The organism is Neobacillus thermocopriae (assembly GCF_010975035.1).
In the GTDB taxonomy this organism is placed as follows: Bacteria; Bacillota; Bacilli; order Bacillales; family Cytobacillaceae; genus Neobacillus; species Neobacillus thermocopriae.
Window position 1 is genome coordinate 57,672 of the sequence record NZ_JAAIUV010000006.1, and the last position, 89,131, is coordinate 146,802.

Genomic DNA, 89,131 nt, shown 5'->3' on the forward strand with positions numbered 1-89,131 from the left:
TTTACAAAATACCATCCGCAAAACGCGTTCGATAACCAACTTCTAAATGATTATCGTCAAACAAAAAGTGAAAGTGCTTTAAAAATAAATTTACGCGATCAATAAAAAAAGTGGGCTAAAATTGCCCACCAAAAATTAAGTTCCTTCCATCATATCTCGTCTACTGTATCCGAAATATCCAAATGCCATTAATACAATACTTATCACAGATATGGTAATGAAAGTTAGTGCTTCAAACTCTTCAACAGGTAATTGTGGAAGCCAACTTAAAATGGCAATATTTGAAACCCATTCAGGTATATCTAATATAGCGCCGAAGTAGTTTACTGAGAAACTATACCCAAGATAAAAATAAACGACTTTACCAAATTTCGGTATCCATCCTAGAGTTATTGTGGCTAAACCAATCATAAATAATACAGATGGTAAGTAATTAAAACCAGTAGCAAGAAAATCACTGAAATCCATTGTCGATTTGGTTTCCATTACAGAAATAGCTGTACCGCCCAGACTACCAGCAGCTAATAATATTCCTATTATACTAGCAAAAATCGCTAGACCAATACAATTCCAATAAATTTGTCTACGTGTAACCTTTGTAGAAAATAACTGACTTAATCGCAACCGTCTTTCTTCAGTAAAAAGTTTATTAACGATAAGAATTGGTAAAATAGAAACTAATACAATCATAACCATCATAATCGTACCAGTAAAAGACTCTTCAATAGAAATCCCTGAATGAGAAAACATTTGTTTCATTATTTCATTACTTTCAATAAACGCTTGCATATCACCATATATTGCCCCATAGGAAGCTCCTATGAAAATAAATGCAATCCCCCATCCAATCATTATCCCCTTATTAATCTTAAAAAATAAGCCCCGAACAGATAATAATGATTTTTTGGCATACTCTCTACCTTTTTTCTCTGGAAAGTAACCTGCCCCCATGTCTCGAGAACCTTCAAGTGAGAAAGCTATCATTGTAACAATTATTATGAAAATAAGGGCAAAAATAAGTGGAAGCCAGTCATTGTTCGTAAATGGATAAGTTAAATAAGTCCAACCGAGCGGATTAAACATTGATAAATTGGCATTAGAAATATCTGTTCCAGCACGAACGATAAAGAGAAGCCCGATCAAACCTAGGGTTGATCCTGTCGCACTTGAAGAAGTTGGCATAATTTGTGAAAAAACTAGTGCCATTCCAGCCCCAATTATTCCTGCAAATCCTACCGTTGTTCCAAATAATAAGGATCCTTCCACAGAAATTGTTTCTGCACCAAAACTAACTAATACTACACTAATAAAAAGGGCAAGGAAAATATTAATCAGAATCGTTTCCATCATTGTTGCCAATGAGTTTGCTTGTCGACCGATATGAAAAGAGCGAACAAGTTCAGTCAACCCAAGCTCCTCTTCTTTCCGAGTATGACTAATTACATGGAAAACGGACATAACCATAGCCATTAATCCACAAAATAGTAACATTTCATGTGCATACATGGCTCCTAATGTATAGTCTGTTGCAACATCGATTGGTGTTGGACCTACAATCGCAATCATTGCAGGGTTTTTTAATGTTTCATACAACCCCACTAAACCTTGACCTTCTGCTATTTCTTCAAATGCAGGAACAAATCCGGCTGAAAATAAGCCAATCCCTAAAATCCAAAAGATTATTTTCTTCCAATCACGTTTTAAATATTGGGCAAAGAGGATTTCCCATCGGGAAAATTTTTCCTTCATCTTCTCTTCCTCCTTTTACACCTAATTTTCATAGTGACGCATAAACAAGTCTTCTAAAGTAGGTGGAACGGCTTCAAATTTTTTAACACCTAATTTGGTTGCAGCTAGTAAAATATCATTTAAATATTTGGTATCTGCAGAAAAGGTTGCATAATTATCCTTATATTGGAAATTATAGACACCCAATACATTTTTCAATTGCACGATCTCTCCTTCAGTTTCCAATGTAATAGTTGTACGTGTTAAATGACGTAATTCTTCAAGTGTCCCTGATTCCACCACTTTCCCCTGACGAATGATGACGACCTTATCAGCCAGCCGTTCTACTTCACTTAAAATATGGGAAGATAGTAATATCGCTTTTCCTTCATTTTTAAGTTTTTCTACTTCTTCTTGAAATACTGCTTCCATCAAAGGATCTAATCCAGATGTAGGTTCATCAAAAATGTATAAATCAGAATCTGCAGATAAAGCGGTAACCAATGCAACCTTTTGTCGATTACCTTTAGAATATGTTTTTGCTTTTTTCTTAGGATCCAACTCAAAACGCTTAATTAATTGATCACGCTTTTGTTTATTTCCACTACCGTGTAGATTTAAAAATAAATCAATAATCTCTCCGCCTGTTAGATTTCCCCAAAGGGAGACATCCCCAGGAACATATGAAATTCGCTTATGAATTTCAAAACTTTCTTTCCAAACATCTTTTCCAAAAATTTCTGCATGACCGGCATCTCGTTTAATGATTCCCAATAAAATACGTATTGTTGTAGATTTACCCGCACCATTTGGACCAATAAAACCAACCACTTCTCCGGCATTTACTGAAAATGTTACATCACTAAGCGCCTGGAATTTACCAAACTTTTTTTGCAAACCACTTAATTGGATTACTTTTTCCATCTACCATACACTCCTTAATAATGAAATACATTTTCATATTCGTTCAAACCTACACAACACACAAACAAAAAACACTAACAATAAATAATAAGTATATTTTTAAGGAATTATGAATTATATTATGAACTATATTTATATTTTTAGTTCATAATATAGAATAAAACCAAGACTGTCAATTAAAATTTTATACTTTGCTTACTTTGATAGTATGCAATAGTTTATATATAATAATAAATAAACGATAAATTCTTGGAATTTCATTTTGAAGGTAGTGAGTACACTTGGATGGTTTTGAAAAAAGAACAGAAGAAAAGAAAAAACAAATTTTAAAATCGACTTTTCAATTGATAAATTTGAAAGGGAATAGCAAAAACGTAACAATGGAAGAAATTGCTAAACATGCAAATGTTGCAAAAACGACCATCTTTAAATATTTCCGCAGTAAAGATAATTTAATTCGCGAAGTCTATAAAAGTTTTTTTGAGGATATGATTACATCGGCAAAAGCAATTTTGGCCAAAAACAAACCTTTTGAAGAAACCATTATTGAGCTTAGTCAAAATAAAATAAAAAAATTAAACGAAATAAGTCATACGTTTTATATAGATATGATGCAGTATATTACAGAAAAAGAAGATGACGGTCTTTCATTAATGGCAAAAAAACTTTCAGAAGAAAATCAAAGTATTCTATTGGATTTATTTCATCGAGGGAAAAAAGAAGGAAAAGTAGATTTAAAATATTCCGATGAATTTTTAATGCTCTATTTCAGGACAATTATTGAAGGAATGTCCAATCCACAAATATATGAAAAAATTGCCCCCTACACGATGGAATGGACAGAAATGTTCCTTAAAGGCTTTGCACCATCGAAAAAAGACTAATATGGTTAAACATGTTGTTCACGTCTGTAAACCTAAGCTAACTATGCTCACCATGTATTTTAGAATGGTTCTCCATCTTCGATCATTAGCCAAATAGGCCTGTATAAGACTAGTGAAATGTATTCAATTATTGAGTACGTTTACCTATGTTCTTATACAGGCTTTTTTCATTGAAAATAGGAATACAGAAAGGATTGATCTGTTAATAAGTGGATGAAGATAAAACATTCTATCCAATACTATAAATATCCAATAATACTTTATTGATATAGGACTAAAAATCATGTAATCTATTATTTATTGTGACAAAAAAATAGAATTTTTTCTACTTTTCAAGAGAGATGGAGGCACAAGCCCAATAATATCTCGATTAGCGGATTACGAGTGAAAAAGTTGGGCTGTTCCATTCCCAGCAAGTAGGTCTTGATAAATTAGAGGACTGTTTTAATTGTTATAAGGTATCTTCTTATTACTTTAAGAGGAGGCCGTGTGCGGGGCAAAAAAATTTATGTAGCCCATTTTAATTTTCGGAGGTAAAACTATGAAAAAAGGAAATCCATGGGCTTTAATCCCTTTTGTTGTATTTTTGATTTTATTTATTGGTACAGGGGTTATTACAGGTGATTTTTATGCCTTTCCTGTTATTGTAGCCATTACCATTTCGAGCGCTGTGGCATTGGCAATGAATCGAAAAGAACCTTTTACGCAGAAGGTAGATATTTTTTGCCGGGGGGCCGGAAATTCGAATGTCATGCTGATGGTTGTCATTTTTCTCTTGGCCGGGGCCTTTTCAGAAGTAGCAAAAGGCATGGGGGCCGTGGAGTCTGCTGTTAACCTTGCATTATCATTCGTTCCGCAAAACCTTATAATTGTCGGCTTATTTATCATCGCTTGTTTTATCTCCCTTTCAATGGGGACATCGATGGGAACGATTGTAGCACTGGCGCCAATTGGAGTTGGGATAAGCGAACAAACCGATTTTTCCTTGGCTCTAGTAATGGGTGCTATTATCGGTGGATCCATGTTTGGCGATAATTTATCCTTTATTTCAGATACAACTATTACTGCTGTTCGAACACAAGGTACAGAAATGAAAGATAAATTTAAGGTGAATTTTTGGATCGTGTTGCCAGCAGCTATTATTACAGGGATTATTTTATGGGCTATCACATTTGGTGAAACGACACAGGTAGAGCATTTAAGCTATAATTGGGTAAGTATTGTTCCCTATGTTTTGGTCATTATTTTAGCGTTAGCTGGAATGAATGTTTTCTTAGTTCTAGCATCAGGGATTACTCTTGCTGGAGCAATTGGCTTAACGAATGGTAGTTATGATATTATGACCCTCTTGGGGAAAATTAGCGAAGGAATGGCAGGAATGTATGAAATGGCCTTCCTTGCCATACTAATAGCTGGAATGGTAGAGATTATAAAATTTAACGGCGGAATTGACTTTCTCCTTCAACTTGCAACACGTAGGATCAAGTCGAAAAAGGGTGCCGAATTTAGTATCGCAGGTCTTGTTGGGCTAACGAATTTATCAACGGCCAATAATACGATTTCCATTTTAATAGCTGGTCCACTTGCCAAAAATATTGCTGAACAATATGGAATTGAGCCACGAAAATCAGCTAGTATATTAGATATTTTCTCCTGTACAATCCAAGGCCTTCTGCCATATGGAGCCCAATTTTTGGTAGCAGCAAGCATAGCCAAAATATCACCAGTTAGTATCTTGCAATATTCTTTCTATCCAATCCTTATTGGAATCTGCGGAATCTGTGCTATCCTAATAGGATATCCGGCAAAAGAAAAAAGAACTAATAAACATGAAGTAACAAATTAATCAAGCTTAAGCTCAAATGAACTCCCTTCTATTCACGTGCTATAAGAATGGAAGGGAGTTCATTTGTTAATACTTTCACCAGGAATAGGCGATCATTCTTGGAATGATCGCTTCTTTCATTTATCGATAACTTTTTAAATTGCTTGTAGGATGATATTGTTGAAAAATATCACTTTAATAGAATGTCACTAATTTCCCTTACCCAACTATGTTGATGCTCCCAACTTTTCCACACATCCAACATCCATTTCCGAATCATTTCGTCACGACTTTCCCCTGGTTGTGTGTTTAAAACATTCATCACAGTTAAAGAATAGGCCGAAGGATGGGGAGGTTGTAATGGATTCCACTTAAATTTTTTGCGACTAAGGAGCGTATGTACACGCTGTACTTGCCTCCCATTAAATCCTTTCTCAATAGCATAATATAACCCAATTAACGTAAAGGCAGTGGTTATTGGTTTCATACCATTGCCTGAATGTTGAGCTTAGTAGGTATCGCTGGCATGTTGATGTATAAAATCAATATCCTATTTACTGAGTGTATAACTACTTAATTCACTGAATTTTTGATAACATTCACCCGAAGCATTATAATCCATATTTAATGGAATATGGTGATGGGGTAACTTTAGCCCACACCCAGGACATTCTATTATCTTTTCCAAAGCTTTAATACCTCCAAACTTATAAATACTTCATGCTATTTTTAAAACTGTCACTGTTTTATTAATCATATCTTTAATAAAAAGGAACGAACACATATTTATTTACTTCTTTCACTATTTTCCCCGTAAGATTAAATTAATCTATTTATTGATTCCTAACAGAAAAAAGGCCCCGCGCATTATTGCACAGAGCCGATAGGAAGGGGTAGTTTTATAATAAAGCATTTTTCATTACCAAATAAACCGCTATTTTCTTTGACATAAAAAACAATCTCTAAACCATAAATGTAATGGTTCAAAAATTGATAGCATTCGGTATTTTAGTATGTAGCATGGCGTTCCAGGAGGAATTTGAACCCCCGACCTCCCTACTCTCCATTAGACAGCAACTCTAACAGATAAGATTTCCCTAAATTATAGAGGTATTCTCTAAACTCCTCACAGCAAAAATTAATTTCTAGCTCTTTCGTATGATTTTTTATTTCCTTATATAAACCACTGCTTTTTAACTTTGATTTTTAAATCAGGCTTATTGCTCATGAATTCCCCTCCAATATTGGTAGAATTTATATAAAATTCCAAAAAACATGAGGTGTGATGAGTGGATAAAACTTTAATCTCTCAGAAGTTTGAAAACTTTGCTAATGATTGTAGAGGTTCCAGTGAGTTATATGAGCATTTATCAAGAAAAATAGCTAAAGATGATGAGATTCTTGATTTATGTACTTTGGCAAGGGAGGGTCAACCAATCCCAAACCTTTTATTAGGTGCTGTCCATTTCCTGTTATTTAAAGGGAAGAAACATAGGTTAAAAGAATACTATCCAAGTATTGTCCAATTCCCAAAAGAAAAAGAAGATGTATTTGTACATTTCAAAAGTTTTTGTCAGATATATAGAGATGAGATCATTTCTATCCTTAAAAGTAAGTTAGTGCAAACAAATGAGATTAGGAGATGTGCTTACCTTTATCCAGCCTTTTGTTATATTTATGACAAAGTGAAAAAACCTTTATCAATAATAGAAATTGGAACAAGTGCAGGTTTATTACTTTTATGGGATAAATATAAGTATTCTTATGGAACAAACGAGGTATATGGAAATCTAGGATCAAAAGTTCATATAAGTACAGAAATAAAAGGGGATCACATCCCCTTATTGCTAAAAGAAAGTCCTCCAGTCGCCTCAAAAATTGGTTTAGATTTACATGTAAATAATTTGGGTAATCCTGAAGATAAATTGTGGTTAAAGTCACTAATTTGGCCTGAGCATAAAGAAAGATTTGTGCTCTTTGAACATGCAGCTAATCATTTTAATGAAAATCCTCCAAAACTCCTGGAGGGAGATGGAGTAACTTTATTAACTAATGTTGCAAAACAAATGCCAAAAGATACTGCATTATGTATTTTTCATACTCATGTAGCCAACCAAATTCCAAAGGAATTAAAAATTAAACTTCTAGAACAAGTGAAGCAAATTGGGGATACAAGGGAGGTTTTTCACCTATACAATAATATGTGGGATCAAAAACTCCATCTTGATTACTTTATGAATGGGACAGAATATAATCTAACTATTGGAGATACAGATGGGCATGGTAGATGGTTTAATTGGGAGTTATAAAATAGGGAACTAATAATTCTTTAGTTGACTAAGTAATAAATAGGGCAAGGCTTTAAGCTCTGTCCTTATTGTAAAAATGTTAGACTGCTAAAGTTATTCAAAAAATAATATCCCCTGCGTTTCATTCATCTGAAATTAAGGTTTTATAAAAATTCTCTTCGTTATCAGCTACCTCTGCAACATCTAAATCAAGATACTAAGTAGTAACTGCTTATTATTGCGCTGAGACGATAGGAAGGGATCGTTTTATAATAAACATCTATAGCCAATATTAACCATAATGTTCAAATATAGATCATTTTTCTTTGACATAAAAAAACAACCTTTTAACCATATATGTAATAGTTAAAAGGTTGATATCATTCGGTATTTTAGTATGTAGGATGGCGTCCCAGGAGGGATTCGAACCCCCGACCGTACGCTTAGAAGGCGCATGCTCTATCCAGCTGAGCTACTGGGACATTTGTTAGTTGTTATCGAAGACAAGATTAATTATATTATCCTTATATATAATTGTCAACAAGTTTTTTAGATTTTTTTTGAATCATTTTTTACATGACTGTTATTCCTTTTGACCTGCTTGTTTTTATCACAAAAACCGGCTATGAGGACATACTCCAAATATTGTCCTCATATTCCATGAATGCCGGTTCCTACAAATTGATTGATAGTAAGTCCTTATGAATCCTTACCTAATACAAATTGGTGAGACAATTTTGGAATTTTATGTCCCTCCATATCAAATACAGACATTTCTACCTTATCACCATTTAAATCAAGGATCACATAAGTTTTTTCGATACGTTCCCGAGGCAGGCGTATGCTACCTGGATTTAAAAACAAGGTCCCTCCGACCACCTCTGCACCTAGTACATGTGAATGGCCGAAACAAACGATATCTGCGCCTACTTCCTCTGCCTTATATTTTAAGTTCATTAACGACGTTTTCACTGAATAGCGGTGTCCATGCGTGATAAAGAATTTTTTTCCGGCAAAATTTGAAACCAGTTCCTGGGGGAAACCGCCAAAGTCACAGTTGCCCCCCACAGTAAAATAACCAGTTAATGCCGGATGGTCTGGATCAAGTTGAGAGTCTCCACAATGAATCATAAGATCCACATCAGATAAATGTCGCTCTCTAATGGTTTCAAGCTCTTTTGTTAAGCCATGACTATCGCTGACCACTAGCACCTTACTCATGAGCGTTCAGCTCTTTCCAAAATTGAATCTAGTTCCGATTCCAGCTTTTTCAAAGCATTTGCCCGATGACTAATTTGATTTTTTTCATTCGCAGATAACTCGGCCATGGACACCCCTTTTTCAGGGACATAAAAAATCGGGTCATAGCCAAATCCATTTGTGCCGCGCGGTTTTTCTAGAATACGTCCTTCACAGGTCCCTGACACCGTATATGTTTCCTGGCCAGGGATCGCAACAGCTAATGCACAGTAGAATCTAGCAGTTCTAGATTCTTCCTCCACGCCATTAAGTTCAGATAATACTTTTTCTATATTTTTTTGATCGTTTTTTGGTTCTCCTGCATAACGAGCAGAGTAGATTCCTGGTTTGCCACCAAGGGCATCAACAATTAAACCAGAATCATCGCCAATAACCATTTTGTTAAGTACCTTTGATATTGTCTCGGCCTTTAACACTGCATTTTCTTCAAATGTTGAACCTGTCTCCTCGACTTCTGGAAGCTCTGGAAAATCAAGTAGTGTCCGAACAGCGACTCCACGAGATGCAAAAATTTTCTCAAATTCCTTCGCTTTTCCAGGATTTTTCGTTGCAATAATAACCTCTTTCATAGACAATCTCCTCATTATCAGGTATTATTCCTGCTCAATTCAATTTTCTTGACAATCTCATCACCGAGAGCTTCTTTTTGTTTCTCAAATAACTCCATCAAGCCCTCCTGTGCAGCATTCAGTAACCCTTGCAACTGGTCATAGGAGAAAGTGGCTTCCTCACCTGTTCCTTGTAATTCAACAAATTCTCCGCTCCCTGTCATTACCACATTCATATCTACAGCAGCTGTTGAATCTTCTGCATAATTTAAATCAAGGACTGTTTGTCCATCCTCTAATATACCGACACTTGTTGCTGCTAAATAATCTATGATCGGAAATTTGGTTAACGCTTTTTTCTCCACTAGGCCATTGAGGGCTAGCGTCATTGCCACAAACGCCCCTGTTATGGAAGCGGTTCGCGTTCCTCCATCCGCTTGAATGACATCACAATCAATCCAGACAGTCCGCTCCCCTAGAGCTTCAAGGTCAACTACTGCTCTTAGAGCACGTCCAATTAAACGCTGAATCTCCATGGTTCGACCGGAGACTTTCCCTTTCGAAGATTCCCTTATGTTTCTTGTTTCGGTCGCCCTTGGCAGCATGGAATATTCCGCCGTGATCCAACCTTTTCCTTCTCCTCGCATAAATGGCGGGACTCTATCTTCAATGCTTGCAGTACAAATCACTTTTGTATTGCCAACAGATATTAACACCGAACCTTCCGGATGGATTAAATAATTAGTTTCCATATGTATAGGTCTTAGTTGTAATGGTTTCCTGCCATCAACACGCACAATGCCTTCCTCCTCTAATGTAGTTGCAGGGGTCCCCCTGTTATTACATTTGCTTAAGTACCAATAAGAAAGAGGTGGCATTGTAGCCAACCCCTTCCCTTTTCATTATATAGTATATCAGAAATCAATTTTTAAAAACTACCTGTATTGACTTTTTCTGGACGGGTAACAGGCTCAGTCAGTTTTTTCCCCTGATCATTTTTTAATTCTGCTTTACCATCTACTTGGATTGCCACTTTTTCTACGCCTTCCTGTTCAGTCAGGCTCAATACAAGGGATTCTAAAACATTCTGGGAAATAACATTTTCTTCTGAGCTTCCATAAATATTTTTATTAAAGTTTAATGTAACCGTGCCATCCTTATATTTTGGAGCTTCAAGCAACTTCGCATCTGGCATAAACCCAGTAACCAAGTTGGAATTGTCGCTTGGGCCATTAATTAATTCATTAACTGCCGCCACGATTGGGTCCTTTTCATTGAGATTTACCCTTCGTGTGACTGGTACATAATAATAGGAACCTTCTTCACCACCGATATAATAAACAGTCAGCGGTTTTGTATTTGAAATATCTACTACATCCTCTGTATCAAAATTAATACCAGTTTCCCTCGATAAATTTTCGCTGATCGGTGTACCATTTACAGGCATTTCCGTTAAATCATGACCATTCATTTTTAGCTTAACTTTTTCTACTCCATCAAATTGAGTTAATGTCCAAGTCACTGATTGAAGGATTTTCATTTCATCTTCAGGCTGATAGTTTTTAAATTCATTAGAAAAATTAACTGTGGCAACCCCGTTATCTTTATCAATATCTACAGAAAGTTCGGTTCCTTCGGGTATTACCGCTCTAAAGTCATTCGGAAGCATCTCTTCTACCGGTCCATTAACTACTAAATACTCTAGAGCTTGTTTAGCAACGGATTTTGTTTTTGGAAGATTAAAAGTTTGGGGTACTACATAACCGTTTTTATCAATGAGGTAAAGTTCTGTCATTATGCTGTTTTCTTCCTTTTTCTGTTTGGCAGATGTGTCTTTATCTGCTGCATTCTCTTCAACCGACACCGATTTTGGTGGATCAATTTTTTGTATTTTCTCCGTTCCAAATAATCCGCACCCAGCCAATAAAAGCGATGAACTAAGTACAGTCAGACTCAGAATTTTTGCTTTATTTGTGAACATCATTTTCCCCCCAAAGACAGTTTGTACTATCATGTATACGAGCCTGAAAAAAAATTAGACCGTCTTATCAGGAAAAATTAGGACAATATTTTAAACTTTTTCTTCTATGAAAAATTAATAATCACTAAATTATACATTTGTGTTCCGGGCATTTCTTTACGAATCGTCCAGGAAATCTCCACCACACTTTAGCTAACACGAATGACGAATATGAGTTGATACGATGATCATAATAATCGTCGAGTTACTATTTAAAGCCTTTTACTAACAAAAAAAGCATACCAATTAGTGTACTAATTGATATGCTTTTTACTTAAATTTATTTTTTTCACATTATCAATGGGTGTTCCAAGCCATTGAGAAGCGATTTTTGTAAAAATCCATTTGGAGCCGGTAGTATAAAATTCATGCTGGACATCTTCCTCGTCCGTGTCGAGCATCCCCTGATATTGGAGAATGGCACTTATTTCCCTTGCTGTTTCATCTCCTGAACTGATGACATTTACCTTTTCGCCCATAACCTTTTGAACCAAAGGCCCCAGTAATGGATAATGCGTACATCCCAAGATTAAAGTATCTAAATTTTGATTTAAAAGTGGTTTTAAAGCCTCTTCTACAATTTTTTCTGCAATGGGCCCTTCATATTCACCACTTTCCACAAGAGGAACAAATTTGGGACATGCATGGCTTGTTACATACAGGCGACTATTAAGGGATTTTAAAGCTACTTCATAAGCACCGCTTTTTACGGTACCTACCGTTCCTATCACTCCCACTCGATAGTTTTTTGTCCGTTTAATCGCCGCACGAGCGCCAGGATTAATCACACCGAGTACAGGAATGGAAAGTTCTCTCCGAATTTCATCCAATGCGGCAGCAGTGGCTGTATTACACGCTATGACAAGCATCTTTATATTCTTTTCTAGTAAAAAATTGGTCATTTCCCACGTGAATCTTTTCACTTCTTTAGGCGTTCTAGGCCCATAAGGACAGCGCGCCGTATCCCCAAGATATATAATTTTCTCATTTGGGAGCTGTCGCATTACTTCTTTGGCAACGGTTAAGCCGCCCACTCCGGAATCAATAATTCCAATTGCTTGTTTCAAACTTCTTGCCTCATTTTTGGTAGTCAACATTTTTAAACTTCCTTTTGCGCATAATTTAGCGCATTTCTTGATGCAGTTTCATTAAGTTGTTTTGAAGGAGTTGTATTTCTTCTGCTGAGAAGTTTTTTAATACTTCCTCCAAGTAGGCCTGCCGTTTTTTTATTACTTCGTCAATAATTCTTTTTCCCTCTTCAAGAAGGTGAATTCTAACAACACGACGATCTTTTGAGTCTTTAACGCGTTCCACTAATAAATTTTTCTCCATGCGGTCGACCAGATCGGTTGTCGTACTGCATGCCAAAAACATTTTATTAGAAAGCTCGCCGATTGTCATGTCTCCTTCTTCAAAAAGCCATTGAAGGGCCACAAATTGGGGAGGAGTAATCTTATAATTACTCAATATTTCCCTGCCCTTTTGCTTAATGATTCCTGATATATACCGTAAATCCTTTTCAATATTTGCTACAATATCTCCTGTTACTTTGCTAGAATTTTCGAGTTTCACTGAATCTACACTCCTAATAATCTGCTTCTCTTCTTGCGATTACCTTTCTATGAAACTTGCCTGCTTGTCCTTATTTTCTACTTTTTTCATTAAAAATTCAAGCTGAAACAGACCCATGTCCTTGGTGGGTGTGTATAAAATTATTTTCATTCCTGTAATGTACAAAGTATGAACCGGCCTCCATTAGCGGATGCCGGTTCGTTTTAAAGTTCTAGCTCTCCCATTCGAAGGAGTTCTACAACTGCTTGTGAACGCCCCTTAACGCCTAGCTTTTGCATGGCATTAGAAATATGATTCCGAACTGTTTTTTCGCTAATAAATAATTCACTAGCGATCTCTTTTGTTGTTTTGTCTTGTACTAACAGTTCGAATACTTCTCTCTCTCGTTTGGTGAGTAACGGCTTGTGAGTATATTCATTCTCCTTCAAGTATTGTAACCCTCCTTGCCTTCGCCAGTTATGCACCGGGGGTGGGTATATATTTAGTCACCATATCATATGTAAACAGTACACAGGGAGTGACATTTTTACTTAAAGGAAATTAGAAAAGCGCAATCGCCCTGTTCAGCGGCGTATGGCTTCCTCCCAAAAGCTATCGCTTTCGGTCGTGGAATGATGATGCTGGCGAAGACTTCCTTGTGGTGGTCTCCAACTGAGATATAGGAAACACGAAGAGTGTTAGCGATTCGATGTTGACTTATCGTAGGGCGGAGAGCGAAGGCGTTTCGCCGCTAGGGCGCCGGAGCTAGACAGTTCTCGTAGTAGCAAACAAACCCTATCGTCTAATAAAATGGCCTCAATTTAATGGATTTTTGAGTTTAGCATAAATGATATATCTTTGTGGAGCATTTCCTATATAATGAAATGGGTAACATGTGGTTAGAATTAATTCTTCTTTCTCATTTTGCAGGGTGATGATACTTCTGTCGTCCTCATCTACAATTTTCATATTGGTGATTTCATACTGATAGGTTCCGTATGGCATTTGCATGGTAAGTAAATCTCCCACCTTCAGTTCACCTAAACGTCTAAACACAGTATCTCGGTGCCCTGATAAAACAATCTGTCCATTTTCACCAGGAAAAAAAGAGCCTTTGAAGTGCCCCACCCCTTTTTCTAATTCATCCGGATCTGTTCCTTCAATAATAGCTAATTCTGCTTTAATTCTAGGAATAACTAATAAACCAATCGTATCGCCCATTTTTGGCATTTCACTTACCATATTTTTTAATGGACGTTTTTTCATAACTTGCTTTTCCGTTTGACCTATTACTAGTTTTTTTGCTTCTTTAAGAGAAGTATTTGTCTTTATCTTACTATCGATTAATTGCCAAAGACTAAATCCAATTACAAATATACCTGTTAAAATGAGTAATAGTGGCACCTTTTTCACGTTAAATACCTTCCTTATCCTGCTTCATCCTGCTTCGCTTTTAACATTCATTATAACAGAATCAACTATTTTTATTTAAAAAATTCAGAAAATAATAAGTAGAATAGGTTCCCTCCTAAAAGATTCTCTTTATGCTTGGACGCTTTTTTCACCCATCTGAGGTCATTCACCGCTAGACTTATACACTAGACGCAAGACATTTTCTCATCTTATAACAAAAAACCTTCTTTTCCATTTTGGAAAAGAAGGTTTGTCTCTCAAGCAAATTTATGTTTAATCTCGGTCACTTCCGAAGAAGTTTCTGAATGCTTGAATGGTTGTATCTCTGTTTAATGCTGCAATGGAGGTAGTTAATGGTATACCTTTCGGACAAGATTGAACACAGTTTTGTGAGTTACCGCAGTTAGCAAGTCCTCCATCTCCCATGATTGTCTCTAAACGCTCTGCCTTATTCATCGCACCAGTTGGATGCGCATTGAACAATCGAACTTGTGATAATGGCTGTGGTCCGATAAAGTTTGATTTACTGTTTACGTTTGGACATGCCTCAAGGCATACACCACAAGTCATACACTTGGAAAGTTCATAAGCCCATTGACGTTTTTTCTCAGGCATACGCGGACCAGGTCCTAAATCATAAGTACCATCAATCGGAATCCATGCTTTTACTTTTTTCAATGCATCAAACATTCTGCTACGGTCAACCACCAAATCGCGAACAACTGGGAAAGTACGCATTGGCTCCAATCTGATTGGTTGCTCTAATTGATCAATTAATGCTGAGCAGGATTGACGCGGCTTTCCGTTAATGACCATGGAACAAGCACCGCAAACCTCTTCAAGACAGTTCATTTCCCAAGTAACAGGGGTAGTAGCTTGTCCTTTGGCATTCACCGGATTTTTCCGAATTTCCATTAGCGCCGAAATCACGTTCATATTCGGACGATATGGGATTTCAAATTCTTCCGTATATGGTGCAGAATCCGGAGTGTCTTGACGCTGGATAATAAATTTCACTGTTTTAGTTTCTGCCATTCTTTCCTACTCCCCTTTCTTCTTTGTATAATCGCGCTTACGAGGCTTAATTAAGGAAATATCGACATCTTCATAATGGAATGCCGGAGCAGATTTAGCATCCACAAATTTAGCCATTGTTGTTTTTAAGAATTCCTCATCATTTCGTTCAGGGAATTCAGGTTTATAGTGAGCACCGCGGCTTTCATTACGATTGTAAGCACCAAGTGTAATAACACGTGCCAATTGAAGCATATTAAATAGCTGACGTGTAAAGGTTGCTCCTTGGTTACTCCATTTAGCGGTATCATGAATATTAATATTTTGATAACGCTCTAAAAGCTCTTGAATCTTTTCATCTGTTTTTAACAGTTTGTCATTATAACGTACAACAGTAACATTATCGGTCATCCATTCGCCAAGTTCTTTATGAAGGAGATAAGCATTTTCATTCCCATCCATTGACAAAATGGCATTCCATTTTTCTTCCTGTTCTTTTACATGACGATCAAATAAAGTCGATGAAATAGCATCAGAGCTCTTCTCAAGTCCTTTAATATATCTAACCGCATTTGGTCCAGCTACCATACCGCCGTATACCGCAGAAAGCAAGGAATTTGCTCCTAAGCGGTTCGCACCGTGTTGTGAATAATCACATTCACCTGCAGCAAATAAACCTGGAATATTTGTCATTTGATCATAGTCAACCCATAGACCGCCCATGGAATAGTGGACAGCAGGGAAGATTTTCATCGGAACTTTACGAGGGTCTTCTCCCATGAATTTTTCATAAATCTCGATAATTCCTCCTAGTTTGATGTCCAATTCTTTTGGATCTTTATGGGAAAGATCGAGATATACCATGTTTTCGCCGTTGATACCAAGTTTCATGTCCACACAGACACTGAAAATTTCACGCGTTGCAATATCCCTTGGTACAAGGTTTCCGTATGCAGGATATTTTTCCTCTAGGAAATACCATGGCTTACCATCTTTATACGTCCATACACGTCCACCTTCTCCGCGAGCCGATTCACTCATTAAACGAAGTTTGTCATCCCCAGGGATGGCAGTTGGGTGGATCTGAATCATTTCCCCGTTTGCATAATAAGCTCCTTGTTGATAAACAATAGAGGCTGCAGAACCAGTGTTAATTACTGAGTTGGTAGATTTACCAAAGATAATTCCTGGTCCGCCAGTTGCCATAATTACTGCATCAGCGGCGAATGATTTTATTTCCATTGTTTTTAAGTCTTGAGCAACAATCCCGCGACATATTCCCTCATCATCAAGGACGGCTCCAAGGAATTCCCAACCTTCATATTTGGTAACTAATCCAGCAACTTCATGACGGCGAACCTGCTCGTCCAATGCATATAGTAATTGCTGACCAGTCGTTGCACCTGCAAATGCCGTACGGTGGTGCTGTGTACCGCCAAAGCGACGGAAATCCAGAAGACCTTCAGGAGTACGGTTAAACATTACACCCATACGGTCAAATAAATTTATAATGCCTGGTGCCGCTTCACACATCGCTTTTACCGGTGGCTGGTTAGCCAAGAAGTCCCCACCATAAATGGTATCATCAAAGTGAATCCAAGGAGAATCCCCTTCACCTTTTGTATTTACTGCTCCATTAATACCGCCTTGGGCACAAACAGAGTGAGAGCGCTTAACAGGAACAAGAGAAAATAATTCAACAGGTGTTCCCGCTTCCGCAACTTTAATTGTTGCCATCAAGCCGGCTAAACCGCCACCGACTACGATCACCTTACCTTTACTCATCGTGACTCACTCCCTAATCCTAACTCCAATATTTTTCCATTCAATTTAATAACTTTAAAATCAAACAAACGCAAACAATGCACGAAGTCCAACAATGGATAATGCTACAAATACCCCAATTGTAAAATATGTAGAAATGACTTGAGAACGAGGAGATTGTGTAATTCCCCAACTTACAAAGAATGACCATAAACCGTTCGCAAAATGAAAAATAGCTGATAAAATCCCAACAATATAAAACACCATCATACCAGAGTTGGAAAGAATATCATGCATCATTTGGTAGTTCACTTCGGCTCCAAATGCTGCTGCAATCCTTGTCTCCCATACATGCCAAGTAATGAAAATTAAAGTAATAATGCCTGTTGCTCTCTGAAGCATGAACATCCAGTTTCTAAAATATCCAAATCTACTTACATTGTTTTTTGCTGTAAAAGCAATATACAGTCCATAGATTGCATGAAACAACAATGGTAAATAAATAATTACAGTTTCCAGAACAATTCGGAATGGTAGATTGCCCATAAATTCAGCTGCTTCCTCGAAGGCTCCCGGCCCTCTAGTTGCAAAATGGTTCACAATTAGATGCTGAGTCAGGAAAATCCCAATAGGAATGACTCCGAGCAGCGAATGCAGCCTCCGGTTAAAAAATTCGCGATTCCCCGCCATTGCTTTACCCCCTTTTGAATTAAAAAATGATGTTAAGTTCCCATAAAAATAACTTAGCATCACTGTGACAATTATGTGACAAGTTCATTTTACTCCCATCAACATGGAGCGTCAAGGAAACGGATACATAAAAACATTGTAAAAAATAAAATTTTTTAAATATATTGATATTATAATAGAAAAGAGTTTATATTCTTCCGTTTTAAAAACGCTTAAATTTTATATAAGAAGTTCAAACATCTTACGGTAGTTATTTAATTCTTTTAGGAAAATGATAATTATGATAAAAAATAAGAATAGGTTTTGAAAAATAGTGAAATCCCCTTCTATTGTTTTGTCGGATTCCAAGGAAAATGATACTGAAAAGGGACTCAATTTGTATATAATAGAATGGTAGAAAGAGGGGAAACATGTGAAAGAAAGTACAGTTGTAGAACAAAATGTCCATGAATTGGAACCAAGAAGCATTTCAATCTTTGGTTATCAACTAATCAGAGAAACACTCCTACCTGAGATTTTAGGTCAAGATACTCCTGAAATTCTTTACTGGGCTGGCAAACAGCTCGCACGTAAATACCCATTAGAAGGATATAATGAAATCATTGATTTTTTTGCTAAAGCTTCGTGGGGTCACTTAGAATTGAAGAATGAAAAGAAACATGAAATGGACTTCGAACTATCCAGTCCACTTATCGTATCTCGAGTCAAATCAAAAGCCGAAAACTACTTTCAGCTCGAAGCTGGCTTCTTAGCCCAACAAATCCAACAACAAAAAGGAGTCACCGCCGAAACATTTGAACACCCTGTAAAAAAATCAAACAAGGTCCTATTTACTGTAAAATGGGAAAAATTATAAAAAAGGTGTCAGGCTCTATTGCCTTGACACCTTTTTACATGAATGATGCTGACCAAGTTCAAATGCTTCGTGTAAGGCTTGTACAGCCTTTAGCATGTTTTTGTCTTCAACTACCGCGGAAACTTTAATTTCTGAGGTACTAACCATTTTGACTGGGATTCCTTGTTCAGCTAACACTTCGAACATTTTAGCTGCAACACCAGGATTAGAAATCATTCCTGAGCCAACTATAGAAACTTTTGCCAGTTTATTTTCAGCGTCAAGCTGTTCATATCCAAGATAATCTTTATTATTCTCAAGAACATTTAGTGTTTCCATCCAGTCATTTGTATGGATCGAGAAGGATAAATTAGTTGTTCCGTCTTCTGTTGTACTCTGAATAATGATGTCTACATTAATATGATGTTGAGCCAGTGTCGTAAAAATTGTAGAAAGGCTTGTTAAATTATTACGTAGCCCCAATACGGTTACTTTCGTGATTTCATCTTCAAATGCTACACCGCGTACTACTAAATTTTGTTCCATTTTTACTTCCCCCTCAATTGCCGTTCCATCAACCTTCTCCATACTAGAACGAACTTCTAGACGAACATTATAATTTTTCGCAAACTCTACCGCCCTTGGATGAAGGACTCCGGCACCTAGATTAGCCAATTCGAGCATTTCATCATAGGATACAGACAGTAATTTGCGAGCACTCTTCACATATCTAGGATCGGTTGTGAATACCCCCGAAACATCTGTATAAATATCACATTTTTCAGCCTTTAATGCGGCTGCCAAGGCGACAGCCGTCGTATCTGAACCACCGCGTCCTAATGTTGTGATTTCGCCATCTTCAGTAATCCCTTGGAAACCTGCAACAATAACAATAGACCCTTCAGATAGCTGTTTTTGGATAGCTTCTGTATTAATATTAGAAATTCTTGCATTACCATGAACTGCCTCCGTCAATATACCCGCTTGCCAGCCGGTAAAAGAAACAGCCGGCAGATTCATTTGATTTAACGCCATAGCTAATAATGAAATCGTAACCTGCTCCCCTGTTGATAACAGCATATCCATTTCCCTCTTATTCGGCTGCTGAGAGATTTGCTTAGCCATATTGACAAGTTGGTCGGTTGTTTTCCCCATCGCTGAGACAACTACCACTACTTCGTTTCCTCTTTCCTTCTCTTCCCGAATTCGTTCGGCTACATTTAAGATTCTTTCAATGGTTCCGACAGAAGTCCCACCAAACTTTTGGACAATTATTCCCATCCTTTTCCCCTCATTCCTTCAAACAGTAAAATAAAAAAAGCAATGAGAGCATTCTCTCATTGCTTTTAAACACAAAAAAATATATTCTTTCCTGTTTAAACAATGAAAGATAGCGCTCCAAGACGATTCGTCTTGACAATCCAGTATTTATTCAACACTGGACCAGCAAAGAAAGAAATGAGCCTTTCTTCACTTCGGCGAACATCCCCTTTCAAAGCCCATCGTTGAAGCTCATCCTTCTCCGGACTTTTACTCTTGAAGTTCGCACCTCTACCTTCACTTAAACATCCAAGTGATGATTATTTAATTTTCACTAAGTATAGCATAGACATTCTTTTCTGACAATCAGTCATTTCTAAGTTTTTCGTACAATTCTTTTGCCACATTCTCAGGTAACCCGATGGCCCGAAATTCTTCAATACTGGCTTCTTTCATTTTCTTTACAGAGCCGAACTCTTTTAACAATAATTTCTTTCTCTTTTCACCAATTCCGGGGATATCATCAAGTAAAGATTGAAAGGCGCTTTTCCCTCGGGTTTGTCGATGGAAGGTAATAGCAAAGCGGTGAACTTCATCTTGAATCCGCTGTAGCAAATAAAATTCCTGACTGTTACGCGGAAGTAATATCATCTCTAAAGGATTTCCGAATAATAGTTGAGATGTCCGGTGCTTCTCATCCTTCACCAAACCAGCAAGAGGAATATCTAAGCCTAGTTCATTTTCCAACACATCTCGAACGGCCTCAACATGACCTTTCCCACCATCAATAATAATCAAATCTGGAAGCGGTAAACCTTCCTTTAGGACTCTTGAATACCTTCTTCTCGTCACTTCTCTCATGGATTCATAGTCATCTGGTCCCTGAACCGATTTAATTTTATACTTACGGTATTCTCGTTTATTCGGTTTTCCATCTATAAAAACGACCATGGCGGAAACCGGATTCGTTCCTTGAATATTCGAGTTATCAAAGGCTTCAATCCTATGTGGCGTATAAATACCCAAATATTTCCCCAAATTTTCAACTGCCTTGATGGTTCTTTCTTCATCCTTTTCAATTAGAGAGAACTTTTCATTTAGTGCAATTTTAGCATTTTTCACTGCCATTTTAACTAAATCTCTCTTTTGCCCACGTTGCGGCTTGAGAACCTTTACCTCAAGCAGTTGTTCGGCCAGCGTTAAATCCACTTCATCTTGAATCAAAATTTCCTTTGGCTTAAAGTGATTCGCTTTTTGATAAAATTGTCCTAAGAAAGTCAAGATTTCTTCTTCCGGCTCATTGTAGATTGGGAACATGGATACGTCTCTTTCAATCAACTTGCCTTGACGGACGAAAAATACCTGGACACACATCCATCCTTTATCGACCGCATAGCCAAACACATCACGATCAGTAAAATCAGTCATCGTAATTTTTTGTTTTTCCATGATTGTTTCAATATGAATGATTTTATCGCGATATTCCTTAGCTCTCTCAAAATCGAGTTCTTCTGCAGCCGCTGACATTTTTTCCGTTAATTCTTTTTTAATTTCCTTATATCCACCATTTAAGAAACGAGTAATTTCATCGGTCATTTGCTTGTATTGTTCTTCATCCACTTCATTAACACATGGGGCGAGACACTGTCCTAAATGGTAATATAAACAAACTCGATCGGGTAAAGTCGAGCACTTCCGAAGCGGGTAAATCCGATCAAGTAGTTTTTTTGTTTCATTCGCAGCTCCCACATTTGGGTATGGCCCAAAATATTTTCCTTTATCTTTCTTAACCTTTCTTGTTATGATCAGCTTCGGATGTCGTTCCGCGGTCAGTTTAATAAACGGATACGTTTTATCATCCTTTAGCATGACATTGTATTTAGGATCGTATTTTTTGATCAAGTTTAATTCAAGCAATAATGCTTCAATATTAGATGATGTGACAATATATTCAAAGTCTTCTATCTCATTAACAAGCCTTTGGGTTTTGCCGTCATGTGATCCAGTAAAATAGGAACGCACACGGTTTTTAAGAACTTTGGCTTTACCAACATAAATAACGGTACCTTGACGGTCTTTCATCAAGTAGCAGCCAGGCTGATCTGGCAGTAAAGAAAGCTTTTGTTTGATTATTTCATTCATTCTGGCCGCTCCTCTCTTTAAATTTTCCTCATTAAAATTTTAAAGCAAACCGTTTATAAAGAAAAGCGGAGTCTTATGGGAAAAATAAAAACCTCGGCCAGTATTTACTAGCCAAGGTTAGAATCATTAAATGTGTTTTTGTAGCATACTTGCTAAAGCATCTTTTGGCTGGAAGCCGACTACTTTGTCAACAACTTCACCATCTTTAAACACTAACAATGTTGGGATACTCATTACACCAAATTGAGAAGCAGTTTGTGGGTTTTCGTCCACATCAATTTTCATGATTTTTACTTTATCACCTAATTCAGCGTCAAGTTCTTCCAACACAGGTGCAATCATTTTACAAGGTCCGCACCAAGGTGCCCAGAAATCTACCAGAGCAAGTCCTGAGCTTGTCTCTTGAGCAAAATTTTGATCTGTTAAATGTGCAATTGCCATTTTTCAATGACCTCCTAATAAATTACTTAAACCATATCGAAAGTATAACACTGAATAGAAATGGATGCTAATAATCTGTTTCACATCTAATGTTCTCTAAATTGTCCATAAGTATTCTTTGTCAAGACACGAATAAAGGCAAACGGAATTCATCCGCTCGCCCTAATTTTTTGGCTGTTAATTGATGGTTTTGGCCCCTTATTTCAAAGTAGTTTCGAGGAAACAATTTACCTCTTTAAAAGCTGTCAGGGCTCCCTACAACCGTAAAAGTTTGGAAACATTGTTCCGAATGATCTGATTTAAAACAAAATCAACAAGTGCCATTATATTAGGAATGAACTTTTAGCTTTTTAAACTCTTCTGTTAACATTGGAACGACTTCAAAAAGATCGCCAACAATTCCATAATCTGCCACTTTAAAGATATTCGCTTCAGGATCTTTGTTAATGGCAACGATTACTTTAGAGTTGGACATACCAGCAAGGTGTTGGATGGCACCAGAAATTCCGCAAGCAATGTATAAGTCAGGTGTAACAACCTTACCCGTTTGCCCAATTTGAAGGGAATAATCGCAATATTCTGCATCACATGCACCACGTGAAGCACCAACTGCACCACCTAATACAGCAGCTAATTCTTTAAGCGGCTCAAAACCTTCTGCACTTTTTACACCGCGTCCACCGGCAACTACGACTTTTGCTTCACTAAGATCTACACCTTCTGTAGCTTTACGTATGACGTCTTTAATAATTGTACGAAGGTCTTTAATCTCTACAGATAGGGAAGATACTTCACCAGTTCTGCTTTCGTCTTTTTCTAATGGCGCAATATTATTTGGACGAACAGTAGCAAAAATTAAACCATCCGTAACAATTTTCTTTTCAAATGCTTTTCCGGAATAGATTGGTCTTGTAAAAACTACATTTCCTCCCGCTATTTCAACAGCAGTTGCATCGGAGATTAGACCAGAGGAAAGCTTCGCTGCAACTTTAGGCGATAAGTCTTTACCTAGTGCTGTATGACCAAACACTAGGGCTTCCGGCTTTTCTTGATCAATGACTGCCAAAAGTGCTTGTGCATATCCATCAGAAGTATATTGCTTTAATTTTTCATTTTCTACTACAACGACACGGTCAGCACCGTATTGAATTAATTCTGCTCCTAAAGCGCTTACAGATTCACCAAGTAAGACACCAATTACTTCTCCGCCTTCTGCCACTATTTTTCCCGCAGCAATGGCTTCGAAAGATACATTACGCAGTTGTCCGTCACGAATTTCTCCTAATACCAATACTTTTCTTGACATTATGTTTACCCCCTGCAAACAATTTTAAAAAATTTCGATTAGACCACTTTTGCTTCCGTATGAAGCAGGTGAACAAGTTCCTTCACTTGATCTGCTAGTTCGCCAGATAAAACTTTTCCTGCTTCCTTTTTCGCAGGCAAGTAGATTTCAATAGTTTTCGTCTTTGCTTCTACATCATCTTCATCAAGGTCAAGATCGTCTAATTCCAATTCATTAAGTGGCTTCTTCTTTGCTTTCATGATTCCTGGCAATGATGGATAGCGTGGTTCATTAAGACCTTGCTGTGCTGTAACTAATAGCGGAAGGCTTGTTTCGATAACTTCGGAATCTCCTTCAACATCACGGGTCACAACCACTTTTGTACCGTCAATTTCAAGCTTTGTAATGGTTGTTACGTAAGGAATATTTAATAGCTCAGCCACACGTGGACCAACTTGGCCGGAACCGCCGTCAATCGCAACATTTCCTCCCAAAATCAGATCGGCGTCTTTATCCTTCAAATATTCAGCAAGAATTTTTGCTGTTGTAAACTGGTCGCCGTTTTCAATATCATCCTCTATATTGATTAAGACCGCTTTATCAGCCCCCATTGCAAGAGCCGTACGCAGCTGTTTCTCGGATTCTTCCGTTCCTACAGTAATAACGGTTACTTCTCCACCATGAGCATCGCGGACTCGAATGGCCTCCTCAATCGCATATTCGTCATAAGGATTGATGATAAATTCCGCACCATCCTCGTTAATTTTCCCGCCGGAAATAGTAATCTTTTCCTCTGTGTCAAAAGTTCTCTTCATTAAAACAAAAATGTTCATTGGTTTAGTTCCCTCCTAAGAATCCAAACATTTATTCTGTTTGAAAGATTGAGAAAATTTTCGATAAAAAATATGAAAAGCTTCCTAGCGAGCACTCGCTCAGCGCTCCCAATGAAAAATTAGTCGCCTTTAAAGTTTGGCTCACGTTTTTCAATAAACGCCTGAATGCCTTCTTTCGCATCATTAGTAACAAACAATTCAGCAAACAGTTCAGCTTCACGCTTTGTTCCTTCATAAAACTCTTTTGTTTTTGTATAGTTTAATAATTCAATAACGGCTTTAATCGATCCAGGACTCTTCTTGGCAATTTTTCTAGCAAGTTTTAAAGCTTGATTTAACACTTCCTCTTCCGGATAAGCATGGTTGGCCAATCCAAATTGAAACGCTTCCAATCCTGTGATCGGTTCAGAAGTAAGCATCATTTCTGCTGCCTTAGCGACCCCTACATATCTTGGTAAGCGTTGTGTTCCTGCGAAACCAGGGATGATTCCAAGCTGAAGCTCCGGCAAGCCTAGCTTTGCTGTTTCACTAACTAGGCGGATGTGACAAGCCATTGCTAATTCTAACCCTCCACCTAGTGCGGCACCATGAATGGCTGCAATAATTGGTTTTGGAAACTTCTCAATACGTTCCATTAGATCTTGGCCCGATGTGGATAACTCTCCTGATGAGCTAACTGACGTAAATTCCTTAATATCTGCCCCTGCAGAGAAAAAGCGACCTTCCCCATGAATAACGACTACCCGGATCTGACGATTAGATTCAATTTCATCTAGTGCCGCGGATAACTCTTTTAATAACCCTGTTGAAAGAGCATTTGCTGGTGGACGCTTAAATGTAATGACAGCAATACCATCCTCATGTGACCAATGTAAATTCTCCAATAAAAACCCTCCTATTCCTTTATTACTGGCAATTAACAAGTCCGTTTACCAAGAGACTGTGGACTTTCGGTGCCAGTGCCCTTAAATTAAACTTTTGCTCACTCATTACCCACGAGGTAACAATCTCATCGATTGTACCAAAAATCATTTGCCTTGATAGACGAACATCCAGACTGCTTGAAAACTCTCCACTTTCCTTTCCTTCCATAATAATTTTATCAATCAGCTGTAGATATCCTTTAAGAACATCGTTGATTTTTAAACGGAGCTCTTTATTGGATTGGCGCAATTCCAGCTGAGTAACAATGGCCATATGGTGATCATCGGAAAGGAGTTGGAAATGTGTTTCAATCATCATTAATAATTTCTCTGCTGCCGATTTTTTTCCTGCTATTTTTTCCTCTATATTTTCAACAAATTGTCCCATTTTTTCTTCAAAGAGAGAGATAAGAATGTCTTCTTTATTTTTGAAATATAGATAAATTGTTCCATCAGCCACTCCTGCCTGCTTGGCGATCTTGGAAACCTGCGCTTGGTGGTAACCGTTTTCAGCAATTACAACAACCGCCGCATCAATTATTTGCATATATTTAGGCTTCATTTTTTTCATTTTTATCCCTCCTTTGAAGAAAGAACTATCAAATCCTTTATTATAAAAATATTAAAATATAAAAATATGAATGAATAATCATTCATATTTTTATAATAATTTTTATTTTTAAATATGTCAAGAAATACTTTATTTTTCAAAAATTTTGTAGACAAGCTAATTTAGTCAAAAAAAATATAGGATTATGCCTGCTTTTTACTCTCATCTTCATATTTTTTCATTTCTTCATCTACGAGCTTCCGCCTTAATATTTTTCCCACCGCTGTTTTCGGTAGTTCCTTTCTAAATTCATATAATTTGGGTGCTTTATATGCAGCCAAATATTTTCTTGCAAATTCATTCATTTCTTCTTCTGTTACAGTAGAACCTTCTTTTAATACAATATAAGCTTTTACCGTTTCACCACGATAGGGGTCAGGAATTCCAACTGCTACCGCTTCTATTACATCGGGGTGCTCATATAATACTTCTTCTATCTCTCTCGGATATATATTGTAGCCACTTGCAATAATCATGTCTTTCTTACGGTCCACAATATAAAAATATCCATTTTCATCCATATATCCTAAATCTCCGGTAAATAGCCAACCATCTTTTAAGACTTCTTCTGTTTCCAAAGGTCGATTCCAATACCCTTTCATGACCTGAGGACCTTTAATAACGATTTCTCCAATTTCACCAGCTCTCAGTTCTTCACCGGTTTCAATCGAAACAATTTTGGAATCGGTATCAGGATACGGGACACCAATACTTCCCTTGACTCTTTCTACTCCCCATAGAAAATTGGAGTGAGTAACCGGTGAGGCTTCAGACAGTCCATAACCTTCTACCAATTTTCCTCCGGTTATGGCCTCAAACTTTTCCTGAACTTCTTGAGGAAGCGGAGCAGAGCCACTGACACATGCATTAATCGATGATAAATCAAACTTTTTCAAATCTGGATGATTCAATAGACCAATATAAATAGTTGGTGCACCTGGAAAAATGGTGGGGCGTTGTTTTTCAATTGTTTTGAGTGTTTCAAGTACATCAAATTTTGGCAATAACACCAATTTGGCTGCCAGCTTAATCGATAAAATCATCACTGTCGTCAGTCCATAAACGTGGAAAAACGGTAGTAACCCCAATATTACTTCTTGTGCTTCTTTCGCTTTAAAAACCCAAGCCTGATTCATGGTTGTATTGGCAATGATATTTTTGTGGGTTAACATAACCCCTTTGGCTACCCCAGTAGTTCCACCTGTGTATTGTAACAGAGCAATATCTTCATCAATATCAATGCTGTATTGCTTCCATTTATTCTTTTTCTGTTTTAATATTTCGGTAAGCAAATGTATATGACCTTCATGCTTTACCTTTACAACAATGCCATATTGTTTTTTCTGGATGTATGGGTAAACGAGGTTTTTCGGGAATGGCAAGAAATCTTTTATTCCTGTAACAATAATATCTTTTAATTCAGTGTGTGGCATAACTTTTGAGACTTTTGGATAGAGGATGTCTAAGGTGATAATGGCTTTTGCACCGGAGTCTTTCAATTGGTGTTCAAGTTCCCGTTCCGTATAAAGTGGATTCGTTTCTACTACGATCCCGCCAGCGAATAATACCCCAAAAAAGCTGATCACATTTTGCGGGCAGTTTGGAAGCATGATGGCTACACGGTCTCCTTTTTCAATCCCAAGGTTCGCCTGTAGGTAGCCAGCAAAATACTGAGCCGCTTCATAAAGCTGCTGGTAGGTAAGTTCTTTCCCTAAAAAGTGTAAGGCAACTTTATCAGGATATTTATTTGCTGCATTTGTTAAGTAATGCTGTACAGGTTCTGAGGAGTACTCTAGAGTGGGAGGAATCTCTTTAGGATAATTTTTCAACCACGGCTTTACCTCTGTCATTGTAACCCTCCTTTTTATTAATATTCAAAAAATTTAAACATATAATTTTATTATAGTACGGATTTTGACAATAAACAATGTTTCTCACTTGATTTAGCCAGTTTATGGTCTGTTGTTTCCTAGTATCATTATATGACATAGTACATCTATCCTATTACCAGAATAGCGTAAGCACCCTGGGTAGCAGCATATAATTTTTCAAAAGTAATAAAAAAATCATCGCCCAAAATTTAAGCGATGATTTTTTAATCTTAAAGCTACCGTCTATTAAGCGAAAAAGGCAAGATAGATTATGCCCAGCAGTAAAAACAAGCCACATAATCCTAGAAGTACTTTTGCTAATTTTTCCACTACTTTCTCCCCTTACGATATTCCTGCGCCAATGACAAAGGAAAGCCCGATTGATATGACCATAGAAATTAATCCTACTGCTCGATTATCATTTTGGATTTCATCATCAATTTTAAATTTCGGTGTTAAAAATTCAAAGATAAAATAGCTGATGATTAAAAGGAGAAACCCATAAATACCCCAGCCAATCATGGCAAGTAAAGAGTTATGATTTTCAATGGTATGACGAAAAATATTGGCAACCCCGAAAATTTTCCCTCCTGTTGCCATAGCCACAGCCAAGTTTCCATTTTTTATCTCTTCCCAATTTTTATATTTGGTGACCATTTCAAAAAGAGCCAGAAAAACAATTAAACATAAAATAACAACGCTATAGTAGGCTGCAATTTGAATATACGCATTTTCCCAGAACTGGTTCATCTACTCTCTCCCCAGATATAATTTAAATGACACTTCGGCCAACTGATCCTTTTAGACAAGCATTTCATATCAGCTTAGTATTATTTGAATTCTACAATTGTTACTCCGGTTCCTCCTTCATTGGCATCTCCAAAACGAATATTCTTTACTGAACGATGATTTCGTAAATATTCTTGAACTCCTTGCCGTAAAGCACCTGTTCCTTTTCCATGAATAATGGAAACCCGTGGATAATTGGCCAGTAGTGCATCATCAATGTATTTTTCCACCTTTAATAAGGCATCTTCATACCTCTCACCGCGTAGGTCAAGCTCCAATTTTACATCAGCATCCCTACCCTTTACAATGGCCAGCGGTTTTGTTTCTTCTTGCTTTGGAGTACCAATATATTCTAAGTCTTTTTCTTTTACTTTCATTTTTAAAATTCCAATCTGTACCTGCCATTCCCCTTCTGAAACTTTTTCAACTAAGCTGCCATTTTGATTAAAGGTGAGAACCTTCACTTCATCACCTGGCTGAAAACGATGCTTCTTCGTTTTCTTCTTGGCTGGCTTTTCAGATTTTGGAATTTCAGGGGCTGCTTCATCAAGACGACGTTTCGCTTCGATTAATTCGTGTTCTTTAATTTCCGCATTTTTTTCTATTCGCATTTTGCGCAAGTCACGAATGACCTGTTCAGCTTCTTTCTTCGCCTCTTCAACGATTTCCTCCGCTTTTTCAGCGGCTTTTTCTAACATTGCGTCTTTTTTTGCGTAAAACTCAATCATTTGTTTTTGCAAATCTTTGTGAAGCTTTTCTGCCTGTTTTAATAAATCCCGAGCTTCTTGATGTTCAAGTTCGGCCTGACGCCGGCTTTCCTCAAGGGAAGCAATCATTTTATCAATTTGATTCGTGTCTTCACTTACATGAGAACGGGCCGCTTGTATCACTTTTTCATTTAATCCAAGGCGTTTAGAAATTTCAAACGCATTACTCCGTCCTGGTACCCCTAGTAATAACTTATAGGTAGGACTCAAAGTTTCGACATCAAATTCAACACTAGCATTTAATACACCCTCCCGGTTATAGCCGTAAGCTTTTAATTCCGGATAGTGTGTAGTTGCAACTACTCGTGCCCCTCGTTTGTGAACTTCATCCAAAATGGAGATTGCCAAGGCCGCCCCCTCTTGCGGGTCTGTCCCAGCCCCTAGCTCATCAAACAAAACAAGACTGTTCGAATCTACCCGATTTAATATGTCAACGATATTTACCATATGTGATGAGAAGGTACTTAGACTCTGTTCAATCGACTGTTCATCACCGATATCAGCATAAATAGCCCCAAAAACAGCCAACTCTGAACCGTCCTGTGCAGGTACTTGTAGACCTGCTTGAGCCATGAGTTGACATAGGCCCAGTGTTTTTAAGGATACGGTTTTTCCCCCTGTGTTCGGCCCTGTAATGACGATAGTAGTATAATTTGTACCCAGAATAATATCGTTTGCGACTACTTGATCCATAGGGATTAACGGATGCCTTGCTTTATAAAGGACTACTCTCCCATCGTTATTCATGCTTGGCTTCGTTGCTTTCATTTTTTTCCCATAACGAGCCTTTGCAAAAATAAAATCTAGATTTGCCAATACATCTACAATTACCTTTAACTCTTCCGCATGCTCAGCAACTTGTGCGGAAAGTTCAGTAAGGATTCTTTCAATTTCCAGCTGCTCCTTTACACGGATATCTTGGAGCTCATTATTTAATTGAACAATCACTTGGGGTTCTATGAACAATGTCTGTCCTGAGGAACTTTGGTCATGAATAATCCCACCATAATGACCACGGTATTCTTGTTTCACAGGAATAACATATCGATCATTACGAATCGTGATAATCGCATCAGATAGCATTTTTTGTGCATTAGACGAACGAATCATGCTTTCCAATTTTTCACGAATCCGTGCTTCGTTGGAACGAAGCTGGTGCCTTAATGACTGCAATAGCACACTTGCTCCATCCAGTACTTCGCCACTCTCATCTATCGCTTGTTTTATTGCTTGTTCTAAATTTGTTAACGGAATAATCTGGTCTGCTTGCTCGCGTAAAATTGGAATTTCTGTCCGTTCATCATCTACTTCCTCAAGGAAACGTTTCATTTGTCGGCTGACATAAATGGTGCTTGCCATTTGAACAAGTTCCTGTGAACTCAACACACCACCAATAACCGAGCGCTTAATATGAGGTCTAATATCATAAATCCCCAATAATGGGACATTCCCTTTAATGCGCAACACGGTTGCCGCTTCATCTGTTTCCTCTTGGAGTTTTACAACCTCATGATAATCACTTGATGGCACAAGATTTTTTATCTTTTCACTACCAAGTGAGGAAGCAGCATGCTCCAATAGCTGCTCCCTTACCTTCGTGAATTCTAATACTTTCAAAACTCTTTCTTGCATGGAGATGAACCTCCTTTTCTCATAAAAACCTTTTATCTATTGTGTAAGTAATTTAATAAGTCATTTTTATCAAGTGTATTGATGACGGTTGACTTTTTGATCCAACCCTTTTTCGCTGTTGAAACACCGATTTCCATTTGTTTTAATGTATCCAACATATGGGCATCTGTATTGATTAAAATTTTCACCCCTGCCTCTTGCGCTTTTCTTAAATGCTCTGCTGCAAGATCAAGTCGGTTCGGATTAGCATTTAATTCTAAGGCCGTATTTGTTTCTTTTGCCAGTTGAATCAACATATCGATATCGACATCATACCCTGCTCGACGGCCGATCTTTCGTCCGGTTGGATGAGCGATTAAATCAACATGTCCATTGGTAAGGGCGTTTTTAAGGCGCTCCATGATTTTTTCTTTTGGCTGAGTAAAACCCGAGTGAATGGAGGCAATGACAAAATCCAATTCCGCCAATACATCATCTTCATAATCCAATGACCCGTCTGGTAAAATGTCCATTTCCACACCAGATAAAATCAAAATGTCATCATATTTTTCATTTAATTTTTTTATCTCTTCCTTTTGCTTAAGCAGCCTCTCTCGGGTAAGTCCATTCGCCACTTTTAGATACTGGGAATGGTCAGTAATGGCTAAATACTGATATCCTCTGGCCCTGCATGCCTCAACCATTTCTTCGATGGAATGGGCTCCATCGCTCCAGGTTGTATGCATATGGAGATCACCCTTAATGTCCTTCAGTTCAATAAGTTCATAATCGGCTGAAAAGGTGTCAACCTCTTTGCCATCCTCTCTTAATTCAGGAGGAATGAATGGAAGGCCAAAATGCTGAAAAAACGCTTCTTCGGTATCAAAGGTGAGAATCTTACCCGTCTCCATGTTTTCAACACCGTATTCGCTTATTTTTTCGCCGCGTTCTTTGGCAAGCTGTCTCATACGGACATTATGCTCTTTTGAACCGGTGAAATGATGAAGCGTAGTGATAAATTCCTCCGGTTTGACTAATCGAAAATCACAGGATATATCATAATCAAGTTCGAATATAATAGAAACTTTTGTTTCACCGGCACCAATTACTTCTTTTATTTTTGGTAGCTTTAACAATTGTTCACGAACCTTTTTAGGCTCAGTTGTGGCGATGATAATGTCTAAGTCCTTGATCGTTTCTCTCATGCGTCTTAAGCTTCCCGCTCTTGAAAAACGCAAAATTCCTGGCATTTCAGAGAGATATGTTTCAATCTGTTCTGCTATTGGAAGCATATAAGCCAGCGGCAGACGCTCAGGTCTTGAACCGGCATTAGCTAACGCGCTCAATATTTTTTCTTCTGTTTTTTTTCCAAAACCTGCAAGTGTCTGTACCTTCCCAGCTTCACAAGCCTCTTTTAAGCTAGATGCATCTGTTACCCCTAATTCTTTATAAAGCTTAGCAATTTTCTTTCCACCAAGTCCTGGGAGCTGCAATAGCGGGATTAAGCCTGCCGGCACTTCTTCTTTCAATTCATTTAGTACCTTTGACGAGCCTTCTTTTATGTATTCTTCCATGACGGCTGCGGTACCCTTGCCGATTCCTGTTATTGATGTGAATTCATCAATTTCGTTGAGGCTGCGGTCATCAGCTTCCAGAGCGGCAGCTGCTTTCCTAAAAGCAGACACCTTGAAAGGATTTTCCCCTTTTAATTCCATATAAATCGCTATCATTTCTAATAAACGGATCAATTCTTTTTTATTTGCTTCCATGTTTTCCACCTGCCTATTACCATTTATTTTAACCTGATTGTCCAACAATAGAAAAACTTCTCTTGTCCAGAGAAGTTTACGCCGCTGTATTATTGATCCACCAGCTCTTGATTTGCTCTGAAAGGATCGGAGTGTAATTTACAACCGCCTCTGCCATGAACGACTCTTCCAAAGCGTTTTGCAATACATCAATTGGAATTAAGGCAGCAATATATATTACAATAAAAATAATTAAATACACTTCCAAAAAACCTAATAGTCCTCCTGCCCAAACATTTAGCTGTTTTAATACAGGCAGATGGGCAATAAAATCCAACATGGAGCCAATTATTTGCATCAGTATCTTTACGGCAAAGAATATGATGACAAAGGCAATAGCCCGATAAAATGCCGTTTCTAGGCTGCCAGAGTTTGTAAAAATGGTTAAAATGCCTTCTCCCCCAAAGTTTGGATAAGGTATCCATAAGGTTAATTTGGGAGCAAGATCATCGTAGTATAGATAAGCAGTTATGTATGCAATAATAAAACCTGTTAAATGAAAGGCTTGAAGAATAAAACCTCTTTTCAAGCCTACAAAGAATCCAATGATTAGTAATATCAAAATTGCTATATCTAACATAATGGCTTATTCCTTATCTTTTTGTAATTCTTTTTTTAATCGTTCCAGCTCTTCTTTTAATTTAATATAATCATTGACTGCATTAACTGCTGTTAGTACAGCCAGTTTATTCACATCCAACATCGGATTCTTGGAACTAATTTCGCGCATTTTATCGTCAACTAAGGAGGCTACATGCCGAATATGACTAGGACTTTCTGTGCCTACAATTGCATATAGCTGTCCGAATATATCAACGGTGATTTTGTTTTTCTGTATGTTTGACAACGTAAATGCCCCTTTCAAAGAATCCTACAGTATATCATAACAGAAATGGGTTTCATCGAAAAGTGATACAATGTATCGAACGATAGATTTAATAGAAATGTGGTGTTAAGAAATGGGAAATGTAGTTTTAGTGTTTAGCATGGACAAGATTTTGGAAATGAAAGAATATTACAATACATATGTATCGAATAAAGTCCCAACCGGAGGCGTGTTTGCCGCAAAACTTCCAAATTGTATGATAACAGCCTATAAATCAGGAAAAGTATTGTTTCAAGGGAATGATTGTGAAAGGGAGGCAGAAAGATGGAGAAGCGCCTCAGCTATTGGAACTACTAGGGAAAATCATCCGGTAGCAAAATCACAACGTTCGATGAAAAGTGAACTCCCCTCTAATATGAGCGAACTATCTGTCATTGGGTCCGATGAAGTGGGAACGGGAGATTTTTTCGGACCGATTACCGTTGTAGCTGCTTATGTTAGGAAACAAGATATTCCTTTATTAAAAGAATTAGGTGTACGAGATTCAAAGAATTTAAATGACGAAAAAATTATTGAGCTTGCAAAAATATTAAAGGACCTAGTGCCCTTTTCCTTAATGACATTGAAAAATGAAAAATATAATCAGGTGCAAAAATCTGGGATGTCTCAGGGGAAAATGAAGGCTCTTCTTCATAATCAAGCAATTTTGAAAGTACTAGAAAAAATTGCCCCGGAAAAACCAGACGCTATTCTAATAGATCAATTTGTTCAGGCTAACACTTATTTTCAGCATTTGCAAGGACAACAGAGGATAGCTCGAGAAAATGTTTATTTTAGTACAAAGGCTGAAGGAGTTCATCTAGCTGTGGCAGCGGCAAGTATTTTGGCCAGGTATGCTTTTATTCAATACATAAATCAGATGAGCGAAGTAGCAGGATTTAACCTCCCAAAAGGGGCAGGTTCCCAAGTGGATGAAGCAGCTGCCAAGCTGATATTAAAGAAAGGCCTTGGTGTGCTACCTTCCTTTGTGAAGATGCACTTTGCCAATACAGAGAAGGCAGTGGAGATTGCCAATAAAAAGAAGGGATAAGGAGATAAGAGAGGCAATTTTTTATTATATAACTGATTTAATGAACTTTTCCTGTTAATCATGAGTGAATGCGATATCAGATCGGTTATCCGACAATATTCTAAGAGATATTATTAAGTATGTTTCCTTATAATAAATTTCTTTTATAGTTTTTCAGCAATCCTTCATAAATAAAAAAGAGTATCCTCTAACCGAGTGATACTCTTTTTTCATAATCAAATTAACCTCTTAATACGGCACCTGCTTGCTCTTTCAGTGCTTCAAGTACACGTTCGTGAACCTTTGTTACCTCTTCATCTGTCAGAGTGCGTTCAGGATCCACATATTTCAACGAGAAGGCAATGGACTTCTTACCTTCCTCCATCTTATCTCCTTCATAAAGGTCAAATACATATGCTTCTTTCAAAAGCGGAGTACCTGCTTTTGTAATAATTTCCCACAAGGTTCTTGACTCCGTTTCTTTGTTTACCACAAGGGCAATGTCTCTTGTGATGGAAGGATAGCGTGGAATAGCTTCGTATTGTAAGGATTCTGTTTCAGCTTCGAGTACGGTTTTTAAAGTTAGTTCAAATACATAAGTATCCTTCAGATCTAAGTCTTTTTGGACACTAGGGTGAAGCTGGCCGATGAAACCAATTTTTTCACCATCTAGTTGAATTTCTGCTGTGCGTCCCGGATGCAGTCCATCTATCTGTGCTTTTACGTAGGTTACCCGATCAGTCAATCCAAGCTTAGAAAACAGCCCTTCTAAAACACCTTTCAGGACGAAAAAGTCGACTGGTTTCTTTTCTCCTTGCCATGAATGGTTATGCCACAGACCGGTAATGGCTGCAGCCAAGTGTTCTTTTTCCTCTGGAAGAACGTCATGACCATTTGCTAAAAATACATTCCCTGTTTCGTAAACCGCCATACTATCATTTTGCCGGGCGCTATTGTATTTTAACACTTCCAATAGCTGTGGCAGTATGCTTAAACGAAGCACACTACGTTCTTCACTCATCGGCATTGCCAGACGAATCGTATCGCGTTTTTCAATGGCAAATTGAGAAGCCTTCTCTTCACTTGTCAATGAATAGGTCACCGCTTGATACAAGCCCGCTCCCTCTAGATACTGACGAACAATCCGACGTCTTTTTTGATAGTCAGACAATTTGCCTGGTGTGGCGGATCCAATTGGCAATGTCTTCGGAATATTGTCATATCCATAAAGACGGGCAACCTCTTCAATTATATCTTCTTCAATTTTAATATCCCAACGGCGTGTTGGTACTGTTACTGTAATCATATCTCCTTCAATCTTAACGGCAAATTGCAGACGGTCAAATATTTCTTTTACATCCTTCATTTCAAGGTTTGTACCAAGTACACGATTGATTTTTTCTAATGTGACAGAAACAACAGAAGGTTCGACAGTTAATGCATCAAACTCTACTCCACCCTCTAATACTTCGCCACCTGCGTATTTGGCCATTAAATAAGCTGCACGGTCCCCTGCTGCACGAACTCGGTTCGGGTCAACGCCTTTTTCGAAACGGGCACTAGCTTCACTGCGCAGACCATGATCTTTCGATGCTTTCCTTACCGTCGCTCCGTTAAAATATGCTGCCTCTAATAAAACCATCGTTGTATCATCAGTAACCTCTGAATTCGCTCCTCCCATCACACCGGCAAGGGCCACAGGTTCCTTTCCATTCGTGATCACAAGATGGTCGGAAGTTAATGTACGTTCCACATCATCAAGTGTTACCAACTTTTCGCCTTCTTTCGCACGGCGAACAAGGATTTCATTAGAACCTAAGCGATCATAGTCAAACGCATGTAATGGCTGACCGTATTCCAAAAGAATATAGTTAGTGATATCTACTACGTTATTGTGTGGACGAATTCCCGCAGACATCAAGCGGGTTTGCATCCATAATGGTGATGGACCGATTTTTACATTTTTAATGATTTTAGCTACATAAAGAGGATTATCCTCCACCGCTTCAACCATTACTTTTACATAATCTGATGCTTTTTCACTTGAAGGCTCCAAGCTTGTTTCTGGAAGCTTAACTTTTCTTCCAAGGATGGCGGCTACTTCATAAGCTACTCCAAGCATACTTAAACAGTCAGCACGATTAGGTGTTAAGCCAAGCTCAAGCACCTCATCGTCCCTATTTAATAATTCAAGGGCATCTGCACCCACTTCTGCACTATTTGGGAAGACAAAGATTCCTTCTGAATATTCCTTAGGAACAATTTTCCCTTCTATGCCTAGTTCTTGGAGAGAACAAATCATCCCATGGGACTCTTCACCACGAAGCTTTGCCTTTTTTATTTTAAAATTGCCCGGAAGAACCGCACCAACTTTGGCAACGGCTACTTTCTGCCCTTGAGCAACATTTGGTGCACCACAAATAATTTGAACAGGCTCGCCTTCACCAATATCAACTAGACATTTACTTAATTTATCAGCATTTGGATGTTGCTCGCGCTCAAGGACGTGACCAACAACCACTCCTTTAATGCCTTCGTTAAGGATTTCTACTCCTTCTACTTCAATGCCACTTTTCGTGATTTTTTCAGCCAGTTCTGCTGCAGATACTCCAGTCAAATCTACATATTCCTGAAGCCATTTATATGAAACAAACATGTCGCCAACCTCCTAATTTCCAGTTTGAGCATTTAATTATTCTGTTTTTGAAAATTGCTTTAAGAATCGAACATCATTTGTATAGAAATGACGTATGTCATCAATGCCATATTTTAGCATCGCAATCCGTTCAGGTCCCATTCCAAACGCAAATCCTGTGTATTTCTTTGAATCGTAGCCTGCCATTTCAAGAACGTTCGGATGTACCATACCAGCACCAAGAATTTCAATCCAACCAGTTTGTTTACAAACATTACAGCCATGACCATTACACATCTTACAAGAGATATCCATCTCAACAGACGGTTCTGTAAATGGGAAGAAACTTGGTCTTAGACGGATTTCTCGGTCTTGACCAAACATTTTTTTCGCAAATACCTCTAAAGTACCTTTCAAGTCGCTCATACGGATGTTCTCACCAACAACAAGACCTTCAATTTGCATAAATTGGTGGGAATGGGTCGCATCGTCATTATCCCGGCGATATACTTTACCAGGACAAATAATTTTGATAGGCCCTTTTCCTTTGTGCTTCTCCATCGTCCGTGCTTGAACCGGTGATGTGTGCGTACGCATAAGGATTTCTTCTGTGATATAGAAGGAGTCTTGCATATCACGGGCTGGGTGTCCTTTTGGCAAGTTCAATGCCTCAAAATTGTAATAGTCTTGTTCCACCTCTGGCCCTTCAGCAATTTCATAGCCCATACCAATAAATAAGTCTTCGATTTCTTCAATGATCTTTGTCAGTGGGTGATGATTACCTACCTTTACAGGTCGACCTGGAAGGGTAACATCAATGCTTTCTGAAGCTAATTTTTCTAAAACTGCTTTTTCTTCAAGTGCTTTTTGTTTTGCCTCAATTGTAGCTCCAATCGCTTCGCGCACTTCATTAGCAAGTGCTCCGATTACTGGGCGTTCTTCAGGGGAAAGTTTACCCATTCCACGCAGCACCTCTGTAATCGGGCCTTTTTTTCCTAAATAAGCTACACGGATGTCATTCAATTCTTTTAAACTTGAAGATTGCTCAACCTTTTGAATTGCTTCTTGTTGCAATTCTTTTAAACGTTCTTGCATGTCATTTCCTCCTTGTTTTTGAAAAGTAGGCCGTATCAATAAAGCATTAATGCCTTGGACAGCCCCTATAGGCAATTGATTGCCGAGAGAGTTCAACATTCATTTCTATAAAATAAAAAACCTCATCCCAAAAAAGGGACGAGGTATTAGTTCGCGGTACCACCCTTGTAAACACGTATGTAAACATTCGCGTTCGCTTCATTCAGATAACGGCATGTGCCGGTACATCTTTACACGTAAAAGCAGGTCGCCCAAATTCGTTAAAAAGATTCTTACTACTAAGCCTGCTTTTTCGTGGTCCCGATGCCGACTCGGGAGGTGAACTTCGCCTGCCTTTCCCACAAAAGTGCTTTCAGTCAAGGCACTTTCTCCCTAAGTGGTAATCTGACAAGGTACTTTTCTCCGTCATTGTCTTTTACATATCAACATTGTTCATTATTATATAATAATTTTTCAATTGTTTCAAATAGGTTTCTTTAAATAATATAATAGAATTCCTGTTGCCACAGCCACATTCAATGATTCACTTTTACCGTAAATCGGGATATATAGGTTCTCAGTAGTATTGTCAAGTAGGTCTTTATTTACGCCACTCCCCTCATTTCCAACGATTAGTGCAAAAGTATCATTATTGGAAATATCAGTATAGGCACGAGCCCCTTCCAATGCAGTTCCATATACAGGAATATTTTTTTCTTTCAATATGGAAGTCCATTCATGAAGGTCACCTCTTCTGATTGGGAGATGGAAATGGCTTCCCTGTGCAGAGCGAAGAACTTTGGAATTATATATATCAACACTTCCTTTGCCCACGATAACAGCATCGATCCCAGCTGCGTCAGCTGTACGGATCATCGTACCGAGATTGCCAGGATCCTGAACAGCGTCAATGAGTAAAAATGTTTTAGCATCGTCCAAGCCTACATTCACATTAGGCTGTCGGCAGACCGCATAGATCCCCTGTGTTGTCTCTGTTTCCGCTAAAACATTCGAAATTTCTTCAGTAACCATAAAAATTGGTGTTTCTCCTGCATCCAAACTTGGTGGTATGCCTATTTTTTCAGATACAATTATTTCGAGGACCTGCTCCTTCTGCTTGAGGGCCTCTTCGACCAGATGGAAGCCTTCGACCAAGAAAGTTCCCGATCGGTCCCGCTCCTTTTTCGTTAAGAGTTTTTTCCATTGTTTTACCTGCGGATTTTGCAGTGATTGTATGTATTTCAATGTTTCTTCCCCTTTATGAATTACTTTGATTTTTACATTATAGCCCAATAAAAATACATAATAAAACCAAAAGTTGAAATCATATAAAAGAATAGGAAAACAAAGGAGTGTACTCAGGATGAACTTAAATTTGCGCAAAGCGATCATTCACAATGTTTCCGACAATACACAAGAACAATTAAAAGATACAATTGTTGATGCCATCCAGAGCGGAGAAGAAAAAATGCTACCTGGTTTAGGTGTTTTATTTGAAATTATATGGCAAAATTCATCTGAGCAAGAGAAAAAAGAAATGCTGAACAATCTTGAGAGCGGATTAAAGCAATAAGCTGAGATTGAAGTCGCCGAAGAAGAATGTCGGCGGCTTTTCTTTTTTGAAAAAATCCCTGACCATAAAGGCCAGGGATGAACATACTTATTCGTACGTAATTTTATCAACAGTCTCACGGTCTAAACGCTTAATGACTTCGACAATTAATTTTACTGCATTTTCATAGTCATCACGATGAAGCATTGCTGCATGGGTATGGATATAACGAGTTGCGATCGTTATAGCAAGCGTTGGTACCCCTTTATAGGTCACATGGATGGCACCAGCATCTGTTCCACCTCCAGGGATGGCATCAAACTGATATGGGATGTTTAATTCATCCGCTACATCAGTTACAAAATCGCGCAAGCCTTTGTGGGATACTAAAGATGCATCATATAAAATGATTTGCGGGCCTTTCCCCATTTTACTCATCGCTTCTTTTTCAGAAACGCCAGGAGTATCACCGGCAATTCCCACATCGACGCCAAAGCCGATATCCGGATCAATGGTTGCCGCAGCAGTACGAGCACCGCGCAAACCGACCTCTTCTTGAATCGTTCCTACTCCATAAACCACATTTGGATGATCAACATCTTTTAATTGTTTTAATACATCAATAGCTATAGCACAGCCAATACGATTGTCCCAGGCCTTCGCTAACAACATTTTCTCATTATTCATGACAGTAAATTCAAAGTATGGTACGACCATATCTCCTGGGCGGACGCCCCACTCCTCTGCTTCTTCACGGCTAGAAGCTCCAATGTCAATAAACATATCCTTGATTTCCACCGGCTTTTTCCGGGCTTCAGGCGATAAGATATGCGGAGGTTTCGAACCAATGATTCCTGTTACGTCACCCTTTCTGGTTACAACAGTTACACGCTGAGCCAGCATTACCTGTCCCCACCAGCCGCCTACTGTTTGGAAACGCAAAAAGCCCTTATCATCAATTTGTGTCACCATGAAGCCTACTTCATCTAAATGGCCAGCTACCATCACTTTCGGGCCGCCTTCTTTTCCTACTTTTTTAGCAATTAAACTGCCAAGTCCATCGGTAGTGATTTCGTCTGCATATGGCGCAATGTATTTTTTCATTACTTCACGTACTTCTCGCTCATTGCCGGGAATTCCTTTGGCATCCGTTAAATCTTTCAACATCTTCAATGTCTCATCCATCTTTGCCATGTATAATACCCCCTTTTATGTATGTACATCCTTCATTATACAGAATTAAATGAAAAATGAACAAATTTTCTGCTAATAATTGTTTTGCTGTCTTTGATAATTTACTTCATTTTTTTCAAAATATGCCTGCTCCATTTCCTCTTGAGTAATCCCTAATAATGAGCCCAGCTCTAAGTAAGACTGTAATAAGGTCAAATAATCTTCAAAGCTTCTGCTACTTTGAAATAGATCAACCAACTTGTAAACTTTCAAAAAATGCTCGGTCATGTCGCCACATACTGGATGCCAATTGACATCAAAATCCCTAGCGTCAAACCCGCAAACAATACCAATCGATAAAATAAAATGAATTCCATCGACGAACTCTTCAAGAATCACATTTTTCGGTGAAGAAGGCTTGACACTCCAAAACTTGAAACATCGTGTTTCATTGGCCAACTCTCCTAACTCAACGAGCAAAGCAAGAGCTTTCCGGCTAAACAGATCCTCATTCTGAAGCTGGTGCTTTTCTTCGATGTGTGAATCCAACGCTTTTTGCATTTGAAACAATTTTTTTAACTGCATCTAAAACACTCCCACTATTTTTATAAAAAGAATAATATCAATGATGGCTAAGATGGGAAATCCTATTCTAAAGGATAAATGCTTTGTTTTATGCCGAAAACATTGCATACCGAAATAGGTCCCAACAGCTCCTCCGAGTAAGGCAACAAGCCATAAAGTCATTTCTGGAATTCTGTATTGGTGCTTTTTAGCTTTACGTTTATCCATCCCCATCAGTCCAAAACCAGTGACCGTCATAATAAAAAAGACTATTGATATTGTATACATTCCCAGATTCTCCTTATAGAAAAAGCCATCCTCAACATTGAGAATGGCTTATGAAAAAATTATTTATTAAGCTGTGCTTTAGCTGCGTTTGCAAGTTCTGCAAATGCATTTGCATCGCTAACCGCTAATTCAGCAAGCATTTTGCGGTTTACTTCGATACCAGCAAGCTTTAGACCATGCATTAAACGGCTGTAAGAAAGACCGTTGATGCGAGCTGCTGCGTTGATACGAGTAATCCAAAGCTTACGGAAGTCGCGTTTCTTCTGACGACGGTCACGAAACGCATACATTAAAGATTTCATAACCTGTTGGTTAGCAACTTTGTATAATGTATGTTTAGAACCATAATAACCTTTAGCTAATTTAAGAACTTTTTTACGACGTCTGCGAGTAACTGTACCGCCTTTTACACGTGGCATGTCATTTCCCTCCTATATAAATCGATCAATCGAGATTATTTAATGTTATCTAATAGTTGACGAATGCGTTTGAAATCACCTGCAGAAACAAGTGTTCCTTTGCGAAGCTTACGTTTTTGTTTAGTAGATTTGTTAGCAAATAAATGGCTTGTATAAGCATGTGAACGTTTAAGTTTACCAGAACCAGTTTTCTTAAAACGCTTTGCAGCGCCGCTGTGAGTTTTCATTTTTGGCATTGGGATTTCCTCCTTATTACTTATCGTTTTTAGGTGCTAAAACTAGGAACATGCTACGTCCATCCATTTTTGGATGAGCTTCGATCGTAGACACTTCCTTGCACGCTTCTGCAAAACGGTCTAAAACGTTTTGACCAATTTCTTTATGGGTAATCGCCCGGCCCTTGAAACGGATTGAAGCTTTTACCTTGTCGCCTTTTTCCAAAAACTTAATTGCATTGCGAAGTTTTGTATTGAAGTCATGCTCATCAATCGTTGGACTTAGACGAACTTCTTTAGTTGTAATGATCTTTTGATTCTTACGAGCTTCTTTCTCTTTCTTCTGTTGCTCGAATTTATACTTGCCGTAGTCCATAATCCGGGCTACCGGAGGCTTTGCATTTGGTGCAACAAGCACTAAATCAAGATTCACACGTCCGGCAATCTCCAGCGCTTCGTTTTTCGATTTAATCCCTAATTGTTCCCCATTTTGGTCAATTAGACGAACTTCACGAGCGCGAATCCCCTCATTAACTAACATATCTTTGCTAATAATTAGCCACCTCCAAGGTTTTTTCAAAGAATACTTTTGTTCGGGTCAAGAATTTCTACAAAGCGTCCCCCTCAAGGCCTGATCTTAACAACTTACAGTCCGGGGCAAATAAAAAAGTGCGGATGAAAAACACCCACACTTTACGAACATAGTTATACAAAACAATAAGTTCACAAAAAACCTGCCAACTGCATACTGCGTCAAATCAGGTGAGAAGCGGGTGCTTCTTCTTTTCCCAAAAACTTGTATTCAATTATATACCTTAGTAACTATATCATAAGCAAAGATACATTGTCAAATGAACCTTTTTTGACAACAACGAAATTTATTTTAACAGGAAACGAGAAATTATTCAACATTTTTTTCAAAACAAAAAGGGAGAACGCTCTCCCTTATTTTTGAACTTCTGCTTTAAGTGATTGTAAAAACTCGCTAAAGGCTTGTGTTTCAGATTTCTGTTCCCCGTATTTACGGACATTTACAGCGTTTTCGGCTACTTCTTTATCACCGACAACGAGCATATACGGAATTTTTTGCATTTGGGCTTCACGAATTTTATATCCGATTTTTTCGTCTCGGCCATCTAATTCCACCCGGAATCCAGCCGCTTTAAGCTGTTCTTGAACACTTCTTGCATAATCATAATGCACTTCCGGTGATACAGGGATGACTTGAACCTGTACCGGAGCCAACCAAGTAGGGAATGCTCCTTTATATTCTTCAATTAAGTAAGCGACAAAGCGTTCCATTGTGGACACAACGCCACGGTGGATAACAACCGGTCGATGCGGTTTGCCGTCTTCACCAACATAAGTTAAATCGAAGCGTTCAGGAAGCAAGAAATCCAATTGGACAGTTGAAAGTGTCTCGTCTTTTCCTAAAGCAGTTTTCACTTGAACGTCTAGCTTTGGACCATAGAACGCTGCTTCCCCTTCTGCTTCATAATAGTCAAGTCCTAGCTCATCCATCGCTTGCTTCAACATGCCCTGTGCTTTTTCCCACATAGCATCATCATCATAGTATTTTTCCTTATCCTGTGGATCTCTGTAGGACAGACGGAACGAATAATCTGTAATGTTAAAGTCTTTATATACTTCGAGAATTAATGAAACGACACGCTGGAATTCTTCTTTAATTTGATCCGGACGAACGAAAATATGCGCATCATTTAATGTCATACCCCGTACACGCTGAAGACCAGATAACGCGCCAGACATTTCATATCGGTGCATCGTGCCAAGCTCCGCAATACGAATAGGTAGCTCACGATAGCTGTGCATAGAATTCTTGTAGACCATCATATGATGTGGACAGTTCATTGGACGAAGAACAAGCTGTTCATTATCCATTTCCATTACCGGGAACATATCTTCATGGTAATGATCCCAGTGACCGGAAGTTTTATAAAGTTCCACATTTGCCATGATTGGTGTATATACATGGTCATAGCCCAAGCTGACCTCTTTATCTACGATATAGCGTTCTATGATGCGACGAATAGTAGCCCCTTTTGGCAGCCAAAGCGGCAAACCTTGTCCGACTTTTTGAGACGTAGTAAACAGGCTCAGTTCTTTCCCAAGCTTGCGATGATCACGTTCTTTCGCTTCTTCCAATAAACGGAGATGCTCTTTTAGATCTTCTTTTTTAAAGAATGCAGTACCGTAAATACGTTGAAGCATTTTGTTATTGCTATCTCCTCGCCAGTAAGCACCAGCAATACTTAATAATTTAAATTCTTTAATTTTTCCAGTGGAAGGTACGTGTATGCCACGGCAAAGGTCAAAAAACTCTCCTTGCTCGTAAATCGTTACTGTTTCCTCATCCGGAATCGCTTCAATTAGCTCTAACTTATACTCATCGCCAATTTCTTTATAAAGTTGTACCGCTTCAGCACGGCTAACTTCTTTACGTACAATCTCTAGATTTTCATTTACAATTTTCGCCATTTCTTTTTCGATTTTTGGTAAATCATCCGGTGTTAAAGACACTTCAAGATCCATATCATAATAGAATCCACCTTCAATCACCGGCCCGACGCCAAGCTTTACACCTGGATATAAGCGCTTTACCGCTTGTGCCATTAAGTGAGCTGTACTATGACGAAGCACCTCTAAAGCCTCAGGTGAATCTTGAGTGACAATTTCGATAGAACCGTCTTCATGGATTGGACGACGAAGGTCAATTAATTGACCGTTAAGCTTTCCGGCAATGGCCTTTTTCTTAAGGCCTGGGCTAATCGATGCCGCGATATCCTCGGAAGTCGTTCCTTGTGGAAACTCCTTTACAGCTCCATCAGGAAATGTAATTTTTACCACCTCTGACATATTTAACTCCTCCTTTGAAAAATAGTCTGTGTTTAAAATTAGGGCAAAGCAATAGCGCATTTGGAGCTTTAGTCCTCACTGTCATAAGAGCATGGACTCTTACTCCTATCAACTTATGCACTATTCATAGACAGCTAATCAATAAAAAAACCCGTCCCTCCAATAAAGGGACGAGTTATAATTAACACGTGGTTCCACCCAATTTTTCATTTTTGAAATCCTAATGCTTCAAAAATGACTCTAGTTCAGGTAACGGCTGCATCCGTCAACAATTACAGGCTTCTCAATGAAGCGTTCACTGTTGAAGTTTAAAGGTGGTAAGTATTTTTTTCGTGTTAGGAGGCTTCCAGCCATGACCTCCCTCTCTATAAACCGTAAAAAAATACTCTTGTCCTTATCATTACTTTTACTATGAAATTCAACTATGTACGTTATTATAATCAGTTATTTTTGAATTTGCAACCTCATAATACTAATTATTTCAACAATTTTTTGTTTTTATGCGTGGTTTTCGGAAGAATAAGCTGATTTTTCCCAAAATAATTCGTAAGGCTTAATAATGACTCTTTCTTCAAAAATATTGTTAATCGTTCGAATGAGTGGAGCTTCTGTATCCTTTGTATAGAGAAAAATTGTCGTTGGTGCAATGGACAAAAGCGGAGCAATTGTGACGGAGTCGACATAAACAGGATGATTGACAAGTAATTTTCGGTCAATCAATTTTGTTAATTCACTTCTTTTGATTTCTTCTAACTGGCCATTATAGAACGTAATCTCCTCATCAAATAACAGATGAATGACTTGAAATTTCGGATCACGCCCCACTAAGAAGTCCCTAAGCATCTGGACAAACATTTGATATTCTTGTTCCATTTTATATTCATCAATGGAGATTTCTACATAGTTTGTAAGATGCTTCAAATAGGAACGAAGCCGGAACTTAACGAAGGAATCAAATGAAAAAGAAACATTTTCCTGAAATACATGGTCAATTGCTGCACGGATATTCAGTCCTTCTTTTGGGTGTTTTAAAAAAACAGAAAGATCTTCTCTTTGACCTTCTTGAATGGAGTAGATAATCTCAATAATTTGCTGTTGTTCTTCAGGATCCTCATAATAAAATTGATTCATTAAAATGTCACGAAACCAATCATCTTGTTTAATTTTTGTAATAAATTCATAGAAGGCATTTTTTACATTAGTAAAAAATTGTTCTGATGCTACACCTTCCATTATTTTAACTATATGGCGATCTTCAATAAGAAGAATATTTTCATTATCAAAATGATCATTTAAAGACTTGAGCAAGTGGTTATAAAACTTTATTGCATCCATCTTAGTTTGGAAGATGATTTCTGCCAACCAAATCCCCCCTAAAAACCAACTCTCTGTTTTCATGTATATGGGGGACTTGGCCAAAATAGAAGTTTGCGGATAGAAAGCGATAAAAAAAGACTGCCGGTTTTCCCCTGACAGTCCTCACAAAAAAGTATTCTCATTTAATATCGACGATTTGGTCCACCGACCATAACAGGTTCGCTCAATGCCTTGATTCGCTCCATAATCCTACGGGCTTTCATTTTTTCTTCTTCACCACGCTGGCTATAGGTTAAATGGTGTTCAAGCCCTTGATAGTCAAAATTAGAGGTGAAGAAAGTTGGAAGGTTTTCAAGCATACGGAATTGTAAAATCGGACCAAGAATTTCATCTCTTGTCCAACTGGAAACAGCTTCTGCACCAATATCATCGAGCATTAAGATTGGCTCTTTTTTCAGTGCATCAATCTTTTCGTTCAAAGTTGCATCAGCAATCGCGCTTTTCATTTCCCTAAACAACTCAGGAACATACACAATCATAGAAGAAATTTGCTTTTTAGCCAATTTATTAGCTATCGCACCTAACAGATAAGATTTACCCACTCCAAATTTTCCGTAAAAATAAAGACCCTTTACCGGTTTCCCCTGCTCATAATTTAATAAAAAGGAAGCAGCCTTTTTTACCGCATCTATTCGATCCTCATCATGTTCAAATTCCTCAAAACTTGCTGTTAAAATATCCTTTGGCACATAAAGACTTTTAATTAATTTTTCATTTTTCCGTTTTTCATCCTCCATCACTTTTCTTGGACAGCGATCATAGCGAACATCAATGGAATTTCTAGTCAAAATTAATTCCGGATGATAGCCCTTCATAATGTTTGTACAGGCATCAAGACTTTCGCACTTATGACAGTACTTACTCTGATGCGTATACTCATAAAGCTTACCTAAGCTTTTTTCAATCATTTCTTCTGTTATAGCCTGTTGATTTTCCCTAATAAATGCTTTGATGTCAGGATGCTCTAATGTTTCCTTACGCATTTTTACAAATCGTTTTTGAAAATTTTCACTTGAGGCTAATCGTTTTAGTGTTTGGTTGATCTTTTCCATAAGTCACCTTCTAATCATCGAATGCTTTAAGCATTTCTTCAATTTCACGTTTTTTGGCCTCTAAATCTTCATTTTTGCTGTGTGATAGAGGATCAGATTTCTTGGGCTGGTCTTCATCAAACCAATCAGGTATAAGCTCTGTACGGGTAGCTTTTTGTCTTACTGTTTTTCCCGATTGCTTTTTCCCTTTTTCCCAATCTTTATATTCCTTCTTCGCGACTTCCATTGCCTCTTTGACTGTTTTAATTTGCAATCGTGCCCAAGTGCTGGCAATTGAACCTGCATAAGCTTTCGTCAACTTTCTATTCGTTTTTTCCATAACATAATGAATGAGAACATTGATCACACCTGGAAGCAGCTTTTGTTTAAACATCATTTCTTCAATCGTTTGAATCTCTGACTGAGATGGTTCGGCTCCGCCGGCTAGGTATTTTAAAAATTCTAAAGGCGAGGTCGTTTCTAAATAATGAATGAGCTTTTCTTCCTTCGTCTTCGGTTCTTCAAGCTGTACTCTGTAAGCAATAGGCTGAGTTCTTTCAATCAGCATTGGTAGCTGGTCGTAATTAACAAATTGATACCAATCGCGAGCTGCTTTTCTTAACTCTTCAATGTCAATTTCATTAGACTCATTCAAGGCGCTTAAAACAATATTTTTCATTTGAATAGCGTCGATATTATAAAGAAAAGCTAGATTACTAATAGCCTCTTTTACTTTTGGAGTCAACGCTTTTTTCGGAACAAGTGATTCATTTAAACCAATCATCAAGAGATCAAAATCAAATGTATCTATTCCTATTTGAATTCCCTTTTGTTCATGGCGACCAATAAATTGTTCATTTTCCTTTGCTTGGAGATCCTTTGAAGCTTCCTGTAAATATTGAAGACTTTCAGGTGTTGCGGATGAAAATACATCCTGAAAAGCTCTTGTAACCTCGGAATAATCGCCATTTTTTGGAATAGCTTGATCCGAGAAAAAACGTTTTAACCTAGCAAAGTGATTTTTCCCAATTTTTCGATATAAAAAGATGTTTAACATGCCATCTAGGAAAAATTTTTCCGGACTGAGCGGTGGCTGAAGCTCATAAATAAAAGAACGCTCGCTATCATCTGTTTTGACATATGTTTTTAACAGTCCTATACCCTCCAGCTTTAAGCGAGCTTCATAAATCTCTTTCAAATTCAATCCTAATAGATTCATCAATAAATGGTGAGTGGAGGATTCGGCCCACAATCGATTTTCCTCGACCTCTGACCATAATGTCATATATAAGCTGAAGCAAGTAGAGCCGATCAAAGGTTGATATAAGAACGTCAGCACTTTGCGGTCATAATCATGCAGCAGCCCGTTAGTAGTGACGATATAACGATCTATCGGAAGAATTTCTTGCCAATGCTGCGCCATAATCAACCAACCTCTCCTAAAAATGTTTCCCCCAAATCTAATTAGCGGGATTAAAATTTACTATTGATTTGCGAACCATCCACTTTCACTTATTAAGAAAATACGAAGAAACTACCTAAGTCCTTGGTTGTTTAACCTCATAAGTACAAATGAACATTCAAGTTGTCTTCGTATTAGCTCCTCCAAGTAACATAGTGAAAATCAACCGTAAACTTTAATATAACCTAAATGAAAAAGAGCCAAAAAACTTTAGCTCTTTTAAGATTTTTCCTTTTTAATCAATTCCTTTAATTCCTCAATAAAAACATTAATATCTTTAAATTGACGATACACGGAGGCAAATCGGACATAGGCAACTTCATCCACCTTTGCTAGCCTGTCCATAACCATTTCGCCAATTGCTTCACTTTTTATCTCAGATATTCCTTGATTGCGCAGTATTTTTTCCACTCCATGGGTAATATCTTCTAATTCCTTTAATGCGACTGGCCTCTTTTCGCAGGCTTTAATCAACCCACGGAGAATTTTATCACGGCTGAATTCTTCTCTTGTGCCTTCTTTTTTCACAACAATTAATGGAATTTCTTCGATTTTCTCAAAAGTCGTAAAACGGTAGCCACATTCTTCGCATTCCCGTCTTCTTCGTGTTGCCCGGCCCTCATCAACTGGGCGAGAATCGAGAACACGTGTACCATAATTTTGACATGAAGGGCATTTCATCGAATCAACTCCAACTCTATGGTAAATCCATATCCATTCCAAAGATTATCCTACTATTATCTTATAAAAAAGAGATTCATTGTACAAGTATTGTCTTTGTATTATTGCTTATTAGATTCTTGTATGCAATTGATTGATTCGTTCATAGTAGGATTGAATTCGTTTTTTTAATTCGGGATAAATCCCAAATAACGAAAATTTTTCTGAGGAGATTTTAAAATCAACCGCCGTTTCCATTGGTCTTACATTAACCACTGTAATAATTAGAAAACACGAGAATGGCTTACTGACCTCAACAGCAATCTCCCCGCGATCTTTTGAAACAGTGACCACACGGCAATCGGCATCGTCTTTAAACATCCGTTCCACTGAATCAAAAATTTGATTATATGTTCCTTTATAATAGTGCGTTTTCAGGACCTCATCTTTTTGCTGGTCAGAGGTTTCAATTTCCTTTTTATATCTAGTTAGTAAACCCATTAATGATTCCCCCATACAATTTATCTTTCTTTTATTTTATATCAAGATCCTAAAAATATAAAAAGAGGTGTATAATACACCTCTTTGTTCTCATATGGATTATAGAGCTTTTGCTTGTTTTACCTGTACTGGACCCATCCCGCGTGGAATTTCGATATTCTCACGAGTTTCAGCATTTAGAGCTTCTGCAATATAGTCAGCAGCAATATTTGGATCCATATCGCCGCAAGTATACACATCAATGCTAGCATATCCATGTTCAGGGAAGCTGTGAATTGTCAGGTGTGATTCAGAAATAATGACTACACCACTTACTCCTTGTGGAGCAAATTTATGAAAAGCTACCTCACGAATTTCTGCACCTGATTTTAATGCTGCTTCAACAAACGTTTTTTCAATAAAATCCATGTCATTCAATTTTTCAAAGTCACATCCCCACAATTCGGAGATCACGTGACGTCCCATCGTTTCCATTTCAATTCCCCCTTACTCTTTTGGGTACTTCTTAAAATTTGATATTGACGGCGGCTTGTAATTACCACGGGGGAAAGTTAGTCCAGAGAGGTCCTAACCCTTTAAGTAATTAATCGTCACCTAATTTCAAGAAGTTCACGATGACTAGTATACTTTGTTTATATTTTTTTTGCAACATACTAAAATAAAAAAATCAAATAAATTAATTAGATAAGCGAAAGCCCCCTGTTTAGCAGCGTATGACCTCCTCCCAAAAGCTATCGGTCGTGCGGTGTTGATGCTGTCGGACCCTTCCTTGTGGAGACTCTCCAACTAAGATATAGGAAACACGATGAGCGTAAGTGAACCGATGTTGACTTATCGTAGGGCGGAGACCGAAGGCGTCTCGCTGCTAGGGGCTGGATCTAGACAGTTTACAAAGACATAAATTTATTTTCCAGAATAAAAAAAATGCTGCCTATTCGACAGCATTTTTACTTTGTTATTAACCAACCTTAACTCGAGACTTTTGCAGTAGTTGCTCAGCCACATACAGACTGAGATCCACCACACGGGCTGAATATCCCCATTCATTGTCGTACCAAGCAAGGACTTTTACTTTACGGGTTCCCATCACCATAGTGGACAGTCCATCGATAATGGCGGAGTGTTCATTTGTGTTAAAATCTACCGATACGAGTGGTTCCATAGTGAAGTCCAAAATACCTTTTAAAGAACCACTAGCAGCTTCTTTAAACGCATTATTAACATCCTCAATGGTTACATCCTGCTTTAAGTCTACAACCAAATCGACAAGGGAAACGTTTGGTGTTGGGACACGAAGTGCCATACCATGAAGTTTTCCTTTCAATTGCGGCAGTACAAGTGATAATGCTTTTGCCGCTCCCGTTGTCGTAGGAATGATAGATTGTCCACAGGCACGCGCTCTGCGTAAGTCTTTGTGCGGATTATCAATATTCTTTTGGTCATTTGTATAAGCATGGACAGTCGTCATTAAACCACTTTCAATGCCAAACTTATCATCCAATACTTTTGCTACTGGTGCAAGGCAGTTGGTTGTACAAGATGCATTTGAAATGATCTCATGTTTTTCAATGTCCAACATTTCCTCGTTTACACCCATGACAATCGTTACATCTTCGTTTTTACCTGGTGCAGTTAATATGACTCTTTTCGCGCCTGCTTCAAGGTGTAGGGCAGCCTTTTCTCTTGAGTTAAATTTTCCAGTTGCCTCAATGACGATATCAATCCCCAACTCACGCCATGGCAATTCTTCAGGATTACGATTGCTTAATAATTTAACTCTTTTTCCATTTACGATTAATTCATTATCTAAAGGGATGACATCTCCCTGGAAAGTCCCATGATTGGTGTCATACTTGATTAAATGTGCCAAAGTTTCAGCAGGATAGCTTGCATTAATGGCTACCACATCAAGTTTTTCTTCAAGGATCGCTTGTCTAAAAACCATCCTTCCAATTCTCCCAAAACCGTTAATTGCGATACGTGCTTTCATTTTACGGCCCCTTCCGAATTAATGTTATACTTTTTATCTCTTTCTGTTGTTATTAGTATAACACATTTAATTTTATTTGTGATGAATAAAACGCATATTTTTTTAAGTTTTATAATTCTGATAATTCATTAATAAAAAACCCTAGTTTGATAACAACTATCAAACTAGGGAATTCCACCAATATAAAAAATCCCACACAATTAACACTGTAGTATGACACATTTTTTACGAATTGTAGGATGGAGAGCTAGTGCATATCTTGCATAATGCAAAAAATAGACAAAAAAAAGAAGAGAATATGAATCGTATTCCCTTCTCAAATTAAGCCTTATTGAATCCCCATTCTGACAGCAATTGTAAAAGTTGTTTTCTTGTACAATCGATCGATCCATTATTGTCAATCACTGCATCCACTAGTTTAATCTTGTCAGCAAGAGGCATTTGTGAATGAATTCTTGCTTTTGCTTCCTCTACAGTAAGTTGGTTTCTTGCCATCAGTCGTTTTAATTGAGTTTCTTGATCTACATAAACAAGTATCGTTTTATCGACCAAATACGCTAATTTACTTTCAAAAAGAAGAGGAATATCAAGGACAATTATGTCTTCTTGATTCTTTTTCGCCTCTTCTATTTTTGTCATCATTCGTTTTCTAACTTCTGGATGTACAATCCTATTTAAAGTTTGTCGTTTATTCTCATCGTTAAAAATAATGGTTCCCAGTTTTTTTCGGTCTATTTCACCATTATCCAATAAAATATCTTCACCGAATTCAGCAATAATTTTCTTATAAGCTTGCTCGCCTTTTTGTACGGCCAGCCGCGCTTCTATATCTGCATCGATGACTTGTATATCCATTTCCTTAATCATGTTTGATACTGTACTTTTTCCACTAGCAATTCCGCCTGTCAATCCGATAATAAGCGTCATTCTCTTTTCCTTTCTCTATCAGATTTTCCATATTCCAATAATAATTAAGAGGATACCGGGTAAAATAGCGAACTTTTGAATCCAATCAATTTTGTGGAACAAGGCACCACTTTTGATTCCTAAAAGGACAAATAAGGAACTCATAACGGCGACAGTTACGGCTAATTTTAGTGGAGAGAATCCTAGCATGGCAGCACCGATTCCTGCGCCGAATGAATCAATGGATAGTGCAAAACCTAACATAAACGCTTCGATTCCTGTGATTGTGCCCGATTTATCGAAATCCGCAGACATTGGTTTTCTTAATATATTAATAACCAATCCCAGTGAACGGATTTCAAAATTTACAATCATTTTTTCCGTATCAATTGGTTCCCTTTCCGGACGGAAGAATTGATATAACACCCAGGCGCCAAGCCCTATTAATATAAATCCCCCCAGCTTTGCTGTAATACTTGGTGATAATATTTTTTCAAGACCATGTCCAATTGACACGGCAATCATAAGCGAGATAGCGGAACAAGTAGCAATAATGAGGATGGATTTAAGTGGTATTGCCATTTTTCTCAATCCATAGGTAAAACCTACGCTAAAGCTGTCAAGACTGAGAGCAAAAGCAAGGATGAGAAGTGAGAACAACTGACTCATAGTGTCTAGGACTCCTTCCTGAAAATCACTACAATAGTATATGGTGGGAGCCTATCTAGTGTGTGTCAGTCATTCTCAGCTTTTAATCCAATTATAATTTACAGCCTTTGACAGTTAGGACAGAAATGAGTACCTCTCCCTCCGACCGTTGTTTTTACAATCTCTCTTCCACAGTTTTTACATGGTTCTCCTTTTCGACCATACGCATATAATTCCAGCTGAAACATCCCAATTTCTCCTTGTGAATTGACATAAGAGCGAATGGTGCTTCCTCCTTTTTCAACCGCTTCACGTAATGTGGAAGTAATCTCTTTATGGAGAAGAGTAATTTCCTCATCCACTAAAGAGCTGGCAATCCTTTCAGGATGAATTCCTGAACGAAAAAGAGCTTCATCGACATAAATATTGCCTAGACCGACCAATATTTCCTGATCCAATAAGGCTGGTTTAATTTTTCGATTTGTTTTTCTCAATTTGCTTCCAAGATATTCAACTGTAAAATCCTCTGAAAATGGCTCAGGTCCAAGTGTTGATAATGGAGGTTTTAAAAATTCTTCACCTTTTTTATATAAATGCATGGTGCCGAACTTACGAACATCACGATACCTGAGTTCCGTTCCATCAGTAAAATGGAAGATCACATGAGTATGTTTATCAAATGGATCTTCTTTTGAAAACAAACCATACCTTCCTTCCATCCTCAAATGGGAAACTAAGGCATATTGTCCGGTATAAATAATTAAAAATTTTCCGCGCCGACTAACATCTCTAATTGTTTCTCCTTTTAACACATCAATAAACTGTTCTGTCTCTAAAGGATATTTGATGATTTTTGGCCAATAAATGGTTATATTTTCTATGGTTTTATTAATAACAAGTTTTTTTAATGTCTTCCTGACGGTTTCAACTTCTGGAAGTTCCGGCATTTGAATCCCACCTTATGAAGTATAATTATTTCGCGTCAAACCAGGTTGGGCCGTAGGAATAATCTACTTTCAATGGAACGGATAGTTCAACCGCATTTTCCATGACTAATGGCACTAATTCCTTTAAAATTTCGATTTCCTCTTCAGGTGCCTCAAAAATCAGTTCATCGTGAACCTGAAGCAAGAGTCGGGTTTTTAATCCTTTATCCTTTAATGCTTCATCCATATCGATCATTGCTTTTTTGATAATGTCAGCGGCACTACCTTGAATGGGCGTATTCATTGCCGTCCTCTCTGCAAAACTTCTCAGATTAAAATTGCGGCTAGTTATTTCCGGGATATACCTTCTTCTATGAAGGAGTGTAGTAACAAACCCCTTTTCTTTTGCCTGATGAATTATATCGTCCATGTATTCTTTTACACCTGGGTAGCTGTTTAAATAACGCTCTATGAAATTGCCGGCTTCCTTTCTTGATATGCCAAGTGATTGGGATAAGCCATAATCGCTGATTCCATACACAATCCCAAAATTTACAGCCTTTGCTTGACGGCGCATATTCGAAGTGACTTCCTCCTGGTCAACATGAAAAACCTCCATGGCCGTTTTTGTATGAATATCTAGATCATCTTTAAACGCCTGAATCAACTTTTCATCACCAGAAATATGGGCAAGAACACGCAACTCAATTTGTGAATAATCGGCTGCAAAAATTACCCAGCCAGGCTCTGATGGGACAAAAGCCTGCCGAATTTTTCTTCCTTCTTCCAGGCGAATTGGGATATTCTGAAGGTTTGGATCAATCGAGCTTAATCTTCCAGTCGCCGTTAAAGTTTGCTGGAATCTTGTATGGACCTTTTCCGTTTTCGGATCAATGACTTTTAATAGCCCTTCAATATAAGTTGATTGCAATTTCCCTAACTGTCTATATAAAAGAATATGTTCAATGATTTCATGTTCAGGGGCAAGCTTCTCCAGAACATCCGCAGATGTGGAATATCCAGTCTTTGTTTTTTTAAGAGGTGGTAATCCCAATTTTTCGAATAAAATAACTCCAAGTTGTTTCGGTGAGTTGATATTAAATTTTTCACCGGCCAATTCACATATTTTTTCTTCTATTTCAATGATCCTTTCATTTAATTCCCGGCCCATTGCTTCAAGCCGTTTTCTTTCCACCTTAATTCCGTAAAATTCCATATCTGCTAAAATGAGAGAAAGAGGCATTTCAAGCTCTCTAAATAAATCAAATTGTTCATTCTTTATTAATTCGTCTTCAAGCTTTGCACGCAATTGAGACATCACTAGACCTTTTCGAATAAGATGTTCTGCAAGCTTGTTCATTTCCGGAATTTTTCGTTTGGCTCCTTTTCCATAAAACGCTTCATCTGACTGGATATTACCGATTTGATATTTTTTCGCAATGGCAGCCAAATCTTCACCGGTCTCCGATGGATTTAATATATAAGTGGCCATTAATATATCAAAATCCGCACCCTTTAAGTGAATATTCCTTCTCCTTAAGGAAACTTCCGTCCGTTTTACGTCGTAAACGGTTTTCTTCTTTGATTCGTCCTCTGCCCAATTCTTAAAGGCTTCAGATTGTAATGCCTGTTCCGTTGGCAGAAAGAAATGGCCGTTTTCATTTACAATGGAAAAGCCTAGGATCTCTGCAGTATGATAATTATCTTCGAGCATTTCGACATAAAAATTACTATGTTCAGTAAATAGTTCCTCCGTTATTTGGGCTGGAATTTCCACTTCAATTTCCTCAAGTTCATCTGAGGTGTCGGACTCTGAATCCTCTCCAAGCTTGTCTAATAAGGATTGAAAGCCTAATTCTTTAAATAAGGCGACAACTTTTGCTTTTGCATACCCTTCATAAGTTATATCATCCAAATCAACTTTAATTGGTGCGTGTCTTTCAATCGTAGCCAGTTGTTTACTCATAATGGCTTGATCTTTAAAATTCTGTAACTTTTCTTTTAATTTGGCACCACTCACTTGATCGATAGACTCAAATAATTTTTCGAGTGATGAAAATTCCTTAAGAAGTTTGATAGCAGTCTTTTCTCCTACTCCTGGAACACCCGGAATATTGTCAGAGGTATCTCCCATTAACCCTTTCATATCAATAATTTGTTCTGGAACTAATCCATACTTTTCTTTGATATGTTCTGGTGTATATTCTTCAATATCCGTAATTCCTTTACGGGTAATTCCTACAGTTGTATGGTTTGATGAAAGCTGGGTTAAATCTTTATCTCCAGATATGATTTTTACTTCAAATCCTTCTTTTTCAGCATTTAAAGATAATGTGCCAATAATATCATCCGCTTCATAATTTTCAAGCTCGTACCGGGAAATGCCGTAAGCATCCAAAAGTTCCCGGATAAAAGGAAATTGCTCTGATAATTCTGGTGGAGTTTTTTGTCTTCCACCTTTATATTCTTCAAATGTTTTATGACGAAATGTCGTTTTACCTGCATCAAAAGCAACTAACATATGAGTAGGCTTTTCGTCTTCAAGAATTTTCATTAGCATCATTGTAAAGCCATAAACGGCATTCGTATGTATTCCTTTATCATTATTTAATAGAGGCAGTGCAAAAAATGCGCGATAGGCTATACTGTTCCCATCAATTAGCACCAGCTTTTTCTTTTTCACGTTTTTCACCTTCCAACATCAATTCAAATTTTTCCTAAGCTCAATGATAAATTCACTGCCTTCACCCAAATTACTTCTTACCGAAATGGTACCATGATGTGCTTCAACAAGATGTTTAACAATCGCTAAGCCTAGCCCCGTCCCCCCTGAGTTACGGCTCCTTGCTCTATCAACTCGGTAAAATCGTTCAAATATTCGTGGGATTTCTTCCTTTTCGATCCCCACTCCGGAGTCTTTAACATGTATTCGAACATGCTCCTGACAATCTATAAGAACCACTTTCACATTCCCTTTTGCCGGAGTATAGGTAATGGCATTGCCAATTAAATTGATAAAAACTTGCTTTAACCGATCGACATCACCAGTAATCATTACATTTTTCTTTTCACTAATTAATTCAAGATTAATCTCCTTTGGCTGTGCTTTTCCCTGAAGAAGGGCAACCACTTCATCCAATAAAATATATATGTTAAGTGGGACTATGGAAAGTTTAAAGCCTTGCTGTTCGATTTTAGACAAATCAAGTAAATCTTCAATTAGCGATTGCAAACGGTCACTTTCCTTTTGAATGATGGAAAGGAATGCTTCCAAAGTCTCCTTATTATTCATGGCTCCGTCCAACAGTGTCTCTGTAAATCCTTTAATGGACGTGACAGGAGTTTTTAATTCATGTGAAACATTGGCAACAAAATCCTTGCGCATTTGTTCCAATTTTTTCAACTCTGTAATATCATGAAATACAAGGAGAACCCCTTTCCATACATTATTTGCTCCAAGTATCGGAACACCGTAGACATCGAAATAGCGTCTCTCAATATATAATGGAATTAATAGCTGCCTACTGACTTTTTGTTCTGTCCGAAATACTTCAGCAATTAAATCACATACTTCTTTTTGCTCGATCACTTCATAATACATCTTATTTAAATAGTCGCTTGGAGAAATTTGAAATATATCAGAATATCCTTTATTAACAAGATTAATATATCCACCACTGTCAATTAAAATAAGGCCAGCCCCCATATTTTCAATCAATGCAGTTAATCGATCCTGTTGCATTTCTTGTTGTTTTACGAGCTCTTGCAAGTTTTCAGCCAGCCTATTGATGGATGTAGCAAGTATCCCAGATTCATCCAAACTTTCCATAGTAGTCCGGGCACGGTAATTTCCCTTCGCCAGCTCAACAGCAACATTTGTTGCTTCCTTGATCGATTTCGTAAATGAAGTCCAAACCCGAATTCCACAATATACAGTTAAGATAATGGCAACCCAATGACTGATAGAGAGAATCCACCAAATTTGTCCATAGGTTTGTTTTAGTTCATTATAATTTAAAATTTGAGCAAACAAGATTTCTAATCCTATAAATAAAAAAATAAGGATAGCAATTAGTGCGATTAAAAGTTTTAAATAAAATTTGGTCATTCCTGTTTTGGCCCCTCAATTTTATATCCAAGTCCTCTAACAGTTTTAATATAAACTGGTTTCTTCGTATCCTTTTCAATTTTTTCTCTTAGATGGGAAATGTGCACATCGACAATTCTAGTATCCCCAGCAAAATCATAATTCCAAACAGAGCTGAGCAATTGATCCCGTGTCAGCACACATCCTTTATTTTGAGCCAAATAATGAAGTAATTCAAATTCCTTTAATGTTAATTCTAGTAATTGATCTTTAAAATAAGCTTCATATTTTTCTGGATAAATGGTTAAGTTCCCAATCTTTATTTGAGTAACTTCTACCGTAATGTCATTAACAGTTTCTGTTTGAGCCTGGGTTCTTCTTAAGATCGCTTTGACTCGGGCAATTACTTCCCGAGGACTAAATGGTTTTACCATATAATCATCAGCGCCTAATTCTAAGCCCAATATTTTTTCAAATTCATCGTCTTTTGCTGTCAACATTAATATCGGAATCATAATTTTCTCTTGTCTTAGCATCTTACATACTTCCATGCCATCCAGTTTTGGAAGCATGAGATCTAAAATGATAATATCCGGGGACTCGAGTTCCGCTAGCCGTTTCCCTTCCTCTCCATCCATCGCTGTTATCACTTCATAGCCAGCTTGTTCCAAATTATATTTAAGCAATGTTACAATCGGCTGTTCATCATCCACGACCAAAATTTTAGTTTTCATATAGGGCCTCCCATATAACTGTCCATTCTATTTACATTTACATTATAATATAAAACAAAATAGAATTCCGATACGGAAGCCCTGACAGAAGTTCTGTTAGTATAAATGCAAAAAGGAATGTGATCACACATTCCTTACCTGACCTATTAAAAATTATCTAATGCCTTTCCATGTATATCTTCCAACCTATGAGGCGGACATACGATAAGCTTCCCTTTTATAACCTCTTCTTTTGTCTCATTAACAGCAGTCACATGAATGGTCACTGTATGTTTCTCAAGATTTACATCAGTCACTTCAAACAATAACTCGATCATCGCATAATGATAAACAGGTTTACTAAACTCAATTTCTTGGCTAAGTATGTGTGTACCGGGCCCCGGCAAATATTTTGAAATAGCTGAAGTTATCATTCCAGTTAGCATGATATTTGGGACGATTGGTTTTTTAAAGGGGGTTTGTGATGCATAGTCATGCTGGATATATAACGGATTCGCATCATCGGTTAAGCCTAAATAAAGAAGAAGATCCTTATCCTCAACTTTTTCTGTTACTGATAATTTCTCACCAACACTGATTTCTTCAATTCTTCTGCCAATCTTTCTCTTTTTTCCTAAAAGCATTACTGGAACCTCCTTTATGAAAGCGATTTCAGAAATAGATAGAGAAATTCGGAGACCCATGGGACCCCGAACTCCTAACATAGTATTAAACTAATACATTCATAACGTTGCGTACAGATTGAACTGATTTATCGAGTGCAGCTTTTTCTTCTGGAGTAAGGTCAAGCTCAATTACTTTTTCTATACCGTTTGCACCAAGGATAGTTGGTACCCCCAGATAAATCCCTTCATACCCATACTCTCCTTCTAGGTAGGCGATAGCTGGTAATACACGACGCTGATCCTTAAGAATAGCTTCACACATTTCTACTAAGGAAGCTGCAGGGGCATAGTATGCGCTACCGTTACCCAATAGACTAACGATTTCGCCGCCTCCTTTTCTGGTACGTTCCACAATTGCCTCTAAACGGTCTTTTGGAATTAATTTTTCTAGTGGAATTCCACCAGCGTATGAATATCGAACAAGTGGAACCATTTCATCCCCGTGGCCGCCCAAAACGAAGCCGGTAATATCTTTCACAGAGAGGTTTAACTCTTGAGCAACAAATGTACGGAAACGCGCAGTGTCAAGAACACCTGATTGACCGATGACACGGTTTTTAGGGAAGCCGGACTCTTTATATACTGTGTACGTCATAGCATCAACAGGATTCGTTAATACAAGAATCGTACAGTTAGGAGAATACTTTACAACTTCCTGAGTGACTGCTTTCATCACCTTTTGGTTAGTTTGCACTAAGTCATCACGGCTCATGCCAGGCTTACGTGCTATACCTGCTGTGATTACAACAATATCAGAGTCCTTTGTGTCTTCATAATTGGATGTACCAATGATATTCGCATCAAATCCCTGAACCGGACTTGCTTCTAGCATATCCAGCGCTTTACCCTTTGTAGGATTTTCCATTTGAGGAATATCAACTAGAACAATATCACCAAGCTCTTTCTGGGCAAGCAGGAATGCAGTCGTAGCACCGGTAAAACCGCCACCAATCACAGAAATTTTCTTGCGTTTTAAAGACATTTTTGCTCTCCCCTTTATGAATGAAATTTAAATTCAAGGGGCTGTTAACAAACAGCCCTCATGATCTCAAAAGCTATTTATTCCATGTTTTTAATTAATTCATCTGCAAATTCAGAAGTTTTTACTTCTGTTGCACCATCCATTAAACGGGCAAAGTCGTAAGTTACCACTTTAGAAGAAATGGTTTTCTCCATAGCCTTAATGATCAAGTTAGCTGCTTCATTCCAGCCTAAATGCTCAAGCATTAAAACACCGGAAAGGATGACAGAAGAAGGGTTTACCTTATCTAAACCAGCATACTTTGGTGCTGTACCATGTGTGGCTTCAAAAATGGCATGTCCTGTTTCATAGTTTATGTTAGCACCAGGTGCGATACCAATTCCACCTACTTGTGCTGCAAGTGCGTCAGAGATATAATCACCGTTTAGGTTCATCGTTGCAACTACATCAAACTCACGCGGACGAGTCAGAATTTGCTGTAAGAAGATATCAGCTATTGCATCTTTAATAATGATTTTACCAGCTGCTTCTGCTTCAGCTTGTGCTTTGTTTGCCGCTTCTGTACCTTGTTCCTCCTTGATGCGGTCATATTGAGCCCAAGTGAATACTTTATCTCCGAACTCTCTTTCAGCAAGCTCATATCCCCAGTTCTTGAACGCACCTTCAGTAAATTTCATGATATTCCCTTTGTGAACAAGAGTAACAGATTTACGTCCTTCCTTAATTGCATAATTAATAGCCGCACGAACTAAACGATGTGTGCCTTCTTCAGAAACAGGCTTAATTCCGATACCGGAAGTTTCAGGGAATCTAATTTTCTTAACTCCCATTTCATTTTGCAGGAAGTTAATAACTTTCTTAACTGCTTCCGAGCCTTTTTCATATTCGATACCTGCATAAATGTCTTCAGTATTTTCACGGAAAATAACCATATCTGTGTCTTGCGGACGCTTAACTGGGGAAGGTACTCCTTCAAACCATCTTACTGGACGCAAGCATACAAAAAGATCTAATTCTTGGCGTAACGCAACGTTTAATGAACGGATTCCTCCACCAACTGGAGTTGTTAGTGGACCTTTAATAGCAATTAAATATTCTCTGATTACATCTAGAGTTTCTTGAGGAAGCCATTCACCAGTTTGATTGAACGCTTTCTCACCAGCTAAAACTTCTTTCCAAACTAGCTTACGCTCTCCCTTGTACGCCTTTTCAACCGCAGCATCCAATACGCGGTTAGCAGCTGCCCAAATATCAGGACCTGTACCGTCTCCTTCAATGAACGGAATAATAGGATTGTTTGGAACGTTTAATACACCATTTGTAACCGTGATTTTTTCGCCTTGCATGTTGTTCTCCCTCCTAGACTATGTAAACAAATAAAATAAAAATATGATATTGTACTTTGATAAAGGTTAGAGGGGATTACCCCTAACCTTTTACACACAATTCTATTGAACCAATTTTTCGAAAAAAAGTAAAATATTAAACTCTTTGCTCTATTGGGATATATTTTTGCTTTACTGGACCCGTGTATTCTGCTCTTGGACGGATTAAACGATTGTTATCATATTGTTCTAATATATGAGCTAGCCATCCAGATACACGACTTACCGCAAAGATTGGCGTCATTAAGTCATGGTCAATGCCAAGGCTGTGGTATACAGAAGCAGAATAGAAATCAACATTTGGTGGCAGTTTCTTTTCACCTGTCACAATGCTTTCAATTTTAACGGACATATCATACCAATGTGGCTCACCTGTTAATTCAGTTAGTTTTTTGGACATTTCCTTTAAATGCTTAGCACGAGGATCTCCTTGACGGTAAACTCGGTGACCAAAGCCCATAATTTTTTCTTTCTTTTGAAGCTTGCCGTAAATATATGGCTCAACATTTTCAAGAGTGCCAATTTCGGTAAGCATCTTCATTACCGCTTCATTTGCACCTCCGTGTAGAGGACCTTTTAATGCACCGATTGCAGCAGTAATTCCAGAATATACATCCGATAAAGTAGCCACACAAACACGTGCTGTGAACGTAGAAGCATTCAATTCATGGTCGGCATGTAAGACCAAAGCTTTATCAATTGCTTCTACTGCAATTTGATCAGGTTCTTTCCCTGAAAGCATATAAAGGAAATTAGCCGCAAAGCTTAAATCTTGTCTTGGTTCAACTGGTTCAAGACCCTTTCTTACACGTGCGAATGCAGCAACAATGGAAGGCATTTTCGCTTGGAGACGGATAGCCTTTCGATAATTGGCTTCCGGATCCATGGCATCTGCTTCTTTATCATACAACCCTAATAAAGATACTGCAGAACGAAGCGCAGCCATTGGATGAACTTCTTTGATCGGGTACATTTTAAAATGTTCAATTACTTCCTTTGGAAGTGAGGCATTTTCTGCCAGCTGCTTTTTTAATTCCGCTAGTTGTTCCGCATTAGGAAGTTTGCGATGCCATAAGAGATAAATCACTTCTTCAAAGCTCGCATTTTCAGCTAAATCATCAATGTTATATCCAACGTAAGTCAGGGTATCATCAATGATTGAGCTGATTGAAGATGTAGTTGCTACAATCCCTTCAAGACCGCGTGTTACTGTCATAATAAAATCTCTCCTTTGCTTTCTAAATTTCCCCACTACCCTTTTTCTTAATAAACTTAAAAAATAGAAAACGAGTTTTCTATCTAAGATTGGATGAAAGGGTTAAAATATTCAGATAAAAATAATAATATTTTAATGTTTGTACACTGACTGAGCGATTGCTCGCCAATCGGCACAAACAACATGTATGCCCTTTCATTCAATGGAATGAATGAATTTACAATGAATCCATTATGCCAATAGGATTGAATTAAATAACTATACACTTAAGCCTATTATAAACAATAATCAGACTTTTGTGAATGAAAAGAGAATGAAAATAATAAAAAAATATTATTTTAAAAAAAATCTTACTAGAAAAGCGGAAGCGCCCTGGTCAGCGGCGTATAGCCTGGAGGCTCTCCAACTGAGATAAAGGAAACACGAAGAACCGATGGTGATTCGATGTTGACTTATCGTAGGGCGGAGACCGAAGGATACTAGCCGCTAGGGCGCTGGAGCTAGACAGTTCTCGAAGTCAAAAAATTTTATCTCTTCTAATCGGAAAAGCGGAAGCGCCCTGGTCAGCGGCGTATAGCCTCCTCCCAAAAGCTATCGCTTTCAGTCGTGCGATGTGGATGCTGCCGATGCCTTCCTTGTGGTGGTCTCCAACTGAGATAAAGGAAACACGAAAAACCGAAGGTGATTCGATGTTGACTTATCGTAGGGCGGAGACCGAAGGATACTAGCCGCTAGGGCGCTGGAGCTAGACAGTTCTCGAAGTCAAAAAATTTTATCTCTTCTAATCGGAAAAGCGGAAGCGCCCTGGTCAGCGGCGTATAGCCTCCTCCCAAAAGCTATCGCTTTCAGTCGTGCGATAGGCATGCTGCCGGGGCCCCTTTCTTGTGAAGATTTTCCAACCAATATAATGGAAAAAATAGGAGATTCGATGTTAACTTATTGTAGGGAAGAGAGCGAAGGTGTCTCGTCGTTAGAAGGCTGGAGGCTAGACAAGTCTCAAAGTTGAAGATATATTTTCTTTTTAAGTAAATTGGCAATGATCTAGGCAGCAGTGTATGTCCTCCCCCAAAAAGTTATCACTTTCAATAGAGGCGATGCTGCCGGGACCTTCCTGTAAAGCTCTCCAATGGAGATATAAAAAACACTTGGATAAGTGAGACTTTCTTAGGTAGAAAGCGAAGGAATTTAGACGTTATGGCACTTCAACATTCTTATCTTATAAAAAATCCAATCATTTTCATACTGGCGTAAGCAATACCGGCCCCTATTAATGGTCCTACCGCCACTCCTTTAAAAATTGAAACCGATAAGATTGTACCCAGTACTAATGCTGTTGTAATTTGCGGATCCTTCGCCAGAAGTGTCACTCCTCCCTTTGCCAAAAGTGCCACTGCCATACCAGAAACTAATGCAACCCATGCATAGGGAGATTTAAAAGCTGCTGTCAAGTCTTTAAAACCAATTTCTCCACTCGCAATCGGTGCAAGGACCGCAATAGTTATGACGGTTACTCCCCAATTGATCCCTTTCGTTTGAATGTATGAAAATAATTTGGAATCTATATGAAATACTTTTAAGACTAATAACACTGCAATAGCAATCATTAACGAATTGTTCTTAGCAAAAAAACCAATCACAAGTAGTAACAATAGAAATAAAACAGATTCATTAAACATTTTTCCCCAACTTTCTATATAAAACTATACTTCCATAGCAAACATCTAAACCATTCATAATAAAATATTCAAGTTTATAAGCCTGAAACTTTTCACTATTTAGTGCGTATGAAAATACGTAACAATTACAGATGAATATTAGGTGTATTGTCTAATAAAATGATAAACTATATCTAATTACTTTCGATGATAGGAGGTTGACCATTGAATTCAAAGTATTTACACAGGATTATTCGTTTTGTATTGGTCGTCGGTGCAATAATCCTGGGCCTTTACGCTTTTTATTTAATTTCAAAGGTGACATACCCATTTTTAATCGGATTTGCCATTGCATTCTTCATTAACCCGCTTGTAAATCTATTGGAGAATAAGGCAAAAATGCCGCGTATACTTGCAGTTTTTGTTGCACTCATCCTTATATTTGCCATCTTTGCCGGTTTAATTACTCTGTTAGTAGTTGAAATTGTCTCCGGTGCAAATTACTTGGCAAAAGTTATACCCCAGCACTTGAACACATTTATCACTTATTTGGAAGATTACTTCACAAATTTGTACAATCAATTAACTAGGATGTTTAATAAGCTTGATGCAGGACAACAGGATACGATTATTGCCAATATCCAAGATATAGGGCAAACGATTGGATCAACGGTCGGCAACTTTATTCAAAATTTCTTTGGTAACATTCCACTTATCTTATCTTGGTTTCCTAATGCTGCAACTGTCCTTATTTTCTCATTATTGGCCACGTTTTTCATCAGTAAAGATTGGTACCGGCTATCAAACTTAGGGAACAAGATATTGCCGGCAAAAGCAAGAACTAGTGGAAAGACCGTCTTTGCGGATTTAAAAAGGGCATTATTTGGGTTTATTAAAGCACAGGTGACTCTCATCTCCATTACAACGGTTATCATTTTAATTGGCTTACTAATTTTAAGAGTTGATTATGCGATCACCATTGCCCTTCTGACAGGTGTTGTAGATATCATCCCTTATCTAGGGACTGGAACAGTATTTGTTCCTTGGATCATTTATGAAGTAATTAGCGGTGATATAGGCCTGGCGATCGGTCTTGGTGTTCTTTATGTAATTGTTTTGGTTCAAAGGCAGATTATGGAACCAAAAATTCTTTCATCCAACATTGGGCTTGACCCATTAGCTACCCTCATTGCTCTGTTTGTTGGATTTAAATTGATTGGATTTTTAGGACTAATCATTGGGCCGGTAACCCTTGTCATTATCACCACCCTATATCGTGCCAATGTCTTTCATGACCTTTGGAATTTTATTAAAGGAAAAGAAATTTAAATGAAAAAACGTCAACCTTCAATGAGGTTGACGTTTTTTCATTATAGCACACTTGCGTGACCGTTATATATGATCCCTCGCGTTGCATCGACTGTGACTTCTTGTCCATCTTTCATAAGCTCTAGTGCATTTTCTACTCCTACAATTACCGGAATCCCAAGGTTCAGACCAACAACAGCCGCATGACTTGTTAATCCACCTTCTTGTGTAATGAGTGCTGCACATTTTTCAATGGCAGGCATCATTTCCTTGTCAGAACCAATAGTAACAAGAATAGAACCAGGTTTAACTTTTTCCAAAGCTTCCTTGGCATCGCGAGCTATTACTACTTTACCGAATGCAGACTTTCGACCAATTCCTTGAGCTTTTGTAATGATATCTCCAACGATATGAATTTTCATTAAATTGGTTGTACCAGCTTCACCAACAGGTACCCCTGCTGTGATTACAACTAAATCACCATGCTTGACAATGCCACTATTTACACTTTCCTCAACCGCAATTTCCAACATTTCATCAGTTGTTGAAGCATATCTACCAAGCTTAGGATATACACCCCAAACTAAAGATAGTCGGCGACACACTACTTCGTTTGCTGTTACACCAACAATCGCTGCCTTTGGACGGTATTTAGAAATCATTCTTGCCGTATGACCGCTTTCTGTTGGTGCGATAATGGATTTTACATCTAGGTTTAATGCAGTGTGAGCAACAGACAGTCCGATCGCTTCTGTCACATTGTGCTCCATGTTCTTACTGCGGTTAGATAAAATTTCTTTATGGTTTAATGCCTGTTCCGCTCTTAATGCAATGTTATGCATAGTTTGTACGGCTTCCACTGGATACTGTCCGGCAGCCGTTTCACCAGATAGCATAATGGCATCGGTACCATCAAAAATGGCATTCGCTACATCACTGGCTTCAGCACGGGTAGGTCTTGGATTTCGCTGCATAGAATCAAGCATTTGAGTAGCCGTAATAACAGGTTTTCCATATGCATTACATTTCTTAATTAGCATTTTTTGTACAAGCGGTACTTCTTCAGCTGGAATTTCAACCCCAAGGTCACCACGAGCAACCATTAAACCGTCAGAAACCTCTAAGATTTCATCAATATTATCCACGCCCTCCTGATTTTCAATTTTAGGAATGATGTGGATATGGGTAGCATTGTTTTCTTCCAAAAGTTGGCGAATTTCCAATACATCTTTAGCTCGACGAACAAAAGATGCCGCAATAAAATCAATCCCTTGTTCAATTCCAAACAGAATATCGTTTTTATCCTTTTCGGTAATCCCTGGTAAATTGACAGATACCCCAGGTACATTCACACCTTTTTTGTTTTTTAGTGTGCCGGTATTTAATATTTTGGTATGAATTTCATTAGCAGGTTTGTCAATCTTTGTCACTTCAAGACCAATTAACCCGTCATCCAACAAAATTTTCGAACCAACTTGTACATCATCAATCAATCCAGAATATGTAACTGAGAATTTTTCTACGGTTCCTTCCACTTCGTTCATCGAAATAATAATATTTTCTCCAGCCTTAAGCTCAATGGCTCCATTTTGCATATTATGAGTCCGAATCTCTGGACCTTTTGTATCAAGTAATATAGCAACTGTTTTTCCAGCAATCTGTGCAGCTTCACGAATGTTTTTAATACGGTTTCCATGTTCCGCAAAATCCCCATGGGAAAAATTTAAACGCGCTACATTCATCCCAGCCTGAATTAATTGGGTTAGCTTCTCTACGCTTTCACTAGCAGGGCCAATCGTACAAACAATTTTTGTTTTACGTAACATTTTTTTCCTCCTTTATAAAAATCCAATAAGCGCCTAAAAAAGGCGCTGTACCGAAAAGTTATCTAAACATTATTCCATTAAATAGATAATTCTTGAGAGAGTTTATATAGTTGAAGGTCTAATTTATGTTCTTTAGAAAGAGCTTCGATAATGTCATAGTCAACAAGACGATTATTTTCAATACCTACAGCACGACCGCCTTTTCCTTCAATCAATAGCTCTACTGCTCTTGCCCCTAACCTGCTTGCAAGCACACGGTCAGCAGCTGTTGGAGAGCCACCACGTTGAATATGACCCAAAACGGACACTCTTGTATCTAAATTCGTTGCTTCTTTTAGCTGTTTCGCAAATTCAGTACCACTGCAAACTCCCTCAGCAACAATTATAATACTATGCTTTTTCCCACGTTCCTGCCCTTTACGCAGACGTTCAGCAATTTCATTCATATCATAATTTTCTTCAGGAATTAAAATCGTTTCCGCTCCTCCAGCAAGACCAGCCCAAAGTGCAATATCTCCTGCATCACGACCCATTACTTCAATAATGAAAGTTCTTTCATGGGAAGTGGCAGTATCACGAATTTTATCTATTGCCTCAATTACAGTATTCAATGCAGTATCAAAACCAATTGTTACATCGGTTCCAGGAATGTCATTATCAATTGTTCCCGGAATTCCTACACAAGGAAACCCTTGTTCGGTTAAAGCTTTTGCTCCTCTATATGAACCATCTCCACCAATGACAACTAGTCCTTCAATGCCATGAGCTTTTAAATTTTCGATTCCTTTTTGACGTACTTCGGGATTTTTAAACTCCGGACAACGGGCAGAATGCAACATTGTTCCACCGCGATGGATTATATCCCCTACTGAACCGAGTTCAAGCTTTTTAATATTTCCGTTAATTAGTCCAGTATAGCCACCATAAATTCCGTAAACTTCGATATTGTGAAAAATTGCTTTTCGAACAACCGCACGAATCGCCGGGTTCATTCCCGGAGAGTCTCCGCCGCTTGTTAATACACCAATTCTTTTCATGACGCTCACCTCATATTGAAATAAAACTTTTAAAATCTATGTAGATTTGAAGAACTAGAGCGAAAGTATTGATAACCGTCTTAAAGTCCTTCTTTTATTATGAACATTAATCATTCGAATATTTATAAAATAACATGAAGAATCCTTCATAACAACTGTATCATATCAACCTTTTAAATAGACGGAATAGTTCATTAACTGGAAGCGTTTCATTCGATGGGGAGAACGTTTTCTTTGAAACTTAAGTGAATTTTTTATGAACATTTTGTGAATCATGTTGGAAGGAATAAACAGGATATAGTAAAACGTGCCCATATGGACACGTTTTACGATCCGTAAATCAAACGCCAATAAACTCTTGAATAAACCCATACTCTCCGATTGTCCGGAAACGATTATATCGGTCGGTGATTAATTGTTCTTCTGATAAAGAAAGCAATTCTTTTAACGAATTCGTGAGAATGGCTTCAATTTCTTTTGACTGTTGTTTAACGTCCTTATGGGCTCCACCCTTGATTTCCGGAATAATATCATCTATTACCCCTAGTTCTTTTAAATCTGGAGCTGTTATTCTCATCGTTTCGGCCGCATTTTTGGCCTTCGATGCATCTTTCCACAAAATAGCTGCGGCTCCCTCTGGAGAAATAACAGAATAAGTAGAGTTCTCTAGCATATAAATACGGTTTCCGACTCCCAATGCAAGTGCGCCACCGCTACCGCCTTCACCGATAACAATACAGATAATTGGAACTTTTAAACCTGCCATTTCAAAAAGGTTACGTGCAATTGCTTCACTTTGTCCACGCTCTTCAGCCGCTTTACCTGGATAAGCACCTTTTGTATCTATAAAGCAAATAATTGGACGGTTAAACTTATCCGCCTGTTTCATCAATCTTAATGCTTTTCGATACCCTTCTGGGTGAGGCATTCCAAAGTTTCTACGAATGTTTTCCTTTGTATCTTTCCCTCTTTGATGACCGATCACTGTCACTGGTAAACCTTTAAATTTAGCAATTCCACCGACAATCGCTTCATCATCGGCAAAAGTACGATCCCCGTGACATTCAAAAAAATCATCAAACAGGTTTGAAATATAATCTAAAGTTGTCGGTCTCATCGGATGGCGAGCTATTTGCACTCGGTCCCATGGTTTAATATTTTCGTAAATTTCTTTTTCAAGCTTTTCAAGCCGAATCTCCAATTTCTTAATTTCCGAGCTTAAATCAACATCCGCGTTTTGGGTAAACTCTTTTAATTCCATAATTTTTTTCCGAAGTTCAACGATTGGACGTTCAAATTCTAATTCTATTGCCATGCGAGTTCACCCCTTGGTTGATGAATATCGAGGATCAGTGTAATCTTCTCAGCCAACTCTAAACGAGAAATAATGGCATCCAATTGGCCATGCTTTAATAGAAATTCGGCTGTTTGAAAGTCTTCAGGTAGTTTCTCACGTATGGATTGCTCTATCACCCTTCGGCCGGCAAATCCAATTAACGCACCTGGCTCGGCTAAGTTATAATCCCCTAAAGAAGCAAAGCTTGCCGAAACACCGCCTGTTGTTGGGTGGGTCATAATCGAAATGATTAGCCCTCCATTACCACTAAATTTTTTCAATGCAACACTGGTTTTAGCCATCTGCATTAAACTTAAAGCCCCTTCCTGCATACGGGCACCGCCAGATGCAGTGAAAATGATAAAAGGAACAGAAAGCTCGTCAGCTTTTTCAATTGCACGAGTTATTTTTTCACCGACAACAGACCCCATGCTTCCCATTCGGAAAGAAGAATCCATAATGGCCACAACAATTTTAAATCCGCCCACCGTTCCGATTCCGGTTACTACTGCTTCATTTAATTTGCTTTTTAATCGATCTTTTTCGAGCTTTTCTAGATAATCCGGAAAATTTAACGGATTTTTGGAAACCATATTTTCATTGATTTCCTGAAAACTCCCTTCATCTAAAAAGCTTTCGATCCGTTCTTTAGCCGTCATTGGAAAATGATGCCCACAATGTAAACAAACTTTCATGTTTTTTATTAATTCTTTTGTATACATGATTTTCTTACATGTGGGACACTTAGTCATAATTCCTTCAGGAACATCATTTTTCGCCGCTTCGGTAGGAATGGTTGCATATTTTTTCTTTTTTGGTTGATTTTTTGTAAACAGATCTTTTAATGCCAAAAACCTAACCTCCTTGTTTGAACCTTTGGCAAATGGAAAGTTTCCCTCACATTCTACACAGCATTCTTTCTAAGAGTTATTCATCTCATACATCATTCATGCAATAAGTGGTCAGACCACTATAGAATGAAAAATGCCCGTCATCACCTGGGCTTGTACAAATTCCAATATAAATGAAGAAGCATTCAAATTCTGTTGATTTTTGTCGTTAAAGAACAGACAAATTTCGTAGTTTTTTATAAGCAGATAATAATGCCGCTTCATCTTTATTTGCCAATGCGTCCAGTAAATACTTATAATCTTGGATGTTAACATCATACCGATTTGGAATTGGATCTAAAGAATTATAAAACTCCTTTAATATAACCCAAATCCTTAAAAAAAGATGGTTATTAGCGGCTTGGATAATTCGATAAAAAAATTCATCATCATGGAATTCTTCCGTTTTCATTAAGTATTGCTTTAATTTTAATAATTTTTCCTGATTCATTCGTTGAATTGCCAATTTGAGACAATCCATTTCAATATAGACTTTCGTTTCAAAAACATCATTTTTTGCCTTTTCATCTTGTAAAATAAATGTACTAAGCAGTTGGACGAGTTGATTACCGCGAAAGTCGCGCAAAAACGTCCCTTCGCCTCTTCGCGTTTCAATTAACCCAAGTAATTCTAAAGATCTAAGCGCTTCTCTAACGGAAGAGCGCCCGGCATTCAGGCGCTCCGACAGTTCTCTTTCAGAGGGGATTTTGTCTCCCGATTTCAATCCATCTGCAGCGATCATGTCTCTTAGCTGCTTCACGATTTCCAAGTACACTTTTGTCTTCGACACGAATGAATTCACTCACTTTTACCAATTAGAGCGAGTCTCTTCGTTTTTTCCTTTACTTCCTCTGGATCTACCTTAATCCGAGCAACACCTGTTTCCATAGCTGCTTTCGCTACTGCAGCTGCTACATTAGGGGCAACCCTTGGATCAAATGGTGCAGGAATAACATAATCTGGACTTAATTCATCTTCACTAATTAAAGCAGCAATCGCTTCGACTGCGGCAATTTTCATTTTTTCATTGATATGGGTTGCGCGAACATCAAGCGCTCCGCGGAATATCCCAGGAAATGCAAGAACGTTATTTACCTGGTTTGGAAAATCAGAACGGCCTGTACCAACTACTTTAGCTCCGGCCTCTTTTGCCTCTTCCGGCATTATCTCTGGAACAGGATTTGCCATCGCAAAGATAATTGGATCCGGGTTCATTGACTTTATCATTTCTTTTGTAAGAGCACCGGCAACAGAAACACCGATAAAAACATCCGCACCTTTGATGACATCTGCAAGGCTTCCAGAAAGACATTTTCTATTTGTATATTTTGCTACCTCTGCCTTTACATCATTCATTCCAACAGGGCGACCTTCATAAATAGCCCCCTTTGTATCGCACATAATGATGTCGCGAACGCCATAGCTATATAAAAGCTTAATAATAGCAATCCCAGCAGCTCCTGCTCCATTTGCCACAACTTTTATTTCCGTCATTTTTTTGCCAGTCAGCTTTAATGCATTAACTAAACCGGCAACTGTTACAATGGCTGTTCCATGCTGGTCATCATGAAAAATAGGTATATTCGTTTCTTTTTTCAATCTTTCTTCAATAACAAAACAATTTGGAGCGGCAATATCTTCAAGATTTACCCCACCGAATGTTGGTTCAAGTAACTTAACCGTTTCAATGATTTTATCTACATCCGTTGTATTTAAACAAATAGGAAATGCATCGACGCCTGCAAAACTTTTAAATAATACGGCTTTTCCTTCCATTACAGGGAGGGCTGCTTCCGGTCCAATATTTCCTAATCCGAGAACCGCGGTTCCATCAGAGACAACCGCAACCATATTCCCTTTCATGGTGTAATCATAAACGGTTTCCGGTTTTTCATAAATTTCCTTACAAGGCTCTGCCACACCCGGTGAATAAGCTAAGCTTAAATCATGCGCGTTTCTTACTAATACCTTTGATTTCGACTCTAACTTCCCTTTATGAACTCGATGCATATGTAATGCTTCTTCGCGTAAAGTCAAGGAATCTCACCTCTCAAATGAATAAAGAACACTTATTTTTCACATCTATTTACTAGTGGTCAGACCACAAGTTGTCTATTTATCACTATAACATAACTTTGAAAGTTGTAAAGAATTAATCTTTCAAAACGACATTGGCAGGCCCTAATAAACTTCTTAAAGAATCTAACAACTTTATTGTCGGATTGACATTATATTCTTGTCCCAATCTGACCGTTTTCTTCGTGGATTCATAATGAATAACAACCGCTGCACGACCTTGATTTTCCTTAAGCAATTGGTAGATTTGAATGAGTGATTTTTCATCCTGTTTTTCTTTTATAATTTTTAAATATAACACTTGTTGCTGAGCTGGCGTGGACTTGATCCATTCGTCTAAATTGGAAGCACGCTGAATAATGAATTGTTTCTTTCCCTCACGTTCTTCCACCTTTCCCTCAAGCAGGGCAAACATTCCTTGACCAATTAATTGAGAAGATCGTTTATATACATCCGGGAACACTACAGCTTCCATTTCTCCGCTAGAATCAGAAATCGTTAAAAAGGCCATTACCTCCCCTTTCTTAGTTCTTATTGTTTTTAGTGTAGAAATATAAACTCCAACTATTGCCCTAATTCCACCTTTAGTTAGATGAAATAAAGATTGAATACCTCTTTTCTTTAGATCCTTTTCAAAAATGGATATAGGATGGTTGGACAGAAAAATACCAAGCGCTTCCTTTTCAAATGAGAGCTTCATATCCATACTAATAGGATCTACCTGAACATATTTCGGTTTTGGAATTAGTTCTTCCTCAAATAAATCAATTTGATCTGATTCTTCTGTTTTAAATATTTGCGCATGTTCTATAGCCACATCTAAACTTGCTAATAGTACGGCTCGATCCTTGCCGAACTCATCAAAGCTTCCGGAATGAATCAAATATTCTAATGTTTTTCGATTAACAGCTTTTGATGAAACTCTTATACAGAAATCAAACAAATCTGTAAATCTTTTCTTTTTTCTTACCTGAAAAATTTCTTTTAACGCAGCAGCCCCAACACCTCTGATTGCCGCTAGGCTGTAGCGTATCCCCCCCTTCTCCACTTGAAAGGAAAACTGGCTGTTGTTAATAGATGGAGGTAAAATAGTGATTTCCTTTTGCCTCGCTTCCATAATATATTGAGCGATTTTCGTTTCATTTCCTATCACTGATGTAAGTAAGCCTGCCATAAAATGTTCAGGGTAATTAGCTTTCAAATAGGCAAGTTGATACGATATCATACTGTAGGCAACCGCGTGGCTTCGGTTAAAACCATAATTGGCAAAGCGGACAATTAAGTCATAGATATCATTGGCAAGTGTCTGACTATAGCCCTGTTTTAATGCCCCTTGTACAAAATGATTCCGTTCTTTATCAAGAATCTCTTTTTGTTTTTTTCCTACTGCCCGTCTTAATAAATCTGCTTCACCTAGTGAGAAGCCTGCCATGACAGAAGCGATTTGCATAATTTGCTCTTGATAGACAATAACCCCGTATGTATTATCTAGGATTGGTTTTAAGTCAGGATGAGGATACTCTACCTTTTGACGGCCGTGTTTTCTATCAATAAAAAGCGGGATATTCTCCATCGGCCCCGGCCGATATAATGCATTAACAGCAACAATATCTTCAAATCTTGATGGTTTTAAACGGGTTAATACTTTTCTCATACCTTCTGATTCCAACTGAAAAACACCCGTTGTCTCTCCCCTAGCCAATAGAGCATAGGTTTTTGCATCATCTAATGGAATCGAACGAATGTCTAGCTTCCTTCCCGTATTACGATAGATAGAAGCTAAAATGGTTTCAATTAATGACAAGTTTCTAAGGCCAAGAAAGTCCATTTTCAGTAGCCCAATTTCTTCTAAATGCTCCATGGAATATTGCGTTAAATAAATTCCAGCGGAGCCTTGCTGAATCGGTACTAATTCCACTAGTGGCATTTCGCTAAGCACCACGCCCGCTGCATGTGTGGAAGTATGTCGCGGAAGTCCTTCTAGCTTTATGGCCGTTTCAAATAGCCGGCGATTTAACGAAGACTCATGAACAAATTTGCGCAGACTTTCTGATTCCTTATACGCTTCTTGCAAATTCATTCCAGGACGGGATGGTATCATTCTTGATAAATAGTCCAATTCCTTCGTGTTGAGACCGAAAACCCTGCCAACATCCCTTAGTGCTGCTTTTGCCGCAAGTGTTCCGAAAGTTGCTATCTGTGCCACATGAAGTTGTCCATACTTTTGGGCGACATAGGCAATCACTTCATCACGTCGATGATCAGGAAAATCGATATCAATATCAGGCATCGAGATTCGCTCAGGGTTTAAAAACCGTTCAAAGAGAAGGTTATGTTTAATGGGATCAACATCCGTAATATACAGGACATAAGAAACTAGGGAGCCTGCAGCAGACCCTCTTCCGGGACCTGTCAAAATTCCATTATCACGAGCATATCTCATAAAATCCCAAACAATTAAAAAGTAATCACTAAACTTCATCCTTTTGATGATGTCCAGTTCATAGAGCAAACGATCTACATACTCCTTGCTGGGACTCCCTAAACGCTCTTTTAACCCTTTTTTGCATAGCTCTTGGAGATATTCATCGGCCGATATATTATTTCCCGTTGGAAAAGAAGGTAAGAAAGTCTTATTTAATTCAATAGTTAAATTACACCGCTTTGCAATAAAAAGGGTATTTTCCAGTGCTTCAGGAACATCTGAAAAACTTTCGACCATTTCTGCCGCAGTCTTTAAATAAAATTGATCACTACCTAATTTTTCTCGATGATCATCCTGCAGTTTATCACCATTCTTGATTGCGAGTAGACATTCATGGGCAAAGGTATCTTCTCTTTCTAAATAATAGACAGTATTTGTCGCTACCATTGGTATACCCATTTCTTTTGAGAGCACGATGAGTTCATCTCTAATTTGTTTTTCTTGCTGGAGGTGATGGTTTTGAAGAGCTAAATAAAAATTTCCTTTTCCGAAAATCTGAAGAAATTTCAGAATTAACTCTTTGGCAGAATCCCTCTGGCCATTTAAGAGGAACTGTTCTATTTCTCCCTCAACCCCTGGTGTCAAGGCAATCAGTCCTTCTGAATAATGTTTTAGCCATTTCATAGGAATTCCGTTTTCCGCCTTTGTTTGGACAGAACTAGATATTTTTAACAGATTTTTAAATCCCTTATTATTTTCAGCTAATAAAACAAGTGGATGCGAATTCTTTTCCGATTTCTCGCTAGCCACATCCACAGTCAGCCCAATGATCGGTTTCATATTTTGCTTTTTGCATAACTTATAGAACTCTATTGTACCGTACATAACGTTACGATCCGTTAAAGCTAAAGTGTTAAAGCCTTTTGAACGGGCGGTTTCAATTAATTCAGGGATAGAGACGGTACTCGTCAACAAGCTATAAGCACTATATACATGCAGGTGAATAAAAGACATATCGTCACACCCTTAATTTACATTTCTCAATTTCTATTATAGAACCTGTAGGAAAAAAAGGAAAATATGTTCTCATATTCATTAAACATATTTAAATTAGGTTGTCTATATAAATAAATAGAAAGGATTTCAGTTTGTAAAGGCGGTTATTGGAAATGAAAGAACTCGGCTTTTTTCCAACGTTTATAGAAAGCTATTTCATTGCTTTGGGTGTGGTACTTGGTGGGTCACTAATCGGAGGAATTTCTTCCTTCTTAACCGGACAGCCTCCGCTAACTTCTGTATACCGCCTGTCATCGGCATTAAGAATTTGGGCCATCGTCGCAGCCATTGGCGGTACCTTTGATACGGTATATACGTTTGAACGCGGCTTCCTAAATGCAGATACAAAAGATCTGTTTAAACAATTTTTATTAATTCTTGCAGCTCTTGGCGGTGCTCAGACGGGTGCACTCATTATTAACTGGCTGACCCAGGAGCATATTACCTCATGAGACTTCCACCATATTACCGGAACCCCGCCTGGCAGCGTTTTATTGCAGGGATGGCAGTTGGAGGTGCAATCAGCTGGTGCATTTTTTTATATATTTTTGGAGTTTGGCAGGAAGATTACTCAAAATTAATTCTGAAACAACAAAAAGATATAGAAGAGTATAAGGAAGAAATTAAAATTTGGCAAAAAGATTATGAAGAATTAAATAATAAAAACCAGGAAAAGATGACCGTGCAAAAAATTAATATTCGAATAACGAATTGGGAAAAATATAAGTTGGATCAATTTAGTGTTTTTCAAACAGAGGAATCAGTGAAAGATGACATAAAAATGGTGCTTGCTAAAGATTTAGAAACTGTCTCGAAAACGAAAGATCTAATAACTAAAATCATTGAAAACAAACCAATAAAAATTAATAATAAGCGATATAAACTAGAGGTTAAAGAATTAGTCATTTATACTACACTCACAATAAACATAGAAATCCATTTTGATGAGTAAAAGACGGCCATGATTAGGCCGTCTCTTTTTACTTACACACAGCATGTAGTTCTCTTAAAACATCCTTCACATCGTCCCATGAATAAATAGACGCACCTGATGCCAGCGGATGGCCTCCGCCATTAAACTTCCTTGCAACGGTATTAATCACAGGACCCTTTGAACGGAGTCGAACTCTAATTTGATCGTCTTCCTCTATGAAAAATACCCAAGCTTTGATACCCTTAACATCGCTCAAAATACCGACCAAAAGTGAGGCCTCTGCTGGTCTTGCGTTATATTCCTCCAGCAGCTCTTTCGTCAACGTAACACATCCGACTCCATTCTCCTGAAGTTCAAAGTTCTGAAGAATATACCCTTTTAACTTTATAATATTTGGTGGTAGCTCATACATTTTGTTAAATAGTTCCGGGCGAGAAAAATTATAATGAATTAATTCACCCGCATAAGAAAATGTTTTTTCTGTCGTACTTGGAAAAAGGAATCTCCCCGTATCCCCAACAATACCAGCGAATAACAGTCGTGCTGCTTCATCATTCATTTTCAAACCATGTTCTTTCCCAAATAAATAGAATTCGTAAATCATTTCACTACAGGAACTAGCATCGGTATCCACCCACAATAAATCCCCATAGGGATCCTCGTTTGGATGATGGTCGATTTTAATTAGCATATCTCCCAAAGAATAACGCTTATCACAAATTCTTTCAGCATTTGCGGTATCACATACGATTACCAAAGCCCCTTTATATACTTCATCTTCAATCGTATCAAGCCGCCGCATGTAATGTAAGGTAGGTTCCTCTTGCCCTACTGCATAGATATTTTTTTCAGGAAATGATTCCTTTAAGATAGCCGCTAATCCTCCTTGTGAACCATAGGCATCTGGATCCGGCCGAACATGACGATGAATAATAATGGTTTCATATTGTTTTATTTTTTCTAGTATTTTCTCTTTCATAGGCTCTCCTTTTTAACACTTAATGAAATTACCGAGTGGCTTTTTCTCTCAATTATAGGTAAAATATTAATGGACTTTTTACATTGGAGGAACAATGCATGTTAGTATTTGTCTTTATAATCGTGATCTTATTTGCTTTCTATTTATTTTATAAAACAAAATACTTTAGAAGCAACCGTCCTGTAGAAAAGAAATGGCTTTCTGCTAAATCAAATATTGTTCTCGGTCTATTCGTTCTATTCTTCGGCATTAATTCATTATTCATTTCTCAATCCATTGGTGTTTATATCATTGCTGCCATTTTCATCATCTATGGAGGCTTTTTCAGTTTGATCGGCTATAGAAAATATAAACATTACCTACCATTTGCAATTGAGGAAGCAGAAATGTTAAAAAATAATAATTAATAAAAGCAAGCGATGGGTGCTGAAGCTATGAAATAAAACGGAGCCGCTTCATAATGGAAGCGGCTTTTTTATGTTCGATCAATTAACTGACACATCATCAATGCTTTACCAACTAATATACCTTCATTGAAAACTTCTACATCTACTTTTCCAAACTTCCGTCCAACCTCTAATATTTTTGGATAGATTTCAAGCGTTGTTTCCATCTGAACTGGTTTTAGAAAGTAGATCGACATATTTTCAACGACAAGATCCCCTTTTTTATAGCTACGTAATACCCGATTGGCAGCCTCAGACACAATAGTCGTAAATACTCCATATGAAATGGTTCCCAAATAATTGGTCATTTGCGGAGTAACCTCACAGGTAAATGCTTCTTCTCCTTTTCCCGCTTGTATGAATTTCATTTGATTAGTTACGATATCATCAAGCGTCTCACCAACCTGTGGCTGTCTTTGATTCATTTGCAGCGCCTTCAGTACATCCTGCCTACTAACTAGCCCTTCTAAACGGTTCGAGTCATCTGCTACAGGCAAAACCTCAATTCCTTCCCACACCATTGTATGGGCTGTAGATGCCACACTTGTTTTCCCTGTCACTGTCATTGGTTGCTTTGTCATAATCTTTTCAATTGGTGTATCTTCATTCTGCCCCAAAACATCCTTGCTGGTGACCATCCCTTGAATTTTCATGTTATGGTCGACAACCGGATAACGGCTATGAGTGGTTTGCTTGTTTAATTCGTGCCACCTCGAAACTTTATCGGTCGTAAACAAATAATAAGTTTTCGAGAGAGGAGTCAAAATATCTTCAACTAATATTATTTCCTTTTTAATTAATTGGTCGTATATCGCCCGGTTAATCATGGTGGCCACTGTAAACGTATCATAACTAGTGGAGATAATCGGTAGTTCCAGTTGATCAGCAAGACGTTTTACATGCTCTTCCGTATCAAAGCCCCCAGTAATAAGGACAGCAGCACCTGCTTTAAGCGCCAATTCATGTGCCTGTGTCCGGTTACCGACAATTAATAGATTGCCAGCTTCGGTATAGCGCATCATCGCCTCGAGCTTCATCGCCCCGATAACAAATTTATTTAAAGTTTTATGCAGGCCAGTTTTTCCGCCCAAAACCTGTCCATCAACTATATTAACGACTTCTGCATACGTAAGTTTTTCAATGTTTTCTTTTTTCTTCCGTTCAATTCGAATCGTTCCAACTCGTTCTATCGTACTGACAAACCCTTTATTTTCCGCTTCTTTTATGGCACGATAAGCTGTACCTTCACTTACATTCATCGCTTTGGCAATTTGTCTAACAGAGATTTTTTCCCCAATTGGAAGTTCGTCAATATATTTTAATATTTTTTCATGTTTTGTCTTAGCAGCCAAGAGCTTCACCCTTTAACAATCGAATTCGAATCTATCCGTTCAACAGATGTCTCTAAATCCCATTATAAGGTGAATCTAATGTTGATTCAATGCAATACCATATTGGTTTTTAATGAAAAGAACGTTTTTTCACCCTTCTCGGCTGAGGCTTTTGAACTTGTTTTTTTGGAGAATAAAGGATCCCTGTTAGATTACCAGCAATTACCATTAGCGCAAACGCTAGCCACGAGATAGCAAAAATCCCCTGTTCTCCTTCGAAAGCTACATGAAGTCTCGGAACAGCATAATAGAGCATTAAACCACTGAGCAAAAGGCACATCAAATATCGATTTTTCTTCATTTATTTTTCCTCCTCCATAAAAATGAATGCTTGTTTCATCTTTATGCACTTTGGAGGAAAAAAAGTAGTTATAGTTCGAGCACTTCACCTGGCTCTAATACTTTCCCATTTTTATCTTCTAACATTTCAATAAATTGATATGGATCTTGTTGAATAGGTGGAAACGTATTGTAATGAATTGGAACCACTGTTTTTGCCTGCAAAAGTTTAGCTGCGTATGCGGCATCCTCTGGCCCCATTGTAAAATTGTCGCCAATTGGTAAAAATGCTACATCAATTGGATGACGTTCTCCAATCAGTTTCATATCCGAAAACAGTCCCGTATCTCCTGCATGATATATGGTCTTTCCTTCACTCATAAACAGAATACCAGCAGGCATGCCACAGTATATTAGTTCATTATTTTCTGTTGTATAGCTGGAACCATGGAACGCTTGTGTTAGCTTTACTTTACCAAATTCGAATTGGCAAGCGCCGCCAATGTGCATCCCATGTGTATTCACTCCCTGCCAACTTAAATAGGTTGCTAATTCGTGGTTTGCCACCACCAATGCATGATTCCTTTTTGCCAGTGCAACTGTATCCCCGACATGGTCATTATGTCCATGAGTTAAGAGAATCACATCTACTTTTATTTCTTCCGTCTTTAAATCCGTTAAACCATTTCCAGTAATAAATGGATCAATTAAGATGTTTTTTCCATTCGTCTGAATTTGTACAACTGAATGTCCATGATAAGAAATTTTCATATTATTCATGTCCCCTTTTTATAAAAATAACTATTATGTACTTCCATAAAAAATTTAGAATTCCTTCCTAATTATACCTAGATCAAATTTGTTTTCACACCTGCTATCCCCAGATAGTTTACATTTCAATCATCTATTGATACTCTCAAAATGGATGTAATTTTTTATAGGGGGCAGAAATATGAATCAACGGTTAGAAAAGCTTCAATCATGGATGAAAGAAAATGAAATTGAAGTTAGCTTTGTTACCTCTTCTGAAAATGTCTTTTATATGAGCGGTTTTTATACAAACCCACATGAACGGCTGCTTGCTCTTGTTGTATTTCAGGAAGCAGAGCCGTTTCTTGTTTGTCCGGCCATGGAAATTCATGATGCCAAGAATGCTGGATGGAATCATGAAATTATTGGCTTTAGTGACATTGATAACCCTTGGGAAATGATTCATCGTTCTATCCAATCAAGAATGGATAGCATTGCAAAAGTTGCTATTGAAAAAGAACATATGAATGTAGAACGCTATGAAAATCTTATGAAATTATTCCCTAACGCGAAGTTTGTTCCGGCAGAAGAAAAACTAAGATTCCTTCGAATGATTAAAGATGAAAAGGAATTAAAAATCCTAGAGGAAGCCTGTTCTCTAGCTGATTATGCAATCGAATTCGGAGTCAGCGAAATCAAAGAAGGGAAAAGCGAACTTGATGTATTAAATGCCATTGAATACGCCCTAAAACAAAAAGGGGTAACGGAAATGTCTTTTTCCACAATGGTATTAACCGGAGCGAATGCGGCTTCTCCTCACGGAACTCCAGGAAATAATAAAATTCAAAAAGGAGATCTTGTTTTATTTGACTTGGGCGTTGTTGTCGATCGTTACTGCTCAGACATAACAAGAACAGTAGCTTATGGAGATATTAATGACAAACAAAAGGAAATTTACGATACAGTATTAAAAGCACAATTAGCTGCACTTGAAGTAAGTAAGCCAGGAGTAACTGCGCAAGAGGTAGATTTAACTGCTCGTCGGATCATTGCTGATGCTGGATATGGAGAGTATTTTCCACATCGTCTTGGCCATGGTCTTGGAATTAGCGTACATGAATACCCATCTTTGACCGAAACGAATCCATTGGTTATTAAAGAAGGAATGGTTTATACAATTGAACCTGGTATCTATGTTCCAGGAATAGCAGGTGTTCGGATTGAAGATGATGTGTACATCACAGCCAATGGTGCACGTACACTTACTAAATATCCGAAAGAATTACAAATCATCCAATAATCCGTTTGGATTTTTTTCACATTGAACTATCATCCTTTTTAAGGTAATATACTAATACAAGCTGCATTGTACGTAATGATAATAAAGTTTTAACCTTTAAGCTGTAATAGGGAGTTTAACCATTGAAGCCGGAATGACAGGCCTCTGTCTATATGACATGGAGGACACGCAGGAAACGCTTCTGAGAACACCCACTTTGAGGAGTGGTGGTTTAAAACTTTCTTATTCGAAGTACGGCAATAGCGGCTCTAACAAATTGGGTCTTTCTAGCCAGCTTCCTTTTGAGAGGCTGGCTTTTTTATTTCATAAAGAGGGTATCCCAAATGTATACTTTATTGGGACACCCTTTTTTGTTTACTCTGAATCCTTTCTTTTGCTTTCAATTAGGTTCGTTTTTCCGAGGGGCGTAAAGGAGTCTCCTATTGTGCACCTTCTCCTCCAATCAATCACTGACTGGATAAATAAAAATTGAATCGTTTTACATAAGAAAATCGTTCTTTTTAAAAAGAACGATTTTTTTTGTACAAAAATTGACCCACGGAACGACCATTCACTCTGGATAGCATTCAACATCTACTCTCTACATTTAGGTAGCGCCATTCACCATACCATTAATAAATCGTATTATAGACCTTATGGAACAACCTCTGCTTTTTATCCTAGTAATTCTCTCGCATCTCGATATTCTAGTCCATGGGCATCAGCAACAGCTTTATAGGTGACATAGCCATTTAGTGTATTAATCCCCTTTAATAAGGCTTCATTATCTAAGCAGGCTTGGCGGTATCCTTTATTTGCAATCTGGAGTGCATAAGGAACCGTTACATTTGTTAAGGCAAAAGTAGATGTTCTCGGCACGGCTCCCGGCATATTTGCCACCGCATAATGAACAACCCCATGCTTAACATAAGTTGGATCACTATGTGTGGTAATTCGATCTGTTGTTTCAAAAATACCCCCTTGATCGATCGCAATATCGACAACCACACTGCCCTTTTTCATCGATTTAACCATCTCTTCTGTTACCAGCTTAGGCGCCTTCGCTCCTGGTATAAGAACAGCCCCGATAACCAAATCTGAATCCTTTACTGCTTCGGCAATGTTATAAGGGTTTGACATGAGAGTCGTAACTTCTGATCCAAAAATATCGTCTAACTGGCGCAGGCGCTCGGGGTTCAAATCAATGATCGTTACCTTTGCACCTAAACCAATCGCCATTTTAGCAGCATTCGTACCGGCAACACCACCTCCGATAATGGTGACTTTTCCTCTTTGTACCCCCGGTACACCAGAAAGAAGAATTCCCATACCACCATTGATCTTTTCCAAAAATTGTGCACCGACCTGAGTTGCCATTCTGCCAGCAACCTCGCTCATAGGCGTCAATAATGGCAAAGTCCCATTTGGAAGTTGAACGGTTTCATAGGCAATACCCACTACTTTTTTCTCAATTAGTGCCTTAGTTAATTCCGGTTCAGGTGCTAAGTGTAAATATGTAAATAATATTAATCCCTCACGGAAATACTTATACTCCTCTGGAAGTGGCTCCTTTACCTTCATCACCATATCCATTGACCATGCCTCTTCCGCTGAGTTAACCAATTTTGCTCCCGCAGCTTGATAATCTTCATCTGTAAAGCCAGAGCCCAATCCCGCACTTTTTTCCACAAACACTTCATGTCCAAATTGAACAAGATTGACTACTCCTGCAGGTGTCATTGCCACACGATTTTCATTATTTTTAATTTCTTTAGGTACTCCAATGCGCATGATGGTTCCCTCCACAACAAATTGTAAACACTTTCATTTTATCAAATAACAAGCTTTTTCCAAAATATAGCCTCACCAAAAAATGGTAAGGCCTTTTCCCTTTTGTTTAGATAAAGAACGGATAAAAGAACGGGAAGCCAAAGCCAAATCCGAAAGGCGGGTAATATGGAAAAAATGGGCGGTAGTAATAAGGTCTCCATCCCCACGGTCTCCCCCATCCCCAAACACGGTAATCATTGTTTCCATAATTTAGTGGGGGGTCATTAGGCATTTGTTCAGGAACCATATACATATTCTCATTCATGGTGGTTTTACCTCCTCAATGTGATGATTCATGTCACTAAAGAATATGCATCTGTGGAGGTATATTCTTGGGTATACGCCCTTAATTTCCGTTTTTAAAAAGATTAAGCATAAATGTGTAAAAGCTGCCCAATTAGATGGACAGCTAACCTTTTATCTATTTCCCTTACTCCTCTTCTTCTGAAAAATCATCCTTTGTTGCAATATAGGTATCTTGATCAATAAAACCGCTGTTATATGCGTTCATAATTTGCTCACTGATCTCACTTTCCCATTGCTCATCGAACTCAAAAGAATATCTCTGGTTAGGGTCAAACTTGCCCATCTAAAAAACCTCCTATTAATGTAAGTTCTTCATTATTGTTCGAAAAATTGCAACAGGTATACATTGTTAAATATTGTATAATCCGAAGTAGGGAGATGATAATTATGGGAATGAAATACCAAAAAATTATGGTAGCCGTTGATGGTTCAAAGGAAGCGGATTGGGCATTTAAAAAGGGAATTGAAATTGCCAAACGAAATCACGCTTCCTTGATTTTAGTCCATGTCATTGATACTAGATCATTTGCAATGATTGAAGCGTATGATACAGTTATTGGGGAAAGGGCAGAAAAATTAGCACAAGATATGCTTGAAAATTATAAAGAACAAGCGGAAATGGCCGGTATGTCCGATGTAAAATATGTCATTGATTTCGGTTCCCCTAAGATTAAAATTCCAAGAGATTTAGCTAAAAAACATCATATCGATTTAATTATTTGTGGGGCGACAGGTATGAATGTTATGGAAAGATTTTTTATCGGCAGTGTTTCAGAACACATCACTCGCTATGCTCCCTGCGATGTTCTTGTCGTACGAACAAAAAAAGCTTTAGAATAATTGATTTACTGGCATCAAACAGTTTCATAGCACCTGTGCTTTTCAAATGAACTCGGAAGTTTTTTAATGAACGCCTCTTAAATCTGTAGTACAATGAAAGCAACTTACTCTTACATATCTTGGAGGCTATTCATGAAAGCACATTTTTCCTTCGATCATAGACTCGGTATTGAAATTCCTGATTTAGCAGCTGAATGGGAAGAATATAGTAAAAAGACACAGGAAGAGATCCTACTTCATTGGGAGCAAATTAGGGGTTCTATCCCAGACAGAATTGCGGAACTTGAAAAGGAAATAAATCAAAAGCAGGCTCAGCTTTCGAATGAAAATGATTTTCTTCGATCCTGTCAGCTTAATACGGAAATAGCAGAACTAGCATCCATCATCAATGACTTGTGGATTTGGTACCGCGCTAACCAAACGATATCCGGAAAAGTCCACCATTAATAATCGAAGCTGGCACTTAAATACAGTGCCAGCCCTTTCTGCTTGTTATAAATCTTTTTGAATTTCCTTTACAACATGGCCAATTTCAGGAAGGATGAGCTTATTCATTGCAAGCTTAACAGCCCCAGATGACCCCGGAGTTGAGAAAATGGCTTTATTTTTCACCACCCCAGCAATTGCCCTAGAAAGAATCGCCGCTGAACCTATATCCTCTTGATAACTCAAAATTCGAAACAACTCTCCAAACCCAACAATCTCTTTATCAAGTAAGCTTTGAACCGTTTCGATCGTGACATCCCGTTTGGCAATACCTGTACCACCATTCGTTAATATCACATCAATATCCTCACGTTCACATCCTTTCAAGATTTCTGACTTGATTTCAGATACATCATCCTTTACTATGACATAATCCACAATAAAGTGCCCCGCTTGTTCAAGTAGGTCCACCATCAACTTGCCACTCTTATCAGATTCCTTATCTCTTGTATCACTTACTGTTATTACTTTACAATTTACCATTTTTTGAGCTGTCCTTTTATGTTCCTGAAAACTCATTTTGAAAACTCCTCTTTCTCATACAAATAGCGCAATTGATAATATTTTTCCGCAAATGATGTTACTTTTCTTGTTAACTGATAATTTACCCCTGCTCCTATGGCAATACCAAAAAGCGGTATCCCTTGTATCAACTTATGACGGAATTGTGATATAACCATTGCCTTTAATAGCTGTTGTAGTGGCTGTTCAATCCAGTTGATATCTGTTATTTCTTCCTTTCCTTCATAAAAATAAGGATTTTCCATTAATTCTAATTCCTGTTTTAATTCTAACCATCCCTGCTTTTGTAATCTATGAGGAAGGCAAGCCGTATGAAATACCTTTAAAGAAGTCATCATTTCAAAAGGAGTATTCACTTCAAAGCCGTATGTCATTGCAATTAATTGTACAACCCTTAAATTGATGAATGTCAATGTTGGAATATCCATCCCTAAAAGCATCTTGTTACCTGTACCTACCAATCCCCCTTGTACAAGGGAATAAAGCCGATGTCTTGCAATAAGCTGCCCTGCTATGTAATGTAATTGGTCAATTTCCAATTGCCTCATATCTTCAATTTTTTCAACTTCTTTAAGGAAAACCCTTCCAGAATCAAGAATTCTTTCCTTCTCATCCTGTTGCATCTGAGAAGATTGAATCATCCCGTGCAAATGAAACAACCAACTATCAATCACAGTGAAAAATTGCTTTTGAATCTTTTCAGGCAACAAGGAAAAAGTTCGATGTAAATATTTTTCATAGGCAAGTTGCAGGTCATTAGTCTCATAGTTCAGCAACTGATTTTCCCATTCTTGTATTTCTTTAAAGACGCTTCTATCCCGCTCAGTAAGTGGCATGTCAAGAGCCTCCTTTAGAAATCTTTTCATAAGTATATCATAAAAAAAGCAAAAGCCCTCATTGGGCTTTTGCTTGATTGTAGACAAAAGGCATTCCGAATAAGCTTAATTCGAAATGCCTTTTCAAATTTTAAGCAATTTTTGGTCTATATTAACTTTAATTTGACCCCAACGGGGTCAATTATTATACCATTTTTGGACTAGTCCAAGTCCAGTTTGCCAGTTTCTTTAAATTCATTGCAGCAAAAGTAAGCATCGCCTGCATGGACAATTTTTTAAGGCCTCTTAAAGTCGTCCA

The 89,131-nt window shown here is 38.0% G+C and carries 83 protein-coding genes, 1 tRNA gene, 1 other RNA gene, 1 pseudogene, 1 riboswitch and 2 other annotated features; of the genes and pseudogenes, 14 read left to right on the forward strand and 72 right to left on the reverse strand.

The window, feature by feature from the left end:
* Positions 1 to 135 precede the first annotated feature (135 nt).
* Together G4Z05_RS05670 and G4Z05_RS05675 are read right to left on the reverse strand one after the other, a co-directional pair.
* Entirely contained in the window at positions 136 to 1,749 is a 1,614-nt protein-coding gene (locus G4Z05_RS05670; protein WP_163250862.1) for an ABC transporter permease, read from the reverse strand.
* Between the two features lie 21 nt (positions 1,750 to 1,770).
* A complete protein-coding gene (locus tag G4Z05_RS05675; RefSeq protein ID WP_163250863.1) occupies positions 1,771 to 2,652 on the reverse strand; it encodes an ABC transporter ATP-binding protein in 882 nt (293 codons plus the stop codon).
* 281 nt (positions 2,653 to 2,933) lie between these two features.
* On the opposite strand from G4Z05_RS05675, the gene G4Z05_RS05680 reads away from it, so the two are divergent.
* Positions 2,934 to 3,536, forward strand: a complete 603-nt coding sequence (locus G4Z05_RS05680; protein WP_163250864.1) for a TetR/AcrR family transcriptional regulator — start codon at positions 2,934 to 2,936, stop codon at positions 3,534 to 3,536.
* Positions 3,537 to 4,077: 541 nt separating this feature from the next.
* Positions 4,078 to 5,382 carry a Na+/H+ antiporter NhaC family protein gene (locus G4Z05_RS05685; RefSeq protein WP_163250865.1) on the forward strand — a complete coding sequence of 435 codons (1,305 nt, stop codon included), beginning with the start codon at positions 4,078 to 4,080 and terminating at the stop codon, positions 5,380 to 5,382.
* A gap of 169 nt (positions 5,383 to 5,551) precedes the next feature.
* On the opposite strand, the pseudogene G4Z05_RS16500 reads toward G4Z05_RS05685, so the two are convergent.
* Positions 5,552 to 5,857 (reverse strand): annotated as a pseudogene (locus G4Z05_RS16500) (DUF5946 family protein); the annotation flags it as partial.
* Positions 5,858 to 6,650: 793 nt separating this feature from the next.
* Between G4Z05_RS16500 and G4Z05_RS05695 the strand changes: the two are divergent.
* Positions 6,651 to 7,670, forward strand: a complete 1,020-nt coding sequence (locus tag G4Z05_RS05695; RefSeq protein ID WP_163250866.1) for a DUF2332 family protein — start codon at positions 6,651 to 6,653, stop codon at positions 7,668 to 7,670.
* Between the two features lie 384 nt (positions 7,671 to 8,054).
* Here G4Z05_RS05695 and G4Z05_RS05700 read toward each other — a convergent pair.
* The 12 genes from G4Z05_RS05700 to G4Z05_RS05755 form a co-directional block, all read right to left on the reverse strand.
* Positions 8,055 to 8,131 (reverse strand) — tRNA-Arg (locus tag G4Z05_RS05700).
* Between the two features lie 217 nt (positions 8,132 to 8,348).
* On the reverse strand, positions 8,349 to 8,870 hold the full coding sequence (locus G4Z05_RS05705) for a metallophosphoesterase (RefSeq protein ID WP_163250867.1): 522 nt from the start codon (positions 8,868 to 8,870) through the stop codon (positions 8,349 to 8,351).
* Complete coding sequence (locus G4Z05_RS05710) at positions 8,867 to 9,478, reverse strand: XTP/dITP diphosphatase (RefSeq protein WP_163250868.1); 612 nt, start codon at positions 9,476 to 9,478, stop codon at positions 8,867 to 8,869. The genes G4Z05_RS05705 and G4Z05_RS05710 overlap by 4 nt, the downstream gene beginning before the upstream one ends.
* 17 nt (positions 9,479 to 9,495) lie before the next feature.
* On the reverse strand, positions 9,496 to 10,254 hold the full coding sequence (gene rph / locus G4Z05_RS05715) for a ribonuclease PH (protein ID WP_163250869.1): 759 nt from the start codon (positions 10,252 to 10,254) through the stop codon (positions 9,496 to 9,498).
* Between the two features lie 131 nt (positions 10,255 to 10,385).
* Positions 10,386 to 11,438, reverse strand: a complete 1,053-nt coding sequence (locus G4Z05_RS05720; RefSeq protein ID WP_163250870.1) for a GerMN domain-containing protein — start codon at positions 11,436 to 11,438, stop codon at positions 10,386 to 10,388.
* A gap of 293 nt (positions 11,439 to 11,731) precedes the next feature.
* Positions 11,732 to 12,544 carry a glutamate racemase gene (gene racE, locus G4Z05_RS05725; RefSeq protein ID WP_163250980.1) on the reverse strand — a complete coding sequence of 271 codons (813 nt, stop codon included), beginning with the start codon at positions 12,542 to 12,544 and terminating at the stop codon, positions 11,732 to 11,734.
* Positions 12,545 to 12,599: 55 nt separating this feature from the next.
* Positions 12,600 to 13,049 (reverse strand): MarR family winged helix-turn-helix transcriptional regulator, encoded by a 450-nt coding sequence (locus G4Z05_RS05730; RefSeq protein WP_163250871.1) that lies wholly within the window; start codon positions 13,047 to 13,049, stop codon positions 12,600 to 12,602.
* A 203-nt stretch (positions 13,050 to 13,252) separates the two neighbouring features.
* Complete coding sequence (gerE, locus tag G4Z05_RS05735; RefSeq protein WP_019154738.1) at positions 13,253 to 13,477, reverse strand: spore germination transcription factor GerE; 225 nt, start codon at positions 13,475 to 13,477, stop codon at positions 13,253 to 13,255.
* Positions 13,478 to 13,844: 367 nt separating this feature from the next.
* A complete protein-coding gene (locus tag G4Z05_RS05740; protein WP_163250872.1) occupies positions 13,845 to 14,441 on the reverse strand; it encodes a class D sortase in 597 nt (198 codons plus the stop codon).
* A gap of 273 nt (positions 14,442 to 14,714) precedes the next feature.
* Positions 14,715 to 15,476, reverse strand: coding sequence for a succinate dehydrogenase iron-sulfur subunit (gene sdhB / locus G4Z05_RS05745; RefSeq protein WP_038536585.1), 762 nt, complete (start codon positions 15,474 to 15,476; stop codon positions 14,715 to 14,717).
* Between the two features lie 6 nt (positions 15,477 to 15,482).
* Positions 15,483 to 17,240: a succinate dehydrogenase flavoprotein subunit gene (gene sdhA / locus G4Z05_RS05750; protein ID WP_038536586.1), complete on the reverse strand. Its 1,758-nt coding sequence runs from the start codon at positions 17,238 to 17,240 to the stop codon at positions 15,483 to 15,485.
* A gap of 60 nt (positions 17,241 to 17,300) precedes the next feature.
* A complete protein-coding gene (locus tag G4Z05_RS05755) occupies positions 17,301 to 17,909 on the reverse strand; it encodes a succinate dehydrogenase cytochrome b558 subunit (RefSeq protein WP_163250874.1) in 609 nt (202 codons plus the stop codon).
* 412 nt (positions 17,910 to 18,321) lie between these two features.
* On the opposite strand from G4Z05_RS05755, the gene G4Z05_RS05760 reads away from it, so the two are divergent.
* On the forward strand, positions 18,322 to 18,765 hold the full coding sequence (locus tag G4Z05_RS05760) for a DUF2507 domain-containing protein (protein ID WP_163250876.1): 444 nt from the start codon (positions 18,322 to 18,324) through the stop codon (positions 18,763 to 18,765).
* A 15-nt stretch (positions 18,766 to 18,780) separates the two neighbouring features.
* Here the strand turns inward: G4Z05_RS05760 and G4Z05_RS05765 are convergent, their stop codons facing one another.
* The 13 genes from G4Z05_RS05765 to zapA form a co-directional block, all read right to left on the reverse strand.
* Positions 18,781 to 20,025 (reverse strand): aspartate kinase, encoded by a 1,245-nt coding sequence (locus G4Z05_RS05765; RefSeq protein WP_163250878.1) that lies wholly within the window; start codon positions 20,023 to 20,025, stop codon positions 18,781 to 18,783.
* A gap of 102 nt (positions 20,026 to 20,127) precedes the next feature.
* Positions 20,128 to 20,306: riboswitch (Lysine riboswitch) on the reverse strand.
* A 64-nt stretch (positions 20,307 to 20,370) separates the two neighbouring features.
* Entirely contained in the window at positions 20,371 to 22,146 is a 1,776-nt protein-coding gene (gene uvrC / locus G4Z05_RS05770; protein ID WP_163250880.1) for an excinuclease ABC subunit UvrC, read from the reverse strand.
* Between the two features lie 126 nt (positions 22,147 to 22,272).
* Entirely contained in the window at positions 22,273 to 22,587 is a 315-nt protein-coding gene (trxA, locus tag G4Z05_RS05775; RefSeq protein WP_038536594.1) for a thioredoxin, read from the reverse strand.
* A 328-nt stretch (positions 22,588 to 22,915) separates the two neighbouring features.
* Complete coding sequence (locus tag G4Z05_RS05780; RefSeq protein WP_163250881.1) at positions 22,916 to 23,893, reverse strand: electron transfer flavoprotein subunit alpha/FixB family protein; 978 nt, start codon at positions 23,891 to 23,893, stop codon at positions 22,916 to 22,918.
* A gap of 38 nt (positions 23,894 to 23,931) precedes the next feature.
* Positions 23,932 to 24,705, reverse strand: coding sequence for an electron transfer flavoprotein subunit beta/FixA family protein (locus G4Z05_RS05785; RefSeq protein WP_163250883.1), 774 nt, complete (start codon positions 24,703 to 24,705; stop codon positions 23,932 to 23,934).
* Between the two features lie 119 nt (positions 24,706 to 24,824).
* Positions 24,825 to 25,589, reverse strand: coding sequence for an enoyl-CoA hydratase (locus G4Z05_RS05790; protein WP_163250885.1), 765 nt, complete (start codon positions 25,587 to 25,589; stop codon positions 24,825 to 24,827).
* Between the two features lie 22 nt (positions 25,590 to 25,611).
* Positions 25,612 to 26,199, reverse strand: coding sequence for a TetR/AcrR family transcriptional regulator (locus tag G4Z05_RS05795; protein ID WP_051968190.1), 588 nt, complete (start codon positions 26,197 to 26,199; stop codon positions 25,612 to 25,614).
* Positions 26,200 to 26,381: 182 nt separating this feature from the next.
* Positions 26,382 to 28,088: an AMP-binding protein gene (locus G4Z05_RS05800; RefSeq protein WP_163250887.1), complete on the reverse strand. Its 1,707-nt coding sequence runs from the start codon at positions 28,086 to 28,088 to the stop codon at positions 26,382 to 26,384.
* A 363-nt stretch (positions 28,089 to 28,451) separates the two neighbouring features.
* The gene (locus G4Z05_RS05805; protein WP_163250888.1) at positions 28,452 to 28,859 is read right to left on the reverse strand and encodes a DUF350 domain-containing protein; all 408 of its coding nucleotides are present in this window, start codon (positions 28,857 to 28,859) and stop codon (positions 28,452 to 28,454) included.
* Positions 28,860 to 28,939: 80 nt separating this feature from the next.
* Positions 28,940 to 31,297 carry an endonuclease MutS2 gene (locus G4Z05_RS05810; protein ID WP_163250890.1) on the reverse strand — a complete coding sequence of 786 codons (2,358 nt, stop codon included), beginning with the start codon at positions 31,295 to 31,297 and terminating at the stop codon, positions 28,940 to 28,942.
* 32 nt (positions 31,298 to 31,329) lie between these two features.
* Entirely contained in the window at positions 31,330 to 33,045 is a 1,716-nt protein-coding gene (gene polX, locus G4Z05_RS05815; protein WP_163250891.1) for a DNA polymerase/3'-5' exonuclease PolX, read from the reverse strand.
* Between the two features lie 76 nt (positions 33,046 to 33,121).
* Positions 33,122 to 33,664 carry a CvpA family protein gene (locus G4Z05_RS05820; protein WP_038536609.1) on the reverse strand — a complete coding sequence of 181 codons (543 nt, stop codon included), beginning with the start codon at positions 33,662 to 33,664 and terminating at the stop codon, positions 33,122 to 33,124.
* A 6-nt stretch (positions 33,665 to 33,670) separates the two neighbouring features.
* The gene (gene zapA, locus G4Z05_RS05825; protein ID WP_163250893.1) at positions 33,671 to 33,931 is read right to left on the reverse strand and encodes a cell division protein ZapA; all 261 of its coding nucleotides are present in this window, start codon (positions 33,929 to 33,931) and stop codon (positions 33,671 to 33,673) included.
* A 112-nt stretch (positions 33,932 to 34,043) separates the two neighbouring features.
* Between zapA and rnhC the strand changes: the two genes are divergently transcribed.
* Positions 34,044 to 35,000: a ribonuclease HIII gene (gene rnhC / locus G4Z05_RS05830; protein WP_163250895.1), complete on the forward strand. Its 957-nt coding sequence runs from the start codon at positions 34,044 to 34,046 to the stop codon at positions 34,998 to 35,000.
* A 220-nt stretch (positions 35,001 to 35,220) separates the two neighbouring features.
* Here the strand turns inward: rnhC and pheT are convergent, their stop codons facing one another.
* The 3 genes from pheT to G4Z05_RS05845 all read right to left on the reverse strand — a co-directional run bounded on the left by pheT (position 35,221) and on the right by G4Z05_RS05845 (position 39,933).
* Entirely contained in the window at positions 35,221 to 37,635 is a 2,415-nt protein-coding gene (gene pheT, locus G4Z05_RS05835) for a phenylalanine--tRNA ligase subunit beta (RefSeq protein ID WP_163250897.1), read from the reverse strand.
* A gap of 36 nt (positions 37,636 to 37,671) precedes the next feature.
* The gene (pheS, locus tag G4Z05_RS05840) at positions 37,672 to 38,709 is read right to left on the reverse strand and encodes a phenylalanine--tRNA ligase subunit alpha (RefSeq protein WP_038536619.1); all 1,038 of its coding nucleotides are present in this window, start codon (positions 38,707 to 38,709) and stop codon (positions 37,672 to 37,674) included.
* Positions 38,710 to 39,171: 462 nt separating this feature from the next.
* Entirely contained in the window at positions 39,172 to 39,933 is a 762-nt protein-coding gene (locus tag G4Z05_RS05845) for a TrmH family RNA methyltransferase (protein WP_163250899.1), read from the reverse strand.
* A 118-nt stretch (positions 39,934 to 40,051) separates the two neighbouring features.
* On the opposite strand from G4Z05_RS05845, the gene sspI reads away from it, so the two are divergent.
* Complete coding sequence (sspI, locus tag G4Z05_RS05850; RefSeq protein ID WP_163250900.1) at positions 40,052 to 40,261, forward strand: small acid-soluble spore protein SspI; 210 nt, start codon at positions 40,052 to 40,054, stop codon at positions 40,259 to 40,261.
* Between the two features lie 87 nt (positions 40,262 to 40,348).
* Here the strand turns inward: sspI and G4Z05_RS05855 are convergent, their stop codons facing one another.
* The 25 genes from G4Z05_RS05855 to G4Z05_RS05975 all read right to left on the reverse strand — a co-directional run bounded on the left by G4Z05_RS05855 (position 40,349) and on the right by G4Z05_RS05975 (position 66,022).
* The gene (locus G4Z05_RS05855) at positions 40,349 to 41,434 is read right to left on the reverse strand and encodes a M42 family metallopeptidase (RefSeq protein WP_163250902.1); all 1,086 of its coding nucleotides are present in this window, start codon (positions 41,432 to 41,434) and stop codon (positions 40,349 to 40,351) included.
* Between the two features lie 72 nt (positions 41,435 to 41,506).
* Entirely contained in the window at positions 41,507 to 41,998 is a 492-nt protein-coding gene (locus tag G4Z05_RS05860) for a dUTP diphosphatase (RefSeq protein WP_163250903.1), read from the reverse strand.
* Positions 41,999 to 42,265, reverse strand: a complete 267-nt coding sequence (locus G4Z05_RS05865; RefSeq protein ID WP_163250904.1) for a DUF1294 domain-containing protein — start codon at positions 42,263 to 42,265, stop codon at positions 41,999 to 42,001. It abuts the gene before it with no gap.
* 59 nt (positions 42,266 to 42,324) lie between these two features.
* Positions 42,325 to 42,684, reverse strand: coding sequence for a 50S ribosomal protein L20 (rplT, locus tag G4Z05_RS05870; RefSeq protein WP_038536630.1), 360 nt, complete (start codon positions 42,682 to 42,684; stop codon positions 42,325 to 42,327).
* A gap of 35 nt (positions 42,685 to 42,719) precedes the next feature.
* Positions 42,720 to 42,920: a 50S ribosomal protein L35 gene (rpmI, locus tag G4Z05_RS05875; protein WP_038536632.1), complete on the reverse strand. Its 201-nt coding sequence runs from the start codon at positions 42,918 to 42,920 to the stop codon at positions 42,720 to 42,722.
* A 16-nt stretch (positions 42,921 to 42,936) separates the two neighbouring features.
* Complete coding sequence (infC, locus tag G4Z05_RS05880) at positions 42,937 to 43,440, reverse strand: translation initiation factor IF-3 (protein WP_205597459.1); 504 nt, start codon at positions 43,438 to 43,440, stop codon at positions 42,937 to 42,939.
* 116 nt (positions 43,441 to 43,556) lie between these two features.
* Positions 43,557 to 43,690: a sequence feature (ribosomal protein L20 leader region), on the reverse strand.
* Between the two features lie 154 nt (positions 43,691 to 43,844).
* A complete protein-coding gene (gene thrS / locus G4Z05_RS05885) occupies positions 43,845 to 45,776 on the reverse strand; it encodes a threonine--tRNA ligase (RefSeq protein ID WP_163250906.1) in 1,932 nt (643 codons plus the stop codon).
* Between the two features lie 163 nt (positions 45,777 to 45,939).
* Positions 45,940 to 46,186: a binding site (T-box leader), on the reverse strand.
* Positions 46,187 to 46,274: 88 nt separating this feature from the next.
* The gene (gene ytxC / locus G4Z05_RS05890) at positions 46,275 to 47,138 is read right to left on the reverse strand and encodes a sporulation protein YtxC (RefSeq protein WP_163250908.1); all 864 of its coding nucleotides are present in this window, start codon (positions 47,136 to 47,138) and stop codon (positions 46,275 to 46,277) included.
* 137 nt (positions 47,139 to 47,275) lie between these two features.
* A complete protein-coding gene (dnaI, locus tag G4Z05_RS05895; protein ID WP_163250909.1) occupies positions 47,276 to 48,205 on the reverse strand; it encodes a primosomal protein DnaI in 930 nt (309 codons plus the stop codon).
* 10 nt (positions 48,206 to 48,215) lie between these two features.
* Positions 48,216 to 49,607 (reverse strand): replication initiation and membrane attachment family protein, encoded by a 1,392-nt coding sequence (locus tag G4Z05_RS05900; RefSeq protein WP_163250911.1) that lies wholly within the window; start codon positions 49,605 to 49,607, stop codon positions 48,216 to 48,218.
* A 258-nt stretch (positions 49,608 to 49,865) separates the two neighbouring features.
* Positions 49,866 to 50,327 (reverse strand): transcriptional regulator NrdR, encoded by a 462-nt coding sequence (gene nrdR, locus G4Z05_RS05905; RefSeq protein WP_038536643.1) that lies wholly within the window; start codon positions 50,325 to 50,327, stop codon positions 49,866 to 49,868.
* A 111-nt stretch (positions 50,328 to 50,438) separates the two neighbouring features.
* Positions 50,439 to 50,807 (reverse strand): hypothetical protein, encoded by a 369-nt coding sequence (locus tag G4Z05_RS05910; protein ID WP_163250913.1) that lies wholly within the window; start codon positions 50,805 to 50,807, stop codon positions 50,439 to 50,441.
* Positions 50,808 to 50,906: 99 nt separating this feature from the next.
* Positions 50,907 to 51,281, reverse strand: coding sequence for an adenosylmethionine decarboxylase (speD, locus tag G4Z05_RS05915; protein ID WP_038536647.1), 375 nt, complete (start codon positions 51,279 to 51,281; stop codon positions 50,907 to 50,909).
* Between the two features lie 484 nt (positions 51,282 to 51,765).
* A complete protein-coding gene (locus tag G4Z05_RS05920) occupies positions 51,766 to 52,797 on the reverse strand; it encodes a glyceraldehyde-3-phosphate dehydrogenase (RefSeq protein ID WP_163250914.1) in 1,032 nt (343 codons plus the stop codon).
* A gap of 321 nt (positions 52,798 to 53,118) precedes the next feature.
* A complete protein-coding gene (gene coaE, locus G4Z05_RS05925) occupies positions 53,119 to 53,724 on the reverse strand; it encodes a dephospho-CoA kinase (RefSeq protein WP_163250916.1) in 606 nt (201 codons plus the stop codon).
* A gap of 18 nt (positions 53,725 to 53,742) precedes the next feature.
* On the reverse strand, positions 53,743 to 54,372 hold the full coding sequence (ytaF, locus tag G4Z05_RS05930; RefSeq protein WP_038536653.1) for a sporulation membrane protein YtaF: 630 nt from the start codon (positions 54,370 to 54,372) through the stop codon (positions 53,743 to 53,745).
* A 98-nt stretch (positions 54,373 to 54,470) separates the two neighbouring features.
* A complete protein-coding gene (gene mutM / locus G4Z05_RS05935) occupies positions 54,471 to 55,298 on the reverse strand; it encodes a DNA-formamidopyrimidine glycosylase (RefSeq protein ID WP_163250917.1) in 828 nt (275 codons plus the stop codon).
* 25 nt (positions 55,299 to 55,323) lie between these two features.
* The gene (gene polA / locus G4Z05_RS05940) at positions 55,324 to 57,960 is read right to left on the reverse strand and encodes a DNA polymerase I (protein WP_163250919.1); all 2,637 of its coding nucleotides are present in this window, start codon (positions 57,958 to 57,960) and stop codon (positions 55,324 to 55,326) included.
* Between the two features lie 18 nt (positions 57,961 to 57,978).
* Positions 57,979 to 59,385: a two-component system histidine kinase PnpS gene (pnpS, locus tag G4Z05_RS05945; protein ID WP_163250921.1), complete on the reverse strand. Its 1,407-nt coding sequence runs from the start codon at positions 59,383 to 59,385 to the stop codon at positions 57,979 to 57,981.
* Positions 59,382 to 60,098 carry a response regulator transcription factor gene (locus G4Z05_RS05950; protein ID WP_163250923.1) on the reverse strand — a complete coding sequence of 239 codons (717 nt, stop codon included), beginning with the start codon at positions 60,096 to 60,098 and terminating at the stop codon, positions 59,382 to 59,384. Before G4Z05_RS05950 ends, pnpS begins: the two co-directional genes overlap by 4 nt.
* Before the next feature lie 146 nt (positions 60,099 to 60,244).
* A complete protein-coding gene (locus G4Z05_RS05955; RefSeq protein ID WP_163250925.1) occupies positions 60,245 to 60,721 on the reverse strand; it encodes a MaoC/PaaZ C-terminal domain-containing protein in 477 nt (158 codons plus the stop codon).
* A gap of 85 nt (positions 60,722 to 60,806) precedes the next feature.
* Positions 60,807 to 61,745 carry a malate dehydrogenase gene (gene mdh, locus G4Z05_RS05960; RefSeq protein WP_038536667.1) on the reverse strand — a complete coding sequence of 313 codons (939 nt, stop codon included), beginning with the start codon at positions 61,743 to 61,745 and terminating at the stop codon, positions 60,807 to 60,809.
* Between the two features lie 77 nt (positions 61,746 to 61,822).
* Positions 61,823 to 63,091 (reverse strand): NADP-dependent isocitrate dehydrogenase, encoded by a 1,269-nt coding sequence (icd, locus tag G4Z05_RS05965; protein ID WP_163250926.1) that lies wholly within the window; start codon positions 63,089 to 63,091, stop codon positions 61,823 to 61,825.
* 136 nt (positions 63,092 to 63,227) lie between these two features.
* Positions 63,228 to 64,346 carry a citrate synthase gene (gene citZ, locus G4Z05_RS05970; protein ID WP_163250928.1) on the reverse strand — a complete coding sequence of 373 codons (1,119 nt, stop codon included), beginning with the start codon at positions 64,344 to 64,346 and terminating at the stop codon, positions 63,228 to 63,230.
* A 1,211-nt stretch (positions 64,347 to 65,557) separates the two neighbouring features.
* Positions 65,558 to 66,022: a DUF441 domain-containing protein gene (locus G4Z05_RS05975; protein ID WP_163250930.1), complete on the reverse strand. Its 465-nt coding sequence runs from the start codon at positions 66,020 to 66,022 to the stop codon at positions 65,558 to 65,560.
* 204 nt (positions 66,023 to 66,226) lie between these two features.
* On the opposite strand from G4Z05_RS05975, the gene ytvI reads away from it, so the two are divergent.
* A complete protein-coding gene (gene ytvI / locus G4Z05_RS05980; RefSeq protein WP_163250932.1) occupies positions 66,227 to 67,330 on the forward strand; it encodes a sporulation integral membrane protein YtvI in 1,104 nt (367 codons plus the stop codon).
* Positions 67,331 to 67,371: 41 nt separating this feature from the next.
* Here ytvI and pyk read toward each other — a convergent pair whose 3' ends face one another.
* The 7 genes from pyk to dnaE form a co-directional block, all read right to left on the reverse strand.
* Positions 67,372 to 69,135 (reverse strand): pyruvate kinase, encoded by a 1,764-nt coding sequence (gene pyk, locus G4Z05_RS05985; protein WP_163250934.1) that lies wholly within the window; start codon positions 69,133 to 69,135, stop codon positions 67,372 to 67,374.
* A gap of 77 nt (positions 69,136 to 69,212) precedes the next feature.
* Positions 69,213 to 70,172, reverse strand: a complete 960-nt coding sequence (gene pfkA / locus G4Z05_RS05990) for a 6-phosphofructokinase (RefSeq protein ID WP_163250936.1) — start codon at positions 70,170 to 70,172, stop codon at positions 69,213 to 69,215.
* A gap of 340 nt (positions 70,173 to 70,512) precedes the next feature.
* Entirely contained in the window at positions 70,513 to 71,487 is a 975-nt protein-coding gene (accA, locus tag G4Z05_RS05995; protein ID WP_163250938.1) for an acetyl-CoA carboxylase carboxyl transferase subunit alpha, read from the reverse strand.
* On the reverse strand, positions 71,478 to 72,359 hold the full coding sequence (gene accD / locus G4Z05_RS06000) for an acetyl-CoA carboxylase, carboxyltransferase subunit beta (RefSeq protein WP_163250940.1): 882 nt from the start codon (positions 72,357 to 72,359) through the stop codon (positions 71,478 to 71,480). The genes accA and accD overlap by 10 nt, the downstream gene beginning before the upstream one ends.
* Before the next feature lie 208 nt (positions 72,360 to 72,567).
* Entirely contained in the window at positions 72,568 to 73,140 is a 573-nt protein-coding gene (locus G4Z05_RS06005; protein ID WP_205597461.1) for a FadR/GntR family transcriptional regulator, read from the reverse strand.
* Between the two features lie 56 nt (positions 73,141 to 73,196).
* A complete protein-coding gene (gene ystJ / locus G4Z05_RS06010; RefSeq protein ID WP_163250943.1) occupies positions 73,197 to 74,435 on the reverse strand; it encodes an NADP-dependent malic enzyme in 1,239 nt (412 codons plus the stop codon).
* A gap of 115 nt (positions 74,436 to 74,550) precedes the next feature.
* Positions 74,551 to 77,913: a DNA polymerase III subunit alpha gene (gene dnaE / locus G4Z05_RS06015; protein WP_163250945.1), complete on the reverse strand. Its 3,363-nt coding sequence runs from the start codon at positions 77,911 to 77,913 to the stop codon at positions 74,551 to 74,553.
* 155 nt (positions 77,914 to 78,068) lie between these two features.
* On the opposite strand from dnaE, the gene ytrH reads away from it, so the two are divergent.
* Both ytrH and ytrI read left to right on the forward strand, forming a co-directional pair.
* Complete coding sequence (gene ytrH / locus G4Z05_RS06020) at positions 78,069 to 78,407, forward strand: sporulation membrane protein YtrH (RefSeq protein ID WP_163250947.1); 339 nt, start codon at positions 78,069 to 78,071, stop codon at positions 78,405 to 78,407.
* Positions 78,404 to 78,907, forward strand: coding sequence for a sporulation membrane protein YtrI (ytrI, locus tag G4Z05_RS06025; RefSeq protein WP_163250949.1), 504 nt, complete (start codon positions 78,404 to 78,406; stop codon positions 78,905 to 78,907). Before ytrH ends, ytrI begins: the two co-directional genes overlap by 4 nt.
* 28 nt (positions 78,908 to 78,935) lie before the next feature.
* Here the strand turns inward: ytrI and G4Z05_RS06030 are convergent, their stop codons facing one another.
* Positions 78,936 to 79,868: a DHH family phosphoesterase gene (locus G4Z05_RS06030; RefSeq protein ID WP_163250950.1), complete on the reverse strand. Its 933-nt coding sequence runs from the start codon at positions 79,866 to 79,868 to the stop codon at positions 78,936 to 78,938.
* 98 nt (positions 79,869 to 79,966) lie between these two features.
* Between G4Z05_RS06030 and G4Z05_RS06035 the strand changes: the two genes are divergently transcribed.
* Positions 79,967 to 80,275 (forward strand): YtpI family protein, encoded by a 309-nt coding sequence (locus G4Z05_RS06035; RefSeq protein ID WP_163183777.1) that lies wholly within the window; start codon positions 79,967 to 79,969, stop codon positions 80,273 to 80,275.
* A 68-nt stretch (positions 80,276 to 80,343) separates the two neighbouring features.
* On the opposite strand, the gene G4Z05_RS06040 is transcribed toward G4Z05_RS06035, so the two are convergent.
* From G4Z05_RS06040 to G4Z05_RS06050, 3 genes are all read right to left on the reverse strand, one after another.
* Complete coding sequence (locus G4Z05_RS06040) at positions 80,344 to 81,666, reverse strand: CBS domain-containing protein (protein WP_163250952.1); 1,323 nt, start codon at positions 81,664 to 81,666, stop codon at positions 80,344 to 80,346.
* A gap of 109 nt (positions 81,667 to 81,775) precedes the next feature.
* The gene (locus G4Z05_RS06045) at positions 81,776 to 82,006 is read right to left on the reverse strand and encodes a hypothetical protein (RefSeq protein ID WP_163250954.1); all 231 of its coding nucleotides are present in this window, start codon (positions 82,004 to 82,006) and stop codon (positions 81,776 to 81,778) included.
* 68 nt (positions 82,007 to 82,074) lie between these two features.
* Positions 82,075 to 82,755 carry a metal-dependent hydrolase gene (locus tag G4Z05_RS06050; protein ID WP_163250957.1) on the reverse strand — a complete coding sequence of 227 codons (681 nt, stop codon included), beginning with the start codon at positions 82,753 to 82,755 and terminating at the stop codon, positions 82,075 to 82,077.
* 181 nt (positions 82,756 to 82,936) lie between these two features.
* Between G4Z05_RS06050 and G4Z05_RS06055 the strand changes: the two genes are divergently transcribed.
* Both G4Z05_RS06055 and ssrS read left to right on the forward strand, forming a co-directional pair.
* Positions 82,937 to 84,034, forward strand: a complete 1,098-nt coding sequence (locus tag G4Z05_RS06055) for a M24 family metallopeptidase (protein WP_163250959.1) — start codon at positions 82,937 to 82,939, stop codon at positions 84,032 to 84,034.
* A 55-nt stretch (positions 84,035 to 84,089) separates the two neighbouring features.
* A non-coding RNA gene (ssrS, locus tag G4Z05_RS06060) (6S RNA) lies at positions 84,090 to 84,287 on the forward strand.
* A gap of 401 nt (positions 84,288 to 84,688) precedes the next feature.
* Here ssrS and ald read toward each other — a convergent pair.
* From ald to G4Z05_RS06075, 3 genes are all read right to left on the reverse strand, one after another.
* Positions 84,689 to 85,804 carry an alanine dehydrogenase gene (ald, locus tag G4Z05_RS06065; protein WP_163250960.1) on the reverse strand — a complete coding sequence of 372 codons (1,116 nt, stop codon included), beginning with the start codon at positions 85,802 to 85,804 and terminating at the stop codon, positions 84,689 to 84,691.
* Between the two features lie 106 nt (positions 85,805 to 85,910).
* Positions 85,911 to 86,108, reverse strand: coding sequence for a hypothetical protein (locus G4Z05_RS06070; protein ID WP_163250962.1), 198 nt, complete (start codon positions 86,106 to 86,108; stop codon positions 85,911 to 85,913).
* A gap of 165 nt (positions 86,109 to 86,273) precedes the next feature.
* Positions 86,274 to 86,432 carry a hypothetical protein gene (locus G4Z05_RS06075; protein WP_163250964.1) on the reverse strand — a complete coding sequence of 53 codons (159 nt, stop codon included), beginning with the start codon at positions 86,430 to 86,432 and terminating at the stop codon, positions 86,274 to 86,276.
* Positions 86,433 to 86,536: 104 nt separating this feature from the next.
* Between G4Z05_RS06075 and G4Z05_RS06080 the strand changes: the two genes are divergently transcribed.
* Together G4Z05_RS06080 and G4Z05_RS06085 are read left to right on the forward strand one after the other, a co-directional pair.
* A complete protein-coding gene (locus G4Z05_RS06080) occupies positions 86,537 to 86,989 on the forward strand; it encodes a universal stress protein (RefSeq protein ID WP_163250966.1) in 453 nt (150 codons plus the stop codon).
* Between the two features lie 132 nt (positions 86,990 to 87,121).
* Positions 87,122 to 87,436, forward strand: coding sequence for a DUF4391 domain-containing protein (locus G4Z05_RS06085; protein WP_163250968.1), 315 nt, complete (start codon positions 87,122 to 87,124; stop codon positions 87,434 to 87,436).
* A 45-nt stretch (positions 87,437 to 87,481) separates the two neighbouring features.
* On the opposite strand, the gene G4Z05_RS06090 is transcribed toward G4Z05_RS06085, so the two are convergent.
* On the reverse strand, positions 87,482 to 87,994 hold the full coding sequence (locus tag G4Z05_RS06090) for a MogA/MoaB family molybdenum cofactor biosynthesis protein (protein ID WP_163250969.1): 513 nt from the start codon (positions 87,992 to 87,994) through the stop codon (positions 87,482 to 87,484).
* Positions 87,991 to 88,833 (reverse strand): EcsC family protein, encoded by an 843-nt coding sequence (locus G4Z05_RS06095; protein WP_163250971.1) that lies wholly within the window; start codon positions 88,831 to 88,833, stop codon positions 87,991 to 87,993. Before G4Z05_RS06095 ends, G4Z05_RS06090 begins: the two co-directional genes overlap by 4 nt.
* Positions 88,834 to 89,131: the final 298 nt, after the last annotated feature.

Bases quoted from the DNA above. Each gene is read 5' to 3' on its own strand.
- G4Z05_RS05670 (WP_163250862.1), bottom strand. From the start codon at position 1,749: ATGAAGGAAAAATTTTCCCGATGGGAAATCCTCTTTGCCCAATATTTA.
- G4Z05_RS05675 (WP_163250863.1), bottom strand. From the start codon at position 2,652: ATGGAAAAAGTAATCCAATTAAGTGGTTTGCAAAAAAAGTTTGGTAAA.
- G4Z05_RS05685 (WP_163250865.1), top strand. From the start codon at position 4,078: ATGAAAAAAGGAAATCCATGGGCTTTAATCCCTTTTGTTGTATTTTTG.
- G4Z05_RS05705 (WP_163250867.1), bottom strand. From the start codon at position 8,870: ATGAGTAAGGTGCTAGTGGTCAGCGATAGTCATGGCTTAACAAAAGAG.
- G4Z05_RS05710 (WP_163250868.1), bottom strand. From the start codon at position 9,478: ATGAAAGAGGTTATTATTGCAACGAAAAATCCTGGAAAAGCGAAGGAA.
- G4Z05_RS05720 (WP_163250870.1), bottom strand. From the start codon at position 11,438: ATGTTCACAAATAAAGCAAAAATTCTGAGTCTGACTGTACTTAGTTCA.
- sdhB (WP_038536585.1), bottom strand. From the start codon at position 15,476: ATGGCAGAAACTAAAACAGTGAAATTTATTATCCAGCGTCAAGACACT.
- sdhA (WP_038536586.1), bottom strand. From the start codon at position 17,240: ATGAGTAAAGGTAAGGTGATCGTAGTCGGTGGCGGTTTAGCCGGCTTG.
- G4Z05_RS05755 (WP_163250874.1), bottom strand. From the start codon at position 17,909: ATGGCGGGGAATCGCGAATTTTTTAACCGGAGGCTGCATTCGCTGCTC.
- G4Z05_RS05765 (WP_163250878.1), bottom strand. From the start codon at position 20,025: ATGGGAATAATTGTCCAAAAGTTTGGTGGGACTTCTGTCGGAACCATT.
- uvrC (WP_163250880.1), bottom strand. From the start codon at position 22,146: ATGAATGAAATAATCAAACAAAAGCTTTCTTTACTGCCAGATCAGCCT.
- trxA (WP_038536594.1), bottom strand. From the start codon at position 22,587: ATGGCAATTGCACATTTAACAGATCAAAATTTTGCTCAAGAGACAAGC.
- G4Z05_RS05780 (WP_163250881.1), bottom strand. From the start codon at position 23,893: ATGTCAAGAAAAGTATTGGTATTAGGAGAAATTCGTGACGGACAACTG.
- G4Z05_RS05785 (WP_163250883.1), bottom strand. From the start codon at position 24,705: ATGAACATTTTTGTTTTAATGAAGAGAACTTTTGACACAGAGGAAAAG.
- G4Z05_RS05795 (WP_051968190.1), bottom strand. From the start codon at position 26,199: ATGAAAAAAATGAAGCCTAAATATATGCAAATAATTGATGCGGCGGTT.
- G4Z05_RS05800 (WP_163250887.1), bottom strand. From the start codon at position 28,088: ATGACAGAGGTAAAGCCGTGGTTGAAAAATTATCCTAAAGAGATTCCT.
- G4Z05_RS05805 (WP_163250888.1), bottom strand. From the start codon at position 28,859: ATGAACCAGTTCTGGGAAAATGCGTATATTCAAATTGCAGCCTACTAT.
- G4Z05_RS05810 (WP_163250890.1), bottom strand. From the start codon at position 31,297: ATGCAAGAAAGAGTTTTGAAAGTATTAGAATTCACGAAGGTAAGGGAG.
- polX (WP_163250891.1), bottom strand. From the start codon at position 33,045: ATGGAAGCAAATAAAAAAGAATTGATCCGTTTATTAGAAATGATAGCG.
- G4Z05_RS05820 (WP_038536609.1), bottom strand. From the start codon at position 33,664: ATGTTAGATATAGCAATTTTGATATTACTAATCATTGGATTCTTTGTA.
- rnhC (WP_163250895.1), top strand. From the start codon at position 34,044: ATGGGAAATGTAGTTTTAGTGTTTAGCATGGACAAGATTTTGGAAATG.
- pheT (WP_163250897.1), bottom strand. From the start codon at position 37,635: ATGTTTGTTTCATATAAATGGCTTCAGGAATATGTAGATTTGACTGGA.
- pheS (WP_038536619.1), bottom strand. From the start codon at position 38,709: ATGCAAGAACGTTTAAAAGAATTGCAACAAGAAGCAATTCAAAAGGTT.
- sspI (WP_163250900.1), top strand. From the start codon at position 40,052: ATGAACTTAAATTTGCGCAAAGCGATCATTCACAATGTTTCCGACAAT.
- G4Z05_RS05855 (WP_163250902.1), bottom strand. From the start codon at position 41,434: ATGGCAAAGATGGATGAGACATTGAAGATGTTGAAAGATTTAACGGAT.
- G4Z05_RS05860 (WP_163250903.1), bottom strand. From the start codon at position 41,998: ATGCAGTTAAAAAAATTGTTTCAAATGCAAAAAGCGTTGGATTCACAC.
- G4Z05_RS05865 (WP_163250904.1), bottom strand. From the start codon at position 42,265: ATGTATACAATATCAATAGTCTTTTTTATTATGACGGTCACTGGTTTT.
- rplT (WP_038536630.1), bottom strand. From the start codon at position 42,684: ATGCCACGTGTAAAAGGCGGTACAGTTACTCGCAGACGTCGTAAAAAA.
- rpmI (WP_038536632.1), bottom strand. From the start codon at position 42,920: ATGCCAAAAATGAAAACTCACAGCGGCGCTGCAAAGCGTTTTAAGAAA.
- infC (WP_205597459.1), bottom strand. From the start codon at position 43,440: ATGTTAGTTAATGAGGGGATTCGCGCTCGTGAAGTTCGTCTAATTGAC.
- thrS (WP_163250906.1), bottom strand. From the start codon at position 45,776: ATGTCAGAGGTGGTAAAAATTACATTTCCTGATGGAGCTGTAAAGGAG.
- dnaI (WP_163250909.1), bottom strand. From the start codon at position 48,205: ATGGAAAAGATCAACCAAACACTAAAACGATTAGCCTCAAGTGAAAAT.
- G4Z05_RS05900 (WP_163250911.1), bottom strand. From the start codon at position 49,607: ATGGCGCAGCATTGGCAAGAAATTCTTCCGATAGATCGTTATATCGTC.
- nrdR (WP_038536643.1), bottom strand. From the start codon at position 50,327: ATGAAATGCCCTTCATGTCAAAATTATGGTACACGTGTTCTCGATTCT.
- G4Z05_RS05910 (WP_163250913.1), bottom strand. From the start codon at position 50,807: ATGGGTTTACTAACTAGATATAAAAAGGAAATTGAAACCTCTGACCAG.
- speD (WP_038536647.1), bottom strand. From the start codon at position 51,281: ATGGAAACGATGGGACGTCACGTGATCTCCGAATTGTGGGGATGTGAC.
- G4Z05_RS05920 (WP_163250914.1), bottom strand. From the start codon at position 52,797: ATGAAAGCACGTATCGCAATTAACGGTTTTGGGAGAATTGGAAGGATG.
- coaE (WP_163250916.1), bottom strand. From the start codon at position 53,724: ATGACGCTTATTATCGGATTGACAGGCGGAATTGCTAGTGGAAAAAGT.
- ytaF (WP_038536653.1), bottom strand. From the start codon at position 54,372: ATGAGTCAGTTGTTCTCACTTCTCATCCTTGCTTTTGCTCTCAGTCTT.
- mutM (WP_163250917.1), bottom strand. From the start codon at position 55,298: ATGCCGGAACTTCCAGAAGTTGAAACCGTCAGGAAGACATTAAAAAAA.
- pnpS (WP_163250921.1), bottom strand. From the start codon at position 59,385: ATGACCAAATTTTATTTAAAACTTTTAATCGCACTAATTGCTATCCTT.
- G4Z05_RS05950 (WP_163250923.1), bottom strand. From the start codon at position 60,098: ATGAAAACTAAAATTTTGGTCGTGGATGATGAACAGCCGATTGTAACA.
- G4Z05_RS05955 (WP_163250925.1), bottom strand. From the start codon at position 60,721: ATGCTTTTAGGAAAAAAGAGAAAGATTGGCAGAAGAATTGAAGAAATC.
- mdh (WP_038536667.1), bottom strand. From the start codon at position 61,745: ATGTCTTTAAAACGCAAGAAAATTTCTGTGATTGGTGGCGGTTTTACC.
- icd (WP_163250926.1), bottom strand. From the start codon at position 63,091: ATGCAAGGCGAAAAAATCACGGTTACAAATGGTGTATTAAACGTTCCA.
- citZ (WP_163250928.1), bottom strand. From the start codon at position 64,346: ATGACAGTAACACGCGGTCTTGAAGGGATTGTAGCAACTACATCTTCA.
- G4Z05_RS05975 (WP_163250930.1), bottom strand. From the start codon at position 66,022: ATGTTTAATGAATCTGTTTTATTTCTATTGTTACTACTTGTGATTGGT.
- pyk (WP_163250934.1), bottom strand. From the start codon at position 69,135: ATGTTACGTAAAACAAAAATTGTTTGTACGATTGGCCCTGCTAGTGAA.
- pfkA (WP_163250936.1), bottom strand. From the start codon at position 70,172: ATGAAAAGAATTGGTGTATTAACAAGCGGCGGAGACTCTCCGGGAATG.
- accA (WP_163250938.1), bottom strand. From the start codon at position 71,487: ATGGCAATAGAATTAGAATTTGAACGTCCAATCGTTGAACTTCGGAAA.
- G4Z05_RS06005 (WP_205597461.1), bottom strand. From the start codon at position 73,140: ATGATCGCTGCAGATGGATTGAAATCGGGAGACAAAATCCCCTCTGAA.
- dnaE (WP_163250945.1), bottom strand. From the start codon at position 77,913: ATGTCTTTTATTCACCTGCATGTATATAGTGCTTATAGCTTGTTGACG.
- ytrH (WP_163250947.1), top strand. From the start codon at position 78,069: ATGAAAGAACTCGGCTTTTTTCCAACGTTTATAGAAAGCTATTTCATT.
- ytrI (WP_163250949.1), top strand. From the start codon at position 78,404: ATGAGACTTCCACCATATTACCGGAACCCCGCCTGGCAGCGTTTTATT.
- G4Z05_RS06030 (WP_163250950.1), bottom strand. From the start codon at position 79,868: ATGAAAGAGAAAATACTAGAAAAAATAAAACAATATGAAACCATTATT.
- G4Z05_RS06035 (WP_163183777.1), top strand. From the start codon at position 79,967: ATGTTAGTATTTGTCTTTATAATCGTGATCTTATTTGCTTTCTATTTA.
- G4Z05_RS06045 (WP_163250954.1), bottom strand. From the start codon at position 82,006: ATGAAGAAAAATCGATATTTGATGTGCCTTTTGCTCAGTGGTTTAATG.
- G4Z05_RS06050 (WP_163250957.1), bottom strand. From the start codon at position 82,755: ATGAAAATTTCTTATCATGGACATTCAGTTGTACAAATTCAGACGAAT.
- G4Z05_RS06055 (WP_163250959.1), top strand. From the start codon at position 82,937: ATGAATCAACGGTTAGAAAAGCTTCAATCATGGATGAAAGAAAATGAA.
- ald (WP_163250960.1), bottom strand. From the start codon at position 85,804: ATGCGCATTGGAGTACCTAAAGAAATTAAAAATAATGAAAATCGTGTG.
- G4Z05_RS06070 (WP_163250962.1), bottom strand. From the start codon at position 86,108: ATGAATGAGAATATGTATATGGTTCCTGAACAAATGCCTAATGACCCC.
- G4Z05_RS06075 (WP_163250964.1), bottom strand. From the start codon at position 86,432: ATGGGCAAGTTTGACCCTAACCAGAGATATTCTTTTGAGTTCGATGAG.
- G4Z05_RS06080 (WP_163250966.1), top strand. From the start codon at position 86,537: ATGGGAATGAAATACCAAAAAATTATGGTAGCCGTTGATGGTTCAAAG.
- G4Z05_RS06085 (WP_163250968.1), top strand. From the start codon at position 87,122: ATGAAAGCACATTTTTCCTTCGATCATAGACTCGGTATTGAAATTCCT.
- G4Z05_RS06090 (WP_163250969.1), bottom strand. From the start codon at position 87,994: ATGAGTTTTCAGGAACATAAAAGGACAGCTCAAAAAATGGTAAATTGT.
- G4Z05_RS06095 (WP_163250971.1), bottom strand. From the start codon at position 88,833: ATGCCACTTACTGAGCGGGATAGAAGCGTCTTTAAAGAAATACAAGAA.